The sequence below is a fragment of the Pararhodospirillum photometricum DSM 122 genome, assembly GCF_000284415.1.
GTDB lineage: Bacteria > Pseudomonadota > Alphaproteobacteria > Rhodospirillales > Rhodospirillaceae > Pararhodospirillum > Pararhodospirillum photometricum.
The window spans coordinates 3204888-3320230 of record NC_017059.1 but is presented as its reverse complement, the minus strand read 5'-3'; the positions used below and the strand labels follow the sequence as shown (position 1 = coordinate 3320230).

Here is a 115343-nt window from a genome sequence, read left to right as displayed (position 1 = left end):
CGGGACACAAGCGCCCGACCCCCAGTTCCACCGCTTTTTCCACCACAAAGTCGGTGGCATCTTTCTTGAGCGGGGCAAACAACAGCCAAGGACCGCCGCCGCCGCTTTGCGGGCGGGTCTGCACCTCGGGCCGTAACCAGCCGCCCGAGCCCCGGGCGACCTCCAGATAAGCCAGCCACTCGCCATCGCGCCCATTGAACACCACCACCGGCGCCCCCTCGTTCAGGCGCAACACCGAGCGCAGGTAATGCGCCTGGGCCATGGTCAACACCATGGGCTCGCCCGCGCTCAGGCTGGCCTCACTATAAAGACGCGGCGGCGGCCGCCGCGACGGCTTTTCCGACATAAACGATGCTCCTTCGGGGATTCTTCCAGGGGCATCGGGGAAAGGAGKGGTCTGGGGAGGCCGTGCCTCCCCGGCCTTCTCTGTTCTTTGTCACGCCATCCCTTCCCCGATGCCCCTGGGGATGCTTCCAGCGGACCTTGATCGGGCCTCGCCTTCCTTCTACTGTAAGCCCCCATGATGATCCGCGAAACACTCATTGGCGACATGCCCCAGGACGGCTGGATCGGCCGTGCCCCGGCCTCTGCGCGCCCTTATTTGCGCTTGATGCGCCTTGACCGGCCCATCGGCACTTGGCTTCTCCTCTTCCCCTGCTGGTGGAGCCAAGCCCTGGCGGCCGACCCCTGGCCCCATCTGGGCATGATGGTCCTCTTTGCCATTGGCGCCGTGGTGATGCGCGGGGCCGGATGCACCTATAACGACATCGTCGATCGGGATTTCGACGCCAAGGTGGAGCGCACCGCCCAGCGCCCCATCCCCTCGGGCCAAGTCACCCGGCGTCAAGCCGCGTGGTTCTTGCTGGCCCAGTTGCTGGTCGGCTTTGCCGTGCTGCTGTGCTTCAACACCTTCGCCATCTGGCTGGGCGTGGCCTCGCTGGTCCTCGTCTTCACCTACCCCTTCATGAAGCGCTTCACCTACTGGCCGCAGGCGTGGTTGGGGCTGACCTTCACCTATGGCGCCCTGATGGGCTGGGCCGGCGAACGCGCCGACCTGGGCTGGCCGGCGATTTTGCTGTATGTCGCCTGCTTCTTCTGGACCTTGCATTACGACACCATCTACGCCCACCAGGACCGCGAGGACGATCTCATCGTCGGCGTCAAGTCCTCGGCCCTGGCCTTGGGCGCGCGGACCAAGCCGGCGCTGGCCGGGTTCTCCCTGATCATGATCGTCCTGATCGGCATCGCCGGCGCCCTGGCGGGGCTCGGTCCCTTGTTCTGGCCCCTGCTGCTGGCCGCCCTTGGGCATCTGATGTGGCAGCTCTGGGCGCTTGACATCAACAACAGCGACGTTTGCCTTGCCCTGTTCAAGAGCAATCGCTTCGTCGGCTGGATCTTGCTCGCGGCTTTCGTCGCTGGGCAGGTGTCGCGGTGAGTGTTCCCCTCGGGCGCTGGCGGGACTTCATCAAGACCCACGCGGCGCCCACCGCGCCGCCCTTGCTCCCGGCTCTCCCCTTGTGGCTGGCCACTGCGGTGACCCCCTTGTGGGAGGCAACCGAGACCTTCTTGGAGCAAGAAGGCCTGGATCCTCCGTATTGGGCCTTTTGCTGGCCCGGCGGCCAAGCGCTGGCCCGCTATGTTCTGGATCATCCCGAGTGCGTGCGCGACTTGCGCGTTCTCGACTTCGCGGCTGGTAGCGGGGTTTGCGCCTTGGCCGCCCTGCACGCCGGAGCCCGCAGCGCCGAGGCCGCCGACATTGACGCGTGCGCCCGGGCCGCCATTGGCCTGAATGCCGAGTTGAACGGCCTCACCCCAACCGTGCTGGAAGGTAACGTTGTGGGGGCCCTGGACCGCGGCTGGGACGTGGTTCTCGCTGGGGATATCTGCTACGAGCGCCCGATGACCGACAGGGTCCTACCCTGGCTGCGCCACTTGGCCGGACGTGGCACCCGGGTGTTGCTGGGCGATCCTGGCCGGGCCTACTTGCCCACCCACGGCCTCGCTCCCTTAGGCCGCTACGAGGTGCCGTGCAGCCTGGACCTCGAGGATCGAGCCCTGCGCTCCACCGGCATTTTGGCTTTGCTGCCGTAGCTTTGTCTGAAAGAGGAAGGCTGGGGAGGCTCGCCTCCCCAGGCCCCTCGTTTTATCCGCCGGTGGTATCGAGGCCGTGGGCCAGCAAGACAGCCTGGGTGCGGTTGTCCGCATCAAGGGTTTTGAGGATGCTGGTCACGTGGGTTTTAACGGTGGACAAGTTGAGGCCGAGACGGCTGGCGATTTCCATGTTGGAAAGGCCTTGGCCCATGAGATCCAGGACCTCGCGCTGACGGCGGGTCAACGCGGCCAAGCGCGGATCCTCGGCGTCGGGGGTCTCGGGGGGGAATAGGCCGGAGATGCCGCTTTCCAAACGCCACGCGCCGTTTTCCGGTTTGCCGGTTTCCAGGCCGCTAACCTGGGCCGGGACGTACGTGCCGCCATGCGCCACCAGCTTCAGCAAGGTTCCGATGAGGGCATCGTCGGTGGATTTGGGGATAAAGGCGCGCACCCCTTGCCGCAGCACGGCCCGCATGTCGTTGACGGCCTCGATCATGGAGAACACGGCGACCGGGGCGGGCATGGCGGCGGTGACGATGCGCCGGATCTGCGGCAGGCCCTGAAAGCCGGGCATATGGAGATCCATGACGATCATGTCGAGGGCGGGATCGGGCCGGGCGACCCGTTCTTCCAGGGCGTCATAGCCGCGCACCTCCTCGAACGAGACCGACGGCTCGACGTCCTGCAAAWTGAGCTTCAAGGCGTTGCGGATGATGGAGTGATCGTCGGCCAGGAGAACGTGCATGATGGCACCGCTAGTTCAAAACTTCAGGGGGATTCTCAACCGGACCGCTCTCTGTGCCCCAGGGCACGCCGAGTCAGCTTTGCTTATGAAAAGGGATGGAGGACAAGCTGGCAACAAAATTCGTACCGTTCGAGGCGAAATCGACCAAAAGGTCTCTATCCCTCGCCTTTTTCGGGAGAAGTAAGGCGTCCGGCAATCAAGTCTTCCCGTGCCTTCAAGACTTGCTCCCAACGATCGTCGGAAATCAGCGAGCGATTATGACCGTCAAGCGCGAGGGCCACCCCGTCTTCCTTGAGACCGAGCGAGCGAACCCCGGGCGACCACGTCTCGTCCACCAAGGCATTGATGGTGAGGGCAACGGCGATATCCACCCGCTTGACCATGCTGGTCAGCATGGTACCCGGGTGGAGAAAGTTCTGGTTGGCGTCCACCCCAATCGCCAGCACCCCCTGGTCGGCGGCGGCCTGATACACCCCGAACCCGGAGCGCCCGGCAGCGGCGAACACCACGTCGGCCCCCTGGGCGATCAGGCGCTCGGCGGCGAGAAGCCCCTTGAAGGGGGTATGGTAGGCTTCACTGGTGGTGCCCAGCCAAGCGTCCTTGACCGCCACAGAGGGAAGGGCGTAACGCGCCCCAGCCCGATGCCCGGCGCGAAAACGCTCGATCACCGGCGTGGCCACGGCGCCGACGAAGCCCAGAACCCCGGAACGACTGGTCTGGGCGGCGAGCAGACCGGCCAGAAAGGCGCCTTCGTGTTCGCGAAACACCAGGGACTGAAAGCGGGGATGATCGACCACGGCGTCGATCACGCTAAAGCGGGCGTCGCGACTGAGCCCGGCGGCTTCCTGGGCGGCGAAATGCAGGCCGTACCCCACGGTGATCACGAGGTCCGCGTCGGCGGCGGCCTGGAGGATCATGGAGGCTTCCTCGCCGGGACCGACCGGCTCGAACTCCCGCACAATCAGGTCATGGCGCTCGCGAGCGGCCTCCAGGCCGGAAAAGGCCAACTGATTGAAGCCTTTATCAAACTTGCCCGCCTCGGAGCGGCCATAGACGATGGCCACCCGCCAGCGCCGGGTGGTTTGGGAGCGCGAGCGCGACGAGGAGATATCGGCCCAAGCGCCTCGAACGCCCGCCAAGCCCCCCGCCACCCCAACGCCGGCCATTGCGGCCAGCAGGCGCCGCCGGCTCACCATCACACGTTCTCCCGGATCAGCCAGGGCTGCTGAAGCGCCAGGGCCTTGAAGGCCTCGGCTTCCAGCGGCTTGGCAAAGTGGTATCCTTGGCCGTAATCGCAGCCCTCCGAGCGCAGGTAAGCCAAATGCTCGGCGGTTTCAATGCCCTCGGCCACCACATCCAGGCCGAAGTCATGGGCCACCCCGATGATAGCCCGGCACAAACGGGCATTTTCCGGCTTGGTGGTGATCTCGCGCACAAAGGATTGATCGATCTTGAGGGCGCTCACGGGCAGGCGCTTCAGGTAACTGAGCGCCGAGTAGCCCGTCCCGAAATCGTCGATGGACAGAGCCACCCCCATCTCGCGCAAGCCCTCGAACTGCTGGCGAGCCCGCTCCTCGTCGTGAACAAAGACCCCCTCGGTGATCTCGACTTCCAGGGCCTCGGGCGGCAAATTGGTCTCGACCAGCACGGCGGCGACCATGGCCGCGACATCCTGGCTGAACACCTGCACCGGCGACATATTGATCGACACCCGCAAGTCGGTCAGGCCCTCGGCCCGCCACACCTGCATCTGACGGCAGCACTCACGCAGAACCCACTCGCCGAGCGGAATGATCAGGCCCGAGCTTTCGGCCACGGGGATGAAGGTGTCGGGACTGATGCGGCCGTGGCGCGGATGATCCCAGCGCACCAGGGCTTCCATGCCGACCAGACGCCCGGAGCGCAACGCCACCTTGGGCTGATACAATAAATGAAGATCCCCACACTCAATGCCGGCGCGCAGATCCTGGCGCACGCGGGCCGCCGCTTCCATGTCCTCGGCCATGGCCAGTTCGAAGCGCCGAATGGGGTGGCCCGGATCGTCTTTAGCCCGTTGGACCGCCAACTCGGCGCAGCGCTCCAAGGACACAAGGTCCTGAGCGTCCTCTGGCCAGCACGCAAAGCCAATGCACGGATGCAGATCCACCGAGCCATGCCCCACCATCACCGGTAAGGACAAGGCATCGCGAATGTCCTCGCAGGTTTTCCAGGCCGCTTCGGTGTCAAGATCGTCCACAGTCAGCAAGGCAAAGTCATCGGCCCCCAGGCGCGCGGCGATGTCCTCGCCGCTCACGATCAGCCGCAAGCGGGTTGCCACCTCAGTGAGCAGGCTGTCCCCGGTGTGATAGCCAAACGTTTGATTGACATCCTTAAAACGCCGCAGATTGACCCGGTACAAAAACGCCGTGCGTCCCGTATTGGCCAAAAGACGACTGGCGGCTTGGTGGAAGCCGTGGCGGTTCAGTAGGTGAGTCAGCGGATCGTTGCTGGCCAGATAGTCGATCCGGGCCATGGCATCGCGAAACACAGACAAGGAGTGGGCCATGCCCGAGATTTCGTCGTCGCCGGTTAGCGGGATCGGGGTGTTGAGATGCCCCCCCGGCGATCCGCCGCATGCTGGCGGAGAGCCGGTTCAAGCGCCCCACAATGCCGCGCCCGACATAGAGCCACGCCACCAGGACCGCCACCAGCAAGCCGGCCGAGCCGGCCAACCCGATCAAGGTGCGCGACAGGCGCGATTGCCGCTCGGCGGTGGCCCGGTCGGCATCCACGCTGGCCTTGATCCCGGCCAACATGCCCTGCACCCGGGCATTGAACTGGGTGGACAAGGTGCGCACCCGCTCGAACTGGCTGTTGGCCACGTCGGCGGCCTTGAGAGCCAGGGCCCGTTCGTCGGCGAGCGCGTCGGGGCCGGTGACCAAGGGGGCTAGGCGCTGGGCAAAGGAGGCGGCGGCCAGCCGGGTGGGCCCGGGGGAGAGACCAACCAAAGACGCGTCCAGATGGGCCATGGTGGCCTTGGCCTGCTCCGCGAGGCTCGCGACCCGCAGCGGATCGCTATTGAGCATGGCCTCGTTGAGCATCGAGGTGATTTCGTTGGCCGTGACCAGGAACCCGATCTCGTCGGCGGTGAGGCCGCCCCGCCCGGTGAGAAGGTGGCGGTAGTCCTGTTGCAGCAAGGCCAAGCGGGCCGACTCGAGGGCGACCACCCGCTGGGCCTCCTGGTGGGCCTCCAGGGATGACAAGATAAGCTGCAAGGTGGCACTGATCCGCCCGGACAACTCGGAAAAACCGGCCAGCCACGTTTCCGCCTCGGGCAGGGTGGAGACCACACGCACGGCGTCGTGCAGGCGGCTTTCCGCAAGGGAAACCTCGCGCCAACGATCGGCCAGGGAGCTGGCATCGTTGCCCAACAAGGCATTGGGCAAGGCAGTCAGCAAACCGTTGGACTCCTCCGCCAGCCGGGCGATGGCCAGAATGCCGGGCAGCCGGTTCTGAGTGATGACGGCGAGCGTGGTGGTCGCTTGACCATAGCTATTAAACGCGATCAAAGCCACGGCCGCCGAGAGGGCGGCAATGGTTAAAAACGCACTCCACAGGCGCGCTCCGATGCCGAAGTGCAGGCGCCCCCCTTGCTCCTGCGCTGGATCGGGAACGACCGCCGCTTTCGCATCCACCTCAGAACTCATCCGCATGCTTTCAAACCGTCCAGACCCCGCCGAGACGGCGACGTCCTGCGGCCACCCTTCTTGACAGGGGGTTGGACTCCTCCCCCTCCCGGAGAGGGAGGAGCCACGTCAGGCGCTTAGGGTAGCGCGCCCGCTTCCACTGTGCCACCCCGTTCATGACAAAAGGCAGAGCAATCGCAGGGGACATCCCGGGAAAGAGAGGGGTCTGGGGCGCCCCCATCTCCCGAGCCCGTCTCTTTTTCTTCCCCCTGAGATCTGCCCTCCCCCCCCGAATGTCCCCCAGGACGTTGGTTGTGGTTGCACGACGCAAGAAACCCGTTACTCTTGAAGAACGCTGACCCACGGGTCCGCCCGCGCGGCGGCCCGGCGTCACCGAGGCGGACTAAGGAGTCGCCAGTCATGCCCGACACATCCCATGGCGGTCACACGCCGCGTCCCTCCTCTCAGGGCGGCGCCGATGGCTCTCTTGCGCTGATTACAATGTACGAAATCAGCAAGATCCTCGGCTCGACCCTCAATCTGGAGCGCTCGCTCCGGGATGTTCTCAACATCCTGTCGTCTTATCTTCAAATGCGCCGCGGCGTTGTTACGTTGTCAGACGACGCCGGCCTCCTGGAGGTGGTGGCGGTGACCGGCATGTCGCTGACCGGCGCCCGCGAGGGCGAGGCCTGCTTCCCCCTAGAAGCGATGGCCGAGGTCACCGGCACCGCTATGCCCTTGATCATTTACGACATGGCCGGGGATCCCCGCTTCACCAAGTACGCCGCCCAGGCCTACACGGTGGAAGACGACATCCAGTCGCTTATCGCCGTCCCCATCAAAACCACCACCCGCCCCTTTGGCACCTTGTCAATCGAACGGCATCGCGACGGCACCACCCGCTTTCAGTTTGAGCACGACGTGCGCTTTCTTACCATGGTCACCAATCTGATCGGCCAGACGGTGGCCCTAGAGCGCAAGGTGGCGGCCGATCGCGACCGGCTCTTTCTGGAAAAAGCCCGGCTGGAAAAAGCCCTGCCCCGCCCGGAAAAACCCCTGACTGGCAAGGTGTTGGAAAACGTGGTGGGCCGCTCGCAGGCGATCTTGCGGGTCTCGGCCCAGGTGCGACAGGTGGCGCCGTCGCGGGCGACCGTTTTGCTGCGCGGTGAAAGCGGTACCGGCAAGGAACTGATCGCCCGGGCCATCCATTACCTCTCGCCGCGCGCCGACAAACCCTTCATCAAGGTCAATTGCGCGGCGCTGCCGGAAAATCTCCTGGAATCCGAACTGTTTGGCCATGAAAAGGGCTCGTTCACCGGCGCAACCAGCGAGCGCAAGGGGCGCTTCGAACTAGCCCACGGCGGCACCTTGTTCCTGGATGAAATTGGCGAAATCACCCCCCACTTTCAGGCCAAGTTGCTCCGCGTTCTCCAAGAAGGCGAGTTCGAGCGGGTGGGCGGCAACCGAACCTTGAGTGTCGATGTCCGGCTGGTCACCGCCACCAACAAGGATCTGGAAGACGCGGTGGTCAAAGGCGAGTTCCGCGCTGACTTGTATTACCGCATTAACGTGGTCCCGATCTTTTTGCCCGCCCTGCGCGAACGACGCGAGGATGTTCCCTTGTTGGCCCAGTTTTTTCTGGACAAATACAATGAGGAGAACGCGCGATCCTTGCGGTTTTCCGAGGCGGCGCTCGATGTGATGGGGCATTGCAGCTTCCCCGGCAACGTCCGCGAACTCGAGAACTGCGTCTACCGGGCCGCCACCTTGGCCCAGCAAGACGTGATCCAGGACTTTGGCCTCTCGTGTCGGCATGACCAGTGCCTGTCGGCGACCTTGTGGAAGCGGCGCGGCACCGGCAAGGCCATCGGCGGACTCGCCCACGCTCCGGTCACCGAGGCTGATGCCCCCGATCCCGAGCCCTCCGACCACGGCTGGGACTTCCCGGACCCCACCCCGCCGCCCTCCTGCGACGAAGCCGAGCCCGAAGAGCGGGCCCGCCTGATCGCCGCCATGGAAAAAGCCGGCTGGGTCCAGGCCAAAGCCGCCCGCCTGCTCGGCATGACCCCCCGCCAGATCGGCTACGCCCTGAAAAAACACGACATCCCTCTCAAGCGGTTGTAAGACCCCATGCGGCTAACGGGGGGGGGCTGCCGCGCGTCACCGAGGCAAGCCCTCCCCCTCCCGTGTTATTGAGACAAACGCCCGAACAGCCGACGACTTCTTTCCTCTTGCTGTTTACCTGTTCTCAAAGCTTGCCCGTCACAGTGAGGCCATCCGCCGCCGGAGACGTGCGCCGGCGCGGGACCTGAGGAAGCAAAAGGACGGGTCCCATGACCACAAAACTCGCCCCCCCCACCCAAGCCCCGATCCGCTCGGTTGAGGGTGCGGCGTTGCCGCCCGTCCCCACGACGTTTCGGGACTATTTTATCCCGGGGCAGATGCCCAGCTTCCTGGAAGCAACCCTGGATGACCTTTTGGAAGAGCATGGCAGCCGGGCGGTGTCGGCCCGGGTCCTCGACGAGGGGCAGGTGGTCTTCGCGCCGCTGGACGGCCCGCTGGGGTTGGATGTGGAACTGGCCCTGGACCGCCTGACCACAGAGATGGCCCAAGTCCGGGCCCAAGGCCTCACCTTGTCCGACGCCTTGGCCCAAGCGCCGCGGCGCTCCTTAAGCGAACCCACGGCAGCCCGGCTCGATGTGGTCTTTGCCTGTATGGAGCGCATTCTGGCGCATTTCGGGGATGGCATGTTGACCGGCTCGGCCTACCGGGAACTGGAAGCCCTGATGACCGAGGCTGAAGCGCTGCTGGGGGAACCGCAGACCCGCGCCCGTCCCGGCTCCGACGCGGCCCAGTGGCGCGAGACGTTGACGCTCCTTGGCCGGCAGGTTCTGGCCCGCCTGCCCGACATCGACCCCAGAGCGGGGGAGGGAGAACTGGTGTCAGGGGAACGATAAAGGGAAGGCTGGGGAGGCGGGGCCTCCCCAGACCCCTCCTTTCCGGGGGCATGCCCCAGACGCCTCTTGCGCCGGGAGGACGAGCGTGCTTTTAACCTGGATCAATGCCACGGCCTCATGCGGCCGCTAGTTTCCCCCCTTCGCGAGACCTCGGAGGACGACCCGATGACCGACGCGTCCGGTCTGACACCCTTGATGATTGCGGGCCAGTTGGCGCGCCCGCTGCCCTTGTCCGTGATGCGGGCGATCACCGCGCCCGTGTTCCGCCGTTGGGTTCGCGCCTGGGGAGGCCCGCTGTCGGGACGCCTGGAAGGCTTGACCGGCTGCTTGTCGATCCGCCCCGTAGGCTGGCCCGTGTGCGTGGATATCGCCGTAGGCGGCCCGAACGGGCTCGACGTCTTCTTGGAGCGGCCCGACCACAGCTTGGCCACCGCCATTGTCTCGGCGGCCCCGGAAGTGCTGCTCGACCTGATGGCCGCCGAGGACGGCCCCGATGGCGATGGTGCTTTTTTCTCCCGGGCCCTGCGCATTGAAGGCGACATGGTCGAGGATAACGAGGTTCCTCCTCCCGTGCGGGTGAAAGGTGGCGGCCTGCCCGATTTGTGGCGGCCGTGTTGAACCCCGCTACCGTCCTTTTTGTTCGCGGGCCTGTGCCGACCGCGACCTTGCCCACTGGCTGACCGGGGCCTATCGTATCCCCACCCAAGAGCCGGCCGACTCCGACGACGTGGAGTCTTGAGAGCTCCCAAAAGGAGGACACCCCCATGACCGGGGTTGTGCGTGCCTTGACCGCTCGAGACCTTCCGGCTTTGGTGGCCCTGGAGGAAGCCTGCTTTACCGGCGATCGGATGTCGCGACGCAGCTTTCAGCGCCTGCTCAAGAGCCCCAACGCCTTGTTTGTCGGGGTAGTGGGGGAGGTCGAGGGCGAGGAGGAAGGCCCGCTGGCCGGCTATGCCCTGGTCCTGGTGCGCACCGGAACCTTGCTGGCGCGTCTGTATTCCCTGGCTGTGGCGCCTGCCTTCCGGGGGCGGGGGCTGGGCCGGGTGCTGCTGGACGCCGCCGAAGCCCGGGCCCGGACCTTTGGCGCGGCGGCCATGCGCTTGGAGGTGCGGCCCGACAACGCCGGGGCCATTGCCCTCTACCGCGCCCGGGGCTACCGGGATTTTGCGATCTACCAGAAGTATTATGAGGATCTTTCGGACGCGCTGCGCATGAGCAAGTCCTTGCTGGGCGCGCTGCGTGATATCGACTCCAAGGTGCCGCTCTATCATCAAACCTTGCCGTTTTCCTGCGGCGCCGCCTGTTTGATGATGGCCATGCACGCCCTTGATGCCTCCCAGCCCATGGACCAGACCCAGGAAATCCGCCTCTGGCGCGAGGCCACCACCATCTTCATGACCAGCGGACACGGGGGGTGCGGTCCCCACGGTTTGGCTCTGGCCGCCCACCGGCGAGGCTTTCGCGCCGAGGTCTATGTCAGCGAAACCGGGCCCTTGTTCGTGGAAAGTGTGCGCGACCCTCGCAAGCGCGAGGTTCTGCGCCTTGTGCATGAGGAGTTCGAGGGGGACTGCCACCGGGCCGGGGTGCCTGTCATCCCCCGGGCGCTCAGTGTTGCCGACGTCACCACCGTGGTGGCGCAAGGCGGCGTGCCTATCGTCCTGGTCAGTCAATACCGGCTGCTGCGGGAAAAAGCGCCGCACTGGGTTGTCGTTTCCGCCGTTGACGACCACTGTATTTACGTCAACGATCCCGACGTTGATTTATCGGAAGAGACCTCCTCCTCGCTGGAATGCCTGCGGCTTCCCATCCCCCGTCGCGATTTTGAATCGATGGCGCGCTTTGGCCGGTCGCGATTGCGCGCGAGCGTGGTGCTCTACCCGGCCGACCCTCCCGAGCCGTGAGCTGTCGATGCTCCTCATTCTTTCCGAACGCAAGCCCGAGACCTTTCCGCCCAGTGTGGCCGGGCTTGTGGTGACCCCACGGGCCTACATCGCCGACCCCGACCGGGGCAAAGCCGGGCATCCGGCGGTGCGGGTGCTGAACCTGTCGGGCGACTGCGCCTACCTTGGCCTGGGCTACTATGCCTCCTTGCTGGCCGAGGCCCGGGGGCACACCGTGCTGCCTTCGGTGGAAACCCTGGTGAGCCTAAATCGCCGGGTGATCCGCAAGTTCTTGTTGCGCGATCTCAATACCGCCCTGCGTGCCCGCCTGGGGGCGCTGGGGGTAGGGGTGGAGCGCGCCCCATTCAGCCTGTTCGTGGCCTTCGGCGCCACCCCGGACCCGCGCTTTGTGCGGTTCGCCCGGCAGGTCTGGGAGGCCTTCCCCGTGCCCCTGGTCGAGGTCCTGGTGACGCCGTGTCCGCGCCTGGACTGGCGGATCAAGGATATCCGGCCCCTCTCGGCCCGTGACCTTCCTCAAGGGCGTGAGGCGTTTTTTCAAGAGCAGTTGGCCCGGGTCCTGGGTAAGGGCGATTGGAAGGCGCCGCGCGTGCGCACCCAGCCCCGCTGGTCCCTGGCCGTCCTGTGCGACCCCGCCGACCCCACCCCGGCCTCGGACAAAGAGGCGCTGGCCAAGCTGGCGCGGGCCGGGGTGCGCCAGGGCGTGGGCGTCACCCTGCTCACCCGGCATGACCTGCCCCGGCTGGGCGAGTTCGATGCCCTGTTTATCCGCGAGACCACCAACGTCAACCACCACACCTTCGCCTTCGCCCGCAAGGCCGAGGCCGAGGGGATGCCGGTCATCGACGACCCGACCTCCATCTTGCGCTGTTCGAACAAGGTCTATCTCGCCGAGCGCTTGGCGGCGAATGGCGTGCCCACGCCGCGCACCCTGGTGGTGGATCGCCGTCACCTGGTGCAGGTCGAGGACCACTTTAAGTATCCCATTGTGCTGAAAATTCCCGACGGCAGCTTTTCGCGCGGCGTGGTCAAGGTTGAGGACCGCGAGGCCCTGGTCAGCCTGGGGCGCCGGCTTCTGGCGTCGTCCGACCTCATTTTGGCCCAGGAGTTCATGCCCACCGCGTTTGACTGGCGGGTGGGCATTCTCAACGGTCAGCCGCTCTATGTCAGCCAGTACATGATGAGCCGCCACCACTGGCAGATCGTCAAACACAACGCCGATGGCTCCGAGGAATACGGCGGTTTTCGCACCTTTGATGTCGCCGATGCCCCGGCCGAGATCGTTGCCCTAGCGCTGCGGGCCGCCAACCTGATGGGCAACGGCCTTTATGGCGTGGATCTCAAGGAAACCGAGCGGGGCTGCTTTGTCATTGAGGTGAACGACAATCCAAGCATTGATGGTGGTGTTGAAGATCACTTTCTCAAAGGAAAGCTGTACGACACCCTGATCGGCGAGTTTGTCCGCCGCCTGGAAGAAAACCATCACAAAAAACGCCATTAAGGGCTTGCCACACCCCCGGGGATGGGCTAGAAAGCCGCCCTCCCCGATAGGGAGAACGAGGCCCAGGTAGCTCAGTTGGTAGAGCATGCGACTGAAAATCGCAGTGTCGGCGGTTCGACTCCGTCCCTGGGCACCATTCGTTTTCTGTGTCGGGCCTGATCGTGGCGGCGCCCAGGTAGCTCAGTTGGTAGAGCATGCGACTGAAAATCGCAGTGTCGGCGGTTCGACTCCGTCCCTGGGCACCACGACGATCCAGACGAAGACGCCCAAGCGCCTTGGGCCCAGGTAGCTCAGTTGGTAGAGCATGCGACTGAAAATCGCAGTGTCGGCGGTTCGACTCCGTCCCTGGGCACCATGCGCCGGTGTTTCTTTGTGAAGTCCTGAGCCCAGGTAGCTCAGTTGGTAGAGCATGCGACTGAAAATCGCAGTGTCGGCGGTTCGACTCCGTCCCTGGGCACCATGGCCCCCAAGACCGAAAAGGTTTTGGGGGCCTTCCTTTTTGGGGCTTCCCAGTTTTGAAAAGCATGGTCGAGTGCTCGGCAAAGGGGGACGAGTCGCTGTGTCGGAAGTGGGGGAGGGGGTGTTTGCAAAGGGGAAGGGTGAGGAGGTTCTCGCTAGGAGAATGGTCGTTTAAGTTTTTCGTGCTCTCATAAGGAGGGCGCAATCTCTATAGGTGTTGTTTTGTGGTTATTTTCCTTGTGTTCGAAAGAACGGACTTGTCACCGACGTCATCTTTGGAGAAGGTTTTTTAGTTAAACGGGAAATTTGTCACTGTTCCTTATTTAAGGAGAGTTGGCATGGGGACTGGGTCTTCTTCGTCTGTTCCTCGTCGTGGGGCCGTGGGAAATTCAGAGGAGAGCTCTGAGCGTCCTGTAAAATATTATACGCGGCCAAGAGTTGCAAAAATCGATAAAAATGCGGCGCGCCGGCATTATAAATCCCTAAAGAGAAAATATCTTAAAAAGGGGATTGATCTTGTTTTGCGAGGGCGTCGCGATCCGTCGCCGCAGTCTTTTGATCCGGCCACAATTTCAATTGTTATTCCTCCCTGGCATAGCCCCTCCGGGGGTGGCCAAGGTGTGGCTGTTCAACGTTCTGTCGGACTCTCTGGAGGTGCCTCTCTTTTAAGCGTAAAAGAGCAACGGCGGCGCACGAAGCAGTTTTTGCGCGAGAGTCTAGGGAGTTTGGGGTGGAATGGGGAGTTGCGTAACAGTGCGACGATGTCTCCTTTCCCGCCTGTCGCTGCGGCAGGGGGAGCAGGGGTCGCTGCTTTGCCAAAAGCGAGCGGAACGATCCGGTGGCTCAAGGCGCTGGATGTTTTTTTCCTCGACAACGGGAGCGAGGCTGAGAAGGCGGCCTTGATCAAGAAGGGGGCCGTTGTTCTGCCCAATCAGGTCGTGCGGCTCAATAAGCCAGCGGCCCGGAGCCTTCTTCCCGGTGTGGGGCCGAGCGACCTGTGGCATTTACGTCAGGTCAATATCGGGAACGCTGCGAACCGGCCAACCGGAAAGGGAGAGGTCGTTGGTGTCTTGGATACTGGGGTCGAGGCGAAGCATTCAGAGTTGGAGGGGCGTGTTGTTGGCTTCCAAAAGTTTTCTGCCCGTGGAGAGAAAGTCGCTGCCGAGGCCAGGGACCACGATGGGCACGGAACCCACGTTTGCGCCCTGATTGCGGGAAGGAAGTGTGGTATTGCTCCAGGGGCTCAATTGGCGGTGGCCTCAGTTTTAACCGAAAAATCTTCAGGAGGAGCATTCGGGTATTTTGCTCAAATTCTTGCTGGGTATGACTGGCTGGTCGAATTGAGAAAAAAGGGAAGTTATAATCTGGGTGTTATCAATATATCAGCAGGAACGCAAGAGTATAGCAATTATCTTCTTGCGTCTATCCAGCAGGCTAGGATCGCTGATGGGATCTTGACGGTCGTAGCGGTTGGAAATGAAGCCTCGCTTAGCGCGACCAGTAGTCCTGGAAATTATCCTGGGGTCGTTTCTGTTGGGGCGACAGATCAGAGCGATAACGTGGCCACGTTTAGCAACTCAGGAAATCCCGCTGCTCATCCAGCGGAAAGGAAGCCTGACCTTGCTGCTCCCGGAGTGGAGGTAGTCAGTGCTTGGCTTGGAGGGAAGTTCCGAAGGATGTCGGGAACGTCCATGGCAAGTCCTATCGTGGCCGGGGCGGCCGCCCTGCTTCGCGAGCAGGAAGGCGGCGATCCCGATGCCGTGGACGTTAGGTTGCGCACCCTTGTCGCTCCTGGCACCGCTTCCCCAAGAAGCGGGGCAGGAAGACTTGATTTGAGTAGCCTATGAGCCTAAGCTAAAAATAGCAGGTATCTTAATCCAGCGGAGCTTGGACCCATGAACGGGAACGCCCTAAAGCTTCGATTGGAGCGCCAGCCAGCGTCACAGGATGTCACGTTGATCCTTAACTGGACACATTCGCCAGATTTGGAGGCGCTTCGATCCATCTCATCGTATACGGAGCGTCGTCAGCGCCTCGACGCCTTCTACGATGCGCTGAAAAAGCCGCTCTTACGCGACTTTGAGCAGTTTCCAGGGGTAACGATCACCAACGCCCTGGAAGGAACGGGGCAGGCTATCGTCGTGGCCAAGGCCGAGACGTGGCGCTCTTTGCTCAATCTCCAGAATTCACCCTTTGAGAATAAGGAGATTGAGGTTCAATTCAATGACAAAGTTTACGCAATGTCGTGATTTCTCGAGAGAGGGGCGAAGTTAGCCGTTTCTTCGCCATCAACGAGGGGTCTGGGGAGGCCGCGCCTCCCCAGCCTTAAAAGCGGAACTACTTCCCGTAAAATCTCGGCGTATACACCCACGCCTCTCCCCCCTCGGGCCGGGGAATGAGTCGGGTGGTGGACGAACCGATCAGGACGACGGTGCGCATGTCCACGTCTTCGGGTCGCACGTCCGCCAAGGTCGTGAGGCGGATCCGCTCGTCGGGGCGGCCGATGTCGCGGCCTAGGACCACCACGGCCTCGCCGGTGCGATGGGCGCGCACGATCTCGAAGGCGCGGCCCAACTGCCAGGGGCGGGCCTTGGAGATCGGGTTGTAGAAGGCCATGACGAAATCGCCGGCGGTAGCGTGAACCAGCCGGTTTTCGATCACCTCCCAGGGCTTGAGGTTATCCGAGAGCGAGAGCAGGCAAAAATCGTGGCCGAGGGGGGCGCCGACCCGGGCGGCGGCGGCCTGGGCGGCGGTCAGGCCGGGAACGATGGTCAGTTCCACCGCGTGCCATGCCGGATCGCTGGCGCCGTCCAGGGCTTCCAGGACCGCTGAGGCCATGGCGAACACTCCCGGATCGCCCGAGGACACTACCGCCACCCGCGCCCCTTGGGCGGCGAGGGTGAAGGCGTGGCGGGCCCGGTCGAGTTCGACCCGGTTATCCGAGCCGTGCAGGGTTTGGTCGGGGCGAAACGGCCCAGCCATCTGCACGTAGGTCTCATAGCCCACGATGTGGTCGGCGGCGGCCAGGGCGGCGCTGGCCTCGGGCGTGCGCCAGGCGAGATCCCCGGGGCCCAGGCCGACCACCCAAAGGTGGCCGCGCACGGCGGAAGCGTCGCTCATGGTGCCCATCGCAGGCCAGGGATAAGGATTTGCGCGAAGTAGGGCACCTCGTCGGTGCGCACCTCGGACAGCGGCATCAGGCGCTGATCGGCCATGGTGGCGCGTTCGGCGTAGAGGGCCCGGTCGGTCAGACCGAGGTCGGCAATGACCCGGCGGACCTTGGGAAACTGGGTGCCCAGCTTCATGATAGCGGCGGCGTCGGCGCTAGCGAGGCGGGCCTTCAGGTCTTCCTCGGGCAGGACGCCGGACAACACGGTGAGCGTCTGGTTGCGATAGACCAGGGGCACCCCCAGTTGGGCGGCGCAGGCCACCACCGAGTTGACCCCAGGGACGACCGTGGTGGCGTAGCGTTCGGCCAAACGGTCGTGCAGATACATGAACGAGCCGTAGAAGAACGGGTCGCCCTCGCACAGCACGGCGACGTCGCGCCCGGCATCAAGGTGGGCGGCCACCTGGGCGGCGCTCTCATCGTAAAAGTCCACCATCAAGGTTTCGTAGTCGAGGGGCGGCGCTAGGGTTTCGGTGGTCACCGGATAGATCATGGGCAGCAGGGTCTGCTCGGGCCGCAGATACTCTTCCACGATGGTCAAGGCCCGTCCCTTGCGCCCGCGGGCTGCCGGGTAGGCCACCACCGAGGCCTCGCGCAGCAGGCGGACCGTCTTTAGGGTCATCAACTCGGGATCGCCCGGGCCGACGCCCAGACCCAACAACCGGCCGGGAATCTGGCTCATACCTCGTGCTCCGTGCCCAGGGCGTTGAGGGCGGCCGAGGCCATGGCGCTGCCGCCGCGTCGGCCCCGCACCGCGACAAAGGGAACGCCCCGGCTGTCGGCGGCCAGTTCGTCCTTGGATTCCGCCGCGCCCACGTAGCCCACGGGGAAACCGAGGATCAGGGCCGGACGCGGCGCGCCGGCGTCGAGCATGTCGAGAAGATAGAACAAGGCGGTGGGGGCATTGCCGATGGCCACCACCGATCCGGCCAGATGGGGGCGCCACAGTTCCAGGGCCGCCGCCGAGCGGGTGGTGTCGAGCTGCTTGGCCAGGGCCGGAACCTCGGGGTCGTTGAGGGTGCACAGCACCGGGTTGTTGGCCGGCACTGCGTGCCTTGGTCACGCCCTCGGCCACCATGCGGCAATCGCACAGGATGGGGGCGCCGGCGGCCAGGGCGGCGCGGCCGGCAGCCCCGGCGCCGGGCGAGAACATCAGGTCGTCGATGATATCGGGCATGCCGCAGGCGTGGGCCACGCGCACGGCCAGTTTTTCCAGGTCGTCGGGGATCCGCGACAGGTTGGCCTCGGCCCGGATGAGGGCGAAGGACTGGCGGTAAATCGCGTGGGCGTCGCGGGTATAGGTCCTCATGGGCGGTATCCGTTTCTGCGGCTTTGAGAGCGGCGCTCGTCTTACACCAGCCGCGCGGGGGGGGGAAGGGCGCACGGGGGCAAGAAAGGCCAAACGGAACGAGGGGTCTGGGGAGGTGCGCCTCCCCAGCCTTGCCTTTTTTCTTTACCCGATGACCCCTTGCGCCGTGAGGGCATCCAGCCGCGCCGCAGTAAGGCCCAGAAGATCGCCCAGCACCCCACGGGTATGCTGCCCCAACAGCGGCGGAGCCTCGGCCGGCGCTGCCGTTTCGGTGCCCGACAGCCGCAGCGGCGAGCGCACCAGCGGCACCGTGCCGGACAAGGGGTGAGGGACCTCCAAGCGCAGGCCGCGCGCGAGCACCTGGGGATCGGCAAAAACCTGATCCAAGGTGTTGATCGGCCCACACGGCACCCCCACCGCCTCCAGCGCCGCCAACCAAGCCGCCGTGGGGCGCTCCTTCAAGCGCGGTTCCAGCAGGGCCAGCAGGGCGTCGCGATGGGCCACCCGGTCGCGGTTGCGGGCAAAGCGGGGGTCGTGGGCCAGGGCGGGCAGGTCAGCCACGGCACAGAAGCGCTCGAACTGGCCGTCGTTGCCCACCGCCAGCATCAGGTGGCCGTCCTGGGTCGCCATGGCCTGATAGGGCACGATGTTGGGGTGGGCCGTGCCCAGGCGTCCCGGGATCAGGCCGCCCACCAGATGGTTCATGGCCTGATTGGCGAGGCAGGCCACGGCGGTATCGAGCAAGGCCAGATCCACCGCCCGGCCCACGCCGGTTTGCTCGGCCTCGCGGATGGCCGCCACCAGCCCGAGGGCGGCGTAAAGGCCGGTCAGGATATCGACCAGGGCCACGCCAATTTTCATGGGGCCGCCGCCCGGCTGGTCGTCGGGCAGGCCGGTCAGGCTCATGAGGCCGCTGCGCGCTTGGATCATGGCATCGTACCCGGCTTGCGTTGCGGCCGGGCCGGTTTGGCCGAAGCCGGTGATCGAGCAGTAGACCAGGGCCGGGTTGACGGCGTGCAGGCTGTCACGATCCAGGCCATAGCGGGCAAGGCCGCCGACCTTGAAATTCTCGATGACCGCGTGCGAGCGCTTGGCCAGGGCGCGGATCAGGGCTTGGCCCTCGGGATGGGCGAGGTCAATGGCCACCGACTTCTTGCCCCGGTTGGCCGCCAGGAAATAGGCGGCTTCGGCGGTGTCGTGGCCGTGGTCGTCCTTGAGGAACGGCGGGCCCCAGGTCCGGGTGTCGTCCCCACCGCCCGGTCGCTCGATCTTGATCACCTCGGCGCCAAGATCGGCCAGCGCTTGCGTGGCCCACGGGCCGGCCAAAACCCGGGACAAATCAAGGATTCGAATTCCCTGAAGGGGCAGGGGCGCAGGGGCGGAGGACATTCCTGGGTGCCTTTCGAGGGGGGGAGTGAAGCCGTCCCGTGGGGGATGCGGGGCTGCCGCCTCGGGCCCCGCGCCACCCATCTTGCGGCCCCTCGCCTAAAAACGATGCAGATTGTTATAGTTTCAGGGATGTCGTAAAAAGGGAAGGGGGAAAGAAAGAGAGGGGGAGGGTCATGTCAAGCGCGCGACGCAAGGCGTCGAGGGAGCGTGCCCAGGGACGAAGGACATGGGGGGGGCTCGTGTTCGGCGTCTTGCTAACCTTGGCAAGCGTGACCTCGGCGGAGGGCAAGGCAGGAGCAGGGCAACTGGACCCCGCCCTTTTATTCGAAGCCGAGGACATCACCAGCGGCGGTTTCGAGCGCTTGGCCCTGGACGGGGCTCGGTCGTTTGCCGCGCTCTATGGCGTTCCTGTGGAAATCTATACGCCGGGGAAGGTCGCGACCCGCAGCCAGGGCGCCGACGAGCGCGAACGTCTTTCGGTCCTGGTGAGCAACGCCTTGGGCGCGGGGCATACGGTGATAGTCGGAGTGGGCTATTCGTTTAGCGCCCTGTTTGATGCGGTGGCCCCGGATCATCCCGGGGTGCGTTTTGTGGTGCTGGACGATGCGGTCAGCCAGCCCAACGTCCAGTCCCTGATGTTTCGCGAGGAGGAGGGGTCCTATCTCGTCGGGGCGCTGGCGGCTCAGGTGACGCGGTCGGGGGTTCTCGGGTTTGTCGGCGGCAAGGATATTCCCTTGATCCGCAAGTTTGGCTGTGCGTTCGCCCAAGGGGCCCATGACCAACGGTCCGACGTTAAGGTGGTCTGGCGGATGACCGGGACCACTAATCTCGCCTGGGGCAACCCCGAGCGCGGCGGACAACTGGCCCAGGCCTTGGTCGCCGAGGGCGCCGATGTCGTCTATCACGCCGCCGGGCAAACCGGGGACGGGGTGATCCGGGCCGCAACGGCCGCCGGCGCCTTTGCCATTGGGGTGGATGTCAATCAGAACGGGCAGGTTCCCGGGCGTGTGCTGACCTCCATGCTGAAGCGTACCGACGTGGCGGTGTTTCTGGCGCTTAAGGATCTGGCTGAGGGGCGCTGGCAGCCCGGGGTGCGGCGGCTGGGCTTGAAGGAAGGGGCCATCGACTGGGCCCTGGATGGCAATAATATCCTGCTCATTACGGAAGAGCGGCAGGCTATCCTCGACGACCTGCGCTTTGCGATCATTGCCGGACGCGTCAAAGTCATTGATTACGATGCCGAGGGTCGGTCTTGCCCCTTCCTCGACTTTGGTCCCGAGGCCCCCGATGACCTTTAATCCCACCACCGGCCCCGAGACCTTTTTGCTATCCTCCGACAAACCGGTGCGTCGGCGCATTGCCTTGGTGCTGCGCACGGGGCTCACCGGCCTGACCTTTCTTACCTTGGTGGCGACCGGGGGGGCCTTGGCGGCGTTTTGGGGCTTGACCCGGGACCTGACGCCAATCGTGACCGAGGCGCTGCCGGCGCTGGCCTCGGCCAACGAAATGATGCGGCTGGTCAAGACCATCGACGCCGATGCCCGCCGCCTGCCCAACCTGGAGGGGGATTTTGCCATCGAGACCGTGCGCGGCCAGATCGAAACGCTGACCGTCGCCTTGCGCGCCACCCTCGACACCCTGGGGGAGCCCCGGCTGCCGAGCCCGGAGCGGGTGGCCTTGGAGGGCATCATCACCCAGATGGAGGGCACGCTCCATCGGCTGACCGCCTTGATCTTGGAGCGCAGTCAGGCCGATGCCAAGCTGGCCCGCCGAACTCAGGCCCTGGTCGAGCTCCGCGCCCAGATCTCGGCGGCCGCCCAGGGCAAAGGCGATGGTTCCGCCGCCCAGCAGGCCTGGACCTTGATGGAGGCCAGCGGTCTGATGCTGGCCGCGCTGTCCTCGCCCGATCCGCGCCAGATTGTTGACCTCTCGCGCGCCTACGGCCGGCAGATGGATGCCCTGGCGGCTCTGACCGACGCCCCCTTGGGGCACGACGAGGAGCTTTTGCGCGACCGGACCCTGGGGCGCCTTGATGCTCTTTCCGATGTGTTCGGATTGCGCTTGGAGCGCCAACGGCTTGATGTCCGCATTCAAGGTGCCCTGCGCCGTTTGGTTGTCATGGACCGTCTGGTCCAGGCCGTAGACGAGATTGCCCAGGCCCTGACCCGGTCCTCCCTTGATCGTGCGACGGTTCTGGAACAGCGCCTCGCCCGGTTGACCCAGGTGATGGTCTGGATCTCGGTGTTGGCCTTGCTGTCGGCGGCGGCCTTGCTGTTTTTTGTCAACCGTCGAGTGGTGGCGCGCATGGTCAGCCTTCAGCGGGGCATGCACTCCCACGTGGTGGGCGATCCCCTGCCGCTCTCGACCAAGGGCGACGACGAAGTGGCAGCCATGGCGGCGAGTTTCCTGCATTTTGTGCGCGAAGTGCGCGCCCGGGAAGCCCGGCTGGAGGCCCAGCGCCAGGATCTTGATCAAACCATGAACGAACTGAGTGATGCCTATGGCGTGATCTCCAGTTCGATCCAGTACGCCAGTTCGATACAGCGGGCCATTTTGCCCGACGAAACCACCTTGCACCGGTGTTTTCCCGAGGTTTTCGTGATTTGGGAGCCTCGCGACGTGGTGGCCGGCGATATTTATTGGTGCCGACCTTGGGGAGACGGCGTGTTGTTGCTGTTGGGGGACTGCACGGGCCATGGCGTGCCCGGGGCTTTCATGACCCTGATTGCCAACGGTGCCTTCCACGGGGCCATCTTGGAGGCGCCGCCCGGCGATCCGGCCGCCTTGCTGGCCCGCATGCACCAGCTCATTCAAGGCGTGTTGATCCGAGACCGCGCCGCCGCCGAGGGCGCCCCGCGTTTGTCGGCGGTGGACGACGGCATGGAGGCTGGGGCCTGTTTCCTCAATCCCGATGCCGGCGTCATGATTTTTGCCGGAGCGCGCTTTTCCCTATTTGTCCAAGACGGCGAGACGGTCGAGGAGATCGCCGGCAACCGCCATGGCCTGGGGTATCGCAAGGTTCCCCATGACGCCACTTTTACGAATGTGCGCCTGCCGATTTCCACATCGGCTTGGTATATTCTCTCAACCGATGGCCTGATCGATCAGGTGGGCGGCGAGCGCCGCCGCGCTTTTGGCAAGCGTCGCCTGCGGGAGGTTCTGGCCGGTCTCGACAGTCTGCCTCCCGAAGCTCGCAAGGCCGTGATCTTGGAGGCCCTGCGCGCGCACCAGGGCGACGAGATGCGCCGCGACGACGTGTCTCTCATTGGCTTCAAGGGCTACGGCGAAGCCCTGGTGGCCGACGAGTCCTGGGCTCTCACTCTCGACGATGCGCTGCTCACCGGCGTTCGCGAGATCGACGAGGATCACCTCAAGCTCTTTGAACTGGTCAACCGGGTGGGCGTCGTGTTGGCGCGCAACGATACCGAGCGCCTCGCGCGGCTGATCAGCGATCTGGCCTCCTATACCCACTGGCACTTCCGGCATGAAGAGCGGCTCATGCAGGTGCACGACTACCCGGGCAGCGCCCAGCACAAGCGCGAACACGATCTCTTGATCCAGCAAACGACGGCCCTTCAAGCGCGATTGGCCAGCGGTGATGAGCACGCCACCGATGGTCTCATGGATTTCCTGGCAGACTGGCTGCGGCTGCATATCCAGGTCATGGACAAGGCCCTGGGAGAGTATCTCCTGGCCTTTGAGGCTGAAAAAAATGATCCGGCCCCTTCCGCCCGGGAGACCGGAAGAACAGGGGAAACGCAATGACGTTACTTGCCTCCAATCTGTATGCCCTTAAAAATCAATTAAATTCAGACGGTGTCATTTTTTGCTACAGCGGCTATCTGACACAGGAAGTTCTCGAAGGGATCGGCACCGCCTTGCGTGCCAAGCTGGCCTTTGACCAGACCGAACGCAAGGTTGCCAAAAACCTGTTCTCTGTTTTCGTGGAACAGGTGCAAAATGTCGTGCGATACTCTGCCGAGAAAGAAACCGGGCCCGATGGTTTGGAGACGGGGGCGGTGCTGCGGTATGGCATCTTGCTTGTTGGGCGAGATGGAAAGGGTTATTTCGTGTCTTGCGGGAATTTGATCCACGATCACGACGTGGATCGCCTGCGGACCGATTTGACGGCGATTGCCGGCCTCAGTCGCGAGGAATTGATGGCTCTCTACAAGCAGACCTTGAAAAATGGCGCGCCCGAGGGCAGCAAAGGGGCCGGCGTTGGGTTTCTCGACATCGCCCGGCTGGCCAGCGGGGGGGGTGGAGTTCGACTTCACGCATGTGGACCAAGGTTACAGCTTTTTTGCTCTGAACGCTCGGATGTGAGTGACACTCTGATGGACACGATTGTTATCGAGCGAACCACCCGCTCGCCCGACATACGTTTTGATTTCACGGCGAATACCTTTTCCATGGCCGGGGAGTCGTATCCCGAAGATGTCTCCGCGTTCTATGGGCCTCTTCTGCACAAGCTGGAGGCCCATTTGGAGGCCTTGGACAGCGCCGCCGTGCGGTTTCGCTTTGAGTTGATCTATTTTAATAGTTCAACGGCAAAGGTTCTGATGGAGCTTTTTGAAATTCTCGACGAGGCCGGGCGGCGTGGCAACGCAGTCTCCGTGGTTTGGGCCTATGAGCAAGATGACGATAACCTCAAGGAATTGGGGGAAGAGTTTGGCGCCGAACTCAGTCACGCTAGTTTTGAAATGGAAGAGTTGCCGCTTTAGAGGGCGTGGCCGACGCGTCGGTTGCTTCCTCAGTCAAAGAGAGAAGCCTGGGGAGGCGGGCCTCCCTAGACCCCTCATGTCTTGAGGGGAGGAGGTCTGAAGCCGCGGGGGGAGCCCCTGGATCATGAGGAAAGCGCCGATGAGCACCGAACTGTTCGCCAAGGAACAGGCCATTCTCGACCGGGCCCGCGCGGCGCTTGCCACCTCACACCAGGAGTTTGAGAGCCTCGCCGTGGGCTACGAAAGGCTGCTCAAGCAGGTGCGGCGTTTGGTGCAGATTTCCGATCGCTCCGAGGAGCGGCTCAAGGACGCCAACCTGCTCATCGAGCAACAAAAGCTCGCTCTTGAAAAAGCCAACGAGGAAATCTCGCGCCACGCCGAGTTGCTGGAAGTCAGGGTGCGCGAGCGCACTCGCGAACTGGCGGCCGAACGCGCCAAGCTGGAGCGTTTGGTGCGCATCGGCATCACCTTGGGGGGCGTGCGCGATGGCGCCGTCTTGCAAGAGACCATCTTGGAGGGGGCGCTGGAACTTTCCGGGGCGGACGGGGCGGTGTTGTATTTTCTGGACGACAACGCCCTTATCCCGCGCTTGGCCCGCATCGACTCCTTGGGGTTGCGTCGCGGCGGCACCCTCTTGCCCCTGCCGGATCTGCCCGCCGTCCCCTTGCGCACCGAGGCCGGTCGCCCCAACGACAAGGACATCGTGGCCGCCGCCGTCCAGGTGCGACGCTCCTTGGTGGTGGATGACGCCTACGACCAAGCCCCCTTCGATTTGTCGCTGGTTTACCAACTGGATCTTCGCCTCGGCTACCGCACCCGGTCCTTGCTGGCCGTCCCTCTCATTCCCCGCGGCGCCGAGGTGATCGGGGTTTTGCTGCTGCTCAATGCCCGGGATGCGGATAGCGGAGCGATTACCGGGTTTTCGGCCGAGACGCGGCGCATCGTCGAGGCTTTGGCCTCTCAGGCCGCTGTGTCGATCGACAATTATAGCTTGTTGGAAATCCAGGGAAATCTCCTGGAATCCTTTATCGAGCTGATCGCCGGCGCCATCGACGCCAAGTCGCCCCACACGGGGGGGCATTGCGCGCGCGTTCCCGAGATCGCCCAGATGGTGGCCGAGGCTGCCTCGGTCCAGGCCCAAGGGCCCTTTGCCGCGTTTGCCCTCACCTCCGAAGACGAGTGGCGCGAGTTCAGGATTGCGGCGTGGCTCCACGACTGCGGCAAGGTCACCACCCCCGAGTACGTGGTGGACAAGGCGACCAAGCTGGAAACCCTGTATAACCGGATTCACGAAGTGCGCACCCGCTTCGAGGTGCTCTGGCGCGAGGCTGATATCGCGTATTGGCGCGCCCTCGCCCAAGGCGAGGCCGACGAAGCCAGCTTGGCCCGTGAGCGCGACGCCTTGAAGGCCACCTTGCAAGACGAGTTTGCCTTTGTCGCCCAATGTAACATTGGGGGCGAGTTCATGGCCCCGGCCGACCTGGAGCGCCTCCAGGTCATCGCCGGGCGGACCTGGACGCGCTATTTTGATGATACCCTGGGGCTGGCTCATCTGGAGGTGGATCGCTTGCCCCCCGACCATCCGGCCCCTCCTGTCGAGGAACCCCTGCTCGCCGATCGTCCTGAACACCGGGTCTCCCGGCCGTCCGGCGAAACCTTCCTGCCCGACGCCCGGATGGATATTCCGGCCTATCTCTACAACTTCGGTGAGCTATACAATCTCTCCATCCGTCGCGGCACCTTGACCGAAGAGGAACGCTTCAAGATTAACGATCACGTGGTGCAGACCATTGCCATGCTGCGCCGCCTGTCCTTTCCCAAGTCCTTACGTCGGGTGCCGGAATACGCAGGCGCCCACCACGAAACCCTGGCCGGGACGGGCTACCCGCGCCGCCTGCGGGCCGAGGAAATGTCGGTGCCAGCGCGGATCATTGCTCTTGCCGACATTTTTGAAGCGCTGACCGCCGCCGATCGCCCATACAAAAAGGCCAAGTCTCTGGGGGAGGCCCTCAAGATCATGGCCTTCATGGCCCGTGATCGCCACATTGACCCGGATCTTTTCGATCTCCTGCTGGAGAGCGGTATCTATCGCCTGTATGCCGAGAGCTATCTTCTCCCCGAGCAGCTTGGGCCCATCGATCTTGCCGCCTTGCGGGGGATCGTGCACGGCACGCCCTGACGTGGCGGCAGTCCCGTGTTGCCTGACCAAAGGCAATAAAGATGGGTGGCTTTTTTGATTATTTTTTTAAAAAAAGGACGAACCCTATCCAGGGATAGGCCGAGTAGACGCCCCCCCCTATTTTTTTGGGGGTATGTTCCTTTTGCTTGGTGATAGCTCAGAGTCCATGATAAAAATTGGAAGATCTTCCCAGAATTTTGTTTTGAGTAAAAACTACCTGGGGAGAAAATCCATAAAATTTTCCGGGCTGGTGCCCTGTTTCCTGCTCGTTGAGGACAGCCATGAATGCCTGGCTACAAAAGCTGAGCGTTTTTCAGAAAATTCTCCTTCCGCTGATCTTGGTGGTCTTGACCCTGGTTCTGTTGATCGGCGCTTTGATGACCGGCTTTGGTCAACTGGAACGGCAGGCCAGCACGTTGATCGATGTGGATGCCAAGCGCGCCGTGATGGCCATGGACATCCGGGCGGAAACCAACAATGCCACCGTTTCGGCCTTATCCTTGCTCCTGGACGGATCCGACCAGGACCACCAAGCGGCGGCGGGGCGTTTTGAGGCCAGCGTTGATAAAGTGTCGCGTCTTCTCGCCGAGGGCCATCGCATGGCCTCGACCCCGGAGCGCCGGGCGGCGGTTGAGGAAATCCAGGCCCGCTTTGCAACCTATGTAACGGCCACCCGCAAAGCCATGGATCTGGCGCGCGGTGGAGTGCGGGAGGAGGCGTCGCGGGCCTTTCTGACCGAGGCGCGCGCCGCTCGTGTGGCCTTTGGCGACATCATGACCCAGCGGGCCGAGCAAAATGTCTTGGACATGCAAGCCGCCAAGGAGCGCATGCACAGCGACATTCTGACGACAACAACCCTGGTTTCCGGCTTGTCGGGCGGCCTGACCCTGCTTGCCCTAGGGCTCCTGTATTGGGTGGTGTCGCGTTTTGTCACCAATCCGTTGAGCCACCTGAGCGTGTTCGTCGAGCGTGTCATTCGGGGGGATTATTCGGGCACCCCGGAGGGGGAGGAGCGTCGCGACGAAATCGGCACCATTGCCCGGGCCCTCGCCTTGTTTCAGGAAAACGCCGTGGAGCGTCAGGCCCTGGAGCAAGCCAATCGCGACCGGATCGCCACCAGTGAATACCGGCAAAAGGCCGTGGGGAGCCTGATGACGGCGTTTCGGGAGCGCTCGGCCGCCGTGCTGGAGGCGGTCCAGACGGCCTATACCGGGCTGGAAGATACCGCCCGCACCTTGACCGGCACCGCCGAGCACTCCAACACGCTGGCAGCGTCGGCGGCGGCGGCTACTCAACAAGCCACCGCCAGCGTGCACGGCGTGGCTACGGCCGCCGAGCAGCTTTCCATTTCCATTCGGGAAATTGGCCGGCAGGTCGAGGAGTCCAACCGCCTTTCCGAAGTCGCCGCCGACGAAGCCCGGACCACCAATGAAACGGTGCGCGGTCTGGCCGAGGCGTCCGGGCGCATCGGCGAGGTGGTCAAACTGATCAACGACATTGCCTCCCAAACCAACCTCCTGGCCCTCAACGCCACGATCGAGGCGGCGCGGGCCGGCGAGGCGGGCAAGGGATTTGCGGTGGTGGCCAGCGAGGTCAAAAGCCTCGCCAACCAGACCGCCCGGGCCACCGACGAAATCAGCGCTCAGATTGGCGCGGTCCAGCTTTCCACCGAGCAGGCCGTGGGGGCGATCGGCAGCATCGTCGGGCGCATCGGCGAGTTGAACCAGATCGTGGCGGCTATTGCTGCCGCCGTCGAGCAACAGTCGGCCGCCACCGCCGAGATCGCCCGCAATGTTCAGGAGGCGGCGAGCGGGACCCAGGGGKTGGCCCAGGCCATTGACGGGGCGCGCAATGCCTCGGTCGAGACCGGGCGGGCTGCCAATGCCGTGATGGCTTGCACCCACACCCTGGCCCAGGACAACGAATCCTTGCGCGGGACCGTTCAGAAGTTTTTTGACGAGATGCGCGAGGCGGTGAACCGGACGGTGTCCGCCGCCTGAGCGGGCGGGAGAGAAAGAGAAGGCTGGGGAGGCGGGGCCTCCCAGGCCCCTCCCATCCTGGGGGGTGCCCTTTGGCGTGGGAAATGGTCTAGGCTGGACGCCTGTGTCCAGTCTGGAGGTGATCGTGAGCCGTCCGCCAAGTCTCTTCGATCGGGATGCCCCCCGGCCCYTGGCCGACCGCCTGCGGCCCCGGGAGATCGCCGAGGTGGTGGGGCAAGATCATCTTGTGGCCGCCGAGGCTCCTCTGGGGCGGATGATCGCCTCGGGACACTTGGCGTCCATCATCTTGTGGGGACCGCCGGGCTGCGGCAAAACCACCCTGGCCCGGCTGCTGGCCCAGGCCTGCACCTTGGCCTTCGAGCCCCTCTCGGCGGTGTTCTCGGGGGTTGCCGACCTGCGCCGGGTCTTTAGCGAGGCCCGGAACCGGCGCGAGAGCGGGCAGGGGACCTTGCTGTTTGTCGATGAGATCCATCGCTTCAACCGCGCCCAGCAAGACGGTTTCCTGCCGTGGGTCGAGGATGGAACTGTGATCTTGGTGGGGGCGACGACGGAAAACCCCTCCTTTGAACTCAATGCCGCCTTGCTGTCGCGCTGTCAGGTTTTGGTGTTGCGCCGTTTGGATGATCCGGCTCTCGACACCTTGTTGAGCCGAGCCGAGGGCGTGCTGGGGCGGCCGTTGCCCTTGAGCGAGGCGGCGCGGGTCACGCTCAAGGCCATGGCCGATGGCGATGGGCGGTTTTTGCTCAACATGGCCGAGGCCCTGGCTGATCTGCCCGCCTCGCCCTGCCTGGACCCCGAGGCCCTGGGCAAGGTGATCCAACGCCGCGCTCCCCACTACGACAAGGACCGCGAGGGGCATTTCAACCTGATCAGCGCCGTGCATAAATCCTTGCGCGCCTCGGATACCGACGCGGCCCTCTATTGGACCGCGCGCATGCTGGACGCCGGCGAGGATCCGGCCTATCTCTTGCGCCGCCTGACGCGCTTTGCCGTCGAGGACATCGGCCTCGCCGATCCCGATGCCCTGCGCCATGCCATCGCCGCCTGGGAGGCTTACGACCGCCTGGGCTCGCCCGAAGGGGATCTCGCCATCACCAATCTGGTGCTGTACCTGGGCACGGCGCCCAAATCGAACGCCGCCTATACCGCCCACAAGGCCGCCCGGCAGGCGGCGCGCCAGAGCGGATCCCTCATGCCGCCCCTGACCATCCTCAATGCGCCCACCCGCTTGATGCAGGATCTTGGCTACGGCAAGGGCTACACCTACGACCACGACGCGCCCGACGCCTTCAGCGGTCAGAACTGCTTTCCCGAGGGGATGGCGCGTCAGCGATTTTATGATCCGCCCGAGCGGGGGTTCGAGCGCGAGGTCCGGCGGCGGCTCGCTTGGTGGGACCGTCGTCGCCAGGAGCGTTCCCCCGGGCCGGGCCCGACGACAACGGAGAAACAGTCATGAGCGTGGTCATCCTGACCGTCCCGCCCGAGGAAGCCGGCCAGCGCCTCGACCGCTGGGTGCGCCGCCAGATGCCGGGCCTGACCCAGGGGCGCTTGGAAAAACTTCTGCGCACCGGCCAGATGCGGGTGGATGGCCGCCGCGCCACCAGTAACCTGCGCTTGGAAGCCGGGCAGGCGGTGCGCATTCCCCCGCTGCCCGATGCCGATACCCCGCCGCCGCCCCCGACGCCCCGCCCCCGGCCCGTGCGCGAAAGCGAGATTCGCGCCTTGCAGGCCGCCATCTTGCACAGCGACGATCACCTGATCGTGCTCAACAAGGCGCCGGGACTGGCGGTGCAAGGCGGTACCGGCACCGACCACCACCTGGATGCCATGCTTGATGCCTTGGCCGGAGGAGGCGAGCGCCCCCGCTTGGTCCACCGCCTGGACAAGGATACCAGTGGTGTTCTCGTCCTCGCCCGCACCCAGGCGGCAGCCCGCTTTTTGACGGCGGCGTTTCGGGCCCGCGACACCCTCAAGGTTTACTGGGCCCTGGTGGTGGGGCGCCCCCCGCTGGAACAAGGCACGATGCGCGGCGCCTTGGCCAAAGAGGCGCGCGGCCGTGGTGAGCGCATGGTGGTCAACGAAGAGGACGGCCGCCCGGCCATCACCGATTTTCGGGTCATTGATCAGGCCGTCGGCGCCTGCGCTTGGCTTGATCTGCGCCCGCGCACCGGCCGCACCCATCAATTGCGCGTGCACTGCCTGGAGATGGGCATTCCGATTCTGGGCGATGGCAAGTATGGCGGGCAGGGCGCCTTTTTGCCTGAACTGCCGGTGGCGCGGCGCCTGCACTTGCACGCCCGGGCCCTGGCCATCCCCCATCCCAAGGGCAATGTGCTGCGGGTGGTGGCGCCTCCCCCCCTCATTTCAAGGAGAGCCTCGTCCACCTCGGCTTCGCCCTGGCCGATGCCCCCGACCCCTTCCTGGGCTGGGAAGACGCCGGATAACCCCTCCCGCCCAAGGAAAGAGGGGCCTGGGGAGGCCTGCCTCCCCAGCCTTTCTTTTTGACGCCATCCGGTCCAGCCCGGAACCCTGCGCCAGATTCTCCCTTTTTTAACGCCGCCCTGCTTTCCTGGACGGGACGGATGGGGGTGTGTCCGCCGAGCCCCCCTTGTCTTAGGGGAGGAGAACGATCATGGGACGCAAAACCCGCTGGGGACTGGCTCTCGGCGCCGCACTGGTGCTCTCGGCCTGTGGCTCCGTGGGAGGGGCCGGAGCGCCCCGGAGTACCGCCGCCGATGTCGCCTTGGCCGACTTGGCGCTGGCCTCCCTGGCCAAGGGCGATTATGCCCAGGCCGAAATCTTCGTCGATCGCGCCATGCAGGCCGAAGCCCAGGATCCCTACGCCCTCCTGGCTGCCGGCCTCTTGTACCAAAACACCAACCGGCCTGTCGAAGCGGTGCGGGTCTACAAGATCCTGGTCCACTTGGCGCCCCAGGACGAGGCCACGGTTGGTGCCTGGTTCCATTTGGAGCGCCGGCCCCTGACCGACATTGCCCAGGGTAACCTGGAAATTCTGGCGATGCTGCCCGCGACCGCCGCCGCCATGGCCGAACCGGTTGTGCCACCGCGCCAAATGGCCGCTGCCGCTGCCGCTCCGGCCAACGACGGAGAGGGCCCGCGCTCCCTGGTTCCCCGTTCCCAAGCGCCGGCGCCCGCCGCCACGGCAAGCGCTCCCCTTGTGCCGCCGGTGGGCCCCGTTGTTGCCCCGACCACCCGGCCTTTTATTGATCCCGCGTCGGTGACAGCGGTCATCGGCCGGTTCCTCACGTTGAATCGCCTGCTGGCCGATGGTCTGATGACCCAAGAAGAGTACAGCGTGCTTGACATCCTCTTTCCCTTCCCATGGCGTGGCCGGAGCATGGTTCCGGGCTCCCCCCCCTGGAGTCAAGGCACGCGCACATCCGCGCAGGCCCGTCGCATACGGCATGCCCCAGCCCCCTCTTCATTTCCCTCCCCAAACGAGACAGGATTTGACCCCCAGCCTGCCCTGGGGCACAGTGCGCGCATGAGCTTGACATCCTCTTTGCCGACCACCCTGCACGCCACCGCCTTGGAAAAAGGCGGGGTTGCCATCTTGTTGCGCGGGCCCTCCGGGGCGGGCAAGTCCGATCTGGCCTTGCGCCTGCTCGATCGCGGGTTTCGCCTGATTGCCGATGACCGGGTCGTCCCCCATGTGGAGGAGGCCGGCCTGCGGGTCAGTGCGCCATCGGCCCTGGCCGGTCTTCTCGAGGTGCGGGGCGTGGGGATTGTGTCCGTGCCGGCCGTGGGGGGCAGCGTCCCCCTGGCCCTGGTCGTGGACTTGGTGCCCGGCGGCCCCGTGGAACGCCTGCCCGACCCGGCCTGGGCCGTCATCGAGAACACGCCCGTTCCCCTGGTGCGCTGCGACCCCTGGGAACTGTCAGCTCCCCACAAGGTGGACTTAGCGCTCGCCCTGCGGCGCGAGGAGAGCCCCCTGTCCTACCTGAGCCACACCCCGTCTTACTGACCCACGCTCCTGCTGCCCCACGCCCCTGCTGACCCGCGAGAGTCGCCGCGATGCCCCCTCGTTCGTCTCAACCCGATCCCCTCCAAACCCGCCGCCGGGTGGTGGTCGTTACCGGACTGTCCGGGGCGGGGCGCTCGACCGTGCTGCGGGCCCTGGAAGACATGGGGTACGAGGCCATCGACAATCTTCCGCTGCGCCTGCTCGACCCTTTGCTGGATCCCCCGGCACCGGGAGCCCTGGCCCTGGGCCTGGACTGCCGTACCCAGGGCTTTGATGTGGCCACGGTGGTTCAGGCCCTGGACCGACTGGAGGCCGATACCAGCTTGGAAGTGCGCTTGATTTTCGTCGATTGCGACGACGAGATCTTGGTGCATCGCTACGCCGAAACGCGCCGCCGTCATCCGCTGGCGCTCGACCGCCCCCTGCCCGATGGCATCGCCCTGGAACGCCAGCTTGTGGCCCCCCTGCGGCCGCGGGCCTTTCGCACCCTCGACACCACCGACACGCCGCCTGGGCGGCTCAAGGCCCTTCTTGAGAACGACTTTGCCCTTGATGCCCGCTCCGACATGATCGTGATCGTGACCTCGTTTGGCTTTCGCCATGGAGTCCCGCGCGAGGCCGATCTCGTTTTGGATGTCCGTTTTCTTGATAACCCGCATTACGATTCCACCTTGCGGCCTCTGACGGGCCGGGATCCAGGAGTGGGGGCGTTTATTGAGCGCGACCCGGATTGGCACGAGTTTTTTGCAAGAACCACGTCCCTTTTCAACCTTTTAGTGCCGCGCTACCAACGCGAGGGCAAAAGCTCCCTGACCCTTGCCATTGGCTGTACTGGTGGACATCATAGGTCGGTTTACACGGCCGAGCGTTTGGCGGCATGGTTGACCGAGGCTGGCGTTCGCACGCGCCTTAGTCATCGCGATCTCGGACGCTAGAGGATCCTGGGCACTCAGGGCTCGGGACAATCACAGGAGGGGCGCTTGGCACGATGGTGGAGGAGGAAGGCTGGGGAGGCAGGCCTCCCCAGACCCCTCGGGCGATTTGGTAAGAAATAACGCGGAGGTCGGGAGGCCMCCGCTTACAGGCAAAAGACGGGGCGACGACCGTTCGGAAAGATCCAGGGAACCGGTGTGCCAAGATCCGGCACCCTCTGGACACAGGCTCAGGGGTTGGGGAACGATCACATGATCGGCATGGTACTTGTCACCCACGGACGTCTGGCGGAAGAGTTGATCGCCGCGACCGAACACGTCATGGGCAAACAAGACCGGGTGAAAGCGGTCTGCATTGGCCCGGAAGACGATATGGAACAACGCCGCCAGGACATCATGGCGTGCATTCGCGAGGTAGAAAGCGGTAAAGGGGTGATCTTGCTCACCGACATGTTCGGCGGCACCCCCTCCAACCTTGCGATTTCGGTCATGGAGCGCGCCCGGATCGAGGTGATCGCCGGCGTCAACCTGCCCATGCTGATCCGCCTTGTCACGGTGCGCGACACCTTGCCCCTGGAGGACGCGACCTCCAGCGCCCAGGAAGCCGGCCGTAAATACATCAACGTGGCCTCGCGCCTGTTGGCGCAAAACCCCTGACGGGTTTTCTCCCTTGGAGCCCTTGTCCACTCATGAGCACCCTCTCTTGCGGGACCGACACGGTTCTGGCCTCCCCTGACAGCGTTCGTGTCGAGGCCGAGATTATCAATCGCCGGGGCTTGCACGCCCGCGCGGCGGCTAAGTTTGTCAAGACGGTCGAACAGTTCTCGGCCGAGATCACGGTCTCAAACCGGGGTCAGTCGGTCTCGGGCCGGTCGATCATGGGCCTGATGATGCTAGCGGCCGGCCCGGGCACCACCATCGCCCTGGAAGCCAACGGCCCCGACGCCGACCGCGCGCTGGAGGCCCTGTGTGCCCTGGTCGCGGACCGTTTCCATGAAGGCGACTGACACCGACGCTGACGCCACCCCGCGCTGCATTCGGCTGCAAGGCCTGGGCGTAGGCCCGGGCGTGGGCGTGGGACGGGTTCATGTTCATGAGGCGGGGGCGGTCGCGGTTCCCGAATATCGCATCCCCGCGAGCCGCGTCGAGACCGAGCGCCAGCGGGTGATCGAGGCCGCCGAGCACGGCTCGTCGCAGATCGCCACCTTGCGCCGCAAGGCCCGCCACCTGCCGGGCGCCACCGGCGAGGAACTCGACCATCTGCTCGACGCCTACCAGCAGATGCTCAAGGGCTCGCGCCTGATCAAAGGAGTCCTGGAGCGTATCGGCCGCGAGCGCGTGAACGCCGAGGCCGCCGTGCGCCACGAAATGGACGCCATGGCCGAGACCTTCGCCGCCATGGCCGACGCCTATCTGGCGGCGCGGGCCGAGGACATCCGCGATATCGGCTGGCGCCTGATCCGCGTCCTCACCGGCACGTCCAGCCGGGCACTGGCCCCCCTGACCCGCAACACGGTTCTGGTGGCCCACGACCTGAGCCCGGCTGATACCGCCTTGCTCAACCCGCGTGAGGTGGCGGGCCTGATCCTAGGCAGCGGCGGCTCGGACAGCCACACCGCCATCATGGCTCGCTCGCTCGGCCTGCCGGCGGTGGTGGCGGTGGCCGATGTCCTGCGCCATGTCCGCCCCGGCGACACGGTGTGCCTGGACGGCGAGGCGGGACTTGTTGTCATTGATCCTGACGAAGCGACCCAGGCCGAGTTCCGAGGCCGGCGCGCTGAGTTCCTGCGCACCCGGCGCCTGCTCGGGCGCCTGCGCGACCTGCCGGCCGAAACCCGCGACGGGACGCGCATCACCTTGATGGCCAATGTCGAACTGGCCGGCGAACTCGACGCCGTGCACCAAGGCGGCGCCGAGGGCATTGGCCTGTTACGCACCGAGTTCATGTTCATGAATCGCCCGGACCTCCCGGGCGAGGACGAGCAGGTGGCCTTCCTGCGCACCTTCATCGAGCGCATGGGCGGCCTGCCCGTGACCATTCGCACTTTGGATGTGGGGGGCGACAAGCTCGCGGTGTCGCTGGGCCTCGACGACTCCCCCAACCCCGCCCTGGGCCTGCGGGCCATCCGCCTGTCCTTGAGCCGGCTCGATCTGCTGCGCACCCAACTGGCCGCCATCCTACGCGCCGGCATCCATGGCCCGGTACGCATTTTGCTGCCCATGGTCGGCTCGATCGAGGAACTGGTGCAGGTTCGGCAGGTCCACGATCAGGTCGTGGCCGATCTGCGAGCGCGCGGCGTGCCGCTGGCCGATCCCCTACCGCCGCTGGGCATCATGATCGAGGTGCCCGGCGCCGCCTTGTGCGCCGACACCCTGGCCCGGGCCTGCGACTTTTTCGCCATCGGCACCAATGATCTGATCCAGTACACCCTGGCCATCGACCGCTCCGACCCCTCGGTCGGGCACCTTTACAACCCCCTGCATCCGGCGGTCCTGCGCCTGATCCAGTTTACGGTGCTGGCGGCGGGCCGCGCCAACATCCCGGTCTCGGTGTGTGGCGAAATGGCCGGCGACCCGCGCTTGGCCGGGGTTTTGCTGGGTCTCGGGGTCATGTCGTTGTCGATGTCGGCCAACAACATTCCCCGGGTCAAGCACACCCTTCGCCGCTTGGCTCTGGCCGATGCCCGCGAGCGCACGGCCACCATGATGGCGCTCAACGATCCCCAGGCGATCAGCGCGATTGCCGACACCTTGGCCGAGCGCCGACGGGGGAAGTCATAAGGAAGGCTGCCTCCCCAGACCCCACATTGATGGTGGCCCTGCGCATGAGCCCCCCCAGGATCGGAGGGGTCTGGGGAGGCCCCCGCCTCCCCAGCCTTCCTTTTCCTCGATTCCCCTTGATAACGATATAAAGATATCTTTATATAGACATCAGACGTCCCGGCTCGACCCGGGTGTCAGCCAGCAAGCGGAGCGACTGATGAGCATCACCGAAAGCAGGATTGCCGACCCGTCCCTGGCGGCGTGGGGCCGCAAGGAAATCGAGATCGCGGAAAGCGAAATGCCGGGTCTGATGGCGACCCGCGCCGAGTATGGGGCGCAGCAGCCGCTCAAGGGCGCGCGTATTGCCGGGTCCTTGCACATGACCATTCAAACGGCGGTGCTGATCGAGACCCTGAAGGCCCTGGGCGCCGACGTGCGCTGGGCCTCTTGCAACATTTACTCGACCCAGGACCACGCGGCCGCCGCCATTGCCGCCGCCGGCACCCCGGTGTTCGCGCGCAAGGGCGAAACCCTGACCGAGTACTGGGACTACACCCACAAGATCTTTGAGTGGGCCGATGGCGGCACGCCCAACATGATCTTGGACGACGGCGGCGACGCTACGCTGCTGATCCACCTGGGCGCGCGCGCCGAAAAGGATCCGTCCTTGCTGGCCAACCCGGACAGCGAAGAAGCCGAATGCCTGTTTGCCGCCATCAAGGCGCGTCTGGCCGAACAGCCCGGCTGGTACTCCAAGGTCCTGGCCAACATCCAGGGCGTGACGGAAGAGACGACCACGGGCGTGCATCGCCTCTACGAAATGGAACGGGCCGGCACCCTGCCCTTCCCCGCCATCAACGTGAATGACTCGGTCACCAAGTCGAAGTTCGACAACAAGTATGGCTGCCGGGAATCGCTGGTGGACGGCATCCGCCGCGCCACCGACGTGATGATGGCCGGCAAGGTGGCCGTGGTCGCTGGCTTTGGCGACGTGGGCAAGGGCTCGGCCGATTCGCTGCGCAACGCCGGGTGCCGGGTGCTGGTCACCGAAATCGACCCGATCTGCGCCTTGCAAGCGGCGATGGAAGGCTATGAGGTCGTCACGATGGAACAGGCCGCCCCGCGCGGCGACATCTTCGTGACCGCCACCGGCAACGTCGATGTCATCACCCTCGACCACATGCGCGCCATGAAGGACCGGGCGATCGTCTGCAACATCGGCCACTTTGACAACGAGATTCAGATCGCGGCCCTCAAGAACCTGACCTGGAACAACATCAAGCCGCAGGTGGACGAGGTCATCTTCCCCGACGGCCACCGCATCATCTTGCTGGCTGAAGGCCGCTTGGTGAACCTGGGCTGCGCCACCGGCCACCCCTCGTTCGTGATGAGCGCCTCTTTCACCAACCAGACCCTGGCCCAGATCGAGCTGTTCGCCAACAACGCGGACGGCAAGTACGAGAACAAGGTCTACACCCTGCCCAAGCACCTCGATGAAAAGGTGGCGGCGCTGCATCTGGCCAAGCTGGGCGTCACCTTGTCGGTACTGTCCGAGCGTCAGGCTTCCTACATCGGCGTGGACGTCGCCGGCCCCTTCAAGGCCGACGCCTACCGCTACTAATCCTCCAAGAGACCAAGGGGCCTGGGGAGGCCGCGCCTCCCCAGCCTTCTTTTCGTAAGGGGCCCCGATGGTATCAGCCCTCCAGGGATCCCCGCGCAAATTTCCCCTCTGATTCGCACGCCCTCCCCTTTCGCTAAGGGGTCGCCTATGCCATCTTTTGGAGGTATCTTCGGGAGGTATCTTCTGGACGGACACGGCGGGCGATGGGCATCACTGTCTCTTCCAGCGTGTCGATCCGCTGGGTCATTGTAACCTTGCTTGTGGGCGGCAGCTTGACCGGCGTCGCCGCTTTGGACTTGGCCCGTGGCAACGAAACACGGGCGCAAGAAGCGGTCACTGCGGCCGCTGAACGGCTCAACCATGATATTGTCGAACGCCTGACCCTCTACCAATACGGCCTGCGCGGCGCCCGAGGGATGGTCCTGACCACGGGAGAAACGGGACTGACCCGCGCCGGCTTTCGGCGCTATAGCCTGTCGCGCGACATCGACCGCGAGTTCCCCGGAGCGCGCGGCTTTGGCTTCATTCGCCGGGTCCCAGCCGACCAAGAGGAGAGCTTCCTCGCCCAAGCCCGGGCCGATGGTCATCCCAACTTTAGCGTGCATCGCTTTGCCACGCACCCGGGTGAGTCTTACGTGATCCAATACATCGAGCCGGTGGAGCGCAACGCTCAAGCGATTGGCCTTGACATCGCCTCGGAGGCCAATCGGCGCGAGGCGGCGCAGGCAGCCATCGACACCGGGGAGGCCCGAATGAGCGGGCCCATCACCTTGGTACAAACCACCGGCGCCCGCCTGCAATCCATGTTGATCCTGTTACCGGTGTATCGCTCGGGCCAACCCCCGGCCACGGTCGCCGAGCGCTGGGCCGAGGCCTTCGGGTGGACCTATGCGCCCCTGAACGTTAGCGAGGTCTTGAACCTCTTGCTCTTTGACCGCGACCTCTTCCTCCTCACCCTGAGCGATATCACCGAGCCTGGGATCCAGGAGGTGTTTTATACCAGCGCCCCTGGAACCCTGCCGGCCCTGTCTGCCCCGAGGGCCCGCCTGGACCAGGAGATTTTCGGGCGGCGCTGGCGCCTGGACCTCACGGCACGCCCCGCTTTTGCCGCCACCCTCAACCAGACCAGCCCCCTGCTGGTCTGGCTGCTGGGGGGAATCGCCAGCCTGGGCGCGGCGGCGCTGGCTGGCGCCTGGGCCAGCGCCCGGGAGAGAGCCGTCCAGATCCGCAACACCCAGAGCCGCTTGGCCACCATTGTCGAGACCTCGGGCGATGCCATCGTGAGCCAGTCGCTTGAAGGGCGGATACTCAGTTGGAACCGGGGAGCCGAGCGCCTGTTTGGCTTTACCGAGGCCGAGGCCATCGGCCAGACCGTGGCCGATCTGCTGGTTCCACCCGAGCGTCATCTGGAAGACGCCCGCCTGCTGGCCCGCGCCGCCCAGGGGGAGGAGGGGATCACAGCCTTTGAAACCGTGCGCCGGCGCCAAGACGGCTCGCTGGTCGAGGTTGCCCTGACCGCGAGCCCCCTGCATGACGACAAAAATCAAAGACTGGGCTTGGCCTTGCACCTGCGTGACATCGGCAGCCAAAAAGCCGCCGAGCGCCGCCTGACCAGCTTCAATGCCCACTTGGAACAGCAAGTCGCAGCGCGCACGGCCGAACTGGAGGCGGCCCGGCGGATCTTGCAAACCGTTCTCGATGCCGTGCCCTCCCTGATCGGCTATTGGGACCGGGACCTGACCTGCCGCTTTGCCAACAAGGCCTATGCCCACTGGTTTGGCGCCGAACCCGAGCGCCTCCAGGGGATCCCGCTGCGGACCTTGCTCGGGGATGCCTTCTACGATCAGAGCCGCCCCATGGTGGAGGCGGCGTTAAGCGGCCAGCCCCAAACCTTTGAACGCATGATCCCGCGCCCCGATAAGCAAGGGGTCTGCCATACCCTCGTCCATTATGTCCCCGAGATTATCGACGGAATCACGCGGGGATTTTACGTCATCGCCCACGATGTGACCGAACTGGTCGAAGGACGCCAGCGCCTCGCCGCCGCCGTGCGCGAAAACGAGAACCTGCTGGGGATCATCAACGAACAGCTTTTGTGCTCCGTGGCCGACCCCAAGGGCATTTTGCTGGATGTCAACGCGAACCTGTGTCGCACCCTGGGGTACCGCCGCGAGGAGCTTCTGGGCCAAAGCCAGCGGGTGCTTGAAGACGAGATCCATTCGCAGGGGTTCTGGAAAACGGTGAGCGACTCCCTGCTGCTGGGCCGGAGTTGGCGCGGCGAGATCTGCCACCGGCACCGGGAGGGGTCCTTGCACTGGATGGACAGCCTGATCGTGCCCTTCCTTGCCGAGGATGGCGGACTCGAACGAACCTTGGTCCTGCGCATTGACATCTCCGATCGCAAGGCGGCGGAAGCCGAGCGCGATCGGGTCAACCGCCTGCTCAGTGGGGTCCTGGCCTCGGCGACCGAGTTCGCCATCATCGCCACCGACCCCACCGGGCTCATCACCATGTTCAACACGGGGGCCGAACGCATGCTGGGCTACACCGCCCAGGAGGTGGTCGGCCGCGAAACCCCCGAGATTTTCCATTTACCCCACGAGATGGCCGCCCGTGCCCAGGCCCTGAGCCTGCGCACGGGCGGACCGGTCACGGGTTTCCGAACCTTTGTCGTTATTGCCGAACGCGACGGCGCCGAGACCCAGGAATGGACCTACGCCCGCAAGGACGGTAGCCGACTCCAGGTGTCGGTGGTGGTCACCACCATTCGCTCCGACGACGGCATTACCGGCTATCTGGGGGTGGCCCAGGACATTGGGGCCCGCAAGCAGGCCGAAGGCCAGCTGATGCTCTCCAAGCAAGCGGCCGAGGCGGCCAACCGGGCCAAGACCGAGTTCCTGGCCAACATGAGCCACGAGATCCGCACCCCCCTCAACGCCATCCTCGGCCTGGGCCATGTTTTGGCGCAAACCCCCTTAACCCCGCAACAACGCGAACTTCTCGGCAAAACCCAGGTCGCCGGCCAGGGCTTGCTCGCCATTCTCAACGACATCCTCGATTTTTCCCGGGTGGAGGCGGGCTTGTTGCTCCTTGATCCTCACCCCTTCCGCCTGGCCGACCTGATCAACACGGTGTTCACCATTGTGTCGGTGCCAGCCAGCGCCCGAAAGATCCTGGTCTCCCTCGACATGGCCCTCGACATTCCCGAGGTCATCACGGGAGACCGCACCCGGGTGCAGCAGGTGTTGATCAACCTCCTGGGTAATGCGGTCAAGTTCACCCCCCAAGGGTCGGTCCGCCTGCGCATCTCCTGGGACACCCGGCCCCAGACCTTGCGCTTTGAGGTGCACGATACCGGCGTGGGCATCGAGCCCGCGGCGCTTCCTTCCTTGTTCGAGGCCTTCACCCAAGCGGATGGCTCCACCACGCGTCGCTTTGGCGGATCAGGCCTTGGCCTTGCGATTTGCAAGCGCCTTGTTCACCTGATGGAGGGCAACATCGGGGCCGAGAGCGAACCCAACCGGGGCAGCGTGTTCTGGTTTACCCTGCCCACCCAAGGCCACGACGCCCCCCTGCCCTCGCCGCCTGTCCCCGACGCTCCGCAATCGGCCCCGTCTCGCACGCTGGCGGGGGTCCGGGTCCTGATCGTTGAGGATAACCCGGTCAATCAGGACGTCGCGCGGCGGATTCTCGACCTCGAGGGCGCGCGCGTCACCCAGGTCACCAACGGTGCCGAGGCCCTGGATGCCTTGCAAGCCGAACCCACGGCGTTTGACGTGGTGCTCATGGATGCCCAGATGCCGGTTATGGATGGCTACGAAGCCACCCGCCGGATCCGTCACACGCTGAAACTAGGGCGATTGCCGATCATCGCCCTGACGGCGGGGGCGTTGGAGGTCGAGCGCGACCGGGCCTTTGCCGCCGGCATGGATGATTTTATCGCCAAACCCTTCGACATCGACCAGATGGTGGCGATCGTGCGTCGCCATGCCGACACCTCGTCCGACATATCGCCCTCGGCCAAGGCCAAGGCCAGCGCCCGTGCCGAGGCTCTGGCCCGCCTTGATGGCGACGAGGACCTGTTTGAAGAGATCTGGGCGCGTTTTAACCAGGAGTATCGCTCGGAAGCCGAGACGCTCCGGTCTTTGCTCTCTCGCGGCCGCGGGGAGGAGGCGGCGCGCCACCTGCATGCCCTGCGCGGCGCCGCCAGTCAGGTGGGGCTGTCCGCCCTCGCCCAGTTGGCCGAAACCGCTGAAAGAATTGTGCGCGGGGGCCGTCTTGCGGAACTGGCCGACGCCCTCCAGGCCCTGGAAGCCGCCCTGGCGGACGTCCTTGCCCCCGATGTTCCGCCGTCAGGAGAGGCCCCATGACCGATGCCAAACCATTTCGCCTCCTCCTCGTGGACGACGACGAAGCTTCCCTCGACCTGCTTGCCTCCTTGGTCGCCCACTTCGGCACCCTGGCGCGCGCCCGCACCGGCGCCGAAGCGCTCGCCGAGGTCGCAAGCCATCTCCCCGATCTGATCTTGCTGGATGCCGAGATCCCGAGCCCCAACGGCTTCGAGGTCTGCGAGATCCTCAAGACCAACCCGCTTTATGCCGACCTGCCGATCCTGTTTGTCACCGCCCATAACGCCCCCGAGATCGAAACCCTGGCCTTGCGCCTGGGGGCTGTTGATTTCATTCACAAACCCCTCAACCCCGCCATCGTGCGCGCCCGGGTGCGCACCCATCTGCTGCTCAAGCAACGCACCGACGATTTGCACCGCCTCGCCATCCAGGACCCCCTCACCCGCTTGGCCAACCGCCGCGCCTTCGACGATGCCCTGGACCAGGAAATCCGCCGCGCCCGACGCAACGCCACGCCCTTGTCCTTGCTCATGCTCGATGTGGATTATTTCAAACGCTACAACGACCACTACGGCCACCCCAAGGGCGACGAGGCCTTGCGCGCCGTGGCCGGGGTCTTGGCCCGGTATTCGCGGCGGGCCGGCGAGATGGCGGCGCGCCTCGGGGGCGAGGAGTTTGCCGTGCTGTTGCCCGGCCTGAGCGCCGACACGGCGACCTTACTGGCCGAGCGCATCCGCGCCAGCGTCATCGACCTGGGCCTCCCCCACGCCTTCTCCGACGTGGCGCCGGTGTTGAGTGTCAGTCTGGGGGTTGCCGCCTATGAGCCGGAGGGGACGGCTCTGACCGATTGTGCGGATCAGGCCTTGTATGCCGCCAAAAAAGCCGGGCGAAATTGTGTGAGTGCCGCGTAGGGAAAAAAGAAAGGCTGGGGAGGCTCGCCTCCCCAGACCCCTCATAGCGTTATCGCGGGGTCTGGGGAGGCCGTGCCTCCCCAGCCTTGTTTTCTTACTCAGCCGCCTTGTCAGCCGCGTTGCTGGTCGCGGCCTCAAGACCGGCCAAGTGGCGCAGAAGGGCCCAGCGATGGTCGATCTCCCGTTCCGCCGCCGCCATCATGGTAGCATAGGCATCGGGGAAGGCCTCGCGGGTCACGCGGAAGCGCCCTTCGCCGGCCATGTAGTCGGCCAGACCGCGCTTGCGCTCGCTGGCGTCCAGGGTCAACCCGGGCTGGCCCGCCGCCTGACGGCGCGGGTCGAAGCGATACAGCGGCCAGTATCCGCTATCGATCGCGAGCTGCTGCTGGTTGAGGCCACACGACAGGTCATAGCCATGAGCGATACAGTGGCTATAGGCGATGATCAGCGACGGCCCGTCATACGACACCGCCTCGGCGACGGCGCGGATGGTCTGGTTGTCGTTGGCGCCAAAGGCGACCGACGCCACATAGACGTGGCCGTTGGCCATGGCGATCAGGCCCAGGTCCTTCTTGGGCAGCGGCTTGCCCGAGACCGCGAACTTGGCCGAGGCCGCCAGCGGCGTGGCCTTGGACTGCTGGCCGCCGGTGTTGGAATACACCTCGGTGTCCATGACCAAGATGTTGACGTTGCGGCCCGAGCTCAACACGTGGTCGAGACCGCCGTAGCCGATGTCGTAGGCCCAGCCGTCACCACCAACGATCCACACGACCTTCTCGACCAGATAGTCGGCCAGGGTTTCCAGCAGGCGAGCGGCCGGCTCCTGGAGGGTCGCCAAGGCCTGACGCAAGGCAGCGACGCGCTCGCGCTGGGCCCGGACCAGGACTTCCTCGTTCTTGTGGGTGTTGGTGAGCAGGCCCTCGACCAACTGCCCGTCCAAGCGCGGGGCCAGGATTTCCAGCAGACGCCGCGCCTCGATACGGTGCTGATCAAGGGCGATGCGAAAGCCCAGACCAAACTCGGCGTTGTCCTCAAACAAAGAGTTCGACCAGCTCGGCCCGCGGCCGAAGGCGTCGGTGGTGTAGGGCGTGGTCGGCAGGTTGCCGCCGTAGATCGACGAGCAGCCGGTGGCATTGGCGATCATCATGCGATCGCCCCACATCTGGGTCAGCAGCTTGAGGTACGGGGTTTCACCGCAGCCCAGGCAAGCGCCCGAGAATTCAAACAACGGCGTCATGAACTGGGTGGCGCGCACGTTGGGCTTCAAGGTGGCGCGATCGACCTCGGGCAGATCCTGGAAGGTCGCCCAGTTGGCCTTGGCCTCCTCCAACACGTCCTGCTTGGGCTGCATGGTCAGGGCGCGCTTGCTCGGGTCGTTCTTGTCGGCCGAGGGGCAAACCTCGACACACAAGGTGCAACCCGTACAATCTTCCGGCGAAATCTGGAAGACATAGGAACTGCCCTTCAGCTCGCCACCGCCGCGATAGGGCGCCGACTGCATGCTCTCGGGCAGGGCGACGTCGCCCGGCACCACCTTGGCCCGCAAGGCGCCATGCGGGCAGACCATCAAGCACTTGTTACACTGGGCGCACAGGGCGGGATCCCAGGCACAGATTTCGTGGGCAATGTTGCGCTTTTCCCAGCGCGCGGTGCCGGTCGGCCACGTGCCATCCACGGGGAAGGCGCTCACCGGCAGCAAGTCGCCCTTGCCGGCCAGCATCATGGCGGTGACGCGCTTGACGAAGTCCGGGGCCTCGTCGGCCACCAGGGCGCCCCGCTCGGCCCCGGTGATGGCGGTGCCCAGGGTGACTTCCTCCATGTGGGAGACGGCGGCGTCCACGGCGGCGAAGTTGGCCTCGACCACCTTCTGGCTCTTGCGGGCATAGGTCTTGGCGATGGCGTCCTTGATGGCCTGGATCGCCGCATCGCGCTTCAACACGCCGGCCAGGGCAAAGAAGCAGGCCTGCATGATGGTGTTGATGCGCCGCCCCATGCCCACCGACGCCGCCACCTTGTTGGCGTCGATGACAAACAGGCGCATGCGCCGCTCGATCAAGGTGCGCTGGATGGCCGCCGGGAGCTGATCCCAGACCTCGTCCTTGCCGAAGGGCGAGTTGAGCAGCAAGGTCGCCCCCTCGGCCGCCGCCTCGAGAACGTCGAGCTTTTCCAGGAACTCGAAGTGGTGGCAGGCAATGAAGCCGGCGCGCTCGACCAGATAGGGCGCCTTGATCGGACGCGGGCCAAAGCGCAGGTGCGACACCGTGGTGCCGCCCGACTTCTTGGAATCGTACACAAAGTAGCCCTGACCGTAGAGATCAGAGGCCTCGGAGATGATCTTGATCGAGTTCTTGTTGGCGCCGACCGTGCCATCCGAGCCCAGGCCGAAGAACAAGGAGCCCTCGACGTCGTCGGCTTCGATCGAGAAGCTCTTGTCGTAGTCCAGCGACAGATGGGTCACGTCATCGACGATGCCGACCGTGAACTCCTGGCGCGGGGTCTCGCGCGACAACTCGTCGAACACCGCCTTGGCCATGGCCGGGGTGAATTCCTTGGACGACAGGCCAAAGCGACCACCGATCACCACCGGCGCCTTGGCGGTCACCAGACCCCGGCTGCCGGCACGGTGCAAGGCGCCGACCACGTCCATGTACAAAGGCTCGCCCAGGGCGCCGCATTCCTTGGTGCGGTCCAGCACGGCAATCGCCCGGGTGGTCACCGGCAAGGCGGCGACAAAGGCATCCACCGAGAACGGACGGAACAGGCGGACCTTGATCACGCCGACCTTTTCGCCTTGCGCCGCCAGGGCCAGGGCGGTTTCCTCGACCGTCTCGGCGCCCGAGCCCATGACCACGATCACGCGCTCGGCATCGGGAGCGCCGGCGTAGTCGAACAGGCCGTAGCGCCGACCCGTCACCGCTGCGAAGCGGTCCATGGTCTCCTGCACGATGTCGGAGCAGGCGATATACCAGGGATTGCGCGCTTCCTGGGCCTGGAAGAAGGTGTCGGGATTTTGCGCCGTGCCGCGCACCACCGGGGCATCCGGGGTCAGGGCGCGGGTGCGGTGCGCGGCCACCAAGGTGTCATCAATCATGGCGCGCAGCTCGTCGTCGGACAGAGCGCGAATCTTGGACACCTCGTGGGAGGTGCGGAAGCCGTCGAAGAAGTGCAAGAAGGGCACCCGGCTCTTGAGCGTCGCCACGTGGGCGATGCAGGCCATGTCCTGGGCTTCTTGCACGGAGGCCGAGGCCAGCATGGCAAAGCCGGTCTGGCGGCAGGCCATCACGTCCGAGTGATCGCCAAAGATCGACAGGGCATGGGTCGCCAGGGTGCGCGCCGTCACGTGCATGGCAAACGGCGTCAGCTCGCCCGCGATCTTGTACATGTTGGGGATCATCAGCAGCAGGCCCTGGGACGCCGTGAAGGTCGTGCCCAGCGAGCCCGCCTGAATGGCGCCGTGGCACGCGCCGGCAGCGCCGCCCTCGGACTGCATTTCCACGACCTGGGGGACGTCGCCCCACAGGTTGGGCTTGCCCTTGGAGGACCACTCGTCGGCCAGTTCGCCCATGGTGGAGGACGGCGTGATCGGATAAATCACCGCGACTTCGCTCAATCGATAGGCGACCGAGGCACATGCCTCGTTGCCGTCCACCGTGATCATCCTGCCGTCGGTCATGGGGGGAATCTCCTGTCTGTCCTGCGCGTCTGTCAAATGGGTGTCGGGGTGCGGTTTTGCAGCGCACACCGGCTATGACACATGGGACCCTATCGCACAAGGGGTCGAAAGCGCGATTGTTTATTTCTTGAGGGGCGCGTGCCGGGTTCTAATGTTGCGTACACCGCTTCACACGGGTCGGCAAGGGGGGATGACGGCCCTCGGGAGGAGAAACCTACTCCCCTCTTGGGAAGGGTTCCAGGTAAAACCCGCCGTCAAAAGCCCTTAAATCTATGCCAGAAAGAGTACTCCCCTCTCCCTTCGTCGAGGGTGTGCAAAGACCCGCAACACTCACCCCTGCCGTGTAGCAAAGCCTGCGAAGGGACGCGAAAGGAAAAAACCATGCTCACGATGGAAGTCTGCGTCCGCGCCGATTTTCACACTGCCATCGCCCGGGCCACCGCCAGCGCGGAACGCTGCGACGGCTGGCTGGCGGGCCACACCTTGTATTCCAACGTGCGCGCGGTGTTGCTGGTGCATTTGCCGGGCCCGGCCTTGCCCAAGCTGGCGGCCACGTTGGCGGCCGATGGCTTCGTCCTCACGTCTGAGCCGCCGTTGGCGGTCAACGCTGACGATGTCGTGCTCTCGCTGGCGGTGACCGCTTTGCACGAGGGGCCCGATCTGCGCCGGGACGTGCCGGCGTTCGGGTAAAAAAAAGGCTGGGGAGGCAGCGGCCTCCCCAGACCCCTCGGACCAGAAAGGGGCGACCTTTAGCCGCCGATCTCGCCGCCACCCTTGCGGGTGATGAACACAACGGACGGCCGGGGCGGCATGCCCTCCTTGAAGTCCGGCCAGCGGGTGGACGGCGCGTCAAAGGTGCTGTCCTTGTCATCGCCGGGATGCTGGACACAGCAGAACATGGTGGTGCCATCGGGCGTCAGGAACGGCCCGCACATTTCGGCGCCGGTCGGGGTGGCGTAGAAGTGGCGGGTCAGCGCCCGGCCCTCGCCTTCGACATCGGCGGCCCACAGACCATCGGCGTAGCCGAACTTGGTGGCGCCGTCGGTGGAAATCCACAAGCGGCCCCGGGGGTCGAAGGCCACGTTGTCGGGGCACGACAGCCAGCCGTGTTCCGAGGTGGCCGGATGGTAGCGGGCCCCATCCTCGGGCTTGGCCGGATTGCCGCACAGCACGAAAATGTTCCAGGTAAAGAGGTCAGCCTCATGCTTGGCGGCCCGCCCCTTGCCGCCCGGCGGCACCATTTCCAGCACGTGGCCGTGCTCGTTGGTGGCGCGGGGGTTGGCGGCGTCGACCTGCTCGGCCTTGCGCTTGGTGTTGTTGGTGAGCGCCATAAAGATCGAGGCGGTGACGGGATTGGGCTCCACGTCTTCGGGGCGGTCCATGGGGGTGGCGCCCATCAAGCTGGCGGCGCGCCGGGCTTCGATCACCACATCGGCCTGGCTGTGGAAATCGTTCTCCGGGGTCAGCGGACCCTGACCAAACACCAAAGGCAGCCAAGCCAAGGTGCCATCGGCGGCGAACTTGCCGACATAGAGGGTGCCCTCGTCGAGCAGGTCCTTGTTGGCCGCCGGATTGGCGAGGTCCACCTTGTTCTTGGTGATGAACTTGTAGACAAACTCGAAGCGCTCATCGTCACCGGCATACACGGCCAGACGGCCATCGTGGTTGATGATGACGTTGGCGCCTTCGTGCTTGAAGCGTCCCAGCGCGGTGCGCTTGACCGGCACCGAGGTCGGGTCGTAGGGATCGAACTCGACCATCCAGCCGAAGCGGTTGGGCTCGTTGGGCTCCTTGGCCACGTCAAAGCGCGGATGGAAGCGATACCAGCCGTAGTCCGGCTTGCCGTTGATGCCAAGGCGCTTGTAATTGCGCTCTTCGGCGGGCGGCAAGGTGGCGCCGTTGAAATAGCGGTCGAAGTTTTCCTCAGCGATCAGAACCGTGCCCCAGGGGGTCACGCCGCCGGCGCAATTTTGCAAGGTTCCGATGACCCGGGTCCCGGTGGGGTCGGCGCTGGTCTTCAGGCGGTCGTGGCCGGCTGCTGGTCCCGAGACGCGAATCTCAGTCTCCAGGGTCGAAATACGCCGGGCATAGCGGCTGTTGGGCACCACCGACCACAGGTCGCCGTCGCGCTTGACCTCGATCACCGAGTGGCCGTGGGCGGCCATTTCGACGTTGATCTGCTCTTCGGTCTGGCTGTCGATGCCCTCGGGATCTTGACCCGACCACATCAGCTTGCGGTCCACGTACTCGTGGTTGATGGTCAGCAGGCCATGGCTGGAGTTGTTCGAGCCACGCTCCAGCGGGAAGTAACCCAGGAAGTCGTTGTTGTAACCGAACTGCTTGAGCTGCGCGGCGGCCGTCAGGTGGGTGGGATCGAAGGCCGGAGCCTCGGGCAGCACCGGATCACCCCAGCGGATCAGGACCCCGGCATGGTAGCCCTCGGCCACATGATGGTCCTGGTCCATCAGGTGGGGAATTTCCTTGAAGCTCAGGGTCGAGGGATTGGTCGCGGCCATCGCCTTGCCCGCCGCCCCCACGGCCCCCAACGTCGGCAGAACACTGATGGCCGTCAGAGCCCCCAGGCCCCGCAAGGCCTGACGGCGGCCGATCGGCGCGTTGGCCAGGGTCGCCAGCCGCTTGGAGATCACCTCCGCCATGGGATTGACCACATGGGGGTTGGAATAGGGTTCTTCAACGTCCGTGTCCCGGGAGGACACGACGCCATGGGCGGTGGTCTGGGTCATGGAAGCCTCGTTTTCGTGAAACCCGCCGGGCTGGTCATGGTCCCGACCCCGCGGGGGGCGGGGCGCAGTATGGTCACGCCCGCCCTGCGCGAAAACGTTGCTTCGATGAAGCTTCCCGGAAGACTTCATGACAAGACACAGGCTCGTCACATCAGCCCTTCTGAAGAAAGGAGTCCGGGGAGGGTCCCGCCGCCCCCGTCTTTTATCCTTCCTCCACGGCCCTCCGCCCAACCAACCCCCTACTCCGCCGCCGCCATGAAAGCCCCGGCCGGCGGCAGGGCAGTCTGGCACACCGACGCACACGGAGAGCCAAAGCGCGCCAACCCTCGACGCATCAAGACGCCCCCACGCGCGCCCAACCGAAACGACAGCCGGTCCACGGCCGGATCGCCCAGCCCCAAACCGTCTAAGGCGCTTTCAAGGACCTGGGCCAGCAAACGAGAGTCGGGCGTGTCCAGCGCGCTGCCCGGCGACCCCAGGACCAACGGCGGCGTGGCATGAACGGCCGCCACCACCAACAAGCCATCAAGCGCCACCACCACGTCGCCCAGGCCGGCGGCGCACAGTCGGCGCACCATTCCGGCCGGAAAGCCGCCCGAACAGCCCGGGCGGCGCTCCCAGCACCGCGCGGCCTCGACCAACAACGCTCCGCGGGCGCCGTCTTGCTCCAAACGCCCTTTCCCCGTCCCGATCCCACGTCCCATCGCCTTGTCCTCTTTCGCCCCTGCCGCCGGACACCCCGGGTCCGGTGGGGTCTTTATACCGATATTGAGAAGCGCTCGCAACACCAAAGGGCATCCCACACCAAGCCGTTCCCCGCTGGAGGCACAACAAAAGAGGACGGCTGGGAAAGCTCGCCTCCCCAGACCCCTCCTTCCTTAAGAACCAGATGTAGGGCTGGGGGCCGCGTCCTCGAGAGCGCGGGGAATACAAAAATGAAAGACGGTGCCCCCGGCCGGGTTAGGTTCGTACCAGATGTCGCCACCATGGCGCTGGATGATGCGCTTGGCGATGGTCAGACCAATGCCGGTTCCGGGATAGCGCTCTCCCCCATGCAGCCGACGAAAGATCTCGAAGATATCCTGGCTGGTTTCGGCGATGCCAATGCCGTTGTCGGCGATCGAAAACCGCCACTCGTCCCCGGCCTGACCGGCTGAAACGACGATATGGCAAGGGGCCGAGTCGCTGCGGAACTTGAGAGCATTGCCGATGAGATTCTGAAAAACTTGCATGATCTGGACCGGATCACCGGTAATGCTGGGCAACGGCTCGACGGTGATCGTGGCCTTGGCGTCCTCGATGCTTTCGCGCAGGTTCTGAAGAGCGACCTTGCAGGCGTCGGTGGTGTCCACAGCCTTGAAAAGCCCCCCGTTGTCGGAAATACGGGAGTAGGCGAGCAAATCACCGATCAAGGTGTGCATGCGCGTTGCCCCGGCCACGATCAGGGCAATAAACGCGTCGGCATCGGCGTCGAGACGCCCCTGGTAGCGCCGTTGCAAGAGCTGGGTAAACGAGGCAATGGTGCGCAGCGGCTCGCGCAGATCGTGGGAAGCCACGTAGGCAAAGCGTTCGAGTTCGGTGTTGGTTTCGGTCAGCCGGGTGATGAGGGCTTGGGTTTCCGCCTCGCGCGCGCGTCGCTCGCTCACGTCTTGCAAAATGCCGATCCCGCCGCTGACCTCGCCTTGTTCGGTGCGCAAGGGCGAACAGAGCAGATAAATCTGGCGTCCCGTGGGCAGGGGACCTTCGAACGCGCCGGAGCGTCCTTCTAGCGAGGCGCCGATCACGGCGTGCTGGGCCGGGTCCGGCAGGATCTTGAGGCCGTACTCTTGCGCTGCCTCCGGGCTGACCTGAAGAATATCATAGAAACGATGGTTACAGTAGCTTATATCTCGACCATTCCTATAATAAAAAATTCCAGCCGGAGAGCTATCGAGCAAAGAATGATAATATTGCTCGCTGGCTTTGAGGCGGTTAATCGCCTCTATTTCTGAGGTAATGTCATTGAACATGCACGCAAACTGGTTTCGCCCCAACGGATAGGCGACCACTTCAAAGCATTTGCCAATCACCCCGGCATGGTGAACGAACTGGATGGGGGCGTTATCCCGCACCACGGCGGCATAGGTCTCGATCCAAAACAGCTCGGTTTCGGGCATGATCTCGAGCACGGTTCGCTCCAAGATCTCCTCGCGCCGCAAGCCGGTCAGACGCTCGAAGGCGCTGTTGACCTCGAGAAAACGATAATCGACAGGCTTGCCATCGGGCCCCACGACCAATTCGTGGCGGGCAAACCCACTAAGCATGTTCTCGAACAGCGTGTGGTACTGGTGCTCGCGCAAACACAAGCGCTCGCGGGTAGTCCGCTCCTCGGTCACGTCGGTGCCTTCGGCCAGCAAAGTGTCCCCCAGAGGGTGGAGCCGAAGATCAATGACGTGGAGCGCTCCCTCGGCATCCTTCCACACAGCGTCGGCCCGGGCACTCCGGCCGGCAACGGTGCTGCGCGGGCGCAAGGTGGCCACCGCCGCCTGATCGCGCCACCAAGGCAAAGACCAGAAGTCGCGCCCCACCACGCTGTCGCGACTGGTTCGCATCAGGGAAAGGGCGGCGCGATTGAGATCCAGAACGCTTCCGTCGAGTGCCAACAAAAGGTAGACGGTATCGGTCGTCGCGAACAGCGAAGAGAGCTGCGCACCAGCACCGGCACCGTCCAAGCAGGCCGAGCGCGGGGTCGAGCCATCAATCATGGCGTGTCTCTCCGAATCGGAGCAAAAGATCTCAAAAACCTCTCTCTTTTATACCGCCTTTCCCGCGATGGTGCAGCGTCTTCTCGCGGCGAGGGGTTTCCTTTCACGCGAAATTCCTCGGGGCGGATCGACACTCACAAAAAAACCGCAAAATGGTTTTGACTATTGCGTGGGTTCCTCCACCCCTTGGGGGGAGCTTTTGCAAATTGGCTGCTCGCTTTGGCGCAAAACAGCGAGGAAATTGTGATGACATCAGAACGACCCTGGGGTTTGTCCGTTTCGACTAGTCTTTGGGTGGCCGTGCTGGTTCCCCTCGCTGTCCTTTTGTCTGTGTTGTGTTACGATTTAAATGTTGCTTACCAGCGGTACACCAGTGTTTCGCATCTTCAGAAGATGGTCGAGGCCTCGGCACACCTGGGGGCCCTGGTCCACGAGTTGCAAAAAGAGCGCGGCAGCACCGCCTTGTACCTCGGCAGCAAGGGCCAGCAGTTCCGCGACCCCCTTGAAGCCCAGCACAAAGCCACCTCCCAGACCGTCGGCGCCCTCGAGGAGGCTCTCCAGGCTCTGGGGCCGCAGACCACCAGCGAGGCGATCGGGCGCGCCCGCCAGGATCTCGGGCGGCTGGCCCAGGTGCGCGAAACCTCTTTGTCCGTCTCCCTACCCCCGGCCGAGTCGTTTGCCTATTATTCCGGCCTGATCGACGCCCTCCTTGACGCCACCAACCTGATGGCGCGCGAAGCCGGAGATGGCCCCTTGCAAACCCGGGCCACCGCCTTGATGCTCTTCTTGCGGGGGAAGGAACTGGCCGGCCAGGAGCGGGCCGTGGGCGCCCAGGGCTTTGGCGCCGGGCGCTTCGATCCCGGACTGTATCGCCGCTTCCTGGCCCTTGGGGCGTCACAAGATGCCCTGTTCGATAGCTTCTTGCATCTGGCCGAGCCCGCGCTGGCCGACACCTATGCCCGTCTGGTGGCCGGAGCGGATCAAGAAGCGGTCGAGGCCCTGCGCCGCCTCGTCGCCGAGGGCGGCCTGATGGGCGTCTTCAAGGGCGCCACAGGCCCCGGGTGGTTTGCCACCGCCTCCCAGCGCATCAACCACATGAAAGAGGTCGAAGAGACCCTGATCGGCGACCTGCGGACCCAAACCAGCGCCGTGATCACCCGCGAGCGCCAGGCCTTCGTCTGGCTGCTGGCCGGCGCCGGCGCGAGTCTGCTGGCCAGCGCCGCCGTGGCCTTTGTCCTGCTGCGCCACCTGCTGGGCCGGATCCGCGGCCTGACCCAGGCCACGGTGAGCTTGGCCGAGGGCGGCCTTGCGACTCACGTTCCCGGCACCGGACGGGGCGACGACCTGGGCGCCATGGCCCGGGCCTTGGAGGTCTTCCGCCAGCGCTTGCAAGAGGGCGAGACCCTCAAGGCCGACCGCGACGCCGAACGCCTGGCCGCCGAACAGGAACGCCAAGCCCTGCTCCAACGCATGGGCGAAACCCTGGAGCGCGAAGTCTCCTCGGTGACCCACGCCATCGCCACCAGCGCCGAGTCCCTGGAAGCCGCCGCGCGCACCTTGTCGCGGGTGGCCCAGCAAGGCGGCGAACAGGCGACCGCTGTCTCGGCCGCCGCCTTGCAAACCAGCGGCAATGTGCAAACCGTGGCCGGCGCCGCCGACGAATTGTCGGCCTCCATCCAGGAAATCGCCCGGCGCGTCGAGGAAAGCGCCGACATCGCCCGTACCGCCGCCCAGGAAGCGCGCCAAACCAACGACCACGTGACCTCCCTCGCCCAGGCCGCCGGGCGCATCGGCACGGTGGTCGATCTCATCGCCTCCATCGCCGCCCAAACCAATCTGCTGGCCCTCAACGCCACCATTGAGGCCGCCCGCGCCGGCGAGGCCGGCAAAGGCTTCGCCGTGGTCGCCGGCGAGGTCAAGGCCCTGGCCACCCAGACCCAGCGGGCCACCGCCGACATCCACGATCAAATCGAAAACATGCGGGCTGTCACCCAGGGCGTGGTCGCCGCCATGGCCCAAATCGGCGGCACCATCGACCGCATCAACACCTTGAGCGCCGAAATCGCCGGAGCCGTCGGCCAGCAAGACGCCGCCACCCAGGAAATCGCCCGCACCATCCAGGAGGCCAGCGGCGGCACCCAGGAAGTCAGCCAAGCCGTGGTCGGCGTCCAGGCCGGGGTCCGCGACACCGGCACCTCGGCCCACCATGTCCTCACCGCCGCCGAAACCCTGGCCCAGCAAAACCAAACCCTGCGCAAGCAACTCGCCCACTTCCTGGACACCCTGCGCGCGGCTTGAGGGGACGCGGGGGGGGTGTTTGCCTCGGCGACGCGGGGCGGCAGCCCCGTATCGTCGAAGTAAGCCCCCCTCGCGTTACCGACCAACGCCCAACAGGCGGTTGGCTTCGTGTTCCAGGAGGGTGGTGGGGAGGGGCATGACGTGGGGGCCGTCGGTCCACAGGAGCACGCAGTGGACACTTTGATTGGGGAAGACTTCGCGCAGCACGGCGCGATAGGCGGCCATCTGGCGCAGGTAGCCGCGATCGACGTCTTCGACCCGTGAGGGCGGGGGGCGGTTGGTTTTGTAATCCACCACCCACACCCCGTCCTCGCGCACGGCAAGGCGGTCTACTTGGCCGCTGACGATGGTCTCCCCCACCCGGCCAACCAGCGGCACCTCGGCCCGCGAGTCGGGACCGAACAGGGCAGCACAGGCCGGATGGTCAAGGACGGCCATGACTTCGCCCGTCAGGGCCTCCACCGTTGCCAGATCCAGGTCCCAGGCGGGACGGGCCAGCCATCGCCGGGCTTGCTGGGCGCGCTGGCTGGGCTCGATGTCGGGCAGAACCTGCAACAAGCGGTGAATGAGCCGCCCCCGGCGAAATCTCACCGTGCTGTCGGCCCGGGGGGAGCGGGCCGGGGGTTCCTCGTCGGGGTGGGACGGCGCCAGCGGACGCGGCGGGCGCGGTTCGGCGGGCGGCGGGCGGGTGAGCCAAGCGGGGGCCGGAGCCACGCCGCGCCGTTCGGCATCGGCCTTGGGGGTGACCGGGCGGACCTGGGGCACCCGCAGACGCAAGACGGCGCCCGGGGGCCCGCCGTCGGCGACGAGTTGGGGATCCTCCACGCTTTCGGCCTGCCCGTCCAAGGCATCCCACACCAAGTGGTACCAGCAATCCGGGGACGCGGCGCGGCGGGTTTCCCAACCGCACACATACAGGCGATCGGCGGCCCGGGTCAGGGCCACATACAACAGCCGGCGATATTCCTCGTCGCGCCGAGCCCGCGCCTGCTCCAACAACTCGGTCACGATGTCGTCGCGATCGGCCCGGGACGGACACCACAAGGGCAAGGGCCGCTTGTCGGCGTCGTGGTCCCACAACAAGACCTCGGATCCGATGGGCTTGCCCATGGTATCGGGCAGGAACACGATGGGGGCCTGCAAGCCCTTGGAGCCGTGCACGGTCATGATGCGCACCGCCTGGGGCTCGCCCTGGTCCAAGTCGCGCTTCACCTCGATGCCGCCTTGCTCCAACCACGTCAGGAAACCCTGCAACGAGGGCGGCCCGACCCGCTCATGCGATAAGGTCAGCGCCAGGAACTCGTCGATGGGATCCTCGGCCTCGGGTCCCAGGCGGGCCAGCAGGCGCCAGCGGCCGTTGGGGGGACCGTCCAGGACGTGGGCATAGAAGTCGTGCGGCGTTACCCGCGCCGCCAGGGCGCGCAGCGGGTCCAAAACGGCCAGGGCCTGGCCATACACCGAGGCCGAACCGGCATGGGCCAGTAGCCGCGACCACAACCGCACCCCGGCGGGACGATCGCGCGCCAAGTGGTAGAGGGCGTCCTCGTCGAGCCCGACCAGTGGCCCCTTGAGCACCGCCGCCAAGGTGAGGTCGTCCTCGGGCAGCAACAAGGCCTTGCCGAGCGCGATCAGATCCATGACCGCGATCTGCTCGGTCAACACCAAGCGGTCCACGCCGGCCACCGGCACCCCCAAGGCCTTGAGGGCGCCCACCAAATCGGTCTCGAACCCGCCGCGCCGCCGCACCAGCACCATGATGTCGCCGGGCCGCACCGGCCGGCCCTGACTTTCCAGGAGGTCGTGGCTCCGGGTCAGGTGGTGAATGCGCTGGGCGACAACGCGCGCCAACCGGGTCCGGGCATTTTCGGTCCGAATACGCTCGACCGGCGGCTTCCAGGGCTGGGCCTCGGCGCGGCTTTCCGGCACCACCGGTGGCCAGACCTCGACCAGCCCGCCATCGTCGGCGCGGTGCGAGACGTGGGTGATGTCCTCCCCCGCCAGCACCACGCCATCGCGGGCCGGATCGCGGGCGAACACCGCGTTGACCGCCGCCAGCACCGCGCGGGTCGAGCGGAAGGAAACGTTGAGCGGCACCCCCTCGAACCGCCCGCCCACCGCAGTGACCTGGGCCGCGAAATGCTGCCGCATGGCCTCGAAGGCCTCGGGATCAGCCCCTTGAAACCCATAAATCGACTGCTTGCGATCGCCCACGGCGAACACGGTACGCGGCCGCTCGGGCGTCCAGGTGGCGACATCGGCGAAGAAGGCGTCGGCCAGGGCGCGGGGAATGGCCCATTGGTCCGGGCTGGTATCCTGGGCCTCGTCGATCAAAAGGTGGTCCAGGCCGCCGTCGAGCTTGTAAAGCACCCAGGCGGCGGCCCCGGTTTCTTCCAGCAGGCGCCGGGTGGCGAGGATCAGGTCTTCGTAGTCCAAGCGACCCAGGGCGGCTTTGCGCCGTCGGTAGTCCTCCAGCACCGCCGCCACCAGCACCATCAAGGCACCGGTCGCCCGGGCCGTGGCCACTTTGCGCAGGCGCTCGCGCACCCGCACCACCCGGACCTGCTCGGCGGCCAGAACATCGCGGGTGCCGGGATAGCGGGTTTCCACGCCCTTGGTGCACAGGGTTTTGACGGGGGTCTCATCGGTTTTGGTGAGGAAGGCCGCCGCATAGGCGGGAAACAGCGCCACCCGGGTGTCGAGGTCGGCCTCGGCCAGGAACGCGCTCATCAGGGCACCGCGCTCGGCATCCTTGTCAGAGCCGGCATTGAGCAGGGGCTCCAGACAGGCACGCAGGGCGGGGCCGTCAAAAGCCTCCTCGGCGCAGGCGCGGGCAAGCACGTCGTGCGCGGTTTCGTCGGGCTCGACCCCCAGGTGGTGGGCCACCGCCTTGGCCAGGGCCAGACCGCCGCCATGGGCGGCCAACGCCGCTTCCAAGGGCCCGCGCCGGGTCAGGAGATCGGCCAGCAGGTCGTCGAAACGGGCTTCGTCGAGCCGGGGCGAGATTTCGGCCAGGGCGCGCGCCAGGGCCCCGTCGGGGTCGGCGTCAGCGACCAAAGCGAGACGCTCGCGCGCGGCGCCTTGCAGGACCTGGGCCTCGCGGTCGTCAAGGATATCAAAATGCGGCGCGATCCCGGCTTCCAGGGGAAAGCGGCGCAGCAAGGCCTGACAAAAGCCGTGAATGGTCTGGATGCGCGGCCCGCCCGGGGTATCAAGGACCTGGGCAAACAGGCGCCGGGCCCGCAAGGTCAGGGCGGTATCGGCCAGCGGGTCGAGGGGCCGGCCCAGGAGAGTCACCAAGGCTTGGTGCAAGGCCGCCTCGGGCATGATGGCCCAGCCGGCCAACACCCCGGAGATACGGTTGGCCATTTCGGCGGCAGCGGCCTTGGTGAAGGTGAGGCACAGCAAGCGCTGGGGGGAGGCCCCATCAAGCAGCAGGCGCAACACCCGGTCGGTCAGAACCTTGGTCTTCCCGGTTCCGGCGCTGGCTGCGACCCAGGCCGAGGCCTGGGGATCGGCGGCGCGGCGCTGGGCCGTCGAGGCGTCGCTCATGCCTGGGCGCGGGGGTTCAAGGCGACGACCGCTGCGACATAGGCATCGCCCAGGTATTCGGGGCGCTTGTACAAGCCGTGCATCCAGGCGGCCAGCATGCAAAGCTCCTCGAATTTCACCAGTTCATCAAGGGTTCCCGACGGGAAGGTTATAGAAAAAGACTTGGAAATAATCTCCACCACCTCTTCCAACTGCTCATTTGACAAGCCAATATCGGTATCAATATGGGCGTGGCGCGTGAGTTTTTCTTCGCTGATCCCATATTCATCCCGGATGAGCTTGACCACCCAGCGGAACATATTCATCCAGTTCTTGACCTCGGCAGTATCGCGATCAAAGCTCATGATCTCTCCGGGGCAGGCATTTCGGCCGTCTCATGCACCATCCCCTCCCAAAGTATCGCGTTCCTTTCCCAGGTCAAGGTGAGGGGAAGATTTTCTTCCCCCCGTCATCCTTCACTCAAAAAAGGCCACCACGGCCTCCGCCAAGGTGTTGAAGTGCGGATTGTAGCCCAGGCGGGCCATCACGCTGCCTTCGGCCTTGAGATCGGCCTCGACCGGCTCACCTTGACGCAAGGTCCCGGGCAGCAAGGCTTGGTCCTGGCACAAGGCCGAGGCGCGGCGTTGCGGATCGGGCACGCAGGCGCAGAAGCGCTGGGGATCGTGAGCGGAAAGATAACCCAAACAGTTGCGGTAGTCACCCCCGGCGCCGTAATGCGGGTTGGTCGGCGCGATGGGCGGGGCCAAATGACCGCTGCTTACCAAACACCCATCGGGACCGCTGCCATAGGGGCAGGCCAGGGCCAGGGCGCTGGGCAAGGCGGTGCAACTGGCCTCGCGCGAGGGCGGCTGGGCGTCGGGCCCCACCCCTTGCAAGCAGGTGATGCGGGGATCCTCGCGCGGCAGGTCGGCATAGCGCTCGGGCGCCGCCGCCAGGGTCGCCGGGGCCGCCGACAACAGCAAGCGGCTCTTGGGATGGGGGGCGTAAGCCCGGAAAAAGTCGAGCGACGCTTGGCTGTCCACCGCCTGATCCTCGGCGGCAAAGGCCATGAACACCGGCTGGGTCAAAGGCCGCGGTGCCTGGGACAAGCCCCCCATTACCGTCATCAACTCCTGGAGCGCGACCAAGGGGAAGGACTCATGGCGGGCGAAGTCGAGGTCTTCGTTCAAGCGCAGCCACTCGCCCTTGGGCGTGAAGCCCGAGGCCAAGGCCAAGATCCCCTTGAACAGATCAAACCCAAAAGGAATCTTGTGAACGGGAAAGCGGTTGTCGGCCCCCACCGCCGGCGCTAGCAACACCAGAGAGCCCACCGCCGGGGTGGTCGGCGCCCCCTTGAGCACCAGATCGAGGGCCAGAGCCCCCCCCAGCGAGAAGCCGACGAGGTGCACCGTATCCACATCGCCGGCAAAGGACGCCACGCCATAACGCACCGCTTGGCGCCAGTCCTCGGCCGTGGCCGTGAGGAGATCCCCCGGCACCCCGCCATGCCCCGGCAGCAAGATCGAGCGCACCCGCAAACAGAGGCTGTCCCGCCCGGCCAGAACATCGCCCAGATCGCGCAGGGAATACGGGGTATCGCTCAGGCCGTGAATCAACAGCACCCCGGCCCGGGCCTTGCCCTGGCAGGCCTCGGCCAGCGGCCACTCGCGCGGCGCCACCGCCTCGACGTGCTGGGCGCGCACGACGTCGTCGGGCTCCCAGCCGCGCCGGGCCGCGTCGAGAGCGGCGTGAGTCCGGGTAACATAGTCGGCAAACGAGACCTCCGCCCCGTTGACCCGCCACGGGGTCAGTGGCAACGACGACGGACGATGGCGCACCGCCGTCCAGGCCATAGCCTCGGGCTGATCCGGGGGGGGACGTTGGCGCCGGGGCCGTCAGGTGGGCCAACCCGAGCCCCGCCGCCAACCCGGCGACCGCAAGCCCCATCGCCAACAGCACTCTCCCTTTACGCATCCGCTCCTCCCTCATGACGGCCAGGACGGGAACCTTAGAACGAGACCTGACCCCGGGGAACCGCTTTTCACACAGGAAAGGAGGGGTCTGGGGAGGCCGGCCTCCCCAGACTTCCCCCTGCCTCTCCCCCCTGGCTTGCCTGACGCAACCGGGTCGGCGAGACGCCAAACCAGCGGCCAAAGGCCCGGGTAAAAGCCGAAAGCTCGGAGTACCCCAGAAAAAACGCCAGATCGGAGAAAGGGATGTGGGGCTGGCGCACATAGTGCAAGGCCAGATCGCGCCGCACCTGATCGACCAGCGCGGAAAAGCTGAAGCCCTCGTCGGCCAAACGCCGTTGCAAGGTCCAGCGCGCCACCCCCAGACCCGCCGCCACGGCCTCGACATGCGGCGCCCCCTCGGGCAAGCGGCTGCGGATTTCGGCGCGCACCCGGTCCAGGAATGGCGTCACCCCGGTCCCCCCAGTCAGGGCAATGAGCCGGGCCCGCAACTCGGTCAGGCGCGCCAAGTCCCCTCCAGGCATGCGCCGACCAAGGTCGCGGGCGTGAAAGACCACGGCATTGGTGCGTTGGGCAAAGTGCACCGGGGCGGCAAACGCCTTTTGATGCTCCTCCCCCATCAGCGGCCGGGGGTGCTCGAAATGAACTTCCTCCGGGACCCACCCCGCCCCCAGGCACGCCCGAAAAACGTTGGCGAACATCCCCATGGTCAGTTCCGCATCCTGACGGCGCCGCAGGATATGGCCGTCGAGGATGCGATACTCCAACGACAAGAGATCGCCGTGCGCCGTCAGCCGCGTTTCTGTCGCTTGCTGGTGGAAGGGAAAGAGGCTCGCTAGATTTTCGACGGCCGCCCCCAGGGTGGGCGAGACTAGGGCGATGTCCCCGATCAACCCCAGGGCGTGGGGCTGGAACTGCTGGCCAAACCACAACCCAAAATTATCATGCCGGGTCTCGGCCGCTGCCAGCTCCATCATGGCGCAGTACGCCCCGAGATCGAGGGCCACGTCGGGCTGGCCCAACGCGTTTTCGGGCACGCCAGCCAGACCAAACACGGCGGGGGCATCCCCACCTAGCTGGCTGATGAACCCGGACACGCCGAAGGCGGCCGCGGCTAGAATGTTTCTTTGCCGCGTGGCGGGGCAGACTGCCCGGTCACTCTGCCTGATATTTGCGCAAAAAGAGCCCATACGTCACCCCTGCCCTTCTTTCAGGCAGTGGTTTGCAAACAACGGGCCACCCCCGGACTCCACGCAAAAAAGGCGGCCCGCAGGACCGCCCCTCTCGCTGTGCAACCAATGTGGTGTCGCGCGCCAGGCCGCGGCGGCGGCCCGATCGGCAAAGGCTTCCAGCCACGCCCGGCGCTCTTCGGCCTGGGCGATTTCCTGTTCCAGCCACTCCTGCATCAAGGGTCCTTCATCGGCGCTTGCCGTGCGAAGGTCTTGCAGGCGGGCCAGTTCGGTTTCGGCGGTTTCCAGCAAGAGCTCAGCCTGCATGGCCTGCCGGTCGGCGGGCAACAGGTCGAGGAAACGGAACTTCAAGGCGGTGACCAGCCGCGAGAGATCCGACGACGCCCGCAGATTGGCGGTCATCAGACGCAAGAACTCGGCCCGACCGCCCTGTGTGATCCCCAAGACCGCGTCGTCCTCCATCCCCTCGCCGCTCAGGGGCTCGACGAGCCCTTCGTGGCGAAGCAGTTCCATCGAACTGCCAAGAAGATCGAGGGACGGCCCGGTAATGCGCGTCACGAAGTGACGCACCGACGCCGCCAGGTCGCTGTAGCGACGCGGCCCGCGCGCAATGGTGCCCAGCGCGCACAGGCGCACGGCTTCACGGGGAGTCAGCGTGTTGTCAGCAAACATGGCAGCACCCTCCTCTGCATTGAACACTCATTGTGTGTTCTTCACGTCCATTTGTCAAGAGACATGCTAGGCTATTCCCCTAACCGGCGGTTCCCAGCTCCTCTGCTTCTCCTTACGGTCGCGGTGGCGATCCAGATCAGGGGAGAAGCTGGAATTTCGGAAGTTTCCTTCGGCGTGGTCCCAGGCTCATTCTCTCACTCGTGTTGTAAAGATAAGAAACGCTTGCAACCAGTGCAACCACCCCCGCTTAAAAAGGGGCCGTTTTGGGTGCCTTTCTTCCGCCACACTCCCGCATTGAGCGCGCTGCACCTGCGAAAGCCACCCCTGGAGAGGGGAAGGCAAGACGTTTGGGGGCGCCCCCCTTCCTTGGCGTTGAGAGGAGGCAAAACCACGACGCCCCACTGCTCCCCAAAGCCGATTGCGGAGGATTCACTGATCGTCAGAAGCCCTCCTCTCCTCCCTGCTCAGGGAGCGCAGGGAGTCCCTAGACCGGGTCGAGTCGTTACCCTGTGTTGACATGATGCCGATCGGAACTTCGCTCGACACTGGCGTTCGTTCGCCAAGCATCACCAAAGAGCCGGAGATCACCGCCCACGTCAAAATCACCGTCCCCCAAAGAGAAGGCCCCCGTTCGGCCGAGAGGAGGGACCGATATCGGGGGCCTTGACCAAGACCAAAACACAGAGGGCTAGACTGTGTTTGCCCCCTTGTGCTCCAGAAGGGGCGGCTGGCCGCTTGCGAGGACCGGACGACCGGGAGGGAACGGGGGCCGGGACATCCTCACCGCTTAGACTTGGGAACGCTGGCCACGCGGTGCAAGGGCAAAGTCCTAGTTTTTTGCTTGGTCAAAAATTAGAAGGCCCCCGCCGGTGGAGAGAGACCGGGACGGGGGCCTTGAGAGACCAACACACAGAGGGCTAGGCTGCGTTTTCCCCTTCGGCCATGCTCAAGCAAAGGGGTGTTGGCCGGGGTGAGGGCCTCGGGAACCGGGAGGGATCGGCGACCGCGCGTCTCACAAAATTGATCTGGGAAGCCTTTCGCGCCGGTGCAAGGGGAAGAACCCAAATTTCCTGATTGGTTTTCCAGCCGCCTCGCGGCGAGCGCCGGTCACGACGGCAAACGCGCGCGAAGGTGAGCGAGCAAGCCAGCGCACCCGGCCTCAATCATGGCCAGCGCCCGCTCAAACTCGGCCTGCGCGCCGTAATAAGGATCGGGCACATCGGTGCCGCGCGGAACATCGGGCGCGAAATCCATGAGGAGAACCACCCGGTCGCGCGCATCAAGGGAAGCTTGCCGACTGAGGGCGTGAAGGTGCCCCCGATCGAGCGCCACCAGAAGGTCAAAACGCTCGATGTCGTCGGGGCGAACCTGCCGGGCCCGCAGGGCGCTCATGTCGTAGCCGTGGCGGGCGGCGGTGGCCTGGGCGCGGCGATCGGGGGGCTCGCCCACGTGATAGGCGGCTAGGCCGGCGCTCTCAATACTCAGGCGCTCGGCCAGCCCGGCCTGGGCCGCTTGCTGGCGCAACACCGCCTCGGCGGTGGGGGAACGGCAGATGTTGCCGGTACAGACAAACAAGACCTTGAGCATGGACACCTCCGGCGGGGACTTCCTTAATTCTGCCCCGGCCCGGGCATAGCATGAGCGACAACTTATCGCGAGCCCGCCCTGCGGCGGGGGGGGGCCTGATGCTGAGGGAGAGAAGAGAAGGCTGGGGAGGCGCGACCTTTCGCCCCCTCGGTCGATGGGCCCCTCTTCGGCGTCTCCCTTGCCGCGTGGCGTCCTTCTTTCTCTCCAACCCAGGACCTCTCATGTCCCGAGCCTCTGCTATCCCGTCCCTGGTCCTTCTGACCGGCGCCGGCATCTCCCGCGAGAGCGGCCTTGATACCTTCCGTGATGCCGATGGCGTCTGGTCGCGCGTGCGCCTGGAAGACGTCGCCACCCCCGAGGGGTTCGAGCGCGATCCCGTCAAAGTCCATGCCTTTTACAACGCCCGGCGCCACGGCTTACGCGATCCCGAGGTCGTGCCCAACGCCGCCCACCTCGCGCTGGCTCGACTTGAACGCCTGTGGCCGGCCGAGGTGCTGCTGGTCACCCAAAACATCGACGACCTGCACGAGCGGGCTGGCTCCCCGGCCCCGTTGCACATGCACGGCGAGTTGCTCAAGGCCCGCTGCGCCGCCTGCGACGCTGTGCTCCCCTGGGCCGATGACCTGGGGCTGGAGGACCGCTGCCCCTCGTGTGGCGCCGAGGCGACGTTACGCCCGCACGTGGTCTGGTTTGGCGAGATGCCCCTGGAGATGGAGCGCATCGAGGCGGCGCTGACGGCCTGTGGCGTATTCGTGTCCATTGGCACCTCGGGAACGGTGTATCCGGCGGCGGGCTTCGTCTCGCTGGCCCGGCGCGCCGGCGCCCGAACGGTCGAGCTGAACCTGGAGCCCAGCCACGGTGCGAGCTTGTTTCATGAGTGCCACCACGGCCCAGCCACTGGTGTGGTGCCGGCGTTCGTCGAAGCTCTTCTGGCCAGCGCCCCGGGGCTTCGGGAGACGGAATAGGCAAAGCTAGGGCCGCCTTGCGTTCCTAGGGCCCGGCACCACGCCCCGGTTGCCGCAGGGGGGACCCGGGGGTATAAGAAAACGTCGCCCCGTCTCGCATGGGGCGGCCCCTATTCTTGTGGCCGCGTGGAGCCCCCCATGACCTTGTCTAGCATGACCGGTTTTGCCCGGGTCCAAGACCGCCAGGGCACCCTGGGCTGGACGTGGGAGGTGCGCGGCGTCAATGGCAAGAGCCTGGATCTGCGCCTGCGCCTGCCCCCCGGCAGCGACACCCTCGACCAGCCGGTGCGCCGCTTGGTGAGCGAACGGGTGGCCCGGGGCTCCCTCTCCCTGACCCTGTCCCTGGACACCCCAGCACCCGAGCCGCAATGGCGCTTGAACGAAGGCCTGTTGCATCAGGCCATCGCCCTTGCCGCCAAGGCCCGGGGCGCCGGGGTCAAGCCGGCCCGGCTCGATGGCTTGCTGGCCCTGCGCGGGGTTTTGGAACCGGTGGCCGAGCCCCCGGAAGATGAAGCCACCCGCCGCACCCGCGAGACCACCTTGCTGGCCAGTTTGGCCCAGGCGCTGGAGGCTTTCCAACAATCCCGCGCCGAAGAGGGAACCCGCCTGGGAACCCTGCTGCACGGCCATCTCGACCGTCTGGCCGTCCTGACCACCGAGGCCGCCGCCACCGAGTCCCTGCGCCCCGAGGCCCAGCGCGAGCGCCTGCGCCGTCAGGTGGCCGACCTGCTGGCCCTGGCCCCCGACCGTCTGCCAGAGGACCGACTGGCCCAGGAGGTGGCCCTGCTCGCCGTCAAGGCCGACGTGCGCGAGGAGTTGGACCGCTTGCAGGCCCATATCGCGGGTGCCCGCGATTTGCTGGACCAGGGCGGCCCCATTGGCCGACGCCTGGACTTCTTGTCCCAGGAACTGAATCGGGAGGCCAACACCTTGTGTTCCAAGGCCCAGGACATTGCCCTGACCCGGGTGGGCCTGGAGATGAAGGCCGTCATCGACCAGTTCCGTGAACAACTCCTCAACCTCGAATAAGGCCGCCCATGACCGCCTGTCCCCTTCCCTCGCGCCGGGGCCTGCTGCTGGTGCTGTCCTCGCCATCTGGCACGGGCAAGTCCACCATCGCCCGCGCCCTCCTTGAGAGTGATCCCGACCTGAGCTTGTCGGTGAGCGTCACCACCCGGGCGCCGCGTCCGGGCGAGCGCGACGCCATCCACTACCACTTCATCGACGAGGCCCGCTTCGCCGCCCTGGTTGCCGAGGACGGTTTGCTGGAGCACGCCGGCGTCTATGGCAAGCACTACGGCTCGCCGCGCGCCCCCATTGAAGCCGCCCTGGCCGCCGGGCGCGATGTGTTGTTTGACATCGACTGGCAGGGCATGCGCCAACTGGCCGCCAAAGCCCGCGCCGACATGGTCAGCATCTTTTTGCTGCCGCCCAGCCTGCCCGAGCTGGAACGGCGATTGCGCGCCCGCGCCCAGGACAGCGAGCCGGTGATCGCCCAGCGCATGGCCCTGGCCCGCGAGGAAATCAGCCACTATGCCGAATATGGCTATGTGCTGATCAACGACGATCTGGCCCGCACCATCGACGACGTGCGCGCCATCTTGCGCGCCGAGCGCCTGCGCCGCCCGCGGCGCGTGGGTCTGGCCGATGCCGTGGACACCTTGTGCCGGCCCCTCGCGCCTTGAGCGACAAGGCCCCTGCCCGGCCGACCGCCCCAGCCCGCCGGGATCTTGCTTCAAACGAATCACGCCCCTTGTCCCCGAAAGGTGAGCCTGCCCAGCGCTCCCGCCCTCCCTTCCTGGGCTCCCTGCCCGGCGTGACCTGATTTTATTTGGATGATCGTGATGCTTAATCCCCGCCTCGGCACCCTGCCCGACTACCCCTTCCGGCGTCTGGCCGCCTTGCTGGAGGGGATCGTCCCGGGCCAGTCCCCCATTGACCTATCCATCGGTGAACCGCAGCATCCCACGCCGCCCCTGGTGCGCGAGGTCCTGGCCTGCCATGCGGATCTGTGGCGCGCCTACCCTCCGGCGGCCGGCACGCCGCGCTGGAAGGCGGCGGTCACCGACTGGCTGACCCGGCGCTATGCCCTGCCCCAGGGCATGATCGACCCGGCGGCGGTCATCCCAGCCAGCGGCACCCGCGAGGCGCTATACATGGTGGGCCAGTTGGTGATTGAGGACGTCCCGGGCCCGGAGCGGCCGCTGGTGCTGATGCCCGATCCGTCCTATCTGCCCTACCTTGGCGCCACCTTGATGAACGGGGCCCAGCCGGTCGCGGTGCCGGCCACCGAGGCCAGTGGCTTCTTGCCCGACTTCACGGCGCTGCCCGAGGCCACCTTGGCGCGGGCCCGCCTGATGTTCCTGTGCTCGCCGGCCAATCCCCAGGGCGCCTTGGTCTCCCTGGAAACCTGGAAGCAGGTGATCACCCTGGCCCGGGCCCATGACATCGTGCTGGTGGCCGACGAGTGCTATTCCGAGATCTACGACGCGGCGCCGCCGACCGGCGTGCTGGAGGCGTGCCGGGAGCTGGGCGGTAGTCTGGCCAATGTGCTAGTGCTCAACAGCTTGTCCAAGCGCTCGAACGCGGCCGGGCTACGCTCGGGCTTCATTGCCGGCGATCCGACGTTGGTCGCGGCCTTCCTGCGGCTGCGGGCTTACGGCGGCGCGGGCTTGCCCTTGCCCGTGCAAGAAGCGAGCGCCGCCTTGTGGGACGACGAAGCCCACGTGGAGGCCAACCGGGCCCTCTACCGCGCCAAGATCACTCTGGCGGCCCAGCATCTGGCCGACCACCCGGGTTTTTTCCGCCCGGCTGGCGGGTTTTTCCTGTGGCTGGACGCCCGCCCCTGGGGCGATACCGGCGAAGCGGCGGCCCTGCGGCTGTGGCGGGAGGTGGGGCTGAAAACCTTGCCCGGCGCCACCATGAGCCCCGACCCCGGGCAGAAGGATACCCCAGGTCGCCATCGCCTGCGCGTGGCCCTGGTGCCCGAGACCGCCGTTCTGGCCCAGGCGCTGGCACGGCTTGACACCGTTCGACCGGGTTGAACGGYGTCAAGCCGTGCCAGCGCCTGGAGAGGGGAAGGGGAAGGGAAGGGGAAGAAGGAAAGGCTGGGGAGGCGCGGCCTCCCCAGACCCCTCGGTCTGTTAAGGGAGGGATGCCGCAAGCTGTTCCCCCACCAGCTCACTCCAGCGCCTTCAGACACTCAAAGGCCGCTTGCCGCTCAAGATATGGCGCAGGATATCCTATAAAATAAACGCGCAGCACTCCCTCCCGATCCTTTCCTTCCCCCTTTCCCCCCTTTGTAAAACACCTCACCATTGCCCCCTTGACAACACCCCCCAAGAACGCTGAAAGTCCTTGATGCAATCCCTCATTCGGGTCAATCCCTTACAATGAGGGTATCCCCTGCATGCGCAGGGATGAACCGCTGCGACGGCGGCGACGGCGTGGTCGCGTCTGGTATCCCCTGCATGCGCAGGGATGAACCCTCTGCGGCCCTGGTCTCGGGGAACCAAGCAATGTATCCCCTGCATGCGCAGGGATGAACCCTCGGGGGTGCGCCCCCCAGGGTATGCCGCAGCGTATCCCCTGCATGCGCAGGGATGAACCCCTAATAGGGGGTATTGGATATGGCTATCACACGTATCCCCTGCATGCGCAGGGATGAACCCCTGTCGGACATCGTCTTGGTCCCCTTCGCCCCGTATCCCCTGCATGCGCAGGGATGAACCTGAAACGGGGATGGTCTGCGGTCCGGGTGTTGTGACGGAGACGCCCTCTGCCTCCTTTTTGTATGCGGCTCGGCCGGGCCTGAAGAACCAAACGGAACGAGGGGTCTGGGGAGGCGAGCCTCCCCGGCCTTTCTTTCTCTTTTTTTTCGGCTTCTTCAGGAGGTTTCCCTGGTCACAGACACCCACAGAGCGGGGCGCCCCATGATCCTTGATGAGTTTTTGCTGACGGATCAGTTCAGCGAGACGCATGCCGGTGCGATTGCGGCGACGCCGGGGGCGGTGGTGGGGGCGGTGGCCTCCTACCGGGTTGAGAGTGACCCGGTGATCCGCTGGGCGCTGGCTGTGCGTGAAGCGCCGGGGCCGCCCTGGTGACGGGGCACGATGCGGTGATCAGTTCGGTGCCTTTTACGACCAGCGCCCCCCACGGCTTGATTGCTACGGCATCGCAATGCTCCCGTATCGGTTTGCCGAAAGTGTCAGACATGTCTTCGTACACCTGTCAGAGATATCTCCGGTCTATACAACTCCCCAGACCCCTCGGACCTTTGCCACGACGCCGCGGCGCCATCACCACGTCGCCACAGTGCCATCGCCTCGGGGATCCATGGCGCCCTCCAAGGTCCCGTCCGGGTGCGCGATGAGGCCGCCGGCCTGCCCGACCCCTTCGTCGAACGGATCGCCCAAGGTCACGGTGTATCCCATCGTTCGCAGGCCGGCGACCATGGCCGGCGACAGGCGGTTTTCGCCAAACAGACTGACGCCACGTCCCGGCCCCGGGCCATCGAGCCGCCAGCGCGGCGCGGTGATCGCGGCTTGCAGGTCCTGGCCGAACAAGACCGCCCGGGCGAACACGCCGGCCAAGATCAGGGGCTGCGCCAATCCGCCCATGGCCCCCAGCGCCAGGACCCGACCATCTCGCAGGCGGGCCAGGGTCGGGGTCAGGGGGTGGAGCGGCTTGCGGCCGGGCGCCAGGGCGGTGGGCCCCTCGTCGCCGAGGGTAAAGGCGGCGCCATGCCCATGCCAGACCAGCCCGGTCTCGGGCAGGACCAGCCCCGAGCCGAACCCCCGGCCCAGGCCTTGGGTGTAACTGACCACCCGGCCCTCCCGATCGGCGGCGCCAATCCAGAAGCCTTCGCCCTCTGGGAGAACACCTCGCGTGCCCTCGCCCTCTCCGGTGAGCAAGACCCCGGGCGACGTGGGATCCAAGCCCAGGGCGAAATCATCCAAAATGCGCGCCGAGAGATAGGTGGAGGCGTGGACGCCCATGGCCCGGGGATCGCCCAGGCGGGTGTCGCGGATGCGCGCGGCAATCAAGGCGGCGTTGCTCAAGGACTGGACGAAGGCCGGATCGTCCGGCCCCCGCCCCTGGGCGCGCTGAAAGATGCCCAGCAAGATCAAGGTGGCCAACCCCTGAGTGGGGGGCGGCGGGACCCAGACCACGGGACCGTCGATCCCCAAGGCCAGGGCGAGCGGCCGGCGGCGCACCGGGCGATGGCGTGCCAAGTCCCCCGCCCCGACCAACGCCCCACAGGTTCGCAGATCAGCGGCCACCCGCTGGCCCAGGCTGCCGCGATAAAACCCGTCCAGTCCCTCGCCCGCCAGGCTTTCCAAGGTGCGGGCCAGGGCCGGCTGGCTCACCAGACTTCCGGCCCGGGGCACTCGGCCCTCGGCATCCAGGAAGCGCGGACAAAACCCCGGCTGATCCTTCAACCCGCCCAGCATGCGCCGCAAGCAGCGTTCCTGCTCGGGGGCCACGGGCACGCCCCCCTGGGCGTGGTCGATAGCCTCGGCCAACAAGCGGGCCAGCGGCAAGGTGCCCCCCCAGCGCGACGAGAGATCAAGGGCCGATTGCCAGCCTGAGAGACAGCCGGCGACGGTACAGCCGGCATCGGGGCCTTGAGCGGGAATCCGGGTCAAGCCCCGGGCCCGCAGGGCGGCGGCGGTCACGCCGGCTCCGGCGGCGCCGCCGGCATCAATGGACACCGGGGGCCGTCCGGGCTCATGGATCATCCAGACACCATCCCCCCCCAGGCTGGCGCGATGCGGACACACCACCGCCGCCGTGGCCGCAGCGGCCACCGCCGCCTCGATGGCGTTGCCCCCCTCGCGCAGCACCGCGAGGCCCGCCTGGGCCGCCAGATGATGGGGGGCCGTCACCAAGCCCCGCCGTGACACCCTGGAGGTCAGCATGGTCGCATTTTCTCCCTCCTTGCTCGCCTTTGTCTTGGCGCCGAGTGTCTCCGAGCGGCCCGAGCGCGTCCAGTCTTTCGCGGGGTTTCCAGTGAGTAATGAAGGGGAAGGGAAGGCTGGGGAGGCGGGCCTCCCCAGACCCCTCCAATCCTGGGGCCTCCCTCAAGGTGAAGGGCCAGCGGGACCGTGGGGTCTGGGGAGGCCCGCCTCCCCAGCCTTCCCTTTTTTATTCCCCCCCAGCAAGGGATCGGGCTAAAAAGAAAGATTGCTCGCCCCCGTTTCCACGCACAGACGGACCCCACCATGCAGACCAGGGACTATACCAGCGCCCTTTACATTCCCATCGCCTGGGAATTGTTCCATCGCGACTCCCGCGCGCTGGCCCACCGCCTGATGAGCCGCGGCCCCTTCAAGGGCATCGTCGCCGTGACCCGCGGCGGCCTGATCCCCAGCTCGATCATTGCCCGCGAACTCGACATCCGCGTTGTGGAGAGCGTCGGCGTCGCCTCCTACGACGACCGCTCCCAAGGCGAGGTCAAAGTCCTGAAGGACCTCAACCGCGCCCTGGTCGGCGACGGGGAGGGATGGCTGGTCATTGACGACCTTGTGGACAGCGGCGTCACCGCCCGAGCGGTGCGCAAGATGCTGCCCAAGGCGCACATGGCCACCGTGTATGCCAAGCCCGAGGGCCAAGCCGAGGTGGACAGCTTTGTCGTGGCGGTGCGCCAGGATGTGTGGCTGCTCTTCCCCTGGGACGCCGACCTTCAGCCCAACGAACCACTGGTCCGCCAGCAAAAAGACCTTGGCCCGGCCCCGGCCGAGCGCCACTTGGACCTGTAACAGGGGTCTGGGGAGGCCCGCCTCCCCAGCCTTCTTTTGTCAATCAGGCGTCGAGATAATCGCGCGCCAGAACCTCGGCGATCTGCACCGCGTTGAGCGCGGCGCCCTTGCGCAGGTTATCGGCCACGCACCAGAACGACAGGCCATTGTCCACGGTGCGATCCTTGCGCAGACGCGACACATACACCGCATCCTCGCCGGCACATTCCACGGGGGTGACATAGCCTTCGTTGGCGCGGTGATCGACGACCACGATGCCGGGCGCGTTTTGGAGCACCTTCCGGGCGGCGGCGTCGGTGATCGGCTGTTCCGTCTCGATGCTCACATATTCCGAGTGGCCGCAGAACACCGGCACGCGGGCACAGTTGGCGTGCACCCGAATATCGGGATCGAGAATCTTGTTGGTCTCGACCGCCATCTTCCACTCTTCCTTAGTCGCGCCGTCGTCCATGAAGACGTCGATGTGGGGAATGACGTTGAAGGCGATCTGCTTGGTAAAGATCTCCTGGAAATCGGTGGCCGGCTGGTTCACGTAGATTCCCTTGGTCTGATTGAACAGCTCGTCCATCGCCTCCTTGCCGGCGCCCGATACGGATTGATACGTGCTGACCACGACCCGCTTGATCTTGAAGGCGTCATGCAAGGGCTTGAGAGCCACCACCATCTGGATGGTCGAGCAATTCGGGTTGGCGATGATGTGGCGCTTGCGAAAGCGGGCGATGGCCTCGGGATTGACCTCGGGCACCACCAGCGGCACATCGGGATCCATGCGAAAGTGGCTGGTGTTGTCGATCACCACGCAGCCCGCCGCCGCCGCCCGGGGGGCGAACGCCGCCGACACCTTGGCGCCCGGCGAACTGAGGGCGATATCGACCCCGGTGAAGTCGAAGGTCGCGAGGTCGCGCACCTTGAGCACCGCGTCTTCCCCGAACGACACCTCGCGTCCGACAGACCGCGACGACGCCAGCGCGACCACTTCCTTCACCGGAAAGGCGCGCTCGTCGAGGATGGTCAGCATTTCGCGGCCGACGTTGCCCGTTGCCCCGACCACCGCCACGCGGTATCCGTCTGCTCTCATTGCCATGACACTTTGTTCCCAGTCCACCCGTCACGAGGCCGGCAGGCCTCTCAAAAAGGGCATGAGGCTACCGCGCGCGGGGCGCCCGATCAAGGGGAGGCTCGGGAAGAAGGCGACAATCCTGGGCCGGGGGGCCACAAAAGAAGAAAAAAGGAAGGGTGGGGAAGCACAGCCTCCCCAGAGCCCTCAGGCCGGGGGAGGAGAAAAACGGCAAGGACCCGGCCTCATCGCTTGCCTGCTAGGTAATACGGTTTAAGCCCGGGGCGGGGGCCTTGACGGGAGCCGTCGATCCAGTCGGCAAAGGTCGTCGGCACGGGTTTGGTCTCCGCCACCAGATCCGTTTCGGACGCCAGTGGTCGTTGGGCGGCCTGCGTCGCGCCCGCGTCCAGGGGATCCTTGTAAAAGATGTGGCCGCCGATGCGCACGGTTCGCTCGACGCGCCGGGACCAGTCGGGCCGGACCTTGGTGTTGTGATACCAGATGGCCCCGCCCGAGGGATCGTTGATGGCGTTGTCACGCCTGAGGACCGACAAGGCCAGAAGCACCGAAGATCGCCACGCGGCGGTGTCGGTGGGCACGTCGGATCTGCCGTCGCAAAACCAGGAAAACTGGCATCCATGCAGCCCGCTTCCCCGCTCATCGGCGATCACCTCGCAGAGCGTCTTGGGGAACCGGGGGTCACGGGCGCGGTTCAAGACCACCTGGGCCACCGCCACCCGGCCACGCAGCGATTCGCCGCGAGCCTCCCAGTAATCGTTGAGGGCCAGGCACAACATGTCCTGGCGCGACACGACCAGCGATCCCGGGGCGATGCGGATGTCTTGCGGCAACTCCGCCCGCCCGCCCCGGATCATGTCGATCAGTGGTGTCGCCGCCTGTGCGGATCCCATCATCGTCACCACTGGTACCAACGCCATCAGCGCGGTCAGGATAAGTCTCATCGGCTGTCTCCTTGCCTCGCTTTCCCCCTGCCCGACCGTTGGTCGGGGCCCGAGGCCACGCGGCTCTTTTCGTTTCTGTCCGACTGGCTTTCCCGCCGGGATACCCGCGTTGGGCATCGCGACCAAAAAAAGCTCTCAAAGGATCCCGGTCCGTTGCCGGGGTCGATCCCTCGCTCGGTTCTCAAGGTGGGTCCAGCGTCCCGCCCCCGGGGCGCCGGTTCCGGATTGGATCCCTGCTTCCTGGAAAGCCCGGGATCGCCGCACACGCGGCAGGGTCCGAAAAAAGAGGTGGTCCCGTGACCACTGCCCAGGTCACGGCCCCGGGACTTAAGAAGGGCCGGGGTGGCAAAAGTTTCATGAGAAGGGGCGGGAAGCTCAATGGGTGTGTGGACGCGGCCATCACCGTTTTGGACCAACTGTTGCTCGAACAACACACCGGGCCAACACCACCTCCTCGGCGGGAAGTGGTCATCTTATTGAAACACCGCCCGTTTCGAGCCGATCGCGCCATCAGACGATCAGAGGCCGTCAGGATCGTCAAGAAAAAGCCGCATCACCCTCATATCGGGTTTAAAATAAATTAAATAACCTGAAATGGCCAGCCCCCCTGCCGACCTGCCTGGACCGGCCCCGCGTCGCCCGAGTCGGCGCGGAAGATCCCCCCGGGCCTTGCGGGGAAGCGACGCCATAAAAGGGGCAGGCGTCCGGGGGGCTGGGCCGGCAAGGGATAGGCCGGCGCCGGGGCCGGCGGGTTTTTTTGCCCCTCCCAGTGAACGCCCAGGGCTACGGCGGCCGCGACCACCGCCCCCCACACCATCACCAAGGCCCAGTTCATCCTCGCCTCCGTTTGCCAGCCGCTGCCTGTCGCCACGCCAAAGGGCCGGAGGGAGAGTCTTTCCCTCTAGCGCCCCGCCAAAAATGCCCGGCACGCATTCACCACACGCCTGACTTCTCCACTGTCCAGGGGGATCCCCTCGACCGCGAGATAGCCTCCCGACCCCACATCAAGGCCCACGGGCACCCGGGGCGGCGTGGTGCGACCGGGCCGCCCGCCGCCGGCCCCCGGATCCACGGACAGGGTCAGGGTGAACGAGGCCTCGCGGGATCCCCGCACCTCGCCCGGCATCATGGAGGACGGCAGCAAAGCCCGGCAGTCCACCACGGACACGCGCACTGGCCAGGGCTGCACCATCACGGGCTGGGAACTAACTGGGGGCGCGACCGGAAACGACGGCGCCGGACGATAGGCCGGTTCCTGACGCGACTCCGAGGGAAACGGCGATGACGGGGTATAGGAGCGCGGCGGCCGGGCCGGGGCCTCGCTGGGAAACGGCGACGACGGCGTGACCGAGGGGCGCTGAGGCGAGGGCACGACGTAAACCCCGGGCGGCACCACATACACCCCAGAGGGCGCGGTGTCTTCCACACCGGGCGGCGCGTAGGTTTCCGGCGGATAGGCCATGGGAGCTTGGGGCTGGCGCACGGGGATGAGCGCCCCCCTCTCGCCGACCACTGGCGCGACTCCCGTCACCGCCAGCGCGGCCTCGGCGCCGCCCAAGCCCAGGAGGAGCCCCAGCATGATCGCGGTGTGTCGCATGACCGTCTCTCCTTTTGGGGCCACCCCCTGGCTTTCGTCCAGTGTATCACGCCCTGTCCCCCGAAAGAACACCGCCAGAAGGAGATAGACCAGCCATCCCGCAGCTCCGGGTTCGGCGGCGCACAACTGTTCCGACAGATTTTCGGTACAACGGGGCCGATTTCGCGTGACAGCCCCCCGGGGCATGCGTATAGTGCAATCCACCCCTGAAGAAAGGGGGGGCGGCAAAAAGATCCGCCGGCGCCCGGGGTCTCCGGACGACGAGGGATTTTGGCGAAAAGCCCGAGTTTTGGGAGGAGATCGCCGATCAACGGCGGCATCGTTGCCAGAAAAAAATCCGGCCAAAAGGGCCGGCACTAAAAAGAAGGGAGGGGGCATCCCCAACCCTGACAGCATAAAAAAAACGGGGCGGAAGGATACCGATGGGTGTTGGGATCCGGCCGACCCCTTAAAAAAACAGGGGTGGCGTCGGTTGGGACCGGCACAAGGGGGGGGCAAGGCTGCTGGTCTTGCCCTCTTTTCCTTTTGGGGCCGGGTCAGGTCTCCCATGGGGAAGGCAGGGTCGCCAGATGGCGGGCCACGGGGCAGTCGTCCCGGTGTGCTCCAGGCAGCACGCCCAGGCTCATCAGGAACTCGTTGACCACCTCGGGCCCCGTGAACAAAAACGTGCGGCGAAACAAGCGCACCCAATCGGCGAGTGGCAAGGGATGGTGAGCGCGAATCCAGCCGGCGAAGTGCCCATGGCTGAGGCGCAGAGCCTGTACGCGCCGGGCGTTTTCCAAGAGGGCTGCAATCTTGCGGCGGTTGCGGATCAGCCGAGGGTCGGTCACAAGGCGCTCCACATCGGCCTCGCCCCAGCCGGCCAGGGTGTCCACATCAAAACCGGCCAGGGCCTCCCCCAGGCCGGCCCGGCGCTTCAAGATCAGTTCCCAGGACAGACCCGCCTGGAAGATCTCCAAACACAGACGCTCGAATAACACGGTCTCGTCGGTCTGCGGCACGCCGTATTCGGTGTCGTGGTAGGGGCCGTGCAGCGGGTGGCCGGGAGCGCTGTCGCAATAGGCACTCATGGCAGGGTCCTTGAAGAAAAGGCAGGGGAGGCTCGCTTCCCCAGCCCCCTCATCCCCCCGCAGGCGGGACCAGGGGCGGCATCAAGGTGGGGAAGCCGGCATAGACGGGGTGGAGCGGCGACAGCCACACATCGCCCGGCCCTTGGAAGGTCTGCATCAAGCCCTCGCCCGATACCGCGGTGCCGATCCACGACTTGGAGCTTTTGCCCACGGTAAAGCGCACCGTATCGGAGCGCAGCACGGCAAACGGCCCATCCACCGCCATGGTCTCGCCGGCCGCCAGCGTGACCTTGATCAATTCGGCGTCGGGCACGGGCGATTGCAAAACGGCAATGCCGGTCCCCGTCAAGCGGGTCTGCACCAGCCCCTCGCCGCCAAACACCAAGGCGCTGGCACTGCGTTGGATCTCGGCCCCGACCTCGATCTCACCGGAACAGGCCAAAAACAGGCCCTGGTCCACGATCACCGATTCATGATCCAGGCCAACCAGGACCACGCATTGGAACGACGGCTCGGTGAGCACCACCCCCGTCCCGGTATAGCGCGGACGAAAAATAGTTTCGCCACTCATGGCCGCGCCAAACAAACGGCCCAGAACCTTGCCGGCCGGCAGGGAGTTCTCGACTTCCAGCCGCCCCCACCACGCCTGCAAGGCCCCGGCTTCCAGAATCACCGCACTGTTGTTCAAGGTCAGGCGGACTTGGCGCACCGGCAACCCGGCCTGACGCACCAGGGCCAGCGCCAACAACCCAGCCGGCTGGGTCATGCCGCCCAGGGTGCGCCACTCCAGGACTTCAATACCAAGGCCGGGGATTTCGTGATGCTCGGTAACAACAGGATCGGTCATGGAAGCGTCTCTCTTGGAACAGGAGCGACGGAGACACCCCTCAAGGGACCGAGGGGTGGCCCGCCTCCCCAGCCTTGTTCTTGCCGGCCTTAGGCCTGCTCCAACTCCACCAAGGTGCCGTAGCAGTCCTTGGGATGTAAGAACAGCACCGGCTTGTCGTGCGCCCCCAAGCGGGGCTCGCCGTCGCCCAACACCCGCAAACCCTGGGCCTTGAGCTGGTCACGGGCGGCCAGGATATCCTCGACCTCGTAGCACACGTGGTGGATACCGCCCGCCGGGTTCTTTTCCAGGAAACCCGCAATGGTGGATTTTTCACCCAGCGGATGAAGCAACTCAATCTTGGTATTGGGCAGGGTAATGAACACCACGGTCACGCCGTGGGCCGGCTGGGGCAAGGGCTCGGAGACTTGGGCCCCCAGGGTATCGCGGTACATCCGAGTCGCGGCGTCGAGGTCGGGAACGGCAATGGCGACGTGGTTCAAACGGCCGATCATGCAAGGCTCCTGCGGCGAAATCGCAAAAGGGAAAGAACAGGCCAACGCCCGTCAAACACGAAGAACATGAACATCGGTCACGGGACGCCGGCCCTGGCTTTGCCGGAAGAAACGCCGCACGGAAACCCGGATGGCTTCCTCGACCGCCTCGTCACGCAGCCGCTCGGGCGGGCGCAACCCGGCCACGGTACCGCGCACGATTTCCAGGATTTCCTCAATGTCCTCGGCGTCTTCCTTGGGGTCAAGCAGGCCGCGCGCGGCCACCCGGGGATCGCCGACCACCCGGCCCTTGTCGTCAAGGGCGGCAGACACCACAACAGCGCCACCCAGCGCCATGCGCCGCCGATCGCGCACGACTTCGCTATCCAAGGGGATCAGGCGTTCGCCATCAACGGCCAGCCGGCCGACCGACACGCTGCCCACCACCCCGGCCTCGGCGCCATCAAGCCGGACCACCTGCCCATTGATGGCAGTCAGCACGGTGGGGATGCCAAGCGCGCGGGCCTCGATGGCGTGCTCATCAAGATGCATGCGCTCGCCGTGGACCGGCAGAACCACCGAGGGGCGGATCCAGCCATAGAGGTTGCGCACATCCTGGGCGCCCGGGTGGCCCGAGACATGGACCAGGGCCTCGCGCGGGGTGATCATGGAGACCCCCAACGAGGCCAGCCGGTTTTGCACCTCGAGAACAGGGCGTTCGTTGCCGGGAATGATGCGGCTGGAAAAGATCACCACGTCCCCCTTGCCCAGCGTGACATGGGGGTGGGTGTCAAAGGCAATCCGGCGCAAGGCGGCGCGGGGCTCGCCCTGGGACCCGGTGCAGACGTACACCACCTTGTCGCGAGGCAGATAGGCGCCTTCCTCGTCGGTGAGGAAGCGCGGGGCCTCGGTGAGATAGCCGCAGGCCTTGGCCGTATCGTGCATGCGCCACAACGAGCGCCCGACCAGGGCGACGTCGCGACCGCAGGCTTTGGCGGCGAGAGCAATACTCTCCAGACGAGCGATATTGGAGGCAAAGCAGGCCACGGCAATCCGCCCGGTCTGCTGGGCAAACACCTCGACCAAGGAGCGACGCACCTCGCCTTCAGACCCGGTGTGGTCCTTGTTGAAGATATTGGTGCTGTCACCGACCACGGCCAGCACGCCCTCGTCGCCCAAGCGTCGCAGGCGGTCTTCGTCGGCCGGGGCGCCAACCAGGGGCTCGGGATCGTGCTTCCAGTCGGCGGTGTGGAACACCGTGCCGGCCTCGGTACGCACCACCAGATGACTGGCTTCCGGGATGGAGTGGGGGGTAGCGATCAGCTCGAGATCAAACGGCCCCAGGGTGAAACGCTCCCCGTGGCGAACCTCGGTCAGCTCCACATCCCCGTTCAGCCCCTCTTCGCGCAGCTTGTGGCGCAGGAACTCGGCGGCAAAGGGAGTGGCATAAACGGGACACTCCAGGAACGGCCACAGATAGGGCACGGCCCCCAGATGGTCCTCGTGGGCATGGGTGATGACGAGGCCCAGAAGATCGTCGCGCCGTTCCTCGATGAACGACGGATCGGGAACGATGACCTCGACGCCGGGGGTCGTATCGTTGCCAAAGGTGATGCCCAGATCGACCATCAGCCAACGGCCGCGATACCCATACAGCGAAAGGTTCATGCCGATTTCCCCCGCCCCGCCTAAGGGTACGAAGTAGAGGGCATCCTCCTCGAAGCGGGGCGGAGACGGCGGGGCGGGTTCGGCCATGGGCGGGGGATTCCAATCAGCGATGGGGACAAGAAAGGTAGGTGAAACCAGGAAACGCGACCCGGCGCAAGCCCGGTCTGTCCCCTTTTACGCTTGGCCGCGCCGGGCCAGGGTCCGCTGATGGATGATCACCAGCCCTCGCAAGGTCAGATCCAGGTCCACAGCCTCGATCACGTCGGTGGCCTCGGCAAACAAGGGGGCGAGACCACCGGTGGCAACCACGCGCATCGGCGCGCCGAACTCTTCCGATATGCGACGCACCAAGCCTTCAATCAAGCCAAGGTAGCCCAAGTAAATGCCCGAGCGCATGGCCGGCACGGTGGACTTGCCAATCACCGAGCGCGGCCGCCCGATGGCCACCCGGGGCAACTGGGCCGAGGCGCGGTGCAGGGATTCAAGCGAAAGATTGACGCCCGGCGCAATGGCCCCGCCACAGTAATTGCCCTGGCCATCCACCACGTCGAACGTGGTGGCCGTGCCGAAATCGACGACAATCAAGGGACCGCCGTAGCTGACATGGCCAGCCACCGCATTGACCAGACGGTCGGCGCCGACCTCGTCGGGATGGTCCACCAGCAGACCGATGCCTAAGTCCACGTCGGGATCGCCCACCACCATGGGAGCGCAGTGGAAGTAACGGTGCGCCAACTGACGCAAATTGAACACCGTGGCGGGCACCACCGAGGCGACGACGCAGGCTGTCACCTGGGTGCGGTCAATACCGGCCAGCGCCATCAACTGAAGCAGCCACACGCCCATTTCATCGGCGGTGGTGTTCACGTTGGTGGCGGCCCGCCATTCGCCCCGTTTTTCCTCACCGTCGAACACGGCGAACACGGTGTTGGTGTTGCCGGAATCGATCGTCAGCAGCATTCGCTCAAGCTCCCTCCTGGGGGGGAAAGAACACGTCGCCGGCAGAGATCAGACGGACCATACCGTCCTCCTCGGCCAGCACCAGACAGCCGGCCTCGTCGAGGCCCTGAAAAATCCCTCGTTGGGTCCTGTGGGGCCCCAGACGAACCTCCACCGGCTTGCCCACGCCAAGGGCCCGCTCCAGCCACGCGGCGCGCACCGGGGCAAAACCATCCTGGCGCCATTTGGCCAGCCAATAGGCCAAGCGCTGGGCGATGCCTGAGAGCAGATCCTCAAGGCCCACGGGGCAGCCCAAATCTTCCATGGCCAGAGCAGGAAACAAAGCCCCGGTGATGGGCGCGGTCTTAAGATTCACCCCGATCCCCAACACCAGCCAGGGCGGCCCGCTCGCCGCCGACACCGTTTCCATCAGCATGCCGGCGACCTTGCCGCCATGACACACGATGTCGTTGGGCCATTTGCACCGGGGATCGGCGATGGGGCACAAAGCCTCAAGGGCCTCGGCAACGGCCAGAGCCGCCCCGAAAGACAGACGGGCCGCCTCGGCCAAAGGCACGTCGGGCCGTAGGACGTAGGAATGGTACAAGTTGCCGGGCGGGCTATGCCACACCCGGCCCTGGCGTCCCCGGCCCCCGGTCTGCTCGCGGGCCCAAACCACGGTGCCCTCCTCGGCGGCCCCCTTGGTGATCAAGGCGCGGGCCACCGCGTTGGTGCTATCCACGGCGTCGTGGGCGATAAGCCGCCACCCCATCGGCAGGGTGACGGCCCCGGCGGTCGGTCCTGGGAGCGGACAAACGCTCACCGGCCGCCCAGACCCGAAACGGAGCCCGCCGCCAGACCGCGCATGTCAATCGCTTCCACCCCGGTCAACACCTCTGCCGCCCTCTGGGCCCCGGCCAACAAGATATTGGGAACCAGGAAGAACAGCAGCATAGCGGTCGCACCTCCCAAAATCATGGAACGGGGCACGACACCGGTAATAACGTCGAGAGGCTCCACCACCTCGTCGAAGTACATCAGCTTGACGATGCGCAGGTAATAGAACGCCCCGACCACGCTCGCCAAAACGCCCAGAATGGCCAGGGTATAGAGCCCGCTGTTGATCGCCGCCATAAACACATAAAACTTGCCAAAGAACCCGGCCAGCGGCGGAATACCCGCCATCGAGAACATGAAGAGGCTCATGGCCAAGGCGTTGAGCGGCTGGGTGCGGGCCAAGCCCTTGAGGTCGTTGATGGACTCGACCATCTGGCCCTGGCGGCGCATGGACACGATAAGGGCGAAGGTGCCCACGTTCATGACCACGTAAATGCCCAGATAAATCAAGAGACCCCGAATGCCCTCGGTGGTGCCGGCAGCAAGACCAACCAAGGCAAAGCCCACGTGACCAATCGAGCTGTAGGCCATCATGCGCTTGATGTTGGTCTGGGCAATGGCGGCAAAGGAGCCCAGGCCCATGGACAAGAGGGCGATCAGCACCAAAATGCGCTGCCAGTCGGCGACATAGGCGCCAAACGGATCCATCAAGACGCGGGCGAACAAGGCCAGGGCCGCCACCTTGGGGGCCACGGCAAAGAAAGCCGTGACCGGGGTCGGCGCGCCCTCGTACACGTCGGGCGTCCACATATGAAAGGGCACGGCCGACACCTTAAAGGCCAGACCGGCGATGATGAACACAAGGCCGATGACCACCCCCATGGAGGCCGGCCCCGCCTTGGCGACCTCGGCCAGACCATCGAAGTTGGTGGTGCCGGCAAAGCCATAGACCAAGGTCATGCCATAGAGCAGCAGCCCCGACGCCAGCGCGCCCAGCACGAAGTACTTCACGCCGGCTTCGGTCGAGCGGGTGTTGTCGCGCTGATAGGCGGCGATGACATAAAGGGCCAGCGACTGGAGTTCCACGCCCAAATACAAGGTCATCAGGTCGTGGGCCGAGATCATGATCATCATGCCCAAGGTGGCAAAGACGACCAAAATCGGAAACTCGAAGCGCAGGTCCTTTTCCCGCTGCAACCAGCCCAGCGCCAACAGCAAGGTGGCAGCGGCCCCGGCCAGGGTCAGCAGCTTGGCGAAGCGGGCGAAGCCATCATTAATGAACAGACCGCCAAAGGCCAGCATCGGCTCGCGCCAGCCGGGTTGGCTGACGACGAGCGCGGCGACCAAGGCAAGGCCCACCAAGACGGCGCGGCAGACATAAGGCGCGGTATCTCCCTTGCGGAAGACCCCGACCATCAGAAGCCCCATGCCCAGGAAGGCCATCAAGACCTCCGGCAAGGCGGGCATCAGGGCCAAAGGATCAGTCATCATCGGGCAGGTCCCCTGGGATCAGCGCTGGGCCAGCGCGGCATCATAGTTGGCGATCAGGTCGGCGACCGACCCATGCATGAAGTCGAGGAAGGCCGAGGGCACAATGCCCATCCACAGAACCAAGGCAACCAGCGGGGCAAACACCGCCACCTCGCGCGGGCTAAGGTCGAGCAGGCCCCTGAGGTCTTCCTTCTCCAGCTTGCCGAACAGGACCCGCCGGTACAAATAGAGCATATAGGCCGCTCCCAAGACCAAGCCGGTTGAGATCAGCGCCGCCACCAAGGTGGAGTCGCGGAACACGCCCAGCATGATCATGAACTCGCCGACGAAGCCCGAGGTGCCGGGCAGACCGACCGAGGCCATCATGAACAGCATGAACACCAGGGCGTAGCGCGGCATGGTGCTCGCCAGACCGCCGTAGCGATTGATCTCGCGGGTATGCAGCCGGTCGTAGACGACGCCTACGCACAAGAACAAGGCGCCCGAGACCACCCCGTGCGAGAGCATCTGGAACAACGCTCCCTCGACCGCCTGAGGGGTCATGGCGAAAATGCCGGCGGTGACAAACCCCATGTGGGCGATGGACGAATAGGCGATCAGCTTCTTCATGTCCTCCTGGGCCAAGGCGACCAAGGAGGTGTAAATCACCGCGACGATCGAGAGCAGGTAGACCAGCGGCTGGAAGTCGGCCGAGGCCAGGGGCAGCATGGGAATAGAGAAGCGCAAGAAGCCATAGGCGCCCATCTTCAAGAGCACGCCAGCCAGGATAACCGATCCCGCCGTGGGCGCCTCCACGTGGGCATCGGGCAACCACGTGTGCACGGGCCACATGGGGACCTTGACGGCAAAGCTCGCGAACATGGCCAACCACAGCCAGGTCTGGAGACCCGCGGGGAAAGCGTGGGTCATCAAGCTGGGGATGTCGGTGGTGCCGGCCTGGAAATACATGGTCAGCATCGCCAGGAGCATCAGCACCGAGCCCAGCAGGGTATAGAGAAAAAACTTGAACGCGGCATAAACCCGGCGCACGCCCCCCCAGATGCCGATGATCAGGAACATCGGGATCAGTACACCTTCAAAGAAGATGTAGAAGAGCACGAAGTCCAGGGCGCAGAACATGCCCACCATCATCGTCTCCAAGACGAGGAAGGCGATCATGTACTCCTTGATATGCTTCTGGATCGACTCCCACGAGGCCAGAACGCAGATCACCGAGAGAAAGGTCGAGAGCAGGACAAACAACACGGAAATGCCGTCCACGCCCATGTGATAGGCGATGTTGTACGACGGCAGCCACACGTCGCGCTCGACGAACTGGAAGCCTTGCTGCGTCTGATCAAAACCGATCCACAGCTTGAGGGACAACAAAAAGGTAAAAACCGTGGTCAGCAGGGCCACGTGGCGCGTGTTGCGTGCCACCACCGCCTCGTCGCCGCGGATCGTGACGATAAACACCGCCCCGACCAACGGCAGAAAGGTGATGATCGAAAGAAGCGGAAAGTCGCTCATCGAAGCCTCTCTAGCGGGCGGAGGTCAGCAGGAACCACGTGACGATCGCGGCCAAGCCGATAATCATCACGAAGGCATAGTGATAGAGGTAGCCGGTCTGGACCCGCCCCAGCAGTCTGGCCAACCCCCGCGACGCGGCTGCTACCCCATCGGGCCCCAGGCCGTCGATCAGCGCGCCGTCGCCCTTGAGCCACAGGCCCCGGCCGATGCGAAACGCCGGCTGGACGAAGAGGCGATCATAGAGCTCGTCGAAGAACCACTTGTTGTGAACAAAGCGGTATACTTGGGGGAAGCGGCTGACCACTTGTCCCGGCAAAGCGGGCCGGGCCACATACATGACCCAGGCCAACGCCACGCCCAGCGCGGTCGCGACCAGAGGCAGCAGCTTGACGATCCCGGGCACGTGGTGAGCCTCGGCCGTCACGTCGTGGGCGTCTTGCACCAGGGAGGTTCCCCAGAAGGCCAGCCGGCCCTCGCCGACGAAGGCATCGTAGCCCAGGCCTCCGGCAAACACCGCCCCCGTAGCCAAGGCAACCAAGGGCAGGATCATGATGCGCGGGGACTCATGAACATGAGCCATCACCCGCTCGTCGGCCCGCGGCTTGCCATGGAAGGTGAGGAGCAACAGGCGGGTGGAGTAAAAGGCCGTCATGCCCGCCGCGCCCAGGCCCAGCACGAAGGCGATGAACCCGGTGAAGGAATAGGAGCCGAAGGCCACCTCCAAGATCATGTCCTTGGAGAAGAAGCCGGCAAAGGGCGGCACGCCCATCAGGGCCAGGGAACCGATCCACATCAAGACGTAGGTCACGGGAATGAGCTTCCACAGCCCCCCCATGCGCCGGATGTCCTGCTCGTCGGACATGGCGTGGATCACCGAGCCGGCGCCCAGGAACAACAGCGCCTTGAAAAAGGCGTGGGTCATCAGGTGGAAGATACCGGCGCCAAACGCCCCCACGCCCAGCGCGAAGAACATGTAGCCCAACTGAGAACACGTCGAGTAGGCGATCACCCGCTTAATGTCGGTCTGGGTGCAGCCGATGGTCGCGGCAAAGAAAGCCGTGGCGGCGCCCACCAGGGTGACCACCCCCATGGCGGTGTCGGAGAGCACGAACAAAGGCGAAAGGCGCGCGACCATGAACACACCGGCCGTCACCATGGTCGCGGCGTGGATCAGGGCCGAGACCGGGGTCGGGCCTTCCATGGCGTCGGGTAGCCACGTATGCAGGCCCAATTGGGCCGATTTGCCCATGGCGCCGATGAACAGCAGCAAGCAGCAGATGGTCATGGCGTGCCACTCGATGCCCAGGAAGGACAAGGTGGCGTCGGCCTTGGACGGCGCGGCCGCGAAGATCGTGTCAAAATCAACGGTACCGAAGACCATGAACACGCCGAAAATGCCCAGCGCAAAGCCGAAGTCGCCGACCCGGTTGACGACAAAGGCCTTGATCGCCGCTGCATTGGCGCTCGGGCGCTCGTACCAGAACCCGATCAACAGGTAAGAGGCAACGCCCACCCCTTCCCAACCAAAGAAGAGCTGAACCAGATTGTCGGCGGTCACCAGCATCAGCATGAAAAAGGTGAACAACGACAAGTAGGCCATGAAGCGCGGCACGCCGGGATCATGGTGCATGTAGCCAATCGAGTAGACATGCACCAGGAAGGACACGGTGGTCACGGTCATGAGCATGACCGTGGACAGGGGGTCAATGCGCAAGGCCCAGTCAAACACCAGATCGCCCGAGGCGACCCAGGTGAACAAGGTCACGGTGGTCGCCTCGCCCCCGGGCACGGTCAGGAAAAACAGCAGCCACGACAGCAGGGCCGAGGCCCCCATGGCGCCACAGGTCACCAGTTGGGCCTTGTGGTCGCCCAACGTTCGCCCCTTGAACCCGGCGACCAGCGCCCCGGCCAGGGGCAGGAAGACGGCGGCAAAAGCAAGCATGAGCCCCTACCCCTTCATCTGGTTGATGTCATCAACGCTGATCGACCCGCGATTGCGGAAGAACGCGACGATGATCGCAAGGCCAATACCGGCCTCGGCGGCGGCCACGGTCAGGACGAACATGGTGAAGACCTGCCCCGCCATGTCGTTGAGATGTGCCGAGAAGGCCACCAGATTGAGGTTCACCGCGAGCAAGATCAGCTCGACGCACATCAAGATGACGACGACGTTCTTGCGGTTGGCGAAAATGCCGAAGACCCCCAGCGTCAGCAAGATCGCCGAAACGGTCAGATAGTGGATCAGGGAAACGCCCATCACGAGATCCCCTTCCCGGTGGGCACCTTATGCAGGGACAAGGTGTCTTCCTTGCGCCGCGCGATCTGCTGGGCGATGGACTGGCGACGCACGCCCGGATGCCGGCGATGGGTCAGCAAGATGGCGCCGACCATGGCCACCAACAAGATCAGGCCCGCGGTTTGAAACAAAAAGAAGTAGTGGGTGTAGAGATACTGCGCCAAGGCCTCGGTATTGGTCACGCTGGCCAGATCGGGGGTGGGCGCCTGACGCTGGGCCGCGGCCTCGGGAGCGCTTTGCCAGCCGCCGACCATGACCACGATCTCGGTAAAGATCACCACAGCCACCGCGATGCCCAGTGGCATGGCTTTCTGGAAGCCTTCCCGCCGCCCCAAGAGGTTGAGGTTGAGCATCATCACGACGAACAAGAACAGCACCGCCACCGCGCCGACGTAGACCACGACCAGCACCATGGCCAGGAACTCGGCGCCGGCCAGGATGAACAAGCCAGCCGCGTTGACGAAGGCCAAGATGAGCCACAGCACGGAGTGGACCGGGTTGCGGGACACCACGACCATGAAGGCCGCCCCCACCAGGATGGAGGCAAGCATGTAGAAGATGAGGGTCTGTGCGATCATTCCTCCCCCTTCCCGGCCGGTCCGGGCCCTGTGGCGTGCGGGCAGCGCGTCATGGTTCCTTTATCCCCCTCTCCGGGCCATGGTGACCCGGGAATTCAAAGCCAACGACGGGGGGAATCCCTCGTCCAACGGGGGGCCCCTGTCAGTTTTTCCCCACAACGGAACCGCCCCCGAAGGGGCGGGCCCGATCTAGCGGTACGGCGCATCCTTTTGCAAACGCAGGGCCAATTCGCTTTCCCAGCGATCGCCGTTGCCCAGCAATTTTTTCTTGTCGTAGAGGAGTTCCTCGCGGGTTTCGGTCGCGAATTCGAAGTTGGGCCCCTCGACGATGGCATCCACCGGACAGGCTTCCTCGCAGAAACCGCAGTAGATGCACTTGGTCATGTCGATGTCATAGCGGGTGGTCCGCCGCGAGCCATCCTCGCGCGGCTCGGCCTCAATGGTGATGGCCTGGGCCGGGCAAATGGCCTCGCAGAGCTTGCAGGCAATGCAGCGCTCTTCCCCATTGGGGTAGCGGCGCAGGGCATGTTCCCCGCGAAAGCGATGGGAGAGAAACCCCTTTTCGTAAGGATAATTGAGGGTGACCTTGGGCCGCAGCATGTAGCGGAAGGTCAGCGCCATGCCCGACACCAGCTCCGTCAAGGCGAAGGAGCGTAGCGTGCGTGCGAGATCAAACATCCTGGTCTCTCCCCCCTCTCACGAGCCCTGGCCCGGCAGCAGGCCGAACAGCATCAAGAAGCCAGCGGTCAGCACCACCCAGAGCAGGGAGGCGGGCAGGAAGATCTTCCAGCCCAAGCGCATCAACTGGTCATAACGATAGCGGGGGAACGTGGCGCGCACCCACAAGAACACGAACAAAATGGCGCAAACCTTGAGGGCAAACCACAAAATCCCGGGCAAGGCATTGAAGGGCGCGATGTCGAGAGGCGGCAGCCAGCCGCCCAGGAACAAGACCACGCACAGGCTGCTCATCAAGATCATGTTGCCGTATTCGCCCAGGAAGAACAGGGCAAACGGCATGGCCGAGTACTCGACGTTATAGCCCGCCACCAGTTCGGCTTCGGCTTCCGGCAGGTCGAAGGGGGCGCGGTTGGTCTCGGCCAGGATCGAGATCACGAACATGACAAACATGGGGAAGTGGGGAATCACGTACCACACGCTGTCTTGCTGGGCGCGCACGATGTCGCTCAGGTTCATCGAGCCGGCCGTGAGGATGACCGAGACGATGATCAAGCCCATGGCGACCTCGTAGGACACCATCTGCGCCGCCGAGCGCAGGCCCCCCAAGAAGGCGTACTTGGAGTTGGAGGCCCAGCCGGCCATGATGATCCCGTACACCCCAAGCCCCGAGACGGCAAACAGGTAGAGCACGCCGACGTTGATGTCGGCCAGCACCCAGCCCTCGTCAAAGGGAATGACCGCCCAGGCTACCAGCGCCAGCATCAAGGTCAGGATCGGCGCCAGCAAAAACACCACCCGGTCGGCGCCGGTCGGGATGATGGTCTCCTTGACCATCAGCTTGAGACCGTCGGCAATCGGCTGCAACAGACCAAAGGGCCCGACCACGTTGGGTCCCTTGCGAAGCTGGATGGCGCCAATAACCCGGCGCTCGGCATAGGTCAGGTAAGCCACCGCCAGAAACACCGGGGCAACGATGGCCACGCATTGCACAATGATCAGGATCAGGGGCCACAGCGTGCCCGTCCAGAACTCAGCCATCGGTTCCCGTCCGCTTCAGATTGCCGTTGACGAAAGCCCGCACGCAGGCGGCCATGGTCGGCGAGGCCCGGGTGATCGGGCAGGTCATGTAATAGCTGGCCACAGCCGGTGTCACCGGGGGTCCGGCCAGCGGTCCCGGAGTGCCAAAGGTGGCCCACGGCGCCGGGGTCACAACATCGGTCTTGGCGAACACCGGATTGACCGCCGCCAGACGGGCGCGCACGGCGTCCAGGGTCTCAACGCCCACCGAAATCCCCAGGCAGCCGGCCAGGGCGCGCAGCACCCGCCAGTCTTCCTTGGCCTCGCCCGGCGGCAGCACGGCGCGGTTGGTCCGCTGGACCCGGCCCTCGGTGTTGACGTAGGTCGCGTCTTTTTCGGTCCAGGCGGCGCCGGGCAGGATGACATCGGCCACTGCCGCCCCGGCATCGCCGTGCGAGCCCTGGTAGATGACGAAGGTCTGCCCCAGACCGGAAAGATCGACGCTGTCCGCCCCCAGCAGGTACAGAACCTCCAGGGCGCCCGACCGCGCCGCCGCCAGAATGCCTGCCGCCTCAAGGCCGCCCTCGGCCGGCACGAAGCCGACATCCAAGGCGCCCACCCGACCGGCGGCGGTGTGCAGCACGTTGAAGCCGTTCCAACCCTCGCCCACCAGACCAAAGGCCTCGGCGATCGCCCGGGCCGCCGCCAGCACCGCTGACCCATCGGGGCGGGTCAAGGCGCCCTGGCCGATGATCAGCATGGGCCGCTTGGCCTGCTTGAGGATCTGGGCGAACGGATGGCGTCCCTCGGCGATTTCGTTCAGCAGGCCAAGGTCTTCGCCCAGGTCGTTGACCGGATAGGTGAGGTCGCGGCCGGTGAGCCCGACCCGGCCGATCGGGAAGCCGCCACGCCGGGCCCGCTTGAGGATCCGGGCATTGATCAGCGTTGCCTCGTGGCGCGGATCGGTGCCGATCAGCAACAGGGCATCAGCCTGCTCGATACCGGCGATGGTGGTGTTGAACAGGTAGGAGGCGCGCACCGAAGCGTCGAGGGCCGCGCCGTCAAGGCGGCAATCACGATGGGGCGAGCCCAGGGCCGTCATCAGGTCCTTGAGCAGCACCACGCTCTCGGCGTCGGCCAGATCGCCGGCCAGGGCGGCGATCTTGGAACCGGCCACGCCCTTCAGCCGCTGGGCGATGACCGCAAAGGCCTCGTCCCAGGTCGCCGGCTTCAAGCTGCCGTCGCGCCGAACCCACGGGGTATCCAGGCGCTGGACGCGCAGGCCGTCGATGGCGTAGCGCGACTTGTCGCCCAGCCATTCCTCGTTGACCGCTTCGTTGAGCCGGGGCAGGACCCGCATCACCTGGGCGCCCCGGGTATCGACGCGGATGGCCGCGCCCACCGCATCGAGCACGTCGATGCTCTCGGTATGGCTCAGTTCCCAGGGCCGGGCGCTGAAGGCATAGGCAGCGTTGGTCAGGGCGCCGACCGGGCAAACATCCACCAGATTGCCCGAGAGTTCGCTGCCCAAGATCCCGTCGAGATACGGCGTGATCTCGGCATGCTCGCCGCGCCCCAGCATGCCGAGGTCCGGCACGCCGGCGATCTCGGTGGAGAAGCGCACGCAGCGGGTGCACTGAATGCAGCGGGTCATCGCCGTGCGAATCAGGGGCCCCAGGTTCTTCTCCGGCACCGCCCGCTTGGCCTCGCAAAAGCGCGAGCGGTCGGTGCCAAAGGTCATGGCCTGATCTTGCAGATCGCACTCGCCGCCCTGGTCGCAGATCGGGCAGTCCAGCGGGTGGTTGATGAGCAAGAACTCCAGCACCCCGCGCCGCGCCTTGCGCGCCATTTCAGAATCGGTGCGCACTTCCATGCCGTCGGCCACCGGCAGGGCGCACGAGGCGGCCGGTTTGGGCGGTCCCGGCTTCACCTCGACCAGACACATGCGGCAATTGCCGGCGATCGACAGTCGCTCGTGGTAGCAGAATCGCGGAATCTCGATCCCGATGCTCTCGGCTGCCTGCAAAACCGTGGTGCCGGCAGGGACCTCGACCTCGATCCCGTCGATGGTCAACTTGGGCATGCTTCCCCCTCCCCTACTCGGCCGCGCGGCCCAGGCCCTCGCGAGCCTTGATCCGCTTGACGATTTCCGGCCGGAAGTGCCGGATCAAGCCCTGGATCGGCCACGCCGCCGCGTCGCCCAGGGCGCAGATGGTATGCCCCTCGATCTGGCGGGTCACCTGCTCCAAAATGTCGATTTCCTCGAGGCGGGCCTCGCCGGTCACCAGCCGCTGCATGACCCGCGACAGCCAGCCGGTCCCTTCGCGGCACGGCGTGCACTGACCGCAGCTTTCGTGCATGTAAAAGCGCGACAGGCGGGCGATGGCTTTGACGATGTCGGTGGACTTGTCCATGACAATCACCGCCGCCGTGCCCAAGCCCGAGCGCACCTCGCGCAGGGCATCGAAATCCATGCGCACGGTGTCGCAGATTTCCTTGGGCAGCACGGGAACCGAGGAGCCCCCGGGGATCACGGCCAGCAGGTTGTCCCAGCCGCCGCGCACGCCGCCCGCATGCTTCTCGATCAACTCGCGCAGCGGAATGCCCATTTCCTCTTCCACGTTACACGGCGTGTTCACGTGGCCGGAAATACAGAACACCTTGGTGCCCGTGTTGTTCTCTCGACCGAGGCCGGCGAACCAAGCCCCACCCCGACGCAAGATGGTGGGGGCGACGGCAATGCTTTCCACGTTGTTGACCGTGGTCGGACAGCCATAGAGCCCCACCCCAGCCGGGAACGGCGGCTTGAGGCGCGGCTGGCCCTTCTTGCCCTCCAGGGACTGGATCAGGGCGGTTTCCTCGCCGCACACATAGGCGCCGGCGCCGCGGTGGACATACACCTCCATGGCCCAGCCGGACCCGCAGGCATCGGGCCCCAAGAACCCGGCCTCGCGCGCCTCGGCGATGGCGGTTTCCAGGTGGTGAGCCTCCTGAACAAACTCGCCCCGGATGTAGATGTAGGCCACATGGGCGCCGATGGCAAAACCAGCGATCAAGCAACCCTCGATCAGCTTGTGCGGATCGAAGCGCATGATATCCCGGTCCTTGCAGGTCCCGGGTTCGCCCTCGTCGGCGTTGACCACCAGATAATGCGGCCGCTCGCCGATCTCACGCGGCATGAACGACCACTTGAGGCCGGTCGAGAAGCCGGCACCGCCGCGCCCGCGCAGGCCCGAGGCCTTCATCTCGGCAATGATGCCGTCGCGCCCGCGTGCCAGAATGGCCGCCGTGTTGTCCCAGTCGCCGCGGGCCCGCGCCCCGGCCAGACGCCAGTCGTGGAAGCCGTAGAGGTTGGTGAAGATGCGATCGCGATCGTGGAGCATTTACCCCTCCACCGCCAAGCGGGTGAGCGTGGTCGGTCCGGTGGCCGGACAGGCCCCTTGGCGCCCGCTCTGGGAGCCCGGCGTCACCGGTTCACCGGCCTTGAGCTTCTGGATCAGGGCTCGGGCCGACTCATAGGTCAGGTCTTCGTAGTAGTGGTCGCCGATCTGCACCATGGGGGCATTGACGCACGCCCCCAGGCATTCGGCCTCGGCGACCGAGAACAGGCCATCGGCGGTCATCTGGCCGATGTCGAGGCCCAGTTCGTCCTTGAGGGCGCGCAGGATCTCGTCGGAGCCGCGCAGCCAGCACGAGATGTTGGTGCACACCTCGACGTGGTGATGCCCCACCTTCTTGTCGCGGAACATGGTGTAGAAGCTGGCGGCCTCCAGCACCCGCAGGGGTGGGGTCTGGGTCCAGGTCGCCACGGTCTCGATCACCGCGCGGTCGATCCAGCCTTGCTGGCGCTGGGCCAGATCGAGCAGGGGCAGCACTCCCGAGCGCTCGCGGCCCTTGGGATATTTGGCCAGAATCGCGCGGGCCTTTTCCTCGTTCTCGGGCGAAAACTGAAAGGTCCCGACGCCGGACGGAGCGCTCATCGGTCGATTTCTCCAAACACCACGTCAATGGATCCGATGTTGGCCACCACGTCGGCCAGCATGTGGCCCCGGCTCATCAGATCGAGCCCCTGGAGGTGGACATAGCCAGGCGAGCGGATTTTGCAGCGATAGGGCTTGCTGGACCCATCGGAGACCAGAAACACGCCGAACTCGCCGGTCGCAGCCTCGACGGCGGTATAGGTTTCGCCGGCCGGAACGCGCACGCCCTCGGTAAACAGCTTGAAATGATGGATCAGCGCTTCCATCGAGTTCTTCATGGCGGCGCGCGGCGGCGGCGTCACCTTGTGGTCTTGGGTCTTGACCGGACCGTCCGGCATCTTTTCGATACACTGGCGGATGATGCGCAGCGACTGGCGCTGCTCGGCCATACGCACCAGATAGCGGTCGTAACAGTCGCCATTGGCCCCGGTGGGGATGTCAAAATCCATGTCGGCATAGGCGTCGTAGGGCTGGGCCTTGCGCAGGTCCCAGGGCACGCCGCAGCCGCGCAACACCGGGCCGGTGAAGCCCCAGTCCAGCGCCTGTTCCACCGTGACCTTGCCGATATCGACGGTGCGCTGCTTGAAAATCCGGTTGTCGTCGAGCAGCGCTTCCACATCGTCGAGATAGGCGGGGAAGCCGTCGCAGAACTTTAAGATGTCGTCGAGCAGATCGGTGGGCACGTCGCGCGCCACCCCGCCCGGACGGAACCAAGCCGCGTGCATGCGCGCCCCCGATGCCCGCTCGGAAAACTCCAGCAGGTGCTCGCGCTGCTCGAAGCCATAGAGCAGCGGCGTCATCGCCCCCACATCAAGCGCCATCGAGGTGGTGTTCATGATGTGGTTGATGATGCGGGTGATCTCGTTGAACAGCGTGCGCAGGTACTGGGCGCGCGGCGGCACCTCGATCCCCAGGAGCTTCTCGACCGCCAGCACGAAGGCGTGTTCCTGGTTCAGGGGGCAGGCGTAGTCCAGGCGGTCGAAATAGGGAATGGCCTGGACATACGACTTGTGTTCGATGAGTTTTTCGGTCCCCCGGTGCAAGAGGCCGATATGAGGGTCGGCCCGCTCGACGATCTCGCCCGACAGCTCCAGCACCAGACGCAGCACCCCGTGGGCCGCCGGATGCTGCGGCCCGAAGTTCATGGTGTAGGACTTGATTTCGGTTTGCATGGTCAGGCGTTCCCTCCGGCCTTCTCGTCTCCGGGCAGGAGGCGGGCGATCTGGGTGTCGAGGGTCTCCCAGGGGCTCTGGAAGTCAAAGGTGCGGAAATCCTGCACCAAGCGCACGGGCTCGTAGACCACCCGCTTCTCGGTCTCGTCGTAGCGGATTTCCTTGTAGCCCGACAGCGGGAAGTCTTTGCGCTGCGGATGCCCCTCGAAGCCATAATCGGTCAGGATGCGCCGCAGGTCGGGATGGTCGGCGAACAAGACGCCGTACATGTCCCACGCCTCGCGCTCGAACCAGTTGGCGGTCGAGAACACGCGGGTGACGGACGGCACCGGGCTGTCCTCGGAGGCCGGGATCTTCACGCGGACGCGGTGGTTGTGGTGGATCGACAGCAGGTTATAGACCACCTCGAAGCGCTCCTCGCGCTCGGGATAGTCTACTGCGCACAGGTCCACCAGTTGCTTGAACAAGCAAGCGCTGTCATCGCGCAGGAAGGTCAGCACGCGCACGATGGACGGCCGATGGGCCATCACCACCAGTTCGTCCTTTTCCAGCCCCACGCGCACCACATCGGTGGGCAGGGCGGCCTCGATGCGAGCCCCCAACTCGGTCAGGCTCTCCATCCGTTCCTTGAGTGTCGTCATCATGGGGCGGGATATCCGTGTGCGGGGCTCTAGCGATACAGCGCGCCGGTGCGCTGAATCTTCTTTTGCAGTTGAAGCACGCCGTACAGCAAAGCCTCCGCCGTGGGCGGACAGCCGGGCACGTAGACGTCAACGGGCACCACACGGTCGCAGCCCCGCACGACGGAATAGGAGTAATGGTAGTACCCCCCGCCGTTGGCACAACTCCCCATGGAAATTACCCAACGTGGCTCGGCCATCTGGTCGTAGACCTTGCGCAACGCCGGCGCCATCTTATTTGTAAGGGTACCCGCGACGATCATCACGTCGGAGCTGCGCGGACTGGGCCGGAACACCACGCCAAAGCGGTCCAGATCATAGCGCGCGCACGCGCAGTGGATCATCTCCAGGGCGCAACAGGCGAGACCGAAGGTCATGGGCCACAAGGACCCTGAGCGAGCCCAGTTGACCAGATTGTCAACGTTGGCAAGAACGAAGCCCTTCTCCTCGATCTGGGCGTTCACTGCGCCCAAGATGGCGTCCTGATCGGGCCCCGGCGGCACGAGGCCTGCCGGGAGGGAGGAGTTTACTCCCATTCCAGCGCTCCCTTCTTCCATTCGTAGATGAAGCCAACGGTCAAGATGCCGAGGAACACCATCATCGACCAGAAGCCAAACGCGCCCAGCCCGCCCAGCCCCAAGGCCCAGGGAAACAGGAAGGCCACTTCCAGATCGAAGATGATGAAGAGGATGGCGACGAGGTAAAATCGCACCTGAAAGCGCGAGCGCGCGTCGTCAAAAGCCTCGAACCCGCATTCATAGGCGGATTCCTTTTCGGTGTCGGGCGCCTGCGGCGTCACAACATACGAAGCCCCGATTGACCCCGCCGCGACCAGCGTCGCAATGACGAGGAAGACCAGGATCGGCAGATAGTCCAGCAGCATGGCTTGCATGCGCGACGCTCCTTGCCTGAGGAGGGGACGACAGGCCCGACCGGGGGGAGCGCCGGGGCCAAAACCAGAGGTCTTTGGTCATGTAGCCCGCGCACCACGCCCAAGTCAAGCCGCCAGCGCCCGTGATTTCCGCCCCTTGCGCCGGGCTCGCCGTTTCGCGGGGCCACCATGCGCGGGACTCGGGTATCGAACCGGGTGCCCCCGTAGCATAGAGCCGCCTAAGTGTGCGACGCAACAAGAGAAACAGCACGGGGGCGAATTGGGAAACAAATGAACAGAGCCCTTGCGTTCGGGCCGAAACTCTCCCAAAACCGAAAGCGGCTCAGTTCCCCGGGCGTCGGCCTCGGCGCCCTTCCCTCGTGGCGGGAGATCCCCTTGCGCTTGCCGCCCCCTACCCCCCTGGCGCTTTGCCTCGCGGCCGCCCTGGGGTCTTGGTTCTCAACTGCTCGCGCTGATTGTATCGAAGGCGGGACAACGACCATCGATTTTAACGGCCGTGCGGGACTCGTCGTGATCGCCCTCAACGCCGACATCGAGGTCCTCAAGGCCACCCTTCCCGGCAACGACCGGAGTCTCGTTTGGGTCGGCCGCCCCTTCCCCAGCCTTACCCTCCCCCGGCCCCTGGGCGCCGACGCCCTCACCCTGACCCTCTCCCCTGCCCTGCCCGGCTGCGTCTTGCGCATCGAGCGGTATTGAGGGGGCCCCGCGTCACCGAGCCCCCCCCCCCCCGAGTCTCACGCCTGCTTCGCGCCGACGTCCTTCAGGAATCCCTGCACCTGTCCGCGCAGGCTGTCGCACTCGCCGCGCAGCTGGCCGGCGGCTTCCAAGACGTTGCCTGAGGTGGTCCGGGTGGTATCGATGGTGGCGGTCACTTCGGCGATGGTTCTGCTGACCATGGTCGTCCCGGCCGCGGCGTCGTGCACGCTGCTGGTGATTTCGCGGGTGGCGGCGCCTTGTTGCTCGACCGCCGAGGCGATCGAGGTGGTGGTATCGCGAATCTGGGTGATGATGGCGGCGATCCCGCCGATGGCCTGAACGGCAACGCCGGTGGCCTGTTGGATGGCGCCGATTTGCTCGCCGATTTCCTCGGTAGCCCGGGCGGTCTGGGTGGCCAGATTCTTGACCTCGCCGGCGACCACGGCAAACCCCTTGCCGGCCTCCCCGGCCCGGGCCGCCTCAATGGTGGCGTTGAGAGCCAACAGGTTGGTTTGGGAGGCGATATCGGTGATGAGGTTGACCACGGCGCCAATCCGCTGGGCGGCATCGGCCAGCCCACGGACATGGGCGCTGGTCTGCTCGGCCTCGGTGGCGGCGGCCACGGCGATGGAGGCCGACATTGAGACCTGACGGGCAATTTCCCCGATAGAGGCGCTCAGTTCCTCGGTGGCGGCGGCCACGGTCTGAACATGAGCCGAGGCCTGCTCGGCGGCCGACGCCACGGTGACGGAGCGCTCGGCGGTGGCGTCGGCCGACATGGTCATATCGACGGCGTCGCGCTCTAGGTCGTGGGCGGCGGCAGCGACCACATCGAGGGCAGAAGCGGCGGCTTGATCAAAGGAACGCGCCAGTTCACCGATGCGCTGGGCCTCGCGAGCGCGCTTTTCCTGCTCGGCCTCGCGCTGGGCACTCATGTCGCGGTTTTCGATCATGCGCTGACGAAAGACTTCCAAAGCCTGGGCCATGCGGCCCAGCTCGTCGTCGCCGCTGGCGGTGTCGGGAGTAGGCGACAGATCGCCCTCGGCCAGGGCCAGCATGCGCTCTGACTGGCGCTGGACCCGCTCGCCCAAACGGCGCGTGACCCAGACCCCGGCCACCCCCACCACCGCCAGGGCCAAGCCCCCCCCCAGGCCCAACTGGAGCAGGGCCTTCCAGGTCTCTGCCTCGACGTCGTCCACATACACGCCGGTCCCGATCATCCAGGACCAAGGCTGATAGCCGGCGGCATAGCCCAACTTGGCGACGGGCGTGGTATCCTGCCCGGGCTTGGGCCACAGGAAGGGAACAAAGCCCCCCCCGGCCCGGGCCTGCTTGATCAGCTCCTCAATGGTGAGAACACCGTTGGCATCGCGGGTTTCCTTGAGCTTGTAGGTCCCTTCCAGGTCGGAGCGCACCGGATGAGCCAGGAGCTTTCCCTCGTAATCGTAGACATAAAAGTATTCCTGGCCGGCAAAGCGAATGGCGCGCAGGGCGTCCTTGGCCAAGCTTTGGGCCTGCTCTTGGGTGAGGCCTCCCTTGCTGACCTGGGCATCCAGGGCGCCTACCACGGCGACGGCAACCTCGGTTGCGCTTTTGATTTGCAGGCGGTGGGTTTCGTCGATCCGGTCATAAACGATGCGTGCGGCAAACAGGGCGACCAGACAGACCGCCAACGCGGAAAGAACCGGGATCAGAAAGATTTGCTGGCGTATCGTCAGGGTCCGCATGGATCGGTTCTTCCTTCATCCGCTCTCTTCGGGAGAGATCTTGCAAGGGGCCACGGCTTCAAAAATTACATGCAATTTTAGCAAAAACTATTTTTCGTAACAATCCCCGTCCGAATATCTATATTTTTACACGTTAATGGATACAAAGGTACGGCGGTCAGGCGAAAATAAAAGGGAACTTAATGAGAAAAAATCCTTTTAAGGGTATTCCCCAGAAGAAAGTGTTGGCATCAAGCATGGCTGTTTTGGGGCATCTTCCCGGCGTTTGCCCTGGGGCAGCCCTGCGCCTGCCGCATGAGCGAACAAGCCGTCCTGGAGCGGCACGGCCTGCCAGGGGCATCAAGGGACTGGGGGGCCGGCTAGGCCAGGCAAAAGAGAAGGCTGGCCTGCTCTCCCCCTCCTCGCGTCCGATTGCCCTGCGCAGCCGCCCCAGCTTTCTTGACCTGAGGCGGCACCGGAGTACAGTTCACACCTTTCCCGTCCCTTGAGCCTGAAAGGCGTTGTCATGCCCGCTTACCGTTCCCGCACCTCTACCCACGGTCGTACCATGGCCGGCGCGCGCGCCCTGTGGCGGGCGACCGGCATGACGGACGCGGACTTCGGCAAGCCCATTATCGCCATTGCCAACTCGTTCACCCAGTTCGTCCCCGGCCATGTCCACCTCAAGGACCTGGGCCAGCTCGTGGCCCGCGCGGTGGCAGAAGCGGGCGGCGTGGCCCGCGAGTTCGATACCATCGCCATCGACGACGGCATCGCCATGGGGCATGACGGCATGCTCTACAGCCTGCCGTCGCGCGACCTGATCGCCGATAGCGTCGAGTACATGGTCAACGCCCATTGCGCCGACGCCCTGGTGTGCCTGTCCAACTGCGACAAAATCACCCCGGGGATGATGATGGCGGCGCTGCGCCTCAACATTCCCGTGGTGTTCGTCTCGGGCGGCCCCATGGAGGCCGGCAAGGCCCAGGTGGACGGCGAGGACCGGTCGCTGGACCTGATCGATGTCATGATCATGGCCGGCAACAACCAAGTGAGCGACGACACGGTGGCGGCGGTCGAGCGATCGGCCTGCCCGACCTGCGGTTCGTGCTCGGGCATGTTCACCGCCAATTCCATGAACTGCCTGACCGAGGCCTTGGGCCTGTCGCTGCCCGGCAATGGCACCTTGATCGCCACCCACGCCCAGCGCGAGGACCTGTTCAAGGCGGCGGGCCGCACCATCGTGGACTTGGCCAAGCGCTACTACGAACACGACGACGCCTCGGTCCTGCCACGCAGCATCGCCACCAAGGCGGCGTTCGAGAATGCCATGACACTCGACATCGCCATGGGCGGCTCGACCAACACGGTGCTGCACCTGCTGGCCGCCGCCCAAGAGGGCGAGGTGGACTTCACCATGACGGACATCGACCGTCTGTCGCGCCGCGTGCCGCATTTGTGCAAGGTGGCGCCCAGCTCGGCGGTGGTCCACATCGAGGACGTGCACCGGGCCGGCGGCATTTTCGGCATTCTGGGCGAACTGGACCGCGCCGGGCTGCTTGATACCTCGGTGGGCACCGTCCATGCTCCAACCCTGGCCGACGCCCTGGCCCGCTGGGACCTTGTCTCGCCCACGGCCAGCGACGCGGCCCGCACCTTGTTTGCGGCCGCACCCGGCGGCGTGCGCACCGTCCTGCCCTTCACCTCGACGCGAACCTGGAGCCTGGATCTCGACCGCGCTGCCGGCGTGATCCGCAACAAGGCCCACGCCTTCTCGCAAGACGGCGGCTTGGCTGTCCTGACCGGCAACGTGGCGCCCAACGGCTGCATCGTGAAGACGGCCGGGGTGGATGCCTCGATCCTGACCTTCACGGGCACGGTGCGGGTGTGCGAAAGCCAGGACGAGGCGGTGTCGCGCATTCTGGGCGGCGACATCAAGGCCGGCGACGTGGTGCTGGTGCGCTACGAAGGCCCCAAGGGCGGTCCCGGCATGCAGGAAATGCTCTATCCCACGAGTTATCTGAAGTCGCGCGGTCTGGGCAAGGCCTGCGCCCTGGTGACCGATGGCCGGTTCTCGGGGGGCAGTTCGGGCCTGTCAATTGGCCACGTCTCCCCCGAGGCAGCGTCTGGTGGCCCGATCGGCCTTCTGGAGGAAGGGGACACCCTGGTGATCGACATTCCCCAGCGGGTGATCCGGGTTGACCTGTCGGATGCGGTGCTGGCCGAGCGCCGGCAGGCCCAAGAGGCACGCGGCAAGGACGCCTGGACGCCGACCAAACCGCGCGCCCGGCATGTCTCGACCGCCCTCAAGGCCTATGCCGCGATGACCACCAGCGCCGACCGGGGCGCCGTGCGCGACTTGTCACAGATTGGCCGGTAAAGGGATGCAGGGGTCTGGGGAGGCTCGCCTCCCCAGCCTTCCTTTATTTTAGTCGGGCAACGCGACCCCCAACTCCTTAAAAGCCGCCTCGCAAGCCCGGGCACAATCCTCCATGACCGGCACATCCACGGCGCCAATACAGCCCAAACGGAAACTCTCCACCTCGGTCATCTTGCCCGGATAAATAATAAAACCTCGCCGCTTCATCACCTCATAAAAAGTAGTGAAGTGGTAGGCCGGATCCTCGGGCGCCAGGAAGGTGACGATGATCGGCGAGCGCAGCGCCTCGGGCAGCAACGGCCGCAGTCCGGCCCAGCCCATCCCGGCGACCAGGGCATCGTGATTGCGGCGATACCGGGCCAAGCGGGCGGTGCGCCCCCCCTCGGCATCGTATTCGTCGAGGGCTTGGCGGAAGGCGGCCAGGACGTGGGTGGGCGGCGTAAAGCGAAACAGGCCGGTGCGCTCCATGTAGGCCCACTGGTCGGCAAGGTCGAGGGCCAGGGAGGGGGCGGGTCCGCAGGCGCGGGCTTCTTCCAGCGCCTCGATCCGGGTCAGGACAAAGCCCATCCCCGGCACCCCTTCCAGGCACTTGTTGGTCGAAAAGATCAGCGTCTCGAACGGCACCCGGGCCGGATCCAGCCACAAGGCGCCAAAGGCGCTCACCGCATCGACCAAAAGCTTGCGACCGGCCGCCGCTGTCACCTGGGCCAGGGCCTCCACGGGGTTCAGCAGGCCGGTCGACGTCTCGACCTGGGCGACCGCCACATGGGTCAGGTCGGGGGCCGCCGCCAGCCGCTGGGCCAGGGCGTCGGGCGAGGGCGCCTCGGTTTCGGCCAGATCCAAGACCGCATGGCCAAGACCAATGCGCCGGGAAATCTCGACCATGCGCTGGCCATAGGCGCCGTTGACGATGATCAGGACCCGACTGTTCCGTTGGGCCAGACTGAGCAGGGCCGCTTCTAACGCAAAGGTCCCGCTGCCTTGCAAGGGCACCACGCTATAGCCCTCGCCCACCCCGGCGATCTCAAGCAAGCGCCGACGCAGCGAGGCGGTCAGGGCACGAAAATCACCGTCCCACGATCCCCAGTCATGCAGCATGGCGCGCTTGACCGTGGCCGTCGTGGTCAGCGGCCCCGGGGTCAGCAGCCAATGGGACGGGGCAGCCGGCGCTTCTGCCGGATCGGGAAGCGGCGCAAGGGTCGGGTAAAGGGAGGACATGGGGGTCTCCTTCCAGCAGGCCACGGCTTCAGGGTGGCGCGGTCTGGTTTTGTAGTCAATGTAAAGAGCGCCCCGTCTGCCGAAGAAAGGGACAGAAAAGGCCGGGGAGGCGCGGCCTCCCCAGACCCCTCGATCGCTTTGGTCCTTTGGACGCGGTGATGGCCCTGACCAGAAGGGGCTTCCCTTGCAGGGCAGAATATTATAACACCCTAATGTATGAAGGTACCGCCTGTCGGGACCCGCCCATCCACCTTTCTGCCCAGAGGGAACCCCCAATGGCCGAGACCGCCACCGCCCCCCTGTCCCCGCCGCACGAAGCGGGCACCGCCCACTGGTTGATGCACGTGCCGATTCCCCTGTTCGCCATGATCATGGGCCTGACCGGCCTGGGGCTGGCGTGGCGCAAGGCGGCCTCTGTGCTGGGCGTGCCGGGTCAGGTGGGAGAGGGCCTCCTGGGCCTCGCCGCGACCTTGTTCGTGGGGCTGGCCCTGCTCTACGCCACCAAGGCCCTGCGCCATTTTCCCGAGGTTCGGGCCGAATTCAACAACCCGATCCGAGTGAATTTTTTCCCAACCGTGAGCATCAGCTTGCTGCTGTTGTCGATTGCCGCCCTGCCCTATAGCGAGTCGCTGGCGCTCGGGGTGTGGGGCCTGGGGGCGCTGCTGCACCTGATGGCCACGGTGTACCTGATCGGGCGCTGGATCACCCGGGCGCACGAGATCACCATGATCAATCCGGCGTGGTTCATTCCAGTGGTCGGCAATATCATCGTGCCGATTGCCGGAACCAAGCTGGGCTTCACCGAGATCTCGTGGTTCTTTTTCGCGATTGGCTTGGTGTTTTGGATCGTGCTGTTCACGATCGTGTTTTACCGCATCGTCTTTCACAACCCGCTGGCGACGCGCTTCTTGCCGACCTTGTTCATCCTGATTGCCCCGCCGGGGGTGGGAACGGTGTCGTATCTGGCGCTGACCGGGGGACAGATCGACGTCTTTACCCGGGTTCTGCTCTATAGTGGCCTGTTCATCACCTTGCTCAACTTCAGCATGGTGCGGCAATTCCTGAAACTGCCGTTCTTCGTGTCGTGGTGGGCCTATACCTTCCCCATGGCGGCGATCACCATCGCGACCCTGGAATACCAGCACCACTTGAACCACCCCGGGGTCGCCGTGCTGGCCTGGGGCCTGCTGGGCGTCACGACCTTGATCATCGGCTCGGTTTTTGTCAGGACCAGCGTCGAACTAATGCGCGGCCACCTGTTCGCCCCCGAATAATCCTCCCAAGGACCGAGGGGGCTGGGGAGGCCCGCCTCCCCAGCCTTCCTTTTGCTTTCGGGTTTTTATGGCATGACCGAGCCCCCTTGGCTCCTGATCACCACCAAGACCGCCTTCACCCTGGCAGCCCGCCTCGCCCAGCGCCGCCCCCTGGTCATCGCCACGCCCCCGGACGCGGTGCTGTCCCTGGGCCCGGGCTGGCTACCGAGTTTGGCCGCCGCCTGCCCGGCCCMGGGCGCCCTGCTGCTGGCGGACTGCGGGGCCGAGGCCGGCTATGCCCTGGCCTCGCTGCGCCTAGGGATCGGGGTGGTGGTGCCGGAGGTGCCAAACGCCGCGTTTGCCCGACTGGCTGCCCTCGGCGCCGGCTCCGGCCTGCCTGTCGTGCGCCATCGCCGCCCGGGCCTGTGGCTCGACGGCACCGAAGCCCTGGAAACCGTGGCTCGTGCCTTGCCGACGGGCTCGGCCTGACGCATCCTGATCGGGTTGTTCCTTTTGTGAAAGACCCGACCGTGACCGACGATGACGCGTGCCGCCTGTATCTGATCACCCCGCCCCGCCTGGACGACCTCCGGGCCTTTGCCGAGCGGCTGGCCCGCACCCTGGATGCCGGCGATGTGCCGTGCGTGCAGTTGCGGCTAAAGGAGGCGGATGACACGGCGATTCGCCGGGCCGTCGAGGCCCTGCGGCCCGTGTGCCACGCCCGCGAGGTGGCCCTGATCCTCAACGACCGTCCCGACCTCGCCAAGGACACAGGCTGCGACGGCGTGCACGTCGGCCAAAAGGACATGCCCTACGCCAAGGCCCGCAAGGTGGTGGGCGACAACGCCATTGTGGGCGTCACCTGCCACGACAGCCGCCACCTGGGGATGGAAGCCGGCGAGGCGGGGGCGGATTACGTGGCCTTTGGCGCGTTTTATCCCACCGCCACCAAGGAGGCGCCGACCCAGGCGGACACCGACTTGCTGCGCTGGTGGAGTGAAATGATGGTGGTCCCCTCGGTGGCCATCGGCGGCATCACGCCGGAGAACGCTCGGCCCTTGATTGAGGCGGGGGCCGACTTCTTGGCGGTGTGTTCGGGGGTTTGGGAGCACCCGGAGGGGCCCGAGGCGGCGGTTCGGGCTTTTGATGCCCTGTTTCGGGAGGTGAGCCCGCTGGACCTGCCGGACGAAAAGTAAAAAAACATAAGGCTGGGGAGGCGAGCCTCCCCAGCCTTCCTTTTCTTCTACTTCTTTCCGCGCGCCAAAGCTGTCCCCTGCCGCGCCAAGGCATCGGCCCGTTCGTTCTCCGGGTGGCCCGCATGACCGCGCACCCATTGCCATTTCAGGCTATGTCCGGCCATAGCGGCATCAAGCCGCTTCCAAAGATCGACATTCTTGACCGGCTTGCGCGCCGAGGTCATCCAGCCATTGCGCTTCCAGCCCCAGATCCAGCCGGTGATGCCGTCATGCACATAGCGGCTGTCGGTGTGGATGACCGCACTGACCGGCCGGCGCAGCGACTCCAGGCCTTGGATGACGGCCATCAATTCCATGCGGTTGTTAGTGGTGTCGGGCTCACCGCCAAAGAGTTCTTTTTCATGGTCGCCCCAGCGCAACAGGACCCCCCAGCCGCCGGGACCCGGGTTGCCGGAACAAGCACCATCGGTGAACATTTCAACAACATCGGCACTCATCGGTCGAGCCCATAGGCCTCGGCGCGCTCGACGGCCTGATGGAACTTGAGCTTGTGCACGTATTCGGCCGGATCCTTGGGCCGGACCAGGGCGCCCGCCGGGGTGTTGAGTCCGTCGTAAAGCCGGGTGAGCAGGAAACGCAAGGCGGCGCCCCGGGCGAGCAGCGGCAATACCTCGATCTCGCGCGGCGTCAGCGGGCGCTGGGCCTGATAGCGGTTGAGCAGGGCGCGGGCCTTGGTGAAATTGAACTCGCGCTCGTGCTCGAAACACCACGCATTGAGGCAAATGGCGAGATCATAGGCAAAGGCGTCGTTGCAGGCAAAATAGAAGTCGATGACCCCCGAGAGGGTGCCCTTGAGAAAGAACACATTGTCGGGAAACAGGTCGGCATGGATCACCCCGCCCGGCAAGTCCTGGGGCCAATGGGCCTCAAGAAAGGCCAACTCGTCCTCCAGCAGGGCTTGCAGGCCAGGCATCACCTCATCGGCTCGCGCGCGGGTGCTCTCGACCAAGGTGCGCCAGCCGGCCACCGAAAGCGCGTTGCGCCGGCTCAAGGGATAGTCGGCGCCGGCCTGATGCAGGCGGGCCAGGGCTTCCCCGAGCTGGGCGCAGTGGCTGAGGTCGGGGCGGCGGGGCCAAGCCCCTTGCAAGAAGGTCACGATGGCCGCCGGCCGCCCGGCCAGGGTCCGCAGGGCCTCCCCATCGCGCCCGGGCACCGGCAAGGGGCACGGCAGGCCGCGCTCAGAAAGATGGCGCAGCAGGCCCAAAAAATAGGGCAGATCGGCCGGATCAACGCGGCGCTCATAGAGGGTAAGAATGTAGGAGGCGCGGTCGGTGAGCAGCAAGTAATTGGAGTTCTCGACGCCCTCGGCGATTCCCTTGAGAGCCCGCAGATCACCAATGTCGTAATCAGCGAGAAACGTCCTCAGATCATCATCGAAGACTTCGGTATAAACGGCCATGGGACTGCTGACGCCTGTCTGCGGGAGGGAAGGGAGCGGAAGCACGGTGTTATCAGGTTCCGGGCCTTGAGGGAACCCGCGTTGCCCTGGGGGCGCGATTGCGCTATCCAGGGTCCAGCCTCTTGTTTCCCTGACATATCGGACGCCCTCCATGGCCCCCCATGCCCTTCCCCGCCTTGCCAGGAGCCTGCCTTTGCTGCTCCTGGCCGGCCTGTCCGCCGGGTGCTCGGCCTTTTCGCGCGAAGAACCCCGGGCCTGTCCCCAGGTGCGCGTTGATGCCGCCACCGCTGGCCTGACGGTGTTTCGTGACGGCCCCGGCCGCGATCTGACCGACGTGGAACTCCAGGGCTCCTTCGCCGGCTATGAAGGGACATGCGCCTACGGCAAAACCGGGGTCACGGTCGAAATGGTTCTCTCGTTTGCCGTGGGCCTGGGGCCGGCGGCTGCCACCCGTGAGAGCACCTTTCAGTACTTTGTCGCCCTGCCCCGCTACTTCCCTGAGCCCGCGGCCAAGCGCGTTTACACCGTGGGCGTGAGCTTCCCGGCCAACGTGGACCGGGTGATCGTGCGCGACGAAAAGCTCTCGGTTCATATCCCGCTGGAGCCCGGCGCCACTGCCGAGGGCCAGGACGTTTATGTGGGCTTCCAGCTCACGCCGGAGCAACTGGAGTACAACCGCAGCCACCCCTCGGCGGCGCCGCGGTGAGCCCTTTTCGTAAGAGTGGCCGGGGACCCTCGGCCTGATTTCCCCTTCGTTTTTCGAGGTGACCCTTGATGCGCCCCGCCTCGCTCCCCGCCGCCGCGGGAGTCTCGTTGCTGGTATGCGCCCTGTTTGTGGGCCTGTGGGCCTGGCTGGGCCGACCCATCCCCCTGCCCGACGTTCCCGACGGACGCCTGGAGTGCCTGTCCTACGCGCCCTCCAACGGCAACACCGCCCCCCAGGACAAGGGCTTTACCCTGCCGCCCGGCCAGATCGAGCGCGACATGGCCCACCTTAAGACCATGACGAGCTGCATTCGCATTTACTCGTCGGTCGGGCATGAGGGCGAGGCCATCCCGGCGGCCGCTGCGGCTGGCCTCAAGGTGCTGGTTGGCATCTGGATCGGCGCCGACGACAAGCGCAACGAGAAGGAAATCAACGCCGCCCTGACCCTGGCCCACGCCTATCCCCAGGCGGTGCGGGCTCTGGTGGTCGGCAACGAGGTCCTGTTGCGCCGGGAAATGACCGGCGAGCGACTGGCCGAGATCATCCGCTCGGTCAAGGCCCGCACCACGCTGCCCGTTACCTACGCCGACATCTACGAATTTTGGCACCGCAACCCGGTGGTGGTGGACGCAGTGGATCTGATGACGGTCCACGTCCTGCCCTACTGGGACGATCCCACCCCGGTGAGCATCGACAAGGTGCAAGCCCACGTGCGCACCATCATTGATCGCGCCCGCACCCGCTATCCCGGCAAGCCGCTGCAAATCGGCGAAATCGGTTGGCCCAGTTCGGGCCGCACCCGGGGCGAGGCGGCGCCGACCTTGGTCAACGAAGCCCGATTCCTGCGTGAGTTCGCCCAGCAGGCCCACGCCCTGGGCGTGCCTTACAACGTGATCGAGGGCATCGACCAGCCCTGGAAGCGCCGGCCGGAAGGCACCGTGGGCGGCTTCTGGGGCGTGCTCGATGCCAACCGCGACCCCAAGTTCCCGCTGGCTGGTCCGGTCAGCGAGTGGCCGCGCTGGGAGTTGGCCGCGGCGGCGGCGGTCCTGGGGGCGGCCCTGGCCCTCATCGTGACCCCCGGCTTCGGCGCGGCGCTGCCCCTGGCCGCCTGGGGGGGCATCGCCCTGACCGGCGCCACCACGGGCAGCCTGCTGTGGGCCTTTGGCGCCCAGGCCCTCGACTTCGCTATTGGTCCCACCACCGTGTTATGGGGGCTGTACCTGTGGGGACTGATTGGGGCGGCCGGTTATTTCATCGCCCGGGCCTTGGCCGGGGCCGCCCCCTTGTCGCCGGCGGTCTCGCAGCGCTGGCGTTGGCTGGTGCTGGCGCCGGCCGCCTTTGCCGCCCTGACCATGGCGGCCGATGGGCGGCACCGCGACTTCCTGACCCTGGCCTTTGCCCTGCCCATGCTGTCCTTGTTGTGGGAGCGGGTGTGCGCCACCCGGCCGGGCAGCGTGCCACAAACCCGCGTGGCCGAGGCTTGGATGGGGGCGATGCTGCTGGTCGGCGGTCCCCTGACCATTGATTCGGTGCTCAACACCGAATCGCAGGCGCGGGCCCCCGCGTCCTGGGCGGGTTGGGCGGGCTGGGCGGCGGGCGCGGCCGGCTGGGCGGCGGGGGCCTTGGGCTCTTCGGCGGGCGCCGAGGCGGCGAAGGCGCCAGGAGCCAGAAGAGCGAGGGATATCAAGGCGGCGGCCGGCGGCACGACCCGGGAAACAAGGCAGCGGAAGGGGAGCATCTGCGAACGGACCTTGCTGAACGGAGTGGATAAAATAAGGAGAACCGCAACCGGAAGAGGCGCGCTGGGACCCGGCCCTTGCCTGACGTCCACTCCGATTGGTTCCGCAAACTCAGGAGCCCGCCGAAAAGAAGCCCGCACCATCAACCCTTGAATTTTGGCGCGGGCCCCGCTCTTCGGATACCTTTAGGATACCAAAAAACAATGCGTTTTCAAAGCATCATTCAAGGAGAGCGGCGATAGCAGGCATTTTACGGTTGCCCGCCCCCCCCCTGTCATGGCACCTTGCCTCGTCCAGTCCGCTTGCACCGCCGTCCTCAAGACAGACCGAAGAGGCTCCATGCTCCAGGATTTCCAGCGAAATCTCGCCGCTGTCCTTTTGGGCTCGCTGCTCCTGACCACTGCGGTCACGCCGGCTGGAGCCGCTACCTCCAGCCCCCACACCGGTCCTTTCGTTCCCTCCTTTGTCAAAAAGGCTCCGCCCGCCGCGGCGCCGGACAACAAAAAAGGCAAGGAACAGGCCAAGGGAACGCCCAAGCCCGCCGCCAAGCCCGGGCAGATCGCCGCCCTAGTGCCGTTGGCCAAGGGTCCGGGGACCAAGGGAAAGCCGGTCCCGGAGAAGCAAGACAACAAGCAGGTCGTAGCGCCCAAGGCCAAGCCCGACGTTGCCAAGCCCGGGGCTATCGCCGCCGCCAAGCCGGCCACCCCGCCCAAGCCGTCCGCCAAAACCGAGGCCAAGGCAGAGGCCAAAGGCGACAGCAAGGCCTCTGGCCTCAAGGTCGCCCAGGCCCCCTCGGTGGCCCCGCCGCCGCTCAAGCCAAGCTTCCCCAGCGCCGCCAGCTACACCCGCCCGCCGGTGCACGCGTCTCTTCCCGTGCCCGTGGCCAAACCGGCGTATGTCGCGGCGATGGCGCCCCGTCCCGCTTTCTTCCAGGCTCCGGCCCCGCAGGAGCCGCTCAAGGCTGCCTTCCCCATGGGCTTGTCGTCCCGGCCCTCCTTTACGCCGGCGATCGCCGTCACCCCTGATCTCGATTCGATGCTGTCGCGCCGGTCCTACTGGAGCTGCGTCCCCTACGTTCAGGAGGTCTCGGCCGTGCGTCTGTCGGGCGACGGCTGGCGTTGGTGGGACAATGCATCCGGCCGCTACGACCGGGGCCGCAGCCCGCGCCCGGGGTCAGTGCTGGTGTTCAAGCGCTCGCGCGACCTCGATCGGGGCCATGTCGCCGTGGTCCGCCAGATCATCGACCGCCGCACCATCCGCGTCGATCACGCCAACTGGGGCCAAGGCTCCCAGAAGGGCAAGATCGACCAAGCCGTGCTGATCCGTGACGTCTCGGCCGGCAATGACTGGTCCATGACCCGGGTCTGGTACTCCCCGATCAACGATCTGGGCTCTACCACCTATCCGACATACGGCTTTGTCTATCCCGTCCAGGCCCAGGCTCACGCCTCCCGCGAAGGCTGACGGCTGGGAGGCCCGGCGTCGCTGCGGCCTCCCTCTCCCCGCCTTTGCGGGGCCTCTTGACTCCTCGTCGTTAAAACCGCGTTAAGATCTACGTAGGACGGCGCGGCGTTTTTGGCAAGAGCTCTTACGCCAGGGCCCGCAGGAACGAGGGGTCTGGGAAGGCCCGCCTCCCCAGCCTTCCCTTTCTTTCACGCCCGCCGTCGCTGGGCCCGGCATTGAGAGTGGGCCCAGGGCCACGCCAGCAGGCCCGCCGCCGCGTTGGCGATCCCGACCCCCCAGAACAGACCGGTCATCCCCAGCCACGCTTCGCCCATCCAGGCCAGCGGCACATACAGCACGAACAAGCGCAGCACCGACAGCACGGCGGCGGCGGCCGGCAGGCCAAGGCCGTTGAGCGTAGCGGCGATCACCCCGGCGAAGCCCAACCCGGCATAGCCCAAGGGCACAATGCGCAAGTACGCCCCAACCTGCTCGACCACCACCGGATGGTCGTTGAACACGCGGGCCAGATCCGCGCCCGTCACCGCCAGAATGGCCCAGGCCACCAGCCCCCAGACCCAGCAAAAGCGCAACGAGAGGACCATGGCGCGGTGCAGGCGATCGACACGGCGCGCGGCCCAGTTTTGACCGGCGAAAGGCCCCATGGCCGTGGCCAGTGCCATGAAGCTGAGGATGGCAAAGGCCTCAATGCGCATCGCGACCCCCCAGGCTGCCACCGCCTCGGCCCCATGCGTGGCGACCAAGCGGGTCAGCAGCCCCTGGGCCAGGGGCGCGATCGCCTGGGTGGCCGCCGCCGGAAGCCCGATGATCAGCATGGACCGCCAGCTTTGCAGCAGCACCCCGAGACGGGGCACGCGGACACTGAGCATCTTGTGGCGCCCCCCGAGCAAGGCGAGAGCGGCGACCAGGGACAAGGCGCGCGAGATCAAGGCGGCCAGCGCCGCGCCTTCGATTTCCAGGCGGGGGAAACCGGCCAGCCCAAAAATCAGCAAGGGGTCGAGGATGACGTTGATGACCGAGGCGAACACCATAATCGCCCCGGCCGACCCGGCGCTGCCCACGGCCCGCAAGGAGCCATTGCCGACCATGGGCACGATCAGGAAGACCATGGCCACATACCAGATCTCCATGTAGCGCCGGATCAGGGGCAACACGTCGGGCCCGGCGCCAAGCGCCGTGAACAGCGGGTCGATGGTGGCATGGCCGATGACGATGAGGATCCCGACCAAAACCCCGGACAACAGCAAGGAATCAGTACACAGCCGGCGCACCTGCTCGTCGTCGCCCTGTCCCACGGCCCGCGCCACCACGCTGGACGCCCCCACCCCCAGGCCCACCGCCACCGACGACATCACCATGGTCACGGGAAAGGTGAAGCTCATGGCGGCCAGTTCCCGGGTCCCAAGCTGGCCGACAAAAAACGTGTCCAGAAAGTTGAGGAACACCATGGAAAGCAAGCCCCACAGCATGGGTCCGGCCTGATCGACCAAGGTGCGGCCCACGGCACCGTCGGTAAGGCGGGCGCGAAAAGCCGGGGGAGAAGAGGGCATGCCGAAAAACTCCAGGGGTCAGGAAGAGGGAACAACGCGCCCGGCGTGCAAGGCCACAGCCCGGGTTTCCAACTTGTGGGCCCGGGGATCGTGGGAGACCAGGATCATGGCCTGGGGCAAGGTGGCGAGCAAAGCCAGCAACCGGGCGGTGGCCGTGGCATCCAGAGCGGTCGTGGGTTCGTCGAGCAGCAACACCTCGGGATCCATGGCCAGAACCCCGGCCAGGGCCACCAAGCGCTTCTCGCCCCCGGACAGGGCGTGGGGCACGCGCTCCTCGAAGCCCGCCAGCCCCACCCGGGCCAAGGCGTCGCGGGCCCGGGCTCGGGCCTGGGCCGGGGTCTGCCCGAGGTTGAGCGGCCCAAAGGCCACGTCTTCCAGCACCGACGGACAAAAGAGCTGATCGTCGGGGTCCTGAAATACATAGCCGCAGCGCCGCCGCACCTCGAGAAAATCCGCCTCACCAACGCGCGCCCGGCCAAAGGCCCGGATCTCACCGTGAGTGGGCCGACCCAAGCCGACGATCAGGCGCAGCAAAGTACTCTTGCCCGCGCCATTGTCGCCGCGCAGGCCCAGACGCTCGCCGGGTTGCAAGGCCAAGGTGGCGCCGTCGAGCACCCGGGGCCGACCGGGATAGGCAAAGGCAACGTCGTGCACCTCGATCAGCGAAACCACGGCCAGACCTCCCCACTCCCCAGCTCCAAAAACACGAGCCCGGCCAGCGCAGCCGCACCGCCCACCGACAGCCCGACCTCCCGCCGGGTGAGAGTGGGGGCATCGAAGGCGACCAGACCCCCGGAAAAGCCCCGGCAGCGCATGGCATCGTGCACCCGCTCGGCCCGCTCCAAGGCCCGCACCAGACTCATGCCGACCAGATAGCCCAGGGTGCGCACGGTGTGACGATTGGCCCCCGGCCGAAAGCCGCGCAGCTTCTGCGCCGCGCGCACCCGGGCCAGTTCGGCCGCGATCACTTCGAGATAGCGCACCATCAAGAGCAGGAGATGCACCAGCCGAGCCGGCACCCCCAGCCGCCCGAGGGCGCTGCCTAACCGTCCGGGTCCCAGGGGCGCCACCACCGCCAGCAACATCAGGGCGACCGCCGAGGCACTCATCCCAAGATCGGCGGCGCGTCCCAGGCCCTCCTGGGTGGCGACCAGCGGCCCCCAGGTGAACACCGGCACCCCGGGCACCCCAAAAGGCACGGTGAGCACCGCCAGCAGGACCAGGGCCTCCAGGGCGACCAGCCGCCCGGCGATCTGCCGCAGCCCGACCTTGCCAACCCCAAGCGCAATGATCGCCAGAACCACCGCCGCGCCCAGGGCGACCGGGCGGTCGAGCCCGGCCACCACCCCGGCGAAGGCCGCGGCGAAAACCACCCGCACCAGGGCCTCGCCCGGGCCGATGGCTGGTTGTTCCACAAAGATCACCCTGACCTCCCCCCCCACTTTTTGCTCAGTATAGTCGAGGAGGGAGGGGGGCCAAGGAGAGAAGGAAGGCCGGGGAGGCGAGGCCTCCCCGGACCCCTCATTGACACTGGGGCTTCGGACGAGGCAGTCCCCCAGGAATGGAGGGGTCTGGGGAGGCTTCGCCTCCCCGGCCTTCCCTCCCTACCTTTGTATCCCTCTCAAACAAACCATAACACAGCCATTTTCCTTGCAAATTTGCCCAGACCACGCCACCCTTCCGCCTGGGCCCCTCGCCTCTCGACGGGATCGGCCCGGGGTGAGCGGCCTCCTCCCCCCACCCAGGCGGCCCCTAAAACGCGGATCGAGCCATGGCACTTTCCCCTTCCCTTGTTGACGAACTGGCGCGCCGGCGCGCCCAGGCCCTGGAGGCGGGCGGGGCCGACAAAATCGAGGGGCGCCACCAGCGCGGCGTGATGAGCGCCCGTGAGCGCCTGGAAGCCCTGTTCGCCCCCGGCACCTTCCAAGAAGTCGGCCTGCACGCGCGCCACAACACCCGGGCGTTTGGCATGGAAGGCCGTCCGTTGCCCGGAGACGCCGTGGTCTGCGGCACCGGCTTTGTCGATGACCGGCCGGTGGCGGCCTATAGCCAGGATTTCACGGTAGCCGGCGGCTCGCTGGGCGAGATCCACGCCCGCAAGATCTGCGCCATGCTGGACCATGCGGTGAAAGCCGGGGTGCCGGTGGTGGGCATCAACGATTCAGGCGGGGCGCGGATCCAGGAGGGGGTGGGATCCCTCTCGGCCTATGGGCAGGTGTTCTACCGCAACGTCCAACTCTCCGGGGTGGTGCCGCAGATTGCCGTCATCGCCGGCCCCTGTGCCGGAGGCGCCGCCTATTCGCCGGCCTTGATGGACTTCATCATCATGACCCGGCACGACGCCAACATGTTCATCTGTGGGCCCGAGGTCATCCGGGCGGTCACCGGCCAAGCCACGACCCTGGCCGACATTGGCAGCGCCGAGGTCAACGCCAGCGTATCGGGCAACGTGCATTTTATTGCCGAGAATGACCAGCACGCTCTGGATCTGACCCGGCGCCTGCTGTCCTTCCTGCCGGCCAACAACATGCTCGATCCGCCGCACCGCCTGACTCCCAATCTGCTTTTGGAGGACGACCCGGCGCTGGATGCCCTGGTGCCCGACAGCCCCAAGACCCCCTTCGATGTCCGCTTGGTGGTGCGGGCTCTGGCCGATGACGGGGACTTCCTGGAGGTCATGGAGACCTTTGCCGCCAACTTGGTGATCGGCTTTGGCCGCATCGGCGGCGTGGTGGTGGGCTTTGTCGCCAACCAGCCCCTGGTCAAGGCGGGCACCCTCGATATCGACGCCAGCGACAAGGGCGCCCGCTTTGTGCGCTTTTGCAATGCCTTCAACATCCCCCTGGTGACCTTGGTCGATGTCCCGGGCTTCCTGCCGGGGATCATGGAGGAGCGGCGCGGCATCATCCGCCACGGGGCCAAGATGCTGTTTGCCTACGCCTCGGCCACGGTGCCCAAGCTGACCGTGATCATGCGCAAGGCCTACGGCGGCGCCTACCTCGCCATGTGCAGTCAGGACATGGGCGCCGATTTGGTGCTGGCTTGGCCCTCGGCGGAAATCGCCGTGATGGGGGCGGAAGGGGCGGTCAACATCCTCTATCGCAAGGAACTGAACGAGGCCGACGATCCCGCCGCCCGGGCCCGGGCCTTGGCCGAGGCCTACCGCGACGAGTTTGCCTCGCCCTACCTCTCGGCCGGCATGCTCTTTGTCGGCGATGTCATCTTGCCGCGCCAAACCCGCTCCACCCTGGCCCTGGCCCTGCGCGGCCTGTTGTCCAAGCGCGAGAACCGCCCGCCCAAAAAGCACGGCAACATCCCCCTCTAGCCCCAGGCCTGGCCCATGCTCGACGATCTTTTGCTGATCCTGACCGGCTTTGTCATGGTGATGATTGTGCTGGCCTTGTTGTGGGGCCTGTGCGCTCTGGTCGGCTGGATCTTCACCCACCGCCCCCAAGCCCCGGTGGCCCAGCCCGCCGCGCCGCCCCCCGCCCTGCCCGCCGCCTCGGGCCCTGTTGCGATTCCTCCGGCCCACGTGGCGGCCATTGGGGCGGCGGTGGCTTCGGTGCTGGGGGGGCGGGCCCGCGTGCTTCAGATCCGGGCCCCGGTCACCCCGGCCAACCCCTGGCCCACCCTGGGACGCTTCAGCCATTTCTCGGGGCATCACCTGCGCCCGGGCTGGGGCCACGCGCGTTCTCTTCCCGACAGTTCCCGAGGCACACCATGATCAGACACCTGCGCATCACCGTGGACGGCACGCCTTATGACGTGACCGTCGAGGATCTGGACACCCCGGACCTGACAGCCGCCTCGCCCGCCCTGGCGCCGCCCGCCCCACGCGCCCTGCCCGCCGCTCCGGCGGCCTCCTTGCCCCGCACGAGCCCCAGCGCCGGGATGGCGACCGGTGACGGGGTGATCCCCTGCCCGCTGGCCGGTACCGTGGTGAGCGTGGAGGTCGCGGTGGGCCAGAGCGTCGCAGCCGGCGATGTTCTGGTCGTCCTGGAAGCGATGAAGATGAACACCCCGATCAGTGCGCCGCGCGCTGGCACCGTGCACAGCCTTGCCGTCAGTGTGGGCCAGACGGTCACCGAGGGCCAACCCCTGCTCACCTTGTCCTGACGGGAGGACGCTGCGGGGCTGAGACCCAGGAAAGGACAGTCTGGGGAGGCGCGGCCTCCCCAGACCCCTCGTTCCCCTGGACTTTGGCCCCCGGATCCTTTGGAGGCCGTTTCATGGATCTCGACCACTGCCTTGCTGACCAAAATGGAGCACCTGTGGGAGCTGACCGCCATTCCCGACGTCACCTGGCAGATGGTGGTGATGTGGGCGGTGGTGGCGGTCTTGATGTATCTGGCGGTGGCGCGCCAGTTCGAGCCCTTGCTCCTCATCCCCATCGCCTTTGGCGCCTTGCTGGCCAACCTGCCAACCGAAGGGGTGCTTAATGCCCCGGTGGGCGAGCATGCCGGGGGGCTGTACTGGTATATTTCCAAGGGCATTGAGTGGGAGATCTTCCCGCCGCTGATCTTTCTCGGGGTCGGCGCGCTGACCGACTTTGGCCCGCTGATCGCCAATCCCCGCACCTTGCTGCTGGGGGCGGCGGCGCAGGTCGGGGTGTTCGTCACTTTCCTGGGCGCGATCTTTCTGGGCTTTTCGCCGCAGGAGGCTGCGTCGATTGGCATCATCGGCGGCGCGGATGGACCGACCTCGATCTTTCTCACCAACAAGCTCGCCCCCCATCTGCTGGGTCCCATTGCCGTGGCGGCCTATAGCTACATGGCCCTGGTCCCCTTGATCCAGCCGCCCATCATGCGCGCCCTCACCACGCCCGAGGAACGGCGTATCCGCATGAAGTCGCTGCGGCAGGTCACGCGCCTGGAAAAGCTGGTGTTTGCCTTCTTGGTCACCATTGTGGTGATCTTGCTGGTGCCGGCAGCGTCGGCGCTGATTGGCATGCTGATGCTGGGCAACTTCTTGCGGGAGTCCCTGGTCACCGAGCGTCTGACCAAGGCATCGCAAAACGAGATCATCAATGTGGTGACGATTTTTCTCGGCACGTCGGTGGGCATCACCATGACCGGCGAGCGTTTCTTGACGCCTGAGACTTTGAAGATTCTGGCCCTGGGGGTCGTGGCCTTTGGCTTTTCCACGGCGGGAGGCGTGTTGATGGCCAAGGCGATGAATCTGGTGGTCAAGGAGAAGATCAATCCGCTGATTGGTTCGGCCGGGGTGTCGGCGGTGCCGATGGCGGCGCGGGTCAGCCATGTCGAGGGGCAGAAGGCCGATCCCAACAACTACCTGCTGATGCATGCCATGGGGCCGAACGTGGCCGGAGTGATTGGCACAGCGGTGGTGGCGGGGTATTTTCTGGCGTGGTTTAGCTGAAAAATAAAAAATAAGGCTGGGGAGGCGGGGCCTCCCCAGACCCCTCTTTTTAGTAGCGATCGGCGCGTAGGA

Annotated in this window: 96 protein-coding genes, 4 tRNA genes, 1 pseudogene and 1 CRISPR repeat array (2 of these 102 cut by a window edge); of the genes and pseudogenes, 49 read left to right on the top strand and 52 right to left on the bottom strand. The window is 65.5% G+C overall.

The features are described from left to right. Positions 1-346 carry the 5' end (the start) of a 16S rRNA (uracil(1498)-N(3))-methyltransferase gene (locus RSPPHO_RS14810; RefSeq protein WP_014416027.1) on the bottom strand. The gene continues 428 nt to the left of window position 1, outside the view, so 346 of the gene's 774 nt are visible here — the first part of the coding sequence; the start codon lies at positions 344-346; the stop codon falls past the left edge of the window. 174 nt (positions 347-520) lie between these two features. On the opposite strand from RSPPHO_RS14810, the gene ubiA reads away from it, so the two are divergent. Both ubiA and RSPPHO_RS14800 read left to right on the top strand, forming a co-directional pair. Further along, positions 521-1435 (top strand): 4-hydroxybenzoate octaprenyltransferase, encoded by a 915-nt coding sequence (ubiA, locus tag RSPPHO_RS14805; RefSeq protein WP_014416026.1) that lies wholly within the window; start codon positions 521-523, stop codon positions 1433-1435. Further along, complete coding sequence (locus RSPPHO_RS14800; RefSeq protein WP_157879265.1) at positions 1432-2091, top strand: class I SAM-dependent methyltransferase; 660 nt, start codon at positions 1432-1434, stop codon at positions 2089-2091. The genes ubiA and RSPPHO_RS14800 overlap by 4 nt, the downstream gene beginning before the upstream one ends. Before the next feature lie 52 nt (positions 2092-2143). Here the strand turns inward: RSPPHO_RS14800 and RSPPHO_RS14795 are convergent, their stop codons facing one another. The 4 genes from RSPPHO_RS14795 to RSPPHO_RS21295 form a co-directional block, all read right to left on the bottom strand. Beyond that, on the bottom strand, positions 2144-2836 hold the full coding sequence (locus tag RSPPHO_RS14795) for a response regulator transcription factor (RefSeq protein WP_014416024.1): 693 nt from the start codon (positions 2834-2836) through the stop codon (positions 2144-2146). 155 nt (positions 2837-2991) lie between these two features. Next, positions 2992-4032, bottom strand: coding sequence for a BMP family ABC transporter substrate-binding protein (locus RSPPHO_RS14790; RefSeq protein WP_041795728.1), 1041 nt, complete (start codon positions 4030-4032; stop codon positions 2992-2994). Then, positions 4032-5300, bottom strand: a complete 1269-nt coding sequence (locus tag RSPPHO_RS21300; RefSeq protein WP_242390711.1) for a putative bifunctional diguanylate cyclase/phosphodiesterase — start codon at positions 5298-5300, stop codon at positions 4032-4034. Before RSPPHO_RS21300 ends, RSPPHO_RS14790 begins: the two co-directional genes overlap by 1 nt. Then, positions 5206-6528: a hypothetical protein gene (locus RSPPHO_RS21295; RefSeq protein WP_014416021.1), complete on the bottom strand. Its 1323-nt coding sequence runs from the start codon at positions 6526-6528 to the stop codon at positions 5206-5208. Before RSPPHO_RS21295 ends, RSPPHO_RS21300 begins: the two co-directional genes overlap by 95 nt. Positions 6529-6921: 393 nt before the next feature. Here RSPPHO_RS21295 and nifA point away from each other — a divergent pair, with 393 nt between their 5' ends. From nifA to RSPPHO_RS14730, 12 genes are all read left to right on the top strand, one after another. After that, positions 6922-8625 (top strand): nif-specific transcriptional activator NifA, encoded by a 1704-nt coding sequence (gene nifA / locus RSPPHO_RS14775; RefSeq protein WP_041795724.1) that lies wholly within the window; start codon positions 6922-6924, stop codon positions 8623-8625. A gap of 209 nt (positions 8626-8834) precedes the next feature. Beyond that, positions 8835-9458 (top strand): hypothetical protein, encoded by a 624-nt coding sequence (locus RSPPHO_RS14770; RefSeq protein ID WP_014416019.1) that lies wholly within the window; start codon positions 8835-8837, stop codon positions 9456-9458. Between the two features lie 165 nt (positions 9459-9623). Further along, positions 9624-10076, top strand: a complete 453-nt coding sequence (locus RSPPHO_RS14765; protein ID WP_051013923.1) for an SCP2 sterol-binding domain-containing protein — start codon at positions 9624-9626, stop codon at positions 10074-10076. Beyond that, positions 10042-10197, top strand: a complete 156-nt coding sequence (locus tag RSPPHO_RS19360; RefSeq protein ID WP_014416018.1) for a DNA gyrase inhibitor YacG — start codon at positions 10042-10044, stop codon at positions 10195-10197. The genes RSPPHO_RS14765 and RSPPHO_RS19360 overlap by 35 nt, the downstream gene beginning before the upstream one ends. A 25-nt stretch (positions 10198-10222) precedes the next feature. After that, entirely contained in the window at positions 10223-11359 is a 1137-nt protein-coding gene (locus tag RSPPHO_RS14760) for a GNAT family N-acetyltransferase/peptidase C39 family protein (RefSeq protein WP_014416017.1), read from the top strand. Positions 11360-11366: 7 nt separating this feature from the next. Next, positions 11367-12857: a RimK family protein gene (locus RSPPHO_RS14755; RefSeq protein WP_041795722.1), complete on the top strand. Its 1491-nt coding sequence runs from the start codon at positions 11367-11369 to the stop codon at positions 12855-12857. A 60-nt stretch (positions 12858-12917) separates the two neighbouring features. Next, positions 12918-12993, top strand: a tRNA-Phe gene (locus RSPPHO_RS14750). A gap of 33 nt (positions 12994-13026) precedes the next feature. Continuing rightward, positions 13027-13102 (top strand) — tRNA-Phe (locus RSPPHO_RS14745). Between the two features lie 34 nt (positions 13103-13136). Then, positions 13137-13212: transfer RNA gene (locus RSPPHO_RS14740), tRNA-Phe, on the top strand. Between the two features lie 29 nt (positions 13213-13241). Continuing rightward, a tRNA-Phe gene (locus RSPPHO_RS14735) sits at positions 13242-13317 on the top strand. 379 nt (positions 13318-13696) lie between these two features. Beyond that, positions 13697-15163 (top strand): S8 family peptidase, encoded by a 1467-nt coding sequence (locus RSPPHO_RS19355; protein ID WP_157879264.1) that lies wholly within the window; start codon positions 13697-13699, stop codon positions 15161-15163. Between the two features lie 48 nt (positions 15164-15211). Beyond that, positions 15212-15565 (top strand): hypothetical protein, encoded by a 354-nt coding sequence (locus RSPPHO_RS14730; RefSeq protein ID WP_041795720.1) that lies wholly within the window; start codon positions 15212-15214, stop codon positions 15563-15565. An 88-nt stretch (positions 15566-15653) separates the two neighbouring features. Here the strand turns inward: RSPPHO_RS14730 and cobJ are convergent, their stop codons facing one another. The 4 genes and pseudogenes from cobJ to RSPPHO_RS14710 form a co-directional block, all read right to left on the bottom strand. After that, positions 15654-16445: a precorrin-3B C(17)-methyltransferase gene (gene cobJ, locus RSPPHO_RS14725; protein ID WP_014416012.1), complete on the bottom strand. Its 792-nt coding sequence runs from the start codon at positions 16443-16445 to the stop codon at positions 15654-15656. After that, positions 16433-17167 carry a precorrin-2 C(20)-methyltransferase gene (locus RSPPHO_RS14720; RefSeq protein WP_041795718.1) on the bottom strand — a complete coding sequence of 245 codons (735 nt, stop codon included), beginning with the start codon at positions 17165-17167 and terminating at the stop codon, positions 16433-16435. The genes cobJ and RSPPHO_RS14720 overlap by 13 nt, the downstream gene beginning before the upstream one ends. Beyond that, a pseudogene (locus RSPPHO_RS14715) lies at positions 17164-17794 on the bottom strand (precorrin-8X methylmutase). The gene RSPPHO_RS14720 and the pseudogene RSPPHO_RS14715 overlap by 4 nt, the downstream one beginning before the upstream one ends. A 144-nt stretch (positions 17795-17938) precedes the next feature. Continuing rightward, entirely contained in the window at positions 17939-19183 is a 1245-nt protein-coding gene (locus tag RSPPHO_RS14710; RefSeq protein WP_041795716.1) for a CaiB/BaiF CoA transferase family protein, read from the bottom strand. Between the two features lie 239 nt (positions 19184-19422). Between RSPPHO_RS14710 and RSPPHO_RS14705 the strand changes: the two genes are divergently transcribed. From RSPPHO_RS14705 to RSPPHO_RS14635, 15 genes are all read left to right on the top strand, one after another. Then, positions 19423-20481, top strand: coding sequence for a BMP family lipoprotein (locus tag RSPPHO_RS14705; protein ID WP_051013921.1), 1059 nt, complete (start codon positions 19423-19425; stop codon positions 20479-20481). Further along, on the top strand, positions 20471-22948 hold the full coding sequence (locus tag RSPPHO_RS18145) for a bacteriohemerythrin (protein ID WP_051013920.1): 2478 nt from the start codon (positions 20471-20473) through the stop codon (positions 22946-22948). The genes RSPPHO_RS14705 and RSPPHO_RS18145 overlap by 11 nt, the downstream gene beginning before the upstream one ends. After that, positions 22945-23907, top strand: a complete 963-nt coding sequence (locus tag RSPPHO_RS20650; RefSeq protein WP_014416005.1) for a SiaB family protein kinase — start codon at positions 22945-22947, stop codon at positions 23905-23907. The genes RSPPHO_RS18145 and RSPPHO_RS20650 overlap by 4 nt, the downstream gene beginning before the upstream one ends. 139 nt (positions 23908-24046) lie before the next feature. After that, positions 24047-26086 carry an HD family phosphohydrolase gene (locus tag RSPPHO_RS14690; protein WP_197535615.1) on the top strand — a complete coding sequence of 680 codons (2040 nt, stop codon included), beginning with the start codon at positions 24047-24049 and terminating at the stop codon, positions 26084-26086. Positions 26087-26367: 281 nt separating this feature from the next. Next, positions 26368-28086 carry a methyl-accepting chemotaxis protein gene (locus RSPPHO_RS14685; protein ID WP_242390515.1) on the top strand — a complete coding sequence of 573 codons (1719 nt, stop codon included), beginning with the start codon at positions 26368-26370 and terminating at the stop codon, positions 28084-28086. 124 nt (positions 28087-28210) lie between these two features. Next, complete coding sequence (locus RSPPHO_RS14680; protein WP_041797597.1) at positions 28211-29542, top strand: replication-associated recombination protein A; 1332 nt, start codon at positions 28211-28213, stop codon at positions 29540-29542. Then, positions 29539-30591 carry an RluA family pseudouridine synthase gene (locus RSPPHO_RS14675; protein WP_339325386.1) on the top strand — a complete coding sequence of 351 codons (1053 nt, stop codon included), beginning with the start codon at positions 29539-29541 and terminating at the stop codon, positions 30589-30591. The genes RSPPHO_RS14680 and RSPPHO_RS14675 overlap by 4 nt, the downstream gene beginning before the upstream one ends. Before the next feature lie 127 nt (positions 30592-30718). Next, positions 30719-32071, top strand: coding sequence for a hypothetical protein (locus tag RSPPHO_RS21290; protein ID WP_242390514.1), 1353 nt, complete (start codon positions 30719-30721; stop codon positions 32069-32071). 50 nt (positions 32072-32121) lie between these two features. Beyond that, positions 32122-33006 carry an RNase adapter RapZ gene (gene rapZ / locus RSPPHO_RS14665; RefSeq protein WP_014415999.1) on the top strand — a complete coding sequence of 295 codons (885 nt, stop codon included), beginning with the start codon at positions 32122-32124 and terminating at the stop codon, positions 33004-33006. 249 nt (positions 33007-33255) lie between these two features. Further along, positions 33256-33660 (top strand): PTS sugar transporter subunit IIA, encoded by a 405-nt coding sequence (locus RSPPHO_RS14660; RefSeq protein ID WP_041795714.1) that lies wholly within the window; start codon positions 33256-33258, stop codon positions 33658-33660. A 32-nt stretch (positions 33661-33692) separates the two neighbouring features. Next, entirely contained in the window at positions 33693-34010 is a 318-nt protein-coding gene (locus tag RSPPHO_RS14655; protein WP_014415997.1) for an HPr family phosphocarrier protein, read from the top strand. Further along, positions 33997-35784, top strand: a complete 1788-nt coding sequence (gene ptsP / locus RSPPHO_RS14650; RefSeq protein ID WP_041795711.1) for a phosphoenolpyruvate--protein phosphotransferase — start codon at positions 33997-33999, stop codon at positions 35782-35784. The genes RSPPHO_RS14655 and ptsP overlap by 14 nt, the downstream gene beginning before the upstream one ends. 199 nt (positions 35785-35983) lie before the next feature. Beyond that, entirely contained in the window at positions 35984-37387 is a 1404-nt protein-coding gene (gene ahcY, locus RSPPHO_RS14645) for an adenosylhomocysteinase (RefSeq protein WP_041795709.1), read from the top strand. 203 nt (positions 37388-37590) lie between these two features. Beyond that, complete coding sequence (locus tag RSPPHO_RS14640; protein ID WP_014415994.1) at positions 37591-41757, top strand: PAS domain S-box protein; 4167 nt, start codon at positions 37591-37593, stop codon at positions 41755-41757. Then, on the top strand, positions 41754-42647 hold the full coding sequence (locus tag RSPPHO_RS14635) for a GGDEF domain-containing response regulator (protein ID WP_014415993.1): 894 nt from the start codon (positions 41754-41756) through the stop codon (positions 42645-42647). Before RSPPHO_RS14640 ends, RSPPHO_RS14635 begins: the two co-directional genes overlap by 4 nt. A 94-nt stretch (positions 42648-42741) precedes the next feature. Here RSPPHO_RS14635 and nifJ read toward each other — a convergent pair whose 3' ends face one another. Then, complete coding sequence (gene nifJ / locus RSPPHO_RS14630) at positions 42742-46320, bottom strand: pyruvate:ferredoxin (flavodoxin) oxidoreductase (RefSeq protein ID WP_173391153.1); 3579 nt, start codon at positions 46318-46320, stop codon at positions 42742-42744. A gap of 381 nt (positions 46321-46701) precedes the next feature. On the opposite strand from nifJ, the gene RSPPHO_RS14625 reads away from it, so the two are divergent. Next, positions 46702-47010, top strand: a complete 309-nt coding sequence (locus tag RSPPHO_RS14625; RefSeq protein ID WP_041795707.1) for a hypothetical protein — start codon at positions 46702-46704, stop codon at positions 47008-47010. Positions 47011-47069: 59 nt separating this feature from the next. Here RSPPHO_RS14625 and RSPPHO_RS14620 read toward each other — a convergent pair whose 3' ends face one another. From RSPPHO_RS14620 to RSPPHO_RS18140, 3 genes are all read right to left on the bottom strand, one after another. Next, positions 47070-49064 (bottom strand): PhoX family protein, encoded by a 1995-nt coding sequence (locus RSPPHO_RS14620; RefSeq protein ID WP_157879263.1) that lies wholly within the window; start codon positions 49062-49064, stop codon positions 47070-47072. 239 nt (positions 49065-49303) lie between these two features. Then, positions 49304-49768, bottom strand: a complete 465-nt coding sequence (locus tag RSPPHO_RS14615) for a hypothetical protein (protein ID WP_014415989.1) — start codon at positions 49766-49768, stop codon at positions 49304-49306. A gap of 174 nt (positions 49769-49942) precedes the next feature. After that, positions 49943-51808, bottom strand: coding sequence for a PAS domain-containing sensor histidine kinase (locus RSPPHO_RS18140; protein WP_014415988.1), 1866 nt, complete (start codon positions 51806-51808; stop codon positions 49943-49945). Positions 51809-52201: 393 nt separating this feature from the next. On the opposite strand from RSPPHO_RS18140, the gene RSPPHO_RS14605 reads away from it, so the two are divergent. Continuing rightward, positions 52202-54106: a methyl-accepting chemotaxis protein gene (locus tag RSPPHO_RS14605; protein WP_051013919.1), complete on the top strand. Its 1905-nt coding sequence runs from the start codon at positions 52202-52204 to the stop codon at positions 54104-54106. Between the two features lie 75 nt (positions 54107-54181). Here RSPPHO_RS14605 and addA read toward each other — a convergent pair whose 3' ends face one another. From addA to RSPPHO_RS14575, 6 genes are all read right to left on the bottom strand, one after another. Next, entirely contained in the window at positions 54182-57655 is a 3474-nt protein-coding gene (gene addA, locus RSPPHO_RS14600; protein ID WP_041795704.1) for a double-strand break repair helicase AddA, read from the bottom strand. Further along, positions 57652-57999, bottom strand: a complete 348-nt coding sequence (locus tag RSPPHO_RS14595; protein ID WP_014415985.1) for a hypothetical protein — start codon at positions 57997-57999, stop codon at positions 57652-57654. The genes addA and RSPPHO_RS14595 overlap by 4 nt, the downstream gene beginning before the upstream one ends. 111 nt (positions 58000-58110) lie before the next feature. Continuing rightward, complete coding sequence (locus tag RSPPHO_RS14590) at positions 58111-59487, bottom strand: alpha/beta hydrolase (protein ID WP_014415984.1); 1377 nt, start codon at positions 59485-59487, stop codon at positions 58111-58113. Positions 59488-59675: 188 nt separating this feature from the next. Beyond that, positions 59676-60794: an AraC-like transcriptional regulator QhpR gene (qhpR, locus tag RSPPHO_RS14585; protein ID WP_014415983.1), complete on the bottom strand. Its 1119-nt coding sequence runs from the start codon at positions 60792-60794 to the stop codon at positions 59676-59678. A 3-nt stretch (positions 60795-60797) separates the two neighbouring features. Then, complete coding sequence (locus tag RSPPHO_RS14580) at positions 60798-61466, bottom strand: transcriptional regulator (RefSeq protein WP_041795702.1); 669 nt, start codon at positions 61464-61466, stop codon at positions 60798-60800. Between the two features lie 1107 nt (positions 61467-62573). Next, positions 62574-63053, bottom strand: coding sequence for a low molecular weight protein-tyrosine-phosphatase (locus RSPPHO_RS14575; protein WP_041795700.1), 480 nt, complete (start codon positions 63051-63053; stop codon positions 62574-62576). 221 nt (positions 63054-63274) lie between these two features. Here RSPPHO_RS14575 and cobB point away from each other — a divergent pair, with 221 nt between their 5' ends. From cobB to RSPPHO_RS20230, 5 genes are all read left to right on the top strand, one after another. Further along, a complete protein-coding gene (gene cobB / locus RSPPHO_RS14570; protein ID WP_041795693.1) occupies positions 63275-64018 on the top strand; it encodes a Sir2 family NAD+-dependent deacetylase in 744 nt (247 codons plus the stop codon). Between the two features lie 138 nt (positions 64019-64156). Continuing rightward, positions 64157-65047, top strand: coding sequence for a YicC/YloC family endoribonuclease (locus RSPPHO_RS14565; protein ID WP_041795691.1), 891 nt, complete (start codon positions 64157-64159; stop codon positions 65045-65047). Between the two features lie 8 nt (positions 65048-65055). After that, entirely contained in the window at positions 65056-65703 is a 648-nt protein-coding gene (gene gmk / locus RSPPHO_RS14560; protein WP_014415978.1) for a guanylate kinase, read from the top strand. A 150-nt stretch (positions 65704-65853) separates the two neighbouring features. Then, positions 65854-67062, top strand: a complete 1209-nt coding sequence (locus RSPPHO_RS14555; RefSeq protein ID WP_014415977.1) for an aminotransferase class I/II-fold pyridoxal phosphate-dependent enzyme — start codon at positions 65854-65856, stop codon at positions 67060-67062. A gap of 354 nt (positions 67063-67416) precedes the next feature. Further along, positions 67417-67750: direct repeats of the CRISPR family, unit length 29 nt; unit sequence GTATCCCCTGCATGCGCAGGGATGAACCC. Between the two features lie 200 nt (positions 67751-67950). Then, the gene (locus RSPPHO_RS20230; protein WP_014415976.1) at positions 67951-68121 is read left to right on the top strand and encodes a hypothetical protein; all 171 of its coding nucleotides are present in this window, start codon (positions 67951-67953) and stop codon (positions 68119-68121) included. Positions 68122-68316: 195 nt separating this feature from the next. On the opposite strand, the gene RSPPHO_RS14550 is transcribed toward RSPPHO_RS20230, so the two are convergent. Further along, positions 68317-69939, bottom strand: coding sequence for a gamma-glutamyltransferase family protein (locus RSPPHO_RS14550; RefSeq protein ID WP_014415975.1), 1623 nt, complete (start codon positions 69937-69939; stop codon positions 68317-68319). Between the two features lie 303 nt (positions 69940-70242). On the opposite strand from RSPPHO_RS14550, the gene gpt reads away from it, so the two are divergent. Continuing rightward, the gene (gene gpt / locus RSPPHO_RS14545; RefSeq protein ID WP_051013918.1) at positions 70243-70779 is read left to right on the top strand and encodes a xanthine phosphoribosyltransferase; all 537 of its coding nucleotides are present in this window, start codon (positions 70243-70245) and stop codon (positions 70777-70779) included. A gap of 43 nt (positions 70780-70822) precedes the next feature. Here the strand turns inward: gpt and RSPPHO_RS14540 are convergent, their stop codons facing one another. The 24 genes from RSPPHO_RS14540 to RSPPHO_RS14425 all read right to left on the bottom strand — a co-directional run bounded on the left by RSPPHO_RS14540 (position 70823) and on the right by RSPPHO_RS14425 (position 94525). Next, a complete protein-coding gene (locus RSPPHO_RS14540; protein WP_081581803.1) occupies positions 70823-71863 on the bottom strand; it encodes an aspartate-semialdehyde dehydrogenase in 1041 nt (346 codons plus the stop codon). A gap of 218 nt (positions 71864-72081) precedes the next feature. Then, positions 72082-72798 carry a cell wall hydrolase gene (locus RSPPHO_RS14535; RefSeq protein ID WP_157879262.1) on the bottom strand — a complete coding sequence of 239 codons (717 nt, stop codon included), beginning with the start codon at positions 72796-72798 and terminating at the stop codon, positions 72082-72084. A 580-nt stretch (positions 72799-73378) separates the two neighbouring features. Further along, positions 73379-73633, bottom strand: coding sequence for a hypothetical protein (locus tag RSPPHO_RS14530; protein ID WP_041795690.1), 255 nt, complete (start codon positions 73631-73633; stop codon positions 73379-73381). Between the two features lie 66 nt (positions 73634-73699). Next, positions 73700-74395, bottom strand: a complete 696-nt coding sequence (locus RSPPHO_RS14525) for a hypothetical protein (protein ID WP_041795688.1) — start codon at positions 74393-74395, stop codon at positions 73700-73702. Between the two features lie 536 nt (positions 74396-74931). Beyond that, on the bottom strand, positions 74932-75465 hold the full coding sequence (locus RSPPHO_RS14520; protein ID WP_014415969.1) for a DNA-3-methyladenine glycosylase I: 534 nt from the start codon (positions 75463-75465) through the stop codon (positions 74932-74934). Between the two features lie 49 nt (positions 75466-75514). After that, entirely contained in the window at positions 75515-76312 is a 798-nt protein-coding gene (locus tag RSPPHO_RS14515) for an AIM24 family protein (protein ID WP_014415968.1), read from the bottom strand. A gap of 89 nt (positions 76313-76401) precedes the next feature. Beyond that, on the bottom strand, positions 76402-76806 hold the full coding sequence (mce, locus tag RSPPHO_RS14510) for a methylmalonyl-CoA epimerase (protein WP_041795686.1): 405 nt from the start codon (positions 76804-76806) through the stop codon (positions 76402-76404). Between the two features lie 51 nt (positions 76807-76857). Then, positions 76858-78540: a ribonuclease J gene (locus tag RSPPHO_RS14505; RefSeq protein WP_014415966.1), complete on the bottom strand. Its 1683-nt coding sequence runs from the start codon at positions 78538-78540 to the stop codon at positions 76858-76860. Positions 78541-78627: 87 nt separating this feature from the next. Continuing rightward, on the bottom strand, positions 78628-79413 hold the full coding sequence (locus RSPPHO_RS14500) for a type III pantothenate kinase (RefSeq protein WP_014415965.1): 786 nt from the start codon (positions 79411-79413) through the stop codon (positions 78628-78630). 4 nt (positions 79414-79417) lie between these two features. Beyond that, complete coding sequence (locus RSPPHO_RS14495; protein WP_014415964.1) at positions 79418-80215, bottom strand: biotin--[acetyl-CoA-carboxylase] ligase; 798 nt, start codon at positions 80213-80215, stop codon at positions 79418-79420. Then, positions 80212-81717, bottom strand: coding sequence for an NADH-quinone oxidoreductase subunit NuoN (nuoN, locus tag RSPPHO_RS14490; RefSeq protein ID WP_157879384.1), 1506 nt, complete (start codon positions 81715-81717; stop codon positions 80212-80214). The genes RSPPHO_RS14495 and nuoN overlap by 4 nt, the downstream gene beginning before the upstream one ends. A 21-nt stretch (positions 81718-81738) precedes the next feature. Then, positions 81739-83229, bottom strand: a complete 1491-nt coding sequence (locus RSPPHO_RS14485) for an NADH-quinone oxidoreductase subunit M (protein ID WP_014415962.1) — start codon at positions 83227-83229, stop codon at positions 81739-81741. A gap of 10 nt (positions 83230-83239) precedes the next feature. Then, positions 83240-85171: an NADH-quinone oxidoreductase subunit L gene (gene nuoL, locus RSPPHO_RS14480; RefSeq protein WP_014415961.1), complete on the bottom strand. Its 1932-nt coding sequence runs from the start codon at positions 85169-85171 to the stop codon at positions 83240-83242. Between the two features lie 6 nt (positions 85172-85177). Continuing rightward, positions 85178-85486 (bottom strand): NADH-quinone oxidoreductase subunit NuoK, encoded by a 309-nt coding sequence (gene nuoK, locus RSPPHO_RS14475; RefSeq protein WP_041795683.1) that lies wholly within the window; start codon positions 85484-85486, stop codon positions 85178-85180. Then, complete coding sequence (locus RSPPHO_RS14470; RefSeq protein ID WP_014415959.1) at positions 85486-86103, bottom strand: NADH-quinone oxidoreductase subunit J; 618 nt, start codon at positions 86101-86103, stop codon at positions 85486-85488. Before RSPPHO_RS14470 ends, nuoK begins: the two co-directional genes overlap by 1 nt. A gap of 189 nt (positions 86104-86292) precedes the next feature. Then, positions 86293-86781 (bottom strand): NADH-quinone oxidoreductase subunit NuoI, encoded by a 489-nt coding sequence (gene nuoI / locus RSPPHO_RS14465; RefSeq protein ID WP_014415958.1) that lies wholly within the window; start codon positions 86779-86781, stop codon positions 86293-86295. Positions 86782-86799: 18 nt separating this feature from the next. Continuing rightward, a complete protein-coding gene (gene nuoH, locus RSPPHO_RS14460; protein ID WP_014415957.1) occupies positions 86800-87822 on the bottom strand; it encodes an NADH-quinone oxidoreductase subunit NuoH in 1023 nt (340 codons plus the stop codon). Next, a complete protein-coding gene (nuoG, locus tag RSPPHO_RS14455; protein WP_014415956.1) occupies positions 87815-89884 on the bottom strand; it encodes an NADH-quinone oxidoreductase subunit NuoG in 2070 nt (689 codons plus the stop codon). Before nuoG ends, nuoH begins: the two co-directional genes overlap by 8 nt. Before the next feature lie 13 nt (positions 89885-89897). Beyond that, complete coding sequence (gene nuoF, locus RSPPHO_RS14450; RefSeq protein WP_014415955.1) at positions 89898-91184, bottom strand: NADH-quinone oxidoreductase subunit NuoF; 1287 nt, start codon at positions 91182-91184, stop codon at positions 89898-89900. Next, entirely contained in the window at positions 91185-91781 is a 597-nt protein-coding gene (locus RSPPHO_RS14445; RefSeq protein WP_014415954.1) for an NADH-quinone oxidoreductase subunit NuoE family protein, read from the bottom strand. Continuing rightward, positions 91778-92953 carry an NADH-quinone oxidoreductase subunit D gene (locus RSPPHO_RS14440; RefSeq protein ID WP_014415953.1) on the bottom strand — a complete coding sequence of 392 codons (1176 nt, stop codon included), beginning with the start codon at positions 92951-92953 and terminating at the stop codon, positions 91778-91780. Before RSPPHO_RS14440 ends, RSPPHO_RS14445 begins: the two co-directional genes overlap by 4 nt. 2 nt (positions 92954-92955) lie before the next feature. Continuing rightward, on the bottom strand, positions 92956-93597 hold the full coding sequence (locus RSPPHO_RS14435) for an NADH-quinone oxidoreductase subunit C (protein ID WP_014415952.1): 642 nt from the start codon (positions 93595-93597) through the stop codon (positions 92956-92958). Positions 93598-93623: 26 nt separating this feature from the next. Continuing rightward, a complete protein-coding gene (locus tag RSPPHO_RS14430; protein WP_041795680.1) occupies positions 93624-94169 on the bottom strand; it encodes a NuoB/complex I 20 kDa subunit family protein in 546 nt (181 codons plus the stop codon). Then, complete coding sequence (locus tag RSPPHO_RS14425) at positions 94160-94525, bottom strand: NADH-quinone oxidoreductase subunit A (protein WP_014415950.1); 366 nt, start codon at positions 94523-94525, stop codon at positions 94160-94162. The genes RSPPHO_RS14430 and RSPPHO_RS14425 overlap by 10 nt, the downstream gene beginning before the upstream one ends. A gap of 381 nt (positions 94526-94906) precedes the next feature. On the opposite strand from RSPPHO_RS14425, the gene RSPPHO_RS14420 reads away from it, so the two are divergent. Further along, positions 94907-95221, top strand: a complete 315-nt coding sequence (locus RSPPHO_RS14420; protein WP_157879261.1) for a hypothetical protein — start codon at positions 94907-94909, stop codon at positions 95219-95221. A gap of 38 nt (positions 95222-95259) precedes the next feature. On the opposite strand, the gene RSPPHO_RS14415 is transcribed toward RSPPHO_RS14420, so the two are convergent. Further along, positions 95260-96948, bottom strand: coding sequence for a methyl-accepting chemotaxis protein (locus RSPPHO_RS14415; RefSeq protein ID WP_014415947.1), 1689 nt, complete (start codon positions 96946-96948; stop codon positions 95260-95262). A 505-nt stretch (positions 96949-97453) separates the two neighbouring features. Between RSPPHO_RS14415 and ilvD the strand changes: the two genes are divergently transcribed. After that, the gene (gene ilvD, locus RSPPHO_RS14410) at positions 97454-99307 is read left to right on the top strand and encodes a dihydroxy-acid dehydratase (RefSeq protein WP_041795678.1); all 1854 of its coding nucleotides are present in this window, start codon (positions 97454-97456) and stop codon (positions 99305-99307) included. Between the two features lie 48 nt (positions 99308-99355). Here the strand turns inward: ilvD and RSPPHO_RS14405 are convergent, their stop codons facing one another. After that, complete coding sequence (locus RSPPHO_RS14405; RefSeq protein WP_157879260.1) at positions 99356-100525, bottom strand: 2-aminoethylphosphonate--pyruvate transaminase; 1170 nt, start codon at positions 100523-100525, stop codon at positions 99356-99358. A gap of 275 nt (positions 100526-100800) precedes the next feature. Between RSPPHO_RS14405 and RSPPHO_RS14400 the strand changes: the two genes are divergently transcribed. From RSPPHO_RS14400 to thiE, 3 genes are all read left to right on the top strand, one after another. After that, the gene (locus RSPPHO_RS14400) at positions 100801-101799 is read left to right on the top strand and encodes an SLAC1 anion channel family protein (RefSeq protein ID WP_081581802.1); all 999 of its coding nucleotides are present in this window, start codon (positions 100801-100803) and stop codon (positions 101797-101799) included. Positions 101800-101871: 72 nt separating this feature from the next. Then, positions 101872-102267 carry a hypothetical protein gene (locus RSPPHO_RS14395; RefSeq protein WP_157879259.1) on the top strand — a complete coding sequence of 132 codons (396 nt, stop codon included), beginning with the start codon at positions 101872-101874 and terminating at the stop codon, positions 102265-102267. A gap of 41 nt (positions 102268-102308) precedes the next feature. Continuing rightward, positions 102309-102974 carry a thiamine phosphate synthase gene (thiE, locus tag RSPPHO_RS14390; protein ID WP_041795676.1) on the top strand — a complete coding sequence of 222 codons (666 nt, stop codon included), beginning with the start codon at positions 102309-102311 and terminating at the stop codon, positions 102972-102974. A 47-nt stretch (positions 102975-103021) separates the two neighbouring features. On the opposite strand, the gene rnhA is transcribed toward thiE, so the two are convergent. Next, the gene (gene rnhA, locus RSPPHO_RS14385; protein ID WP_014415941.1) at positions 103022-103471 is read right to left on the bottom strand and encodes a ribonuclease HI; all 450 of its coding nucleotides are present in this window, start codon (positions 103469-103471) and stop codon (positions 103022-103024) included. Then, positions 103468-104433 carry a homoserine kinase gene (locus RSPPHO_RS14380; RefSeq protein WP_041795674.1) on the bottom strand — a complete coding sequence of 322 codons (966 nt, stop codon included), beginning with the start codon at positions 104431-104433 and terminating at the stop codon, positions 103468-103470. Before RSPPHO_RS14380 ends, rnhA begins: the two co-directional genes overlap by 4 nt. Positions 104434-104626: 193 nt before the next feature. On the opposite strand from RSPPHO_RS14380, the gene RSPPHO_RS14375 reads away from it, so the two are divergent. The 3 genes from RSPPHO_RS14375 (at position 104627) to RSPPHO_RS21285 (ending at position 108342) form a co-directional block, all read left to right on the top strand. Further along, positions 104627-105139 (top strand): hypothetical protein, encoded by a 513-nt coding sequence (locus tag RSPPHO_RS14375; protein WP_242390512.1) that lies wholly within the window; start codon positions 104627-104629, stop codon positions 105137-105139. Between the two features lie 68 nt (positions 105140-105207). Next, entirely contained in the window at positions 105208-107031 is a 1824-nt protein-coding gene (locus tag RSPPHO_RS14370) for a glycoside hydrolase family 17 protein (RefSeq protein WP_157879258.1), read from the top strand. A 186-nt stretch (positions 107032-107217) separates the two neighbouring features. Then, positions 107218-108342: a CHAP domain-containing protein gene (locus RSPPHO_RS21285; RefSeq protein ID WP_051013916.1), complete on the top strand. Its 1125-nt coding sequence runs from the start codon at positions 107218-107220 to the stop codon at positions 108340-108342. Between the two features lie 188 nt (positions 108343-108530). Here RSPPHO_RS21285 and RSPPHO_RS14360 read toward each other — a convergent pair whose 3' ends face one another. From RSPPHO_RS14360 to cbiQ, 3 genes are read right to left on the bottom strand one after another with little or no spacing between them, the layout of a single operon-like run. Continuing rightward, positions 108531-109892 (bottom strand): MATE family efflux transporter, encoded by a 1362-nt coding sequence (locus RSPPHO_RS14360; protein WP_014415937.1) that lies wholly within the window; start codon positions 109890-109892, stop codon positions 108531-108533. Positions 109893-109910: 18 nt separating this feature from the next. Beyond that, on the bottom strand, positions 109911-110564 hold the full coding sequence (locus tag RSPPHO_RS14355; protein ID WP_014415936.1) for an energy-coupling factor ABC transporter ATP-binding protein: 654 nt from the start codon (positions 110562-110564) through the stop codon (positions 109911-109913). Then, complete coding sequence (gene cbiQ / locus RSPPHO_RS14350; RefSeq protein WP_051013915.1) at positions 110552-111316, bottom strand: cobalt ECF transporter T component CbiQ; 765 nt, start codon at positions 111314-111316, stop codon at positions 110552-110554. Before cbiQ ends, RSPPHO_RS14355 begins: the two co-directional genes overlap by 13 nt. A 347-nt stretch (positions 111317-111663) precedes the next feature. Between cbiQ and RSPPHO_RS14345 the strand changes: the two genes are divergently transcribed. From RSPPHO_RS14345 to RSPPHO_RS14330, 4 genes are all read left to right on the top strand, one after another. Then, complete coding sequence (locus RSPPHO_RS14345) at positions 111664-113217, top strand: acyl-CoA carboxylase subunit beta (RefSeq protein ID WP_014415934.1); 1554 nt, start codon at positions 111664-111666, stop codon at positions 113215-113217. A 15-nt stretch (positions 113218-113232) separates the two neighbouring features. Then, on the top strand, positions 113233-113616 hold the full coding sequence (locus RSPPHO_RS14340; RefSeq protein WP_014415933.1) for an OadG family transporter subunit: 384 nt from the start codon (positions 113233-113235) through the stop codon (positions 113614-113616). Next, entirely contained in the window at positions 113613-114008 is a 396-nt protein-coding gene (locus tag RSPPHO_RS14335) for an acyl-CoA carboxylase biotin carboxyl carrier protein subunit (RefSeq protein WP_014415932.1), read from the top strand. The genes RSPPHO_RS14340 and RSPPHO_RS14335 overlap by 4 nt, the downstream gene beginning before the upstream one ends. Positions 114009-114140: 132 nt before the next feature. Beyond that, positions 114141-115271, top strand: a complete 1131-nt coding sequence (locus tag RSPPHO_RS14330; RefSeq protein WP_242390511.1) for a sodium ion-translocating decarboxylase subunit beta — start codon at positions 114141-114143, stop codon at positions 115269-115271. A 49-nt stretch (positions 115272-115320) separates the two neighbouring features. Here the strand turns inward: RSPPHO_RS14330 and RSPPHO_RS14325 are convergent, their stop codons facing one another. Then, positions 115321-115343, bottom strand: partial view of a P-II family nitrogen regulator gene (locus RSPPHO_RS14325; RefSeq protein ID WP_197535614.1) — the 3' end only. It continues 289 nt past the right edge of the window; only the last 23 of its 312 coding nucleotides appear in the window; its start codon lies off the right edge, out of view; it ends in the stop codon at positions 115321-115323.

What these genes read in the sequence shown, in the direction of transcription:
- ubiA (WP_014416026.1), top strand. Translation starts at nt 521, where the DNA reads ATGATGATCCGCGAAACACTCATTGGCGACATGCCCCAGGACGGCTGG.
- RSPPHO_RS14790 (WP_041795728.1), bottom strand. Translation starts at nt 4,032, where the DNA reads ATGGTGAGCCGGCGGCGCCTGCTGGCCGCAATGGCCGGCGTTGGGGTG.
- RSPPHO_RS21295 (WP_014416021.1), bottom strand. Translation starts at nt 6,528, where the DNA reads ATGCGGATGAGTTCTGAGGTGGATGCGAAAGCGGCGGTCGTTCCCGAT.
- nifA (WP_041795724.1), top strand. Translation starts at nt 6,922, where the DNA reads ATGCCCGACACATCCCATGGCGGTCACACGCCGCGTCCCTCCTCTCAG.
- RSPPHO_RS14770 (WP_014416019.1), top strand. Translation starts at nt 8,835, where the DNA reads ATGACCACAAAACTCGCCCCCCCCACCCAAGCCCCGATCCGCTCGGTT.
- RSPPHO_RS14765 (WP_051013923.1), top strand. Translation starts at nt 9,624, where the DNA reads ATGACCGACGCGTCCGGTCTGACACCCTTGATGATTGCGGGCCAGTTG.
- RSPPHO_RS14760 (WP_014416017.1), top strand. Translation starts at nt 10,223, where the DNA reads ATGACCGGGGTTGTGCGTGCCTTGACCGCTCGAGACCTTCCGGCTTTG.
- RSPPHO_RS14755 (WP_041795722.1), top strand. Translation starts at nt 11,367, where the DNA reads ATGCTCCTCATTCTTTCCGAACGCAAGCCCGAGACCTTTCCGCCCAGT.
- RSPPHO_RS14730 (WP_041795720.1), top strand. Translation starts at nt 15,212, where the DNA reads ATGAACGGGAACGCCCTAAAGCTTCGATTGGAGCGCCAGCCAGCGTCA.
- cobJ (WP_014416012.1), bottom strand. Translation starts at nt 16,445, where the DNA reads ATGGGCACCATGAGCGACGCTTCCGCCGTGCGCGGCCACCTTTGGGTG.
- RSPPHO_RS14720 (WP_041795718.1), bottom strand. Translation starts at nt 17,167, where the DNA reads ATGAGCCAGATTCCCGGCCGGTTGTTGGGTCTGGGCGTCGGCCCGGGC.
- RSPPHO_RS14710 (WP_041795716.1), bottom strand. Translation starts at nt 19,183, where the DNA reads ATGTCCTCCGCCCCTGCGCCCCTGCCCCTTCAGGGAATTCGAATCCTT.
- RSPPHO_RS18145 (WP_051013920.1), top strand. Translation starts at nt 20,471, where the DNA reads ATGACCTTTAATCCCACCACCGGCCCCGAGACCTTTTTGCTATCCTCC.
- RSPPHO_RS20650 (WP_014416005.1), top strand. Translation starts at nt 22,945, where the DNA reads ATGACGTTACTTGCCTCCAATCTGTATGCCCTTAAAAATCAATTAAAT.
- RSPPHO_RS14690 (WP_197535615.1), top strand. Translation starts at nt 24,047, where the DNA reads ATGAGCACCGAACTGTTCGCCAAGGAACAGGCCATTCTCGACCGGGCC.
- RSPPHO_RS14675 (WP_339325386.1), top strand. Translation starts at nt 29,539, where the DNA reads ATGAGCGTGGTCATCCTGACCGTCCCGCCCGAGGAAGCCGGCCAGCGC.
- RSPPHO_RS21290 (WP_242390514.1), top strand. Translation starts at nt 30,719, where the DNA reads ATGGGACGCAAAACCCGCTGGGGACTGGCTCTCGGCGCCGCACTGGTG.
- rapZ (WP_014415999.1), top strand. Translation starts at nt 32,122, where the DNA reads ATGCCCCCTCGTTCGTCTCAACCCGATCCCCTCCAAACCCGCCGCCGG.
- RSPPHO_RS14660 (WP_041795714.1), top strand. Translation starts at nt 33,256, where the DNA reads ATGATCGGCATGGTACTTGTCACCCACGGACGTCTGGCGGAAGAGTTG.
- RSPPHO_RS14655 (WP_014415997.1), top strand. Translation starts at nt 33,693, where the DNA reads ATGAGCACCCTCTCTTGCGGGACCGACACGGTTCTGGCCTCCCCTGAC.
- ptsP (WP_041795711.1), top strand. Translation starts at nt 33,997, where the DNA reads ATGAAGGCGACTGACACCGACGCTGACGCCACCCCGCGCTGCATTCGG.
- ahcY (WP_041795709.1), top strand. Translation starts at nt 35,984, where the DNA reads ATGAGCATCACCGAAAGCAGGATTGCCGACCCGTCCCTGGCGGCGTGG.
- RSPPHO_RS14640 (WP_014415994.1), top strand. Translation starts at nt 37,591, where the DNA reads ATGGGCATCACTGTCTCTTCCAGCGTGTCGATCCGCTGGGTCATTGTA.
- RSPPHO_RS14635 (WP_014415993.1), top strand. Translation starts at nt 41,754, where the DNA reads ATGACCGATGCCAAACCATTTCGCCTCCTCCTCGTGGACGACGACGAA.
- nifJ (WP_173391153.1), bottom strand. Translation starts at nt 46,320, where the DNA reads ATGACCGACGGCAGGATGATCACGGTGGACGGCAACGAGGCATGTGCC.
- RSPPHO_RS14625 (WP_041795707.1), top strand. Translation starts at nt 46,702, where the DNA reads ATGCTCACGATGGAAGTCTGCGTCCGCGCCGATTTTCACACTGCCATC.
- RSPPHO_RS14620 (WP_157879263.1), bottom strand. Translation starts at nt 49,064, where the DNA reads ATGACCCAGACCACCGCCCATGGCGTCGTGTCCTCCCGGGACACGGAC.
- RSPPHO_RS14615 (WP_014415989.1), bottom strand. Translation starts at nt 49,768, where the DNA reads ATGGGACGTGGGATCGGGACGGGGAAAGGGCGTTTGGAGCAAGACGGC.
- RSPPHO_RS18140 (WP_014415988.1), bottom strand. Translation starts at nt 51,808, where the DNA reads ATGATTGATGGCTCGACCCCGCGCTCGGCCTGCTTGGACGGTGCCGGT.
- RSPPHO_RS14605 (WP_051013919.1), top strand. Translation starts at nt 52,202, where the DNA reads ATGGTCGAGGCCTCGGCACACCTGGGGGCCCTGGTCCACGAGTTGCAA.
- addA (WP_041795704.1), bottom strand. Translation starts at nt 57,655, where the DNA reads ATGAGCGACGCCTCGACGGCCCAGCGCCGCGCCGCCGATCCCCAGGCC.
- RSPPHO_RS14595 (WP_014415985.1), bottom strand. Translation starts at nt 57,999, where the DNA reads ATGAGCTTTGATCGCGATACTGCCGAGGTCAAGAACTGGATGAATATG.
- RSPPHO_RS14590 (WP_014415984.1), bottom strand. Translation starts at nt 59,487, where the DNA reads ATGGCCTGGACGGCGGTGCGCCATCGTCCGTCGTCGTTGCCACTGACC.
- qhpR (WP_014415983.1), bottom strand. Translation starts at nt 60,794, where the DNA reads ATGGGCTCTTTTTGCGCAAATATCAGGCAGAGTGACCGGGCAGTCTGC.
- RSPPHO_RS14580 (WP_041795702.1), bottom strand. Translation starts at nt 61,466, where the DNA reads ATGTTTGCTGACAACACGCTGACTCCCCGTGAAGCCGTGCGCCTGTGC.
- RSPPHO_RS14575 (WP_041795700.1), bottom strand. Translation starts at nt 63,053, where the DNA reads ATGCTCAAGGTCTTGTTTGTCTGTACCGGCAACATCTGCCGTTCCCCC.
- cobB (WP_041795693.1), top strand. Translation starts at nt 63,275, where the DNA reads ATGTCCCGAGCCTCTGCTATCCCGTCCCTGGTCCTTCTGACCGGCGCC.
- RSPPHO_RS14565 (WP_041795691.1), top strand. Translation starts at nt 64,157, where the DNA reads ATGACCTTGTCTAGCATGACCGGTTTTGCCCGGGTCCAAGACCGCCAG.
- gmk (WP_014415978.1), top strand. Translation starts at nt 65,056, where the DNA reads ATGACCGCCTGTCCCCTTCCCTCGCGCCGGGGCCTGCTGCTGGTGCTG.
- RSPPHO_RS14555 (WP_014415977.1), top strand. Translation starts at nt 65,854, where the DNA reads ATGATCGTGATGCTTAATCCCCGCCTCGGCACCCTGCCCGACTACCCC.
- RSPPHO_RS20230 (WP_014415976.1), top strand. Translation starts at nt 67,951, where the DNA reads ATGATCCTTGATGAGTTTTTGCTGACGGATCAGTTCAGCGAGACGCAT.
- RSPPHO_RS14550 (WP_014415975.1), bottom strand. Translation starts at nt 69,939, where the DNA reads ATGCTGACCTCCAGGGTGTCACGGCGGGGCTTGGTGACGGCCCCCCAT.
- gpt (WP_051013918.1), top strand. Translation starts at nt 70,243, where the DNA reads ATGCAGACCAGGGACTATACCAGCGCCCTTTACATTCCCATCGCCTGG.
- RSPPHO_RS14540 (WP_081581803.1), bottom strand. Translation starts at nt 71,863, where the DNA reads ATGGCAATGAGAGCAGACGGATACCGCGTGGCGGTGGTCGGGGCAACG.
- RSPPHO_RS14535 (WP_157879262.1), bottom strand. Translation starts at nt 72,798, where the DNA reads ATGAGACTTATCCTGACCGCGCTGATGGCGTTGGTACCAGTGGTGACG.
- RSPPHO_RS14530 (WP_041795690.1), bottom strand. Translation starts at nt 73,633, where the DNA reads ATGAACTGGGCCTTGGTGATGGTGTGGGGGGCGGTGGTCGCGGCCGCC.
- RSPPHO_RS14525 (WP_041795688.1), bottom strand. Translation starts at nt 74,395, where the DNA reads ATGCGACACACCGCGATCATGCTGGGGCTCCTCCTGGGCTTGGGCGGC.
- RSPPHO_RS14520 (WP_014415969.1), bottom strand. Translation starts at nt 75,465, where the DNA reads ATGAGTGCCTATTGCGACAGCGCTCCCGGCCACCCGCTGCACGGCCCC.
- RSPPHO_RS14515 (WP_014415968.1), bottom strand. Translation starts at nt 76,312, where the DNA reads ATGACCGATCCTGTTGTTACCGAGCATCACGAAATCCCCGGCCTTGGT.
- mce (WP_041795686.1), bottom strand. Translation starts at nt 76,806, where the DNA reads ATGATCGGCCGTTTGAACCACGTCGCCATTGCCGTTCCCGACCTCGAC.
- RSPPHO_RS14505 (WP_014415966.1), bottom strand. Translation starts at nt 78,540, where the DNA reads ATGGCCGAACCCGCCCCGCCGTCTCCGCCCCGCTTCGAGGAGGATGCC.
- RSPPHO_RS14500 (WP_014415965.1), bottom strand. Translation starts at nt 79,413, where the DNA reads ATGCTGCTGACGATCGATTCCGGCAACACCAACACCGTGTTCGCCGTG.
- nuoN (WP_157879384.1), bottom strand. Translation starts at nt 81,717, where the DNA reads ATGACTGATCCTTTGGCCCTGATGCCCGCCTTGCCGGAGGTCTTGATG.
- RSPPHO_RS14485 (WP_014415962.1), bottom strand. Translation starts at nt 83,229, where the DNA reads ATGAGCGACTTTCCGCTTCTTTCGATCATCACCTTTCTGCCGTTGGTC.
- nuoL (WP_014415961.1), bottom strand. Translation starts at nt 85,171, where the DNA reads ATGCTTGCTTTTGCCGCCGTCTTCCTGCCCCTGGCCGGGGCGCTGGTC.
- nuoK (WP_041795683.1), bottom strand. Translation starts at nt 85,486, where the DNA reads ATGGGCGTTTCCCTGATCCACTATCTGACCGTTTCGGCGATCTTGCTG.
- RSPPHO_RS14470 (WP_014415959.1), bottom strand. Translation starts at nt 86,103, where the DNA reads ATGATCGCACAGACCCTCATCTTCTACATGCTTGCCTCCATCCTGGTG.
- nuoI (WP_014415958.1), bottom strand. Translation starts at nt 86,781, where the DNA reads ATGTTTGATCTCGCACGCACGCTACGCTCCTTCGCCTTGACGGAGCTG.
- nuoH (WP_014415957.1), bottom strand. Translation starts at nt 87,822, where the DNA reads ATGGCTGAGTTCTGGACGGGCACGCTGTGGCCCCTGATCCTGATCATT.
- nuoG (WP_014415956.1), bottom strand. Translation starts at nt 89,884, where the DNA reads ATGCCCAAGTTGACCATCGACGGGATCGAGGTCGAGGTCCCTGCCGGC.
- nuoF (WP_014415955.1), bottom strand. Translation starts at nt 91,184, where the DNA reads ATGCTCCACGATCGCGATCGCATCTTCACCAACCTCTACGGCTTCCAC.
- RSPPHO_RS14445 (WP_014415954.1), bottom strand. Translation starts at nt 91,781, where the DNA reads ATGAGCGCTCCGTCCGGCGTCGGGACCTTTCAGTTTTCGCCCGAGAAC.
- RSPPHO_RS14440 (WP_014415953.1), bottom strand. Translation starts at nt 92,953, where the DNA reads ATGCAAACCGAAATCAAGTCCTACACCATGAACTTCGGGCCGCAGCAT.
- RSPPHO_RS14435 (WP_014415952.1), bottom strand. Translation starts at nt 93,597, where the DNA reads ATGATGACGACACTCAAGGAACGGATGGAGAGCCTGACCGAGTTGGGG.
- RSPPHO_RS14430 (WP_041795680.1), bottom strand. Translation starts at nt 94,169, where the DNA reads ATGGGAGTAAACTCCTCCCTCCCGGCAGGCCTCGTGCCGCCGGGGCCC.
- RSPPHO_RS14425 (WP_014415950.1), bottom strand. Translation starts at nt 94,525, where the DNA reads ATGCAAGCCATGCTGCTGGACTATCTGCCGATCCTGGTCTTCCTCGTC.
- RSPPHO_RS14415 (WP_014415947.1), bottom strand. Translation starts at nt 96,948, where the DNA reads ATGCGGACCCTGACGATACGCCAGCAAATCTTTCTGATCCCGGTTCTT.
- ilvD (WP_041795678.1), top strand. Translation starts at nt 97,454, where the DNA reads ATGCCCGCTTACCGTTCCCGCACCTCTACCCACGGTCGTACCATGGCC.
- RSPPHO_RS14405 (WP_157879260.1), bottom strand. Translation starts at nt 100,525, where the DNA reads ATGTCCTCCCTTTACCCGACCCTTGCGCCGCTTCCCGATCCGGCAGAA.
- RSPPHO_RS14400 (WP_081581802.1), top strand. Translation starts at nt 100,801, where the DNA reads ATGGCCGAGACCGCCACCGCCCCCCTGTCCCCGCCGCACGAAGCGGGC.
- rnhA (WP_014415941.1), bottom strand. Translation starts at nt 103,471, where the DNA reads ATGAGTGCCGATGTTGTTGAAATGTTCACCGATGGTGCTTGTTCCGGC.
- RSPPHO_RS14380 (WP_041795674.1), bottom strand. Translation starts at nt 104,433, where the DNA reads ATGGCCGTTTATACCGAAGTCTTCGATGATGATCTGAGGACGTTTCTC.
- RSPPHO_RS14370 (WP_157879258.1), top strand. Translation starts at nt 105,208, where the DNA reads ATGCGCCCCGCCTCGCTCCCCGCCGCCGCGGGAGTCTCGTTGCTGGTA.
- RSPPHO_RS21285 (WP_051013916.1), top strand. Translation starts at nt 107,218, where the DNA reads ATGCTCCAGGATTTCCAGCGAAATCTCGCCGCTGTCCTTTTGGGCTCG.
- RSPPHO_RS14360 (WP_014415937.1), bottom strand. Translation starts at nt 109,892, where the DNA reads ATGCCCTCTTCTCCCCCGGCTTTTCGCGCCCGCCTTACCGACGGTGCC.
- RSPPHO_RS14345 (WP_014415934.1), top strand. Translation starts at nt 111,664, where the DNA reads ATGGCACTTTCCCCTTCCCTTGTTGACGAACTGGCGCGCCGGCGCGCC.
- RSPPHO_RS14340 (WP_014415933.1), top strand. Translation starts at nt 113,233, where the DNA reads ATGCTCGACGATCTTTTGCTGATCCTGACCGGCTTTGTCATGGTGATG.
- RSPPHO_RS14335 (WP_014415932.1), top strand. Translation starts at nt 113,613, where the DNA reads ATGATCAGACACCTGCGCATCACCGTGGACGGCACGCCTTATGACGTG.